Below are 115,343 nucleotides of genomic sequence, written 5' to 3' on the forward strand. Positions count from 1 at the left end.
AAACTTAGTAACTAACAACCAATAGTATTGTGCTCGTAGAAATCTAGCTTCTGCATAAAATTTAAGCTTAGTTGCATTACTTAATTCCGTCTCAGGAATTGCATCAATAATTGGCGCATTACCAATTACAAAATTTGCCTTGTTAATTCCTCTATAACAAGCATCCCAATAGTCTCTAATAAAACCATTTGTAGAGTTAAAGCTAAAGTTTAAAAAAACTTCTTTATTTGGCTCCATACCACCACCATTAACAGCTTCTTGAGACATATTATCATTCATAAACCACATTAACCTACCATATAAGGCACCAGGTTGTAAGTTAGCGTAAGCTGCATTAACAGCTGCCTGAACTTGGGTTTCGTTTGAAAAGTAAGTTTCAGGGGTTATTTGATTTGGATCTGATAGTTCAAGATCATTTGTATTACAAGAATTTATGACAAGAACTCCTGAAAGAAATAGGAATAAAATTTTATATTTTTTCATGATTATAATTTTTTAAAATGAAAGTTGAACTCCGAATAAGAATGATTTTGGTTGTGGGTATCTTCCATAATCTACACCAGATGTTAATTCTGGATCTAACCCATTATAATCCGTTATAGTAAATAAGTTTTGTGCACTTGCATACAGCCTAAGCTTAGAAAGGTAACCGTTTAATACTTCACTATTTAAAGTATACCCCAAACTAATATTTTTTAACCTAGCATAAGAACCGTCCTCAATAAATCTATCTGAAACCGCAAAGTTTTCTGTCGACCCACCAAACCTTGGTGTTGTAGTCGTTGAATTACCCGGGGTCCAACTATTTAATAAAGCAGGACTTCCATTAAATACTCTACGAGCACCGCCTTCTAAATCATATCTAATAGTATTATATACATCAACTCCTTGTACACCCGTAACAAACAAACTAGCATCAAAATTCTTGTAATTAGCACTTAAATTTAAACCATACGTAAAATCTGGTAATGGGTCTGCTAAAACAACTCTATCATCAGCAGTAATATTTCCATCGCCATTTATATCTTTATATCTTATATCTCCAGGTTGGACATCTGTTTGTCCAAGGTTTCCAGAAAAAACAGCATCTACTTCTGCTTGAGTTTGATAAATACCATCACTAACATAGCCATAAAAATGGTCTATAGATTCCCCTACTTGAATGTTTGTAACGTTAACCGCAGCATCTTGCAGTCGATTTCTAGGAATTTCATCTACTCCTAAAACTATAACTTCATTAGAACTAGAACCAATATTAAAATTAGCAGACCAAGTAAAATCACCTTCATTATCATTATACCCTAAAATAGCTTCAAAACCTTTTGTTTCTACAGAACCAACATTTGATGTAATGTTACCAGCATGAGAACCAGAAGATAATGGCGTTGGCAAACTCACTAATAAATCATCACTTCTGTTTTTAAAATATTCTAAACTAGCCGTAAATTTATTATTTAAGAAACCTACATCAAGACCTAAATTTAATGTGGTAATTTCCTCCCATTTTAAATCTGGGTTTGAACCTCCATTTTCGGTAAAACCTGGAGCAATAGAACCTCCTACAGGGTATTCAAAACCACCAACAAGAGTAGCAGCGTATTGGTAATCTCCAATAGCATCGTTACCAGTTATACCGTAACTAGATCTTAATTTTAAATTATTTACACTACTATCATCTCCAAAAAAATCTTCTTCAGAAATTACCCATCCCAAAGATACTGCGGGGAAAGTACCCCAACGATTGTTATCACCAAATCTAGACGAAGCATCTGTTCTTACAGAAGCAGAGAAAATATATTTAGTATCATAATTATAATTTAATCGTGCTAAATAACCTAATCTAGTTGTTTTGCTATTATCACTTGCAATAGTTTGAGAATCTGGTCCAAACTGCTGTAATTCATCAGTAACAAGGTTTCTTGCACTACCACCAAAACCTGAATCAATGTTTTCTGTTTTTTCAGCTAAAGCTAAAAATTCAAGATTATGCTTTTCTGCAAATGTTTTTTGGTAGTTTAAGCTGTTTGTAAAAACTAATCCTTGACCGAAAGAAACACCTGCATTATAAGAAGCATAGTCTTGTGCATGTGTATTACTAGGATCATCAGAAAAAATAGGTATAAAAGTACTATTTCTGCCAGTAAAATAATCTAGCCCTATTTGAGTTCTAAACTTAAGACCTTCTATAATGTCATATTCCCCATACAAACTACCAATAAGACTAAAGTTGTTGTTACTAAATGTTGGAAGTGTTTGAATACGAACAGGATTCTCTGCATTTTGGCTATCACCAACATTATCCGGGCCTTGAAAACCACCGCGATTATTAGGGTTAAATACTGGTAAAAATGGCACCGAGTTTACAGCATGCGTTATTAATGTTCTACCACCACCACTTTGTTCTCCTCTAGACTTGCTTAAAGATACAGACATTGTTTGTCCAAACTTTAACTTTCCTGAAGTAAAGGAACTGTTCGCTCTAAAAGAATAACGATCGAAACCGGTATTAATAATTGTACCTTCTTGTTTTAAATATTCTGCTGAAAAAAATTGCGTGGTATTTTCTGTTCCTTTAGAATAATCTAATTTATAATCTTGTATAAACCCTACTTTAAATATTGCATCTTGCCAATCTGTATTGTTTTGAAATAATTCTGCAGGTCTATCTGGGAAGACGTTGTTATTTGCTGCGAATTGTAAATACTGAGTAGTGTTCATAAGATCATACCTATTAGACACTACCTGAGCACCTGAGTATGTAGAGAAGTTTAATATTCCTTTACCCTTTTTACCACTCTTGGTAGTTACTAAAACTACACCATTAGAACCTCTTGCTCCATACAATGCCGTAGTAGAAGCATCTTTTAGTATAGACACGTTTTCTATATCTGAAGGGCTAATTCCAGAAAGATTTCCTACAATTACTCCATCAATAACATATAAAGGGCTATTGTTACCAAAAGTACCTAAACCTCTAATCAAAACTTGAGGACTAGACCCCGGAGGACCTGAATTAACAACAGATACACCAGCAGCTCTACCTTGTAAAGCTTGCTCTGCATTTGCTACTGGTAATGAAGCAATTTCATCTGCATCTACTGTTGCAATAGCACCAGTAACTGTTCTTCTACTCTGTTTACCATAAGCAACAACAACCACCTCATCTAAGGCTTCTGATGATTCTAATAAGGTAACATTTAAGGTAGTGGCGCTACCAATGCTAATAATTTGTCTTGTCATACCTATGTATGAAAATATAAGCTCGTCCGTTGGCGTTACATTATCAATACTGTATTGTCCATCAAAATCGGCAGTGGTTCCTCGTGTTGTTCCTTGAACAATAATAGATACACCAGGTAATGGCGTTCCAGTATTATCAGAAACAACACCACTTACTGAATTTTGGGCGAGAATAAATTGCGAACACATCAAAAAGAACGCGAATGCCGCAAATTTGAATTTCTTCATCATAAAGAGTTAGTTTTAGTTATTTAATTTTTTGAGTTGAGTTTAGTTCAAAAGACTCCTAATTAAAAATCAAAACCAGCAGAATTAGAATGCATGCGATTAATGCAACCTCTATCATTAGTTTAATTTTAGGATTTCTAGGATTTAATTTCATTTGAACTGTGCTAGTAACAAATATATCTGCTCAATTCAACATTAAATATCAGCCATTAAGCATCTTGTACTAAGATTGTTGCAAGGCATGCTTTGATGGGGGCAAACGCAACATTTGATGCAATGCGCGCATCAAATGTTACAAATGCACCATTTGTTTCTACTTAATTAAAGGCATATTGCCTATTTATTTTTCTCTATCTCTGTGGGAAGAACTCCAAAGTGGGCTTTAAAACATTTTGTAAAGTAAGACGGTGAAGAGAATCCTACTTTATAACAAACCTCACTAATATTTACATCGCTTTCTGTTTCAATAATTTGCTTAGCGCGTTGCAATCTTATTTTTCTAAGAAACTCATTTACGGTTTGACCCGTAAGTGTTTTTATTTTTCGGTATAGCTGACTTCTACTCAAATGTAACTGAGAGGCTAATACCTCTACGCTTAAATCTGAATCACTCATATTCTCATTGATATAGTTTAAGACTTTATGTATAAAATCTTTATCCAATGATGAGGCATTTGCATTTTCATCTGCACCACTTATAGACCCAAAATACTTGTCAAAGATTAATTGCCTACTGGTAATTAATTGCTTTAATCGAAGACTCAATAAACGCATATCAAAAGGTTTTACCATATAGGCATCTGCACCTAATCCTATACCCTCTATACGATCATCAATTTTAGCCTTGGCTGTAAGCATTAAAAGCGGAATATGGCTAGTCCTTAAATCTTCTTTAATATTTTTACAAAAGGTAAAACCATCCATTTCTGGCATGATGACATCGGTTAAGATCACATCTGGCAAGAATTCTTTCGCCATTTGCAAGCCTTCTTGCCCATCTTTTGCCACCAACACTTTGTATTGTTGCTTAAACTCATCTCTTAAATAGTTTCTAAGCTCTGCATTATCTTCTACCACAAGCAAAGTGTGTTGCTTACTCTTATACTCTTCAGAAGTACCATCTTCCGTAGATTTTGCTGTTTTAGGCAGTGGATTACGCTCTCTATAGCTTATAGACTTAGTTACTTCTTTAAGAATATCTTCTGCTGCAAAATGTGCTTTGCCTTTAGGGAAAAATAGTTTAAAAGAAGTTCCTTTGCCTACTTCGCTCTCTACCTCTACTTTACCCTTATGTAATTCTATAAAATTCTGAACCACTTCTAAACCAATTCCAGTACCGCCATAGTACGTTTTATTTAAGTTTTCTACTTGATAAAAACGCTCAAAAATACGTTGCACTTGGTCTTGCTCTAACCCCATGCCCGTATCTGTAATGATAATTTCTATAGCTTCTATAGGTTGGGTACTATCTGCCAAGGGTAATGCTATTAATTTATCTGAAGATAAAATATCAATATTTATAGCACCACCATCTGGAGTAACTTTTAAAGCGTTAGAAAGAATATTAAAGATAATTTTTTCGAGCATATTAGCATCTGCCCAAATAGGAATTTCTGTAACGTCTGCATCTACCGCTAAATGTATATTTCTATTGGCCGCCTCTTCTTTAAAATAGCTAGTAACCTCTTTCGTAAATTCTACAACATCTAGTTCTCCTGCCTTAACACGTAGTTTATTAAGTTCAAGTTTTCTAAAATCCATCAATTCATTAATAAGCCTATACAACCTATCTGTATTTTTATGAATAATGTGATGTTTCTCCTTTACCCGATCTGGTAAATTCAATGTTTCATCCCGGATAATGTCTTCTAAAGGATTAATAATTAAAGTTAATGGTGTCCTAAATTCATGAGAAATATTTGTAAAAAATTGAAGTTTCTTTTCATTTAATCTATCCTCTTGTATGCGTTTGATGCGTTCATTTTTAATAAATTGCTTCTCTTTTATTCTTTCCTGCGTTATTTTATTCAGTAAATAAATCCCTAGCGCTAGCAATAGAATGTAGATTGCCGTAGCCAAATTTGTTTTCCACCAAGGCGGTAAAATATGCACTTTTAAGGTTAATGCATTTTCATTCCAAATACCATCATTATTGGCAGCCTTTAGTTTAAATGTGTATTTTCCTGGATCTAAATTGGTATAGGTTGCACTTCTAAAAGTCCCTACATAGTTCCACGTATCTTCAAAACCCTCTAAGTAATACGCATAGGTATTTTTCTCTGCCCTAGTATAATTGATACCGGTGTATTCTATGGTAAAAACAGATTGATTGTGTGTGAGCTCTATAGTCTCTGTTTCCGATATAATTTCATCTAAAGGTGAATGAGCAGCTCCCGGGATAACATCTTTATTAAAAAGTTTAAACCCTGTTAGATATATAGACGTAAGGCTTTCATTGACGCTAACATTTTTGGGATCAAAAAAATCTAAGCCTTTATAATTCCCAAAATAAAGCATCCCATCATTTGCCTTTAGTACAGCATTAAAATTAAAATTATTAGATAACAAGCCATCATTTGCAGAGTAATTTGTGGCTTTTTTATTTTTTAAATCGATTTTAGTAATGCCTGTATTTCCACTTACCCATAAGGTTTGAGCATCACTAGAAGTAATACTGGCTACGCTTTCCTCATTTAAATTAAACGTTTCATTACAAAAATTAAAACGTTGTTTCTGCGGGTTGTAATTTCCTAAACCAGAACCTCTTGTTCCAATCCAAATACTCCCATCACTAGCTTCATATAAGGATAAAATGTAGTTGGCACTAGATTTGTTTCTGTAAAGTTCCGGTGCCTTTTCTGAAATATTATCAATTTTAAAGCCTGAATTCCCCTCTTCTTTTATGCGAAATAATCCTTTAGTCGTACCTACCCAAATAAAATCCTTAGAGTCTACTATTACTTTACGAATAGCACTAGTATGCAAATTTTTCTCAGTAAATTCTGGTGTATCATGATGTACAAAGGATTCTGTATTTGGGTTATAGGATAAAATTCCGTTATAGAAAGTACCTATCCAAATAGTCCCATTAGCATCTTCTGCAAAAGACATAATACTGTTGGAACCAAATGCTTCTGGAGTATTTTCTGCATTATAATTTATAAACTTTTTAGATCCGCTGGGCAAAAGAAATAGGCCATGATTCCAAGTGCCAAACCATAAATTATTTTTACGATCCTTAAAAACCGTTTGTATATCTGAAGAGCTCAAATTTGAATACCCGCCTTCATTTTTGATAAGGTGGGTATAGGTATTTGATTTTGGATTGAAAATATCAATTCCGCCGCCATCCATGGTAATCCATAAGCGCTTAGCTTCATCTTCTAAAATTCCGGTTACGGAACCTACCTCTAGCGAATTTTTATTATTTGATACACTTTCTAAGCCCTTAAATTTATCATAGAGTTCATCATATATTCCAATACCACTATTGTAATACCCCATCCAAACCCGATTATTCTTATCTAAAAATAACGACCAGATAGAATTGGAACTAATACTATTCGTATAGCTTTTGTCTGAAAGATACCGAGCCTTTGTTGTACCATCTTGGTTTATTTGAAGGAGTCCGTCATTTTCTGTACCTACTAAAATAGAATTGTCTTTCAACTGGCATATTGCGAGAATACGCTTTTCTGTAATGCCAAAATGAAATATCTGATCTAAAACTCCTGTTGTTGGATTGCCTTTAACTATTTTATACAACCCGTTAGAAACAGTTCCTACCCAAATATGATGATTAGCATCTATTAGCAGCGTCTGCACCGGTTCATCAAACGTATGAAGTCCTGAACTTGTATTGAAATATGATGAAACAAATTTTTGAGCAGTAACATCAAATTCTTTTAAACCTAATGAAGTACCTGCATAGATATTGTTCTTATGATCTACCGTTAATTTATTGATGTTAACCGCATTTTTTGCTATGGGATCTGCAGAAGCTAATCTTCTAATACTTGTTTCATCATTCTTTAACCCAAAGTAACCATTTTCAAAGCTTCCAATATAAATATTGCCTTGAGCGTCACCAGATAAAGTAAAAACAGCGATGTTTAGTTCTGCATCTTTTTTAGATTGAAATGGTATTCTTGTGAACCTATCTAAGTCTTTTTCATAGACACTTAAACCATCATCTGTACCCACCCATAACCTATTCTTATGATCTATATACATGCAATGTATAAGATTACTATTGATGGTCGTGGTATCTTTAATTTTATGTTTGTATGGTGTATACTCCACCCCGTCAAACTTATACAGGCCAGCTCCATTAGTACCAATCCAGATATATCCTTTTTTATCTTGAGCAATTGCAGAAACAGCTACTTTAGATAGACCTTGTTTGATGTTTACAAAATTTAATTGCCCATTTTTTTCTTGAGCTTTACTTTGAAACGTACAAAACCATAAGATTGCCGTGCAAATAGTGAGTATTCTATTCATTCTGTAATTCAGGGATTATTTGAGGTGTAAAATTAGCATTATTCGTAAGAATCCATCGGTCTAATTTAAAGCCGTCTTCACGCATAGCGAAGGAAACCACATAGTCTCCTGGTTTTGAAAATTCTAGAAATATAGTATTAGGAACACCACAATGATTGTCTTCTTGCCTTTGAGCCGAAGACCATTGCCATTGGTTTTTACCATCGCACCATTGAATTCTAGCACCACTTTCTGGCCATATTCCATTAATACCAACATGCACTCCATTATCTTCTGTACCGGTAGAAAATGTACTGGCCCATATAAAATATTTTCCTGGAGTATTAATTTTTACCTTATAAGAAACGATGCCTCCCGTACCTGATTCCGGGAAAAAATTCTCACCAATAATCAACTCATCATCATGCGTAATCCGGGTATCAGGATATGCTTTAATATAGGCTTTACCAGATGCAGATTCTAATGCTTTCTGTTCCTGTTTATCTACTATAAAATTACTCTGCTCATAGGCAATTACTTTCCAATCTCGTGCTGTATTCTGATTAGAGGTATAGTGAAAATGCTCTGCTTCTACTTCTAAAAAGCCTTTGTTCTCTTCAAATGCCGATACCTCATCTAGGTTTGAAAATTTTGAAGGTAGCGAGGCTAATGAATCATCATTCTTAGTTTTCTTTGTGTTTTTTACGATAGCCACCCAGTCTCCTGAATCTGACGGAGGCATTCCAATAGCGGTTTCTCCTGCTGCTTTTATTTTTGATTTAGATCCTTTTTTTAAGGCACCTCCGTTTTTTGCATCAAACCATAAAATGCTATAGCTATCTCCAGAGGCTGGCAGCCGTAATTTTACCGCTGTACTTTTTGGAAGGTATATAGCATACAGCTCATTTTCTTTAGCCAAGACATAATCTTCCAAGTTTGACGTAAGCGTATCCTGTGCTTTCATAGCTTCAAACGGAAGCTGCTCATTGAAAAAATCTATGGCAATTTTAGACTGATTCCATAGGTTTTCTCTAGACCTCCAATCTTCACAATTGAGATCCATATGCGCATGTTTATACCCAAAATACCATTCTACACCGGCACCACCCGCCATCAGGTTACCCCACAGTACATGATTTCTGATGTCATCATGCGCAGGATCTTCAGCATCGGGTAACGCACCGTGATCTGCAGGCCCAATTTCATCAATACTTACCACCCATTGTTTGCCATGCTCCGCAGATTTATCTACCCATTTTACGGTAGTCTCATGCGCTAATTTTGGATCATGAATTTGTACAGAACTTCCTTCTAAAAAGGAGTATCCCAATAAGGGATTTAATATTTCATCTTGCTCTTTAGGTATTGAATGGCTATGTAAGGTTATAAAATTACCATACGGATCTACTTCCGCTAAATATCCAGCCATGGCGCTACGATCTTTATCATCTTGTCCTTTAGGTGACCAATATACAGATCCGTTTTCTTCTCCTAAATTCCACGTTACTTTTAAATGATGCCCAAAACGCGCAATCATCTCTCTTAAGTATAGCTTTCGTTGTACTCCTAATTGTCCGATATCTAATAGTAATTCATTTTCTGTTTCCTGTAAAACCATATGCAGCATTAGCCCTTTCTCATCCATATGATCAAAAACAATTTCCCATTGGTCTAATTTGCTACAGTCAAAACGGTAGCGCTCATTTTCGTCTATCCAAGGCCACACGTCTTTACCATCTCCTTGCACATTCATAGTCAAAAAGAAAACACTATTCATTCCTTTTGAAGCAAGGTAGTTCAGTGCTCCGATAATGTTTTTACCTTTTCCGTTTTGCCATGTAGGGTCACCACTGTTCCAATCTTTAGCATGCGGTGCATATTCATGGGTTGCTGGTGTTTGGTCAAACCCAGAATATCCCAAAAAATTTTCAGGACTTCCTGCACCTACTTTTAAAAATGCCTTTTTTGTTTCCGTGTATCTTAAATACCGCTCTCCTGTGTAGTGTAATCTTCCTTTTGCCGCTTCGCTAGTTTTATCTTTTACATCAAGAACTTCTAAAGAACCATTAAGGCCGTCAAAATCTATCGGTGTTCCGGCTGCTCCAGAGCTTGCAATAGCAATATTTTTACCTTTTTTAAAAGATACTTTATAGGTCCAAGTTCCTACTGCATCAGGTCTAAATATAACATTCCACGCCTTACCTTCTGCAGCTCCTGTTTCACTTGCATTGCCATCTGCTGCATAATAACCAGGAACGACCAATACATGATCTTTATTTCTAAATGTCACGTCTAAACGGTAATTTAAAAAAGGGTTCTCCGCATCATTCTCTGAAAGTTCTGTTCCTGAAAAGCTTAGTATAATTTTATTATATTTTTCTAAATTTCCAGAAATTTGAACTTCGTTAGTCTGACTTTGCACGGCAAAAGCGCATAATAAAAAGTAAACAAATACGCAATTATATAACTTCATGGAGTATTGTATTTTTTTAGCTTTAGTTTATCTTTAAATGTATTTTTAAATCATAATACGCACTAAGATATATGTAGCGATGAATGCAACATTTGTTGCATCAGCACTCAAATTACGAAAATTACTCACCAAGAGTGTTTATTTCGAAATAATACTGCTATTTTAGTGAATGATTCTTAATAACATTCGGCATTTTTTTTCAACAATTTGCCTTACAGTACAAAGAATCAAACATCTTATTTTACGACTATTTATGAAAGGCCCATTAGGATTACTTTGCGTACTATTACTTTTTATTTCTTGTAAAGAAAGCTCCAAAAAAGTATCTCAAGATTTTGCCTACACCAATACTCTTGTTCATGAAACAAGTCCTTATTTATTACAACATGCTCATAATCCTGTAAATTGGCAACCATGGACAGATACGATATACAATGCTGCCAAGAAAGAAAATAAATTGGTTGTTTTGAGTATTGGTTACTCTACTTGTCATTGGTGCCATAAAATGGAAGAAGAAACATTTACAGATATTTCTACGGCAGAATTTATGAATGCCAATTTTATCAATGTAAAAGTAGATCGTGAAGAACGGCCAGATGTAGATAAAGTGTATATGACTGCGGTACAGTTAATGAATGGTTCTGGAGGCTGGCCATTAAATGTAATAACCTTGCCCAATGGTAAACCTATTTACGGAGGTACTTATCACTCCAAAGAGGAATGGAATGCTGTACTAAAACGGTTTAATGAACTTTATAAGAACGATAGCCTAAAATTAAATGCGTATGCCGATAAGGTTGCATTAGGTATAGAAGAAGTTAATTTAGCTCCTTCATCAAAAAAATTAAACGCAATTTCTAAAGATAGTTTGATAAAAGCGACTACTACTTGGAAACTAAAGTGGGATACACAGTATGGTGGTACTATTGCCGACCAGAAATTTGTGCTCCCTACAAGCTTAATTTATTTAATGAATTACGGGGTTATTGAGAGCGACCTAGAAGCCAATAATTTTGCAAAAAAAACCTTAGATTCCATTGCTAGTTCTGGTATTGTTGACCATATTGATGGGGGCTTCTATAGGTACAGTACTGTGCCTGATTGGAGTATTCCTCATTTTGAAAAAATGCTGTATGACAATGCGCAGATTATGGCACTATATGCAGAAGCCTATAAGCGTTACAAAACACCGCGATATAAAGAAATTGTTTACGGTATAGACGCTTTTCTAACGGAGCATATGCTACATGATGGTGGCGGGTATTACGCTGCTTTAGATGCCGATACCGATGGAGAAGAGGGTAAATATTACACTTGGAGCAAAGATGAACTACATACCCTTTTAGGAACTGAGTATGATTTGTTTGCTGCCTATTATAAATTAAATCCAAAAAACACCTTAGAAAATGGCAGGTATGTCTTGCAACATACAGCATCTGATGCTACTTTCTGTATCTCTAATCGTATTTCGTCAGATAAATTACAGCAATTAAAAAACGACTGGAAAAAAGCATTAAAAAAAGCACGTAACAAAAGAACATACCCTAGCAAGGATGATAAGATTATCACTTCTTGGAATTCACTTTTAATCAACGGCTATGTAGAAGCCTATAAAACATTCAACGATGATTCTTTCTTAAAAAAAGCTAAAGCTATCAATAGTTTTATTCTAGAAAATTGCTATAAGAATAACGCGCTAATTCATTCCTATAAAAAAGGAGGAAAAAGAACAGCCGGCTTTTTAGAAGATTACGCTACACTGACTAATGCCAACATAAACTTGTATAGCGCTACATTAAATCCTGAATATCTAAACATAGCCACAAGCCTAAATGAAACAACACACCAAAAATTTTATGATGTAGAAAGTGGGTTTTATCGCTTTAAAGAAGAAGATAATTTAATTTCAAAAATAATTCCAACACATGATGGCGTATTAGATTCCCCAAATGCTACGGTAGCCGAAAACTTATTTTTATTGGGCCACATTTTATACCATGATGCCTATAGCGCGCAAGCAAAGAAAATGATACAAACAATGGCGCCACTTTTACAAGAAAACCTTGAAGGGTATACTAAATGGAGCTCCCTAGCCTTACATCTTTCTTCTACCTATTATGAAATTGCCGTGGTGGGTTCTAATGCTACTCGTTTGACGCAAGAGTTAAATTCAAGTTTTTTAGCAAACACTTTAATTATTGGCACTGAAACAACATCAACTATTGCTATTTATAAAGACCGCTTTGAAGAGGATAAAAATTATATCTATGTCTGCCTCAACAACAGCTGTAAACTGCCGGTCACTTCTGTACCTGAAGCATTACAACAAATAGAATATAACTTAGAGAAAGGCAACTTAAACTTTGGATTTTAATACTATATCAAAAAAAATACAATTACCAATTATCTAGCTTTAAACGAGCCCTAAACTTTGAAGGAACGGTCTTTGTGTATTTTTTAAAAAGTCTTGAAAAATAAGAGTAATTTTCATACCCTAGTTCTTGAGCAATCTCTCCTACTGGTTTATCGCTAAATGTTAACATTCGCTTGCTTTCTATCACAACTTTTTCTGCAATGAGCGCTGTTACTGTTTTATTCAAAACATACTTACAAATTCTGTTTAAATGTTTTAAGGTGATATTCATTTTAGAAGCATAGAATGCAGGAGACTTTTCTACCGCATAATACCGATCTAGAAAAATATTAAATTCTTGCATTTTCTGACTATAAGAATGTAATTCTACATTATTTTCTTGCAATTGTTTTCTTGAAATTTCGATGTGAATGATATCAATTAAATTCAGAAGTTTATCTAATTTCCTTGTGTTATTCGCAAAATTCTCTTTAACTAATAACTTGAAATAAACTTCAATGGCACTTAATTCTGCTTCATTCAAGCATACTTCCGAAATATTGGTCGATGCCTGATAAAACGGATAATCTTCCACTCTTTTTGCACCAAAATAAAGATTGTAAATATCCTTAGTATAAAACATAATGTAACCATCGATATCTTTAGACAATTTCCAACTATGTACCTGACCTGGCTGAATAGTATAAATACATCCCGGACTAATCGTGAATGTATTGAAGTCTATTTTATGAACTCCTGAACCTTTAGTAAAAAGTACGAGCAAATAAAAATTGTGACCATGAGAGCTTTCTATAAAACTATTATTTATCAAATGATTGCTAAACGTATTGATATAAAGTTCTTGTTGTCCTAGATTCCGATTAAAATTCTGAATATTATATACAGGGTACTTTTTCAATTAAATGTCTTTTTTGTGCTAAAATATGCGTTATTACTAACTTTTAAGTGTTCATAAATATATTAATTTTGTTGAATAATATAAAGACAACCGCTATTAAATCACAAAACAAATAAATGTCTTTTTTATTATCTATTTAATTACAGAAATTATGAATATTTTTAAAGGAACAAAGCTATATAGTATTTTTACAGGCACTTGCCCTGTCTGCCAACAAGAAAGCATGTATAAAGAAGCCAATCCATTCAAAATAATGGATACTTTAAAAATGAATGAGCGTTGCAGTCATTGTAATACCAAATATAAAATTGAACCTTCATTTTTCTTCGGAGCCATGTATGTAAGCTATCCTATAGGAATTGGATTTGCTGCAATAGCATTTGTTTTATCCTATTTAGTTTTTAAAATAGACATACTACCCACATTCTATATCATATGTGTCATAATGCTCTTTATGTTACCTGTAATATTACGTTTATCTAGAAACATTTGGATTAACTTTTTTAAGCATTACCAGAAGCAGACAAATCTTAATGCATAAAAAAAGGTTCTAAACAAAATGTTTAGAACCCCTATACTTTGTGGCAAATACTCGTTTTAGTTATTATTGCTTATTAATCGCTCTTCTTCTGTAGTTATTTTTAATTTCTATATACAATAGCCCCGATGCTACTATAGCACTCAACACTATAAATACAATTGGGTTGCCGTCTATAACTTCTAAACATAAATTAAATAAATTCTTCATCTTTCTACTTCTTACTATTATTTAGTTTTCTACTAGATACAAGATAAACGCAATAGTTGCTTTTTTAGTCCTTAAAAAAACAGAAAAAATTCTTAGCAGTAAACGAAGCCAAAAAATTCCGATAAACGACATATTCTCCCGATAAAGAGTTTTTCATGTAAACACCAGTTAACGAGCATATTATACACTTCATCTATCATTATGTCAATGACCGAAAAAAAGACCCTTTAACCGATAGATAGCTATCTAAAGCGTACATTATCACGTTCTTGTAGTTCCAAATCGAATGACATGAAATCTATTTTAACAGCTTTATTATTTGTATTTATCGGATTAAGCGCACAAGCTAATACGAGCAACAAAAAAGATGTTAAAGCAACTACGATCACTAAAACTGTAGTAACATTCAACACTTACAAGACTTCAACCGTAGGGATTTACTTAGACAAAAATCATAAGATCAAAAAAGAACTTTCTTTTGTAACTAAAGCTAGCAAAGCTAAATTAGCTTAATTCTTAAGTTTTACATTCTCTTAAATGCATTAAACATGTATTTGTTTGCGGCAAGCTCTTTTCTATATACGCTGTAATTTTACCTTCTAAAATAACGTTATGGAAAATATATTAGTAGCTGGTGCCAATGGTACTACAGGAAAAAAAATAGTAGACTTACTAAAACAATCACAATACTTTAATCCTATTGCAATGGTTCGTAAAGAATCTCAAATGGAACAATTTAAAGCGAAAAATATTGAAGTACTTTTAGGAGATTTAGAACAAGATATTAGCAATAGCACCCAAAACATTGATAAAGTAATATTTGCTGCTGGATCTGGCGGTAAAAAAGTGGTTGAAGTAGATCAAGAGGGCGCTAAGAAACTTGTAGACGCTTCTAAGGCAAACAACATAAAGAAATTTGTGATGCTAAGCTCTATGGGTGCTGATCAACCGGAAAAAGCTGAAAAATTAAAAGATTATTTACAAGCAAAGCATAATGCCGATGTATATTTAAAAAATAGTGGACTTAACTTTGCTATTGTACGTCCAGGAAGCCTTACAGACAATAAAGGTATTGGCAAAATAGTACTTTCAGAACATTTATCTCAAGAAGGAAACATCAGCAGAGATGATGTGGCACAAACGCTAGTTCGCGCATTAAACGACGATGTAGCGAACTATAAAACATTTGAAATATTAGAAGGCGAAACCTTAATTGGACAAGCTTTAGATACCGTAGGATAAATCTCTACTGTTCTATATCATTGGCAGAAAACCCTATGAGCTCATGTTCCTGAAATTCAGGTGTGAGCTCTATTGGATTACAACATACTTCACAATCTTCAATATAGGTTTGTTGCCGTACAGAAGTATCTAACAGCATTGAAATCTCCTCCCAGCAATACGGACATTGAAAAAAGTGTTCATACATATACTATAGATTTACATTTAACAACTGACCTGTTAATTGCAACAACTGCAACTCGGATAGTTTAGCATCATATTTTGCTAAATTTTTATTGGTCTCTGCATTCAACAAATTAATCTGAGCCTGTCTAAATTCAATTGACGTTATTCTACCCATTTGAAACTGCTCTTTTGAGCGTGCAAAATTATTTTCATTAGTAATTACATTCTGCTCTTGAATCTGATATATCTTTAATAAATTCTCATAAATAGTTTTAGCATTTTGGATATCTCTTTCTACCTCTACTCCTAGCTGTTGTTTTACTATTTCTTGATTCTTATAGGCGATTTTTGCATTTTTAACGGTCACAGCGGTACTCCCTCCATCAAATAAATTCCATGTTAAACTTGCTCCTAATCCTAAATTATAACTATCTCTATTACTGCCCGGTATTACTTGCCCGGGAATAAATGAACTAGCAGCGCTTTGATTTAAATTCCAACCATACGAACCTGTTAAACCTAATGCTGGCAAATAACCAGACTTACCAACCTTGATATCATACTCATTAATTTTTAGGTTCTTTTCGGCTTGCAGTAATGAAACGTTATTTTGCTTAGCTAATGCCATATGATCAGTTAATTCTATACTTGGGGTAAAAACCACTAATGTATCTACTTGATATGCTTTATTTAGATCTTGATTAAGCACTACATTCAAGTCTCGTTTTGCATTTACCAATTGTTGTTGCACATTTAAAAATGAAATACTATCATTTGTTACGTCTACTTGAGCATTTAAAATATCAAGCTTTGTATTCTGCCCATATTCAAAAGAGTACTCAGCTCTTATATAGCGGTCTTTTGATATTTCTAATGCCTGTTTTAAAACATTAGCATTTTCGGTTAACTGTGCTACCTGATAGTAAACACTAAACAGCTGTACTATAGTATTTTCAATTGTTTCTCTAGCCTGTAATTCGGTTAATTGATATTGTTCTTTTAGCTGTTTATAGGTATAAAACCTACCCAAGCCATCAAACAATGTGTAGTTTAAGTTTAACCCTGCATTATAGGTTTGCGATTCTGCATGATTTATTTCCAAATCTGCCCTAGAAGTAACTCCATCAGCTTCAAACTGTCCAGGATATCCCGTATTACTATTTAATTCGTTATAATTTGCTCCTGCAACACCCGTTAAGCTTGGCAAATAACCCGAATTTAAAATACTCCTATTATTATCTGCTACTTCAACTTGATTCTTCGCAATTTTAATTCCAAAATTATTTTCTAAAGCAATTGAAATTGCAGCTTCTTTAGTCAAAAGGTTATCTTGAGCAAAAAGTCCGCCATAAAAGCCAAAAAATAATATAATATATAGTTTCTTCATTACTAATTATGCTTTACTGACTATTTTAAATGTTTTTCCTCTTCTTGTTCTTTGATAGCTCTTTCTACTTCTTCCTTAGTGATATCATCACCTGTAATTAACCATTTTGTAGTTACTTTTAGCTTATTACTAAAGGCTAAAAATAATGGTAACATTAGCAATGTTAATATAGTAGCAAAAGCAATACCATAGGCTATTGAAATTGCCATTGGTTTTAAGAACTGTGCTTGTCTGCTTTTTTCTAAAAGAAGTGGTGCTAAACCTGCAATGGTTGTTATTGAAGTTAAAAATATGGCTCTAAAACGTGATCTCCCTGCCTCAAAGATCGCATCATCAAACTTCATCCCTTCTTTTAAGTTCGTATTAAATTTTCCTATTAAAACCAATCCATCGTTCACCATAATACCAATTAAGGCAATAATACCTAATAAAGAAAGTATGTTTACCGGAAAACCATGTATCCAATGTCCCCATGAAACTGCTGGCAAACAAAATGGAATTAATAGTAACAACATTAATGGCTGACTAAAACTACGGAACGTAAATGCTATTGTTATATATATTAAAGCCAATACGGTTAACCCAACTAAGCGCAATGAATCTGAAAACTTTTTGGCTTCCCTATTTTGTCCTTCATAAGAAGCAGATACGGACGAATATTTAGACTGAATATCAGGCATAATATTATTCTGAATGTCTAACATTACATCAGTAGCACTTGTTTCTTTACTATTCTTAAGATCTGCAGTAACCTGTATTTCTCGCTGCCCTTCTAAATGGTTTATAGCCACATCACCACGTTCAATAGTATAGCTTGCAATCTCTTTTAATGGCACTCTGCTACCGTCTGGTGTATTAATTCTCATTTCATCTAAATCTGTAATAGAAGATCTGTTTTCTTTGTCATAACGCACCCAAACCCTAATCTCATCTTCTCCACGCTGAAAACGTTGTGCTTGCACGCCAAAGAACCCTGATCTAATCTGCGTCATTACAGTTTGCAAGTCTAAGCCTAACAAATAGGCATTTTCTTTTAACTCTAGCTTTATTTCTTTAATACCTGCGGGGTCATTATCCGCAACATCTTTTAAAAGTGCATTATTAGCTAAAGCTGCTTTTAGTTCTTTTTTAGCCTCTTTTAATTCATTAATATTATTACTTAATAAAGAAACAGCAATAGGATTACCTCCAAAATTACCTCCTGAACCATAAATTAAGCTCTCTACACCTATTACGGGGCCAACAAGTTCTTGTAGCCTATTTGTAACTAGCTCAGAACTTATAACGTCTGGTCTTTCTTCTCCAGGCAAAAGATTAATAGCTAATGAAGCGGTTGATGTTCCTGGGCCTACTCTTTTAATTAAATTATCAAACAAAACTTTATCAGTTCCTTTTAAATACTTTTCTGTAAATTCTTCATTCACAATTTTCGCCTTACTTTCTATAAGTGTTATAATAGAATCTGTAATAATAGCATTAGTTCCATTAGGCATTTCTAAACTTACTGAAACACGGTCACTAGCTACATTTGGAAAAAAAGCAGTTCTAATTATTCCTGCTCCTACAGAACCGATTGTCAATGATAAAGCAATAGCAAAAAATGAAAAACTAAGTATCTTATATTTTAAAGTGAATTTTAAAACTGGAGCATAAAAATCATCTCGCATCCAATTCATAAAGCGATCTCCTGCTTGGTTAATTACGCGTAGTTTAGCAAAAGCCTGGCCTAACTTAGTCTTAGGCTTATCTTCAATAGTTTGCAATGCTTTGGAATGTGCTAAATGGGCAGGCAAAATAATTAAAGCTTCTACTAAAGAGATTACCAATGTTAACAGTACAATTACGGAGACTTCACTAAAGACATCTCCTATTCTACCATCTAAAAACAAAAACATTGAAAAAGCCAGCATTGTTGTTATAATTGCAGATACAATAGGTGGTACTACTTCTAATGTTCCATCAATAGCAGCTTGTATTGGCGATTTTCCTTTTTCATAATGTTGGTATATATTTTCTGCAATTACAATTCCATCATCAACCAAAATACCAATTACAATAATCATCCCGAAAAGGGAAAGAATATTTATAGTAACGTCAAAATATCCTGCAAAAATAAACATCCCTAAAAAAGAAATAGGGAGACCAAAAGCTACCCAAAATGCCAAACGTGTATTTAAAAATAAGGATAAGAAAATAAGAACTAACAACATTCCTTGCCAAGCATTAGTAATTAGAAGTTGCGTACGCTGATTTAGAGTTATTGATTGATCCCGAATAACATCTAAATGGACATTATTATATTTCTGATTAAAATCTTCAACATATTCATTCACCCTTTCTGCAGATGTCGTTAAATCTTCAGAATTTGTATTCGTGATCGCCACAGATACGGATAAGTTGCCGTTATAGTAAGAGGCATTAGGCGATTCTTCAAAACGATCTCTAATAATCGCAACATCTTTTAGTCTAATGATCTGTCCAGAAGGGCTCGCTTTAATTATCAAATTAGTTATTTCATCCCCATAATAAGATCGGTTATTGGCTCTAATTAAAAATTCTTCAGTATCGGTTTTAATATTCCCCCCTGTGACTAAAATATTTGCATTAGAAACTGCTGCTGATACATCACTAAATGAAATGCTATACGCTAATAAACTATTTTCATTTACTGCTATTTCTATTTCCTCATTAGGGAAACCAGAAATTTCTATCTGAGAGATTCCATCTATAGCTCTTATATCATTTTCAATTTGCCTTCCTATCTGCTTTAATGTAACGAGTGGAATATTTTCCCCACTAATTGCAAAACTAATAGTTTCTCTAATATTTTCATTTTTGGCAACCACCAAAGGCTCCATGCCTGTTGGAAAAGAAGGAACTCTATCTACCGCATTTTTTACTTCTAAAAGCATAAAATCAATATTCTCCCCTTTTTCAATCTCAACACTTATAGAACCACTATTCTCACTAGATTTAGACGTAACTCTATCTACTCCTTCTAGTCCCTTTAAATTGTCTTCAATTTTTAAGACAATCCCTTCTTCAATTTCTTGAGGAGATGCACCTGGATAGGCAATAGTTATAGATATTACACTAGAATCTACTAATGGAAAGAATGACGACTTTAGAGACATTACCCCCACAATACCAAATACCGTAATGGCTAAAAGAAAAACGGAGACAGCTACATGGTATTTAATGAAATATGTTATAATCTTTTTCATTAGTTCCCTGCTTTAACTTTGTTATCCATTAATTTCTTAACTAACATTCCTGCGTAAGCACCTACAACAGGTTTTGAAACAATGGTTTCGCCATCAGGAACGTTTTTTAAAACTACAGTTTTATCTGAAAAATATATTGGAGTTACATCTATAACATCTAATACACTGTCATGAATTACGAAAATTTGATCATTTTCTAAAAGTAAACCTCTAGCTACTTCTATTGCATTTTCTTCTTTCTTAGCATTTAGTTTTGCCTCTAAATACATTCCTTCTTTTAATCCTTTATTTTTTATCTCTATAAAAGCTTTTATTGTTTGAGATGCCTGATCAACATTCCCATTTATTCTAGTGACAATTCCGCTATACTCATTTGTCTTATCAAGATTTATTAAATGTACCGTTTCACCAATTTGTAATAAATCGCTATATGTTTTTGGTATGGACACTTCAAGCTCATACACATCCGTATTAATAAACTCCCCCAATTTTTGACCAGTTCTCACGAGCGTGCCCTCATTAACCAAAGCCTCCGTTAAAATACCGTTGAAAGGAGCTGATATTCTGTATTTGGCCAAACGTTGCTCAAGAGTTTTAACATCATAATAGCTAGTCAAGATTCCTCTACCTGTAATAAAGTATTTTTCTTTATCAGTGGTCATTTCTGGTAATACCGCTATAGTTTTGTTCATGTCAAACGCACTCAAATATGCTTGCCATTTACTATATATTTCAGGATAGTCTAACCTTAAGTCTGGCATTATAGACGTTAAAAGATTATATAAGTTACTTTTTGCTGATTGAACTGTAGCGCTATATTCTGCAGCATCAATACGTATGATTGCCTCTCCTCTGTTATAACTCTCACCTGTTTTAAAAAGTTTGCTGCCTTTTTTAAAAACTCCTTGTACCTCGGCATAAAGCTCTACACGCCTTTTAGCAACAACATTACCATGCGCAGAAATTACAATTGGAATTGTACCATTGATAACCTTTGAAGCAAAAACAGTTTTTATTACTTTTTCTGGTTTAGGTTTTTTTTCATTTTTATTGTTTATTAATGTTATGGCTGCGAAAACAGAAAGTGCAATTAGGACAATGCCTATAATAGATAGTACTATTTTTCTCATAATTAAATTGGTAGCTTGGAATGGGGTTAGACTACAAAACTATTCAATAGTTTAATTTCGTTTAGTTAAACATTTCTTAAAAAAACCTCAACAGCCTTTTGTTTTCATATCAAAAAAAAGGGCACTATAAATAGCACCCCTTTAAAATAATTATATATTTTTTATCTTATTCTAATTTCAACTCTTCTACTATGGGCTTTAATACTGGTACCAGCTCTAACTCTACTAATTCTGCTCCTTTTTGTAAGCCTACACTATCCGTATTTAAAGTAATGAGTCGCTCTTTATTAAGATTCTTTAAATTTTCAAAAGAGACAAAATTATTCCCTTGAAGTTGTAAGTATTTTAAATCTCCCAATCCTTCTATCCCCTTAGGAACAGGGCCACTAAATTTATTATAAGCAAGTGTAAGTTCATACAGCTTTGGTAATTTATCAAAATTTAAAGCTATAACCCCGCTCAATTTATTCCCAAACAATCCCAAAACCTCCAAATTATTCAAGGCTTCGAAAGATAAAGGTATGGTCCCTTCCAAATAATTACCTGAAAGATTAATTATTTTAAGGTTTTTAATCGTTCCAAGACTTTCAGGAATTGGACCAATAAATGCATTATTATATAAAGAAAGCACTTCTAATTTTTGCAATAAACTAAACTCACTAGGTATCTTGTTTTTTAAATTATTCATTTCAAGACTAATCTCCTTTAATTCTATAAGACCTAAAACTTCTATGGGAAAATTACCTTTTAAGTTGTTCAATGATAAATCTAATACCTCTAGTTTTTTTAATGCTGCCATTTCTTTAGGTAGGCAACCTGTAAGGTTATTTCTTCCTAAGGCTATTGAAACTACGTGATGATCGCTGATTTTTATTCCATACCAATTTTCTACAGGTTCTGAAATATCCCATTGAATATTCCAATTAGCTCCATTAGTAGCTGTAAACAATGATAATAATGCGTTCTTTTCATCTTCAGGAACTTGGGCCTTGGAGATAAAACAATAAGAACACAAGAAAACAAATAATACTTGTTTGTTTATTAATCTCATGATTTGGTTAATACATTTAAACGATAGGCTTGGTTGTAATCACCTTTCATTTATGGTTTATAAATAGGTTACGTATTAGCTATAACGTAAAATCGTTATATTTATGATAAATGTATAAAAAAAGAGATACTATATAGTATCTCTTTTTAATTAACTTAGTTTATTATTTTTAATTATTGGTATCATCCTCAAATTTAGTATCGGCCATTCTTGTTGTATATTTTTTGATGTCTTTAAAATCTGGAGCGGTTTCAATTTTTTCATTGTCAAAATCAAACACCAATAAGCTACTCACTTTTAAGGAATAGATATCTTCAAAAGAATCAAATCCGTTATTCTGTATTTGAAAAATTTGTAAGCTTGCTAATTGACCTACCTCTTTAGGTATTGCTCCATTTAATTGATTATTAGCTAATACTAATTCTTTTAAATTTATTAAATTACCTAATTCAGAAGGTAGTTCTCCTTCTAGCCTATTCTCAAATAAACCTAAGGACTCTAATTGGTCTAACTTACCTATAGATAAAGGTATAATCCCCTTTAAGTTATTACTGGATAAATTTAGAGTTCTAAGTGCTTTTAAATCCCCTATACTATTTGGTATTTCACCTGATAAAAAATTATTGAAAGCGGTTAATTCTTGCAACGCAGTCATCTGACCTAAGTTTTCTGGTAAAGACCCCTTCAATCTATTCATTTCTAATTTTAGAATTTCAAGATTTTGTAAAGTACTAATCTCTAAAGGTAGCTCCCCTGTTAATTGATTGAAGGCTAAATTTAATTCCTTTAGATTTTTGAATGTTCCAATACTCCCAGGCAACACACCACTTAAATTATTGTGAAACAGATTAATCTTTACGACTCTATCATTCTTCACAGAAACGCCATACCAAGTAGTCACCGGACTATTTAAATCCCAAGTATGATCCCAATCTTGGCCACCGGTTTGCGTATACAAATCAATTAAAGCCTCTTTTTCTACTTTAGAAATCTCAGCATAAGAATTAAAACTTATACATACTGCAATTATCAAAAATGTTTTCATCATCCTTTTCATACTTATGATATTTTATATCCTATTAATTATCTTCACCATCTTCAAACTTAGTCTTTGCCGTACGTGTATTCGAGTCTAAATAAAGGTCTTTTAAATTCCGTTTATTATATGATGTATTTGTATTGCCATCAAAATCAAAAACTACCAAACTAGATGCTGCAGATGAAAAATCTGTAACAAGATGTATCTCAAAATCATTTTTTTGAATCTGCAATACTTCTAAGTTTTTCATCTTTAATATTTCAGACGGAAATTTGCTTGAGAAATAATTATCAGCAATCACCAACGTTTTTAAGCTTTTTAGCGTACTTATATTTTGAGGAATATCTCCTTTTAAATTATTTTCTGATAACTCTAACCGTTCTAATTTTGATAAGTTAATAATAGATACCGGAAGTTCTCCTTCTAAATTATTATTTGAAAGCGATATTACTTTCAAATTTTCTAAAGAGCCTAGTATTTCAGGTAGATTTCCTGAAATATTGTTATTAAAAAGATCTAAATGTTCTAGTTTTCTCAATGCTCCTATTTCATTAGGAATAGCACCTTGTAATTTATTTTTCCCCAATCGTAATACTTCCAGATTTGCTAATTGAAACAAACCAATAGGTAGATTTCCTTCAACACGATTAAAGGCTAGATTCAATATTCTTAAATTTTGCAAATTACCAATACTTACTGGTAAGCTTCCTGTTAGATTATTATTAAATAAAGTAATTGAAATTACGTGGTTGTTTTCGATTATTACACCCGCCCAATTAGTTACATTACTAGATAAATCCCACGAGACTTTCCAATGCTCACCATTAGTGCTCTCATATAAATCTATAAGTGCTTTTTTTTCTGCTCTAGGAATGGCAAATGTAGTCGTTGTAAAAAACAAAATAACTAGCAGTGATCTCCAAATTTTAATCTTCATACCTTATATTTAATAAAATACCCCTATAACAAGTATAAGAATACTCTTACAAATTTATGCTAATATGCCGTATGTTGTATAAGAATTCGATGAACTACATGTAAATCATCCAATTACGTTGTGAAAACACGATTATGTGTAGTAAATGGATGATAACCTGTAAAAAATATTAAGAAAGTTCTTCTAATTTTAGTGTAATGTCCTCCCATTGCTCCATTAATTGCTTTAAAGTCTTCTTCTTTTTCTCATAAGAATCAAAAAAACCTGGCTTTGCAATAGTGGCATCATAATGGTTTAATAAGTCTTTATCTATTTGTTTAATTTCCTTCTCTAATTGTGAAATATTACTTTCAACTGAACTCAATTTATTGTTAAGGGACTTCAGCTTTTTTTGGTCCTCATAACTCACTTCTTTCGTTACAGACTTTTTCTCCTTTTTAGAAACTTTAACTTGTTTTTTCTCTATTTCTCTAAAATCCTCAACCTTACGTTGTTCTAAGTAAAAATCTATATCACCCAAATACTCTTTTATTGCACCATCTTTAAATTCATACACATTGCTCGTAAGACCTTGTAAAAAATCTCTATCATGAGAAACAAGAATTAAAGTTCCTTCAAAACTCTGTAGTGCTTGTTTTAACACATTTTTAGATTTTATATCTAAGTGGTTGGTAGGTTCATCCATCACCAAGACGTTAAAAGGCTGTAAGAGCATTTTAGCTAATGCTAAACGGTTTCTTTCTCCACCAGATAATACTTTCACATATTTATCTACCTCGTCTCCTCTAAATAGAAAAGAACCCAAAATATCTCTTACTTTACTCCTATTGGTTTCATTAGCCGCATCAATCATCGTATTTAGTATGGTTTTATTACCATCTAAATATTCTGCTTGATTTTGAGCAAAATATCCTATTTGCACATTATGCCCTAGTTTAAGGCGACCTTGATGTTCTATATCTCCAACAATAATTTTAGCTAATGTTGATTTACCTTGTCCATTCTGCCCAACAAAAGCGGTCTTAATATCGCGTTCTATTAGTAAATCTATATTGTTTAATACTTCTTTTTCTCCATAATGCTTAGATAAATCCTCAATTTCAATCACAACCCTACCTGGAACAACTGATATTGGAAATTTTAAATTCATAACACTATTATCATCTTCATCTACCGCTATACGGTCTAGCTTATCTAGCTTTTTTATTAAAGATTGTGCCATTGTTGCTTTAGAAGCTTTTGCTCTAAATTTCTCAATTAACTTTTCTGTCTGTTGTATTTGTTTTTCCTGATTTCTTTGCGCACTTAATTGTTGCTCTTGGATCTCTTTACGAAGCACTAAAAACTCTGAATATGGTTTATTATAATCGTAAATTCTCCCTAAAGAAATCTCTATAGTTCTGTTCGTAACATTATCTAAGAACATTTTATCATGCGATACAATTGCTACGGCACTTGAGCTAGATCTTAAAAATTGTTCTAACCAAATAATAGATTCAATATCTAAGTGGTTGGTAGGCTCATCTAAAAGCAAAACATCGTTATTCTGAAGTAATAATTTCGCTAATTCTATCCGCATACGCCATCCTCCTGAAAACGTATCGGTGAATTTGTCAAAATCTTCTCTTTTAAAACCTAATCCTAATAATATTTTTTCTGTTTCTCCCTGGTAGTTATACCCTCCTAAAATTTCATAGTGATGGGTTATATCACTCAAATCTTCAATAAGCTTGGTATACCCATCACTTTCATAATCGGTACGTTCTGCAAGCTGCTGGTTGGTGTACTCTAATTGTTTTTCTAAAGCTATAATTTCCTCAAATGCTTGATATGATTCTTCTAAAACAGTTCTGCCCAGTTCAAAATCTAAATCTTGCTTTAAAAAACCGATACGAACTTCTTTATCTGAAGCTATAATCCCTGTATCTGGTTGCATTTCTTTAGACAAGAGTTTTAACAAGGTAGATTTTCCTGCTCCATTTTTACCTATTAGGCCAACTCTATCGCCAGTATTTAAGCGAAATGAAATTTCTTCAAATAGATATTCGCCAGCGAATGAAACAGAAAGATTATGAATATTAAGCATTTATTGTATTTATTTTTCTTTGTTAGTTTTTTGTGACTTTAGTTACATAAGAAGACTTCCTAAAATCTTATTTTTGCTAAAACTTTTGCAAATGTTAAAAAAAGGAAACAAACTCTACAGTATTTTAACAGGAACTTGTCCCAAATGCCAAAATGAAAGCATGTATTTGGATAAAAACCCCTATCATATGACCAAAATTTTTAAAATGCACGAGCGTTGTTCAAATTGCGGTACAAAATACAAAATAGAACCTTCATTTTTTTATGGCGCAATGTACGTAAGTTATGGTGTAGGAATTGCTTTTGCGGTAGCTGCATTTGTAATTACTTTTTTATTCATTGGAACTAGTTTAAAAACAAGTTTTTTCACGATCATGGGAACACTAGTTGTATTTATGCCACTCATTATGCGCTTAAGCCGTAATATCTGGATTAATATCTTTATTAGCTACGAACCTAATGCCGTTAAAAATGAATCAAAAAAAGAGACCCTTTAAATAAACTCCTTATTTTTTCTGATAGTATTTTTTTGTAAAACGTGCTATATTCATCTCTGGGTGAATAGCTTCCTTATTTTCTATAAATTGGTATAAGGATGCCGATGCCGTTGGGGCAATCATTACTCCTCTAGATCCAAACCCATTTAAAATGAATAATTTTTTTTCATCAGGGTGTTGCCCTACTAAAGGTCTGCGATCTGCTACCGTTGGCCTTATCCCTGCAACATGATCTACAACTTCATAAGCACAGTTTAAAAAAGTATCTAGTTTTTCTAATAACTCAAGCTTAGATTCTTCTGTAGGTAAATTGGTTTTATCTTTCCATTTATAAGTAGCCCCTACCCTATATAAATCTGATCCTAATGGGATAATAAAAACCGAAGATTTTATTACATTTTCTTCTTTTAAGGCTGGTGCTTTTATGGTCAATAACTCTCCCTTAGTACCATTGAGCGGCAAATAGTTAAAAAACGGATTATCAGTTAAACCAAAGCCTGTAGCAAAAATAATTTTTTTAGCAGTTACTCCTTTATACGTAATAGCATCTTCGTTTATTTCAAGGCAAGTATAATCAAAAGTTTCTTGCTGCAGTAATTCCTTCTCTAAAAGATACCTTTCATAATTTACTAACAACACCTTGGTATCTATTCTTCCGGTATGCCGTACTTCCCCATAACCAAATGGAGCATCAACACTTACATTATTGTTTTTTTTAATTGTAGTCGATAGGAAGTAGTTGAGTTGTGGTTTATCTGAAGCTTCAAACCACATATTTTGCTCTTCAATAGATGCAAACCTTCGTAACACAGGAATTTTAAAATCTAGCTGAACTTGAAGTTTCTTTGATAATTTTTCATAAAAAGGCAAAGCTTGTTCAAGTTGTTCTTTAGCATTCCAAGCAAGCGTAAAACGTTTTAATATTACTGGGTTATACAAACCACCAGCGACAACTGATGACGTTTGTGATTTATCTGCAATTACACGGTATGTTTTGGAATTCCCCTCAAGTTGTTCACAAAAAGAAATACCCGCCAACCCAAGGCCTACGATTAAATAATCTATCATACCGCAAAGGTAGCTAATTGGCATAAAAAAAAGCCTTAACCAATGGCTAAGACTTTTTTGTTTTATATTGAATTGGAATTTTTAAATTAGTAACTCCACATATCCTGTTCCTTATCTCTAATTGTTTCTTTGATACGATTAGATTCTAGTAATTGGAATAAAGAGTTATCTGAAATATAATCTTTAATGGCACGATCACCAAACACGTTATCTTCTTTATAAATTGTTGCATTAAATCTTCTTGCATTTAACAACATATCAAAAGATATAGGCTGTGCAGAGTTTCGTTGATTAAATACTTTGGCTTCATGAAGAATTTGTCTTGCACTTGGGTACCATACCCAAAACAATGCAACTTTGTTTTCTTCTTGATCCATAGATTCATCATCAATAAAGTTAACATCTGGAGCTCTTGGAGCAATACCTAAAAGTCTGTATTTTAATTCACCTTGACGCTTATCAAAATACCAAATACCTTTTATTAAGTATTCTTCTAAATCAGCTGCTGCTAAATCTCTTCTGTTAACATATTCTGGAGACACTTGCTCACCTGCATTATATTGCTCGTAACCGTAATCGGTTGTATCAATTTTTTGCATGGTAGCTTCTAAGTCAGAGAATTCTCTTTTCTCCGTAAAATAAGAATCTGCGTAGATATCTTTAATTTTACCGTTTTTAATGTTTTTAATTAAAACATCATACAAAGATCTTCTATCAGAACCAATATTTACAGTATCAACTGGATAGTATAAAGGAAAGTTTACTCTCTCATCTAAATCGATAACCTCCCATACTGTTTTTGACCATAGAATATCTCTATCATCAACATAACCGTATTCTAAAGGAGCGTCATTATCGTTCTCTATTTGAGAATCTGTTTTCTTACCTATCTCTTCAGGTTTTTTGGCATTTAATATATTTGCCTGAGCCACCATTGATATTGGCAATAAAGTTACCGCACCAATTAATAAAACATTTTTCCAATTCATTTTTAAAAATTTATTTGTTTTTACACCTTTACTGAAATTCGTTATAAGTCGTTTAGAAACTACGTTCTTATAAACTTATAACGCTTTTCAATAAATTTTATTACTAGTTAGTAAGTTCAACCACTACTGGTGATACTTTTTTCAACCTGTAAGACTTGTTATTTGTTATATAAGCTTCGATATCGAATATCTGAACAGCATCTCCACGGCCAGCTCTTTTTAAAGCAGACTTCGCAGCACCATTCAATTTATTACCTCTAACTACCACCGTTGGTTGACCAGGAACTTTAAATTTGAATCCACTTACAGCAAGATTTAAATCAAAATCAAAATCTTCTAATAATGCACCAACAGTAGATATTTCTAAGTTAGTTCTAGGCATTTTAGCAGTGTTAGTTTCTCCTCTAATTGTACCATTTGGTCTAGGAATATCTTTAATTCTAAATTTAGCTGGTGTATTTATTCTAGAACCATCTGGTAATGTTCCTGAAGCCATAATTGTAACCTCTCTACCTGTACTAGGGTTCATAACATACTGACTTCCAGATCTCTTAGATAATCCAGGAGCAGAAGCACTAACTTTATTATCAGGAATACCTGGTATAGAAATGGTCATTGGGTTAGCAACACCACGATACACTACATTCATCTTATCTGCTGCAATTAACGCTGCATTAGGCTTAGAAATAGTAGCAAAAGAATTATTTACTTCTACTGGAACTTCTGTACCATCTTGCATAAAGAAAATTGTACCTGCTACTACGTGATCTCCTGGGTTACCCGTATTGATCAACATTTTAACACCACCAGCTTCAAGTTTGTAATCTGTATCTGCTGTTAACTTCTTACCATCAAGAGTTAGTTCTGCTCTAACAGGTGTAGAAGAGTTATCTGTTTTACTAATGATAATTTTACCATCATATTTTTCTCCAGAATAAAAAGCAGATTTAGATCCAAAAAGAGAAGTTTTAAAGTTTGTTAAAGAAACTTGATCTGTTAAGTTACCTTCCAACATAGATTTTAAAGCATCTTCTTCTGTTGACTTAATATCAGCTTGTAACGCTGTTATTTTAGTTAAAGAAGCTATTAAAGGAAAACCTTCATAATGATAGTTTAACCAATCTTGCTTTGTTTTATCTTTCTTTTCTACTTTACCATTAGCATCGCCTGTTTCAAATCTAGCAATAACTGAAGATTTCAATTTCGCTGGTACCAATACAGAAACTTTAGTACGGTACTCTTCAATTCTTTTCATGAATTCTTTACCACCTTCTGCCAAATTATCTCCTGCGAAGAATTTTTGATCTAAAAAGTCAGATTTATCCATTACTTGATAATCCTTAGGGTCTTCAACACCTACAGTCATACCTTTCTTAAGAGCTTCTAAATAATCATAATACTCTTGAGATAATTTTTGTACTGATTGTGCTTTCTTGAAATCTTCAGCATATTTAGCTGCATCTTCTGAAGCCTTTGTTTCAAGACCATCTAAGAATGCTAAATTATTATCTGAAGTTTTCTGGTTAGAAACTTCCATCTTCTCATTCATAAGACCGAATGCCGCTAGAACTTCTTTACTCATATTCAGGGCTAACATACAAATGAACACTAAGTACATTAAGTTAACCATTTTCTGACGTGGTGACTGTTTTCCTCCTGCCATGTTTTTTTCTAATTAAATTTTAGTTAATATTTGGGGTTTGGTTATTACTAAAACTAATTAGTTTCTTGTCATTGCAGATAACATACCTCCGTACACTCCATTAAGAGAAGATAAGTTTGTTGATAAAGATGCCATTTGATCTTTTAAAGCAGTAGAATTTTGTACAACTTCTTCATTGATTGAAGCTTGTTTGCTTGCACTTTCTAACTGTACTTTATATAAGCTATTTAATGATTCCATTTGAGAAGCAGCTTGTACCATTTCATCAGAATACTTACGAGTAGATTCCATAGCATCTACAGTAGGAGCGATACCTTTAGCAGCACCCTCAAAGTTTCTAATGCTAGTTCCTAAACTTTCCATTAAGCTTGCGTCTACGCCAGCTTCTTTTAATAAATCATCTAATTTTTTAGATAATGAAGCTTCTGATTCTTGAATATCAGCAGCAACACTATTCGCTTTTGCTACACCTTCACCACCTACTAACTCAGGATATACTAATGACCAATCATATTCGTCATCTAAAGGTTCAAATGCACTAATTGCAAAAATAAGCGCCTCTGTAATAAGACCAATAGCTAGTAGAATACCACCATTTAATGGGCCAAGTTCCCAGTGTAAAATTTTGAATAATGCACCTATAATTACGATTGATGCTCCAAGCCCATAGGCCATGTTAAATAATTTCTTTGTTGCTTTTGACTGTGCCATAATTTTAATTTAATTTCAGGTTAATGTTAATAATAACGATTTGGTTTCAATTTGATTCGACTTTAGGTAAAAATATATTACTTGTTTAAGGGCTTGTTTTCTTCAACTCCCATATAATCTTGTACTGTTCTGAATCCGATATAACTACGTGCTGAATCTTGGTATTCGTAATCTCTTGTACTTACCTGTAGGAAATAAGCAACATCTTTCCAAGACCCTCCACGGATAACTTTTCTTGCATTTTGTGATGAACCAGCATTTGGGTTCATAGTTGAAACATATTCGTAAGAGTTAGGATCATAACTAGAATCTGTCCATTCAGATACGTTTCCTGCCATATTATATAAGTTATAATCATTTGGCTCAAAAGATTTAGCTTCTACAGTATATAATGCTGTATCTGCGGCATAATCTCCTCGTTGTGGTTTAAAGTTTGCCATAAAGCAACCTGTGTCACTTATAACATAAGGTCCACCCCATGGATATGTTCCACTTTCTATACCACCTCTTGCAGCATATTCCCATTCTGCTTCTGTTGGCAATCTAAATTGATTTACAAACTGCGCTCCTTTAGATTTTTGATCATCGTTCTTAAACTTAGTTCTCCAGTTACAAAACGCTTTAGCTTGCTTCCAGCTAACACCTACTACAGGATATTCGCTATACGCATCATGCCAGAAATAATCGTTGTGCATTGGTTCGTTATACGAGTATTCAAAATCTCTAATCCAAACCGTTGTATCTGGGTATATTTCTAATTCTTCTTGTTTAATGAAGTCTTTTCTACTGCCTTTACCTTTTGCACGTGCAGCTGCTTCAATATCCATCCAAGAATATTTATACTTCAATTGTGTAACATCAATGGTACGTTGGCCATTATACGATTCTTCTTCAGAAATGTACAATTTATCCATTACCTCAACATAATATTCATCTGGATATTCTGAGGTCTCCCAAACTAAATCTTGGTCAAAGTTTAAGCCTCTACCTTCATATCCAGTAGCACCCATTCCTGAGTAATTATCAAGCATATACTTATCATATGCAGATAATCTAGTGGTATCTGCATCTTTAAATGCATAATCTCCAACACCTCCGTCATCTGGACCTAGACCTAACTCATCTGCTAAGATGGCCAATTTAGTTCTTACGATGGAGTCTCGTACCCACTCTACGAATTGGCGGTATTCGCTGTTCGTAATTTCTGTGTCGTCCATATAGAAAGAGCGTACAGTAACAGTTTTGGTTGGCGCGTTGAGAACTTTAGCCTGATCTTCTTCACTCTTACCCATAATATAGGATCCCTGAGGGATTAACTCCATACCATGAGGCTTTTCTGGGTACCATTTTTTTCCTTGGACACCAACTAGTTCTCCTTTTGTTTTAGACCCACAACTACTGAGTAAAACAACAAACGCTATAGATGATAACAATAGCTTCTTCATACTTAGGTTAAATTTCGATTAAGACTGTAATTTAAAAACACTTTTATTATTCTCTAAAACTTCGTTTTGATTAAAATATTGTGTCAATTGTATTATCCTTTACTTTTTTTATTTTAATTAAAGCCCTTTTTATAAGCTTTAAACCATCGTTCAGGAATAATTTGATTGCATGCATCAAAATAGTCCTGCTCCATGCAAGATAATAACGCTGGTATATTTGATTTATTATGTGCCGCCAAAATTGTTGGCACCTCTACCCACCATCTATTGGTAAGATTACTTTTATGAAATATTAAATCCTCCTCGTCTGTTGGCACAATAAACTTTGTAAAGTCTTCGCTTTTAACCAAAGGAGATTCTTTTACCCTATAGTTATGGCCTTCTATAAAATACCAAATAATTTGTGCAGTAAGCTGAAAAGATTGCGGTGTATTCTCTCCTTCGTAAATTCCAAAAATATTTACTTTATCACTAATCCCTGCATAACGAGCGATAGCACAAATTTCTTTTCCAGTAAAACCATTGGGCGAAAAATTCTCTGACATAGAGATCTCACTAGCTTTGATAGAGCGTAAATCTACGCTTACTATATTAGCATTTCGTAAAATAGGCTCTGCTAACGTAATATTTGCCGAGATTTCTCCTAAACGATAAGCATCAAAGAAAAGATGCTCCATTAAATCTATTTCTTCTTGCGCACAAAAATAACTTTGATACCCAATATTGGAAAAATTAAAAAGGTTATTTGGTTTATCAGCAATTATTTTACTCAAATAAGAGTGTGATGAAATAAGTTCATTAGCATCACCAAAGTCAAAACGACTATCTACTGCAACTAGATTTACCATGTTTCGCAACCCATCAAAAGCTCTATAAGATGGGTACGTAATATCTTGTGTTGCTCCTATGATTATAGCCACAACATCTTCTTCAATGAGCTCGGCTACGATCTCTTTAACAACAAAGTAGGTATCTGCAACCGCTTCCCCTGCATGAATATCACCTAAATCTACTATGGTGCTATTCCAATTACCCACCATCAATTTATACAACTGGCGCCTAACTTCAAATAGGTTTAGGGTTTCTGCTTTCTTCTCAAAAGCATTTCTAGACTCGTTTACACCAATAATAGCAAACGAAGCATTAGCCAGTACAGGTAAACCTTTACGATCTGTGTGTTTATGAATTTTATTCCCTAAAGCTTGTGCTGGAAGTAATTCGCAATGTGCTACTAATTTATCATCAACAGGAACTAAAAAATCAAATGCCATTAAAAACTGAAGGTTTTGAGGGTTACTATAAAATTATTGACTCAAATATAATACACCTTCTTGAATTGACGTAATAAAAGTACGTTTCAAGAAGGTGTAGCCTTAAAAAATCATAAATATGAGTTTATTTCGCCTTTTTCTTTGGCGCCGCTTTCTTCTTAGGTGCGGCTTTTTTCTTTGGAGCAGCTTTCGCTTTTTTCTTAGGCGTTTTCTTTTCTATCATGGCCTGTGCTTCTTCAAGAGTAATCTTTGTAGCATCAACTTCTTTTGATAATTCTACTTTTATTTTGCCTTTAAGAACATTATGTCTACCCCAACGTGCTTTTTCTACACGAATGCCTTCTTCTTTCCAATCATGTATAACCTTATCAATTTCTTTCTGCTTCTTTGTCTCGATAAGTTCAATAATATCATCATTAGTCAGGTTATCAAAGTCATATTTTTTATTGACATTGATAAACATTCCGTCCCATTTTATAAAAGGACCAAAACGACCCGTTCCTTTAGTTACCTCTTTATCCTCATAATGAGCCACGGGTGCATCTGCTTTCTCTTTTGCTATAATGAGTTCTACTGCTCTTTCAAACACTACATCAAAAGCACTTTCCCCTTTATCTAGTGAAATAAACTTTTCACCAAATTTAACATAGGGTCCAAATCTACCTACGTTTGCTAAAACCTCTTCTCCTTTATACTCTCCTAATGTTCTAGGCAGCGTAAAAAGCTCCATAGCTTCGTCAAAAGTTATCGTATTTAAAGATTGCTCTGGCAATAAACTAGCGAATACCGGCTTTTCTTCCTCCTCAGAGGAACCAATTTGAACCATAGGACCAAAACGACCTAAACGCACCAATACTTGCCTTCCAGATTTTGGATCCGTACCTAAAATACGTTCACCACTAGCCCTGTCAGCATTCTCTTCTACATCTATTACTTTTGGATGAAAATCTTTATAAAAGTTCTTCATCACTTTTTTCCAATCTTCTTTCCCTTCAGCTATTTCATCAAAATCTTCTTCTACTTTAGCCGTGAAATTATATTCCATAATTCCAGAAAAGTGACTTACTAAAAAGTCCGTAACAATCATACCAATATCAGTAGGCACCAATTTACCTTTATCAGAACCTACATTTTCTGTTAGATCATTAGTAGCAACTGCATTATTCTCTAATACTAATTGCACATATTTACGTTCTACACCTTCTATGGTTCCTTTTTCTACATAGCCTCTATTTTGAACGGTAGAAATTGTCGGGGCATAAGTAGATGGTCTACCGATACCTAATTCTTCTAACTTCTTAACTAAAGATGCTTCTGTAAAACGATATGGAGGTCTGCTAAAACGTTCTGTAGCCGTAATATAATTATTAGTCAACGCCTCGCCTTTTTTCATTGCCGGAAGCATTCCTTCTTGCTCTTCTGCCGCATCTTCATCATCTACGTCTTCCATATAAACTTTAAGAAAACCGTCAAACTTAATAACCTCTCCGTTTGCTGTGAACTCTTGGTTATGACCAGAACAACTAATTTTTACATTAGTTCGTTCTAATTGAGCGTCACTCATTTGAGAAGCAAGGGTACGTTTCCAAATAAGTTCGTATAATTTTTCTTGATCGCGCTCCAATGAAACATTCTGGAGCTTCATATCGGTTGGCCTAATAGCCTCATGCGCTTCTTGAGCTCCCTTACTTTTTCCTTTAAAATTACGTGAATTACTATACTCTTTTCCGTAATTTTCTACAATTGCAGCCTTTGCTTCATCAAGTGCTTCTTTAGACAAGTTTACACTATCTGTTCTCATATAAGTTATTAAACCTGCTTCGTACAAACGTTGTGCAACTTGCATGGTTCTACCTACTGAAAAATATAATTTACGAGATGCTTCTTGTTGTAAGGTTGATGTCGTAAATGGTGCTGCTGGAGATTTTTTTGCTGGTTTTTTATCTAAACTTGCTACGGCAAATTTACCTTTCATATTCTCCTTTAAAAAAGCCTCAGCTTCCTCTTTCGTTGCAAATGTCTTATTGAGTTTTGCTGAGAATATACTGCCTTCGTTTGTTTTAAACTGTGCTGTAATTTTAAATGAAGCTTCTGGAGTAAACCCTTCTATATCTCTCTCACGTTCTACAATTAAACGTACCGCTACAGACTGAACTCTACCCGCTGAAAGTCCTGGTTTTATTTTTTTCCATAACACAGGAGAAAGTTCATACCCTACTAATCTATCTAAAACCCTTCTTGCTTGTTGTGCATTTACAAGATCATAATTAATCTCTCTAGGGTTTTCAATTGCTTTTTGTATTGCAGATTTTGTAATACTATTAAAAACAATCCGTTTGGTTTTACTTTTGTCTAACTTTAGTTCTTGTTCTAAGTGCCATGAAATAGCTTCCCCTTCTCGATCCTCATCACTTGCTAACCATATAGTGTCTGCTTTTTTTGCTAAATCTTTAAGTTTTTTAACTAAAGCTTCTTTGTCTTTACTTACTATATATTTTGCTTCAAAATCATTTTCAACATCTACCCCTAATTCCTTAGAAGGTAAGTCGGCTATATGACCAAAACTGGATTCTACCTTGAAGTCCTTTCCTAAAAATTTCTCTATTGTTTTTGCTTTTGCAGGAGACTCTACGATTACTAAATTCTTTGCCATTGACTAGTTTTTGGTCTTACAAAAGTATACCAATTTTTTTATTTTACGCGGTATCCTTACTATATAGGTGATATTTAGCCGTATAAAAGCATTTAAAAACACGTTATAGGCACCTCCTTTTCAATAAAAAAAAGAAGCCTTTTTAAAAATATTACTACAAAGAAAGTGTGCTTAACAATGCTATAGAACGCTCTTGATATTGATACTGATACAAAAAACCATCTCCAACAATTAAAAGGCTATTTTCCAGCGGAATAACATCAAAAGTTACGATGTTTTCAAAGTGATTAAGCGCTTCCAAATTCTCAACATCTGTTTTATCATATACCTTTAATCCTGCCTTTCCATCACATACAAATAGCAGGTTATCTTTTAAGCCTAAACCATACGGTTCTTCCATCGCATAAGATTTTAAAAGTATCGGATTTTTAATATCTTGAATATCTATAACAAACAATCCGCTCTCTGTAGCACCACAAGAATTACCTCCGCGTAGTGTTACATAAGCATATTTATCATCTACAACAACAGGATCACAAGCGGTACCATGTTGAAATTCTGAAACAAATTGCGGCGTACTTGGCGAAGAAATATCATAGATATACATACCACTCTTACTTCCTAAAAACAAATATTGATTGCGATTAAAAATGGTCTCAATATCAAAACCTGCGTAAACATCTTCTAAATCTTTCGGGTTTTCTAAATTAGAAATATCAAAGACATTAATCGTATGACTATCCACTGCATACAAATAATCGTTTACAATTTTAAAACGTGCTAGAGAACCACCCTGCCCTACAGCGGCATTGTTAGAAACCATATCGAATATCTCACCTCCACTACTAAAACGCTCCTCATATTCTGATATTAATCTAGGTTCCGAAACTGTTTCCCAACCTAAAACTATTTCATTTTCATAGTCTATATCGTCATATTCATAAAAATCTGCTACAGGCCAAACCCCATTGTTTCTCAAAACACCCTCTAACCTATTTACCACATGAATATTTGCTAAATTTGAAAAATCTATGACCACTAAATCACTCAAACTATCTGCAAACAAATAATTACCCTTAACAGAAATATCAACATTTCCAGGAATTTTTATATAGGCAATTCTCTTAGGATTCTTTGGGTCCTTATTATCAATTACATGAACTCCTTGATATGTATCATTAATAAAAATAAAACTCTCATACGCATAGATTTTGCCCGATTCTTCAATAAATTTAGGAGGTAAAACAGTTACTCCGTTTTTAAAATCTTCTTTAGATATAGTCAAAGGTTTCGCAACTATATAATCCGCATACTTTTCATCATCTTTAGTATCACAAGAAATAAATCCTAGAGTCGACAAAAAAAACAAGGCAATAAAAAAATATTTCATGAATGGTTCGTTTTCAATTGGTTATTTATTAGAATGGTTGCGAAAAAGATTAGAAATTCTGATAAACCATAGTTTGAATACAACTTTCATCATCTAAAACAATCCGCAACAACTCATAAGAAGCTATAGGTTTAAAGTTAAAAGGGTGCGCCATAAGATCTACCCCACTTTTTTTCTTTAATCGGTTCCCCATACTGGTAACCACATCCACATTAGGTTCATAATGTCCATTAGGGATATGCTCTGTAACAATACAATAGGTATAATTTTTAAGCTGAGTTAAAAATGACTGAATTTCAATATTTGAAAGATGTTGTAATACTTGTCGAACAAAAATACAATCTGCTTTCGGCAGATCATCATTACAGATATCTAAACATTGGAATACCAATTTATCATTTTTAAATTTTATTTTATTTCTTTCAATTAAAGCTGAAACAATATCTACAGCAAAATATTTCTCTGAAAATTCTACTAATTGGCGTCCGATATTAAAATCTCCACAACCAACATCACAGATAACAAGAGGCTTCTTAAAAGACTTTAAAAAAACGGACACTTCCTTTATATAAGGATCCACTATAACTCCTAGATGAGAGCCATCTCCTGAATAAAAATCGGCCTTCTCTCCTCCCCACAAATGCTTTTCATAAATTTGACGCATTACATCTATAGTCGGCCATCGTTTCTTAACCGACCCATTTTCTTCTTTCTTCATCTTGAAATCCCCAATTTTATGGAGGGTTAAAATTGATGAAATAAATCTAGATTACAAATTTCACTAATTTTTAACTGCCAATATGACAGAACGTATCTAAAAATCTTATCTTTGCTGTCCTAATAAATCATTCTGTTGATTATCATAGTACATGGAGAAAATTATTAATGAAGAAAACCAAGGGCAAGCTGTTGCTCTTGATAAAATTACTGGAAATGGTCGCAAACTATATATTGAAAGTTATGGTTGCGCCATGAATTTTTCCGACAGCGAGGTGGTTGCATCCATTCTCGCCAAAGAAGGTTTTAATACCACTCAAATTTTAGAAGAAGCAGATCTTGTTTTAGTAAACACATGTTCTATTCGAGAAAAAGCAGAACTTACCGTTCGCAAACGTTTAGAAAAATTTAATGCCGTAAAAAAAACACGCCCACACATGAAAGTTGGTGTTCTAGGCTGTATGGCAGAACGCTTAAAGAGTAAATTTCTTGAAGAAGAAAAAATTGTAGATATGGTTGTAGGCCCAGATGCCTATAAAGATTTACCTAATTTAATTAAAGAGATTGACGAAGGTAGAGATGCTGTAAATGTTATTTTATCAAAAGATGAAACTTACGGAGACATCAGTCCTGTTCGTTTACAAACCAATGGTGTTAGTGCATTTGTTTCTATTACTAGAGGTTGTGATAACATGTGTACCTTTTGCGTTGTTCCTTTTACTAGAGGTAGAGAGCGTAGTCGTGAACCACAATCAATTCTCAAAGAAATTCAAGATCTCCACGATAGTAATTTTAAAGAGGTTACACTCTTAGGCCAAAACGTAGATAGTTATTTATGGTACGGAGGAGGCCTAAAGAAAGAGTTTGAAAAAGCTACCGATATGCAAAAAGCTACTGCGGTAAATTTTTCCTCCTTACTAGATACCGTTGCAAAGAAATTCCCAAAAATGAGAATTCGCTTTTCTACATCTAACCCTCAAGATATGACTCTTGATGTTATTGAAACTGTAGCAAAACATAAAAACATTTGCAACCACATACATTTACCGGTACAAAGTGGTAGCAATCGTATTTTAAAAGAAATGAACCGCTTACATACCATTGAAGAATATATAACTCTTATTGATAATATCAGAAGAATTTTACCAGATTGTGCTATATCTCAAGATATGATTTCTGGTTTCCCTACAGAAACTGAAGAAGACCACCAAGCCACAATTGATGTTCTTAAACGCGTTCAATATGATTTTGGGTATATGTATTCCTATTCGGAACGCCCAGGAACAATGGCCGCTAGGAAGCTAGAAGATGACGTTCCTGAGGAAACTAAAAAGAGACGATTAGCAGAAATAATAGCCGTACAAAGAGAAAATGGCCATATTAAAACTAGAGAACATTTAGGAAAAACTGAAGAAGTACTAATTGAAGGTTCCTCAAAAAAATCTGATCAAGATTGGATGGGAAGAAATTCCCAGAATGCCGTAGTAATTTTTGCAAAAGGAAATTACAAAATAGGTGATTTAGTACATGTGAAAATAACTGATTGCACCTCTGCTACTTTACTTGGCGAGGCAATTGAATTAGTAGTTAATTAAGATTTTAAAATGGAATCAGTACAAGCAATAAAACAACGATTTGAAATCATTGGCAATGATTTAAAGCTTAATCGTGCCATAGAAAAAGCAATTCAAGTTGCACCAACAGATATATCAGTTTTAGTAACAGGAGAAAGTGGCGTTGGAAAAGAAGCTATTCCTAAAATAATCCATTCTTTATCACACAGAAAACATGCTAAATATATTGCTGTTAACTGTGGGGCAATACCAGAAGGCACTATCGATAGCGAACTTTTTGGACACGAAAAAGGGGCTTTTACGGGTGCAACAGCTACTCGTAGTGGTTATTTTGAAGTTACCGATGGTGGAACTATTTTTTTAGATGAAGTTGGTGAACTTCCTTTAACGACACAAGTTCGTTTACTACGTGTGTTAGAAAATGGTGAATTTTTAAAAGTAGGATCTTCACAAGTACAAAAAACAAACGTGAGGATCGTAGCCGCTACAAATGTTAATATGTTTGAAGCTATAAAAAAAGAAAAGTTCCGCGAAGATTTATACTATCGCTTAAGCACCGTTGAAATTGCGATTCCACCATTGAGAGAACGCAAAGAAGATATTCATTTACTTTTTAGAAAATTTGCATCAGATTTTGGCCAAAAATACAAAATGCCCACTATCCGTCTAGAGGACAATGCGGTAGAAATCTTATTAAAATATCGTTGGCCGGGAAATATACGTCAATTAAGAAATATCGCAGAACAGACTTCTGTCCTTGAAGAAAATAGAAATATTTCTGCAGCAACCTTAAGTGGTTATCTGCCAAATTTTGGAGGCTCTAATCTCCCTGCTATCGTAGATAAACAAAAAAAAGACGGAGACTTTAGCAACGAGCGCGAAATACTTTACAAAGTATTATTTGACATGAAGGCCGATTTAAATGACCTTAAAAAACTGACCCTAGAATTACTTAAAAATAATGATAGTGAAGAAGTACAGAAGGACAATGAAAATCTTATTCGTAAAATTTACGGAAAGAACGAAGAAGAGGAAGAATATTCTCATGATAGTCATGATGAAAATGAAATGCTTCACCTCCCTGAATCCAAAACTGAAAATACCTTCAACAAAACTGCTGCCGAAGACAAATACCATTTTGCTGAGGAAATTGAAGTAGAAGAAACCCTATCTTTACAAGAAAAAGAGATTGAATTAATTACCAAATCTCTAGAACGAAATAAAGGTAAAAGAAAAGCTGCGGCGGCAGAACTGGGTATTTCTGAACGCACCTTATATCGTAAAATTAAGCAGTATGATTTATAATCGAACATACTAATACTATTAAATTTTTAAAAAATATCTAAATTGAAAAAAACATTCTATTTCATTGCACTACTATTTACAGCACTTAGCTTAAATGGATGCAGCATATACAATTTTACTGGTGGTGATGTTGGAGACGCAAAAACTTATGAAGTACGCTTATTTCAAAATTATGCCGCTCAAAGTCCTGGTTCTACCTTTGAACCCGGTTTAGATCGTGATTTTACTAGAGAACTACAAGATTTAATTTTAAACCAAACCAGCTTAGATTTAGTTTCTTCTGGCGGAGATTTGGTATACGAAGGAGAAATTACAGAGTTTAGAATTACCCCTATGACTGCGACCGCTAACCAGACTTCTGCTCAAAACAGGCTGACAATGACGGTAACTGTAAGATTCTTTAACAATAAAAAAGAAGACGTAGATTTTGATCAACGTTTCTCTTTCTTTTATGATTACGGAGCTACTACAAGTTATAGCTCTATAAAATCAACAGCTTTAGAGGAGATTTTTGAGCGTATCACACAAGATATTTTCAATGCATCATTAGCAGATTGGTAATTTTATGAACGTAACAGACTTTACATATCTTTTGCAACATCCAGAAAAATTGGTCTCACCCGTGCAGACGAATCAATTGGATGATATTCTTGATGAGTTCCCTTACTTTCAAGCTGCACGTGCTTTGCAATTAAAAGGCTTAAAAAATTTAAATAGCTTTAAATACAATAGCGCATTAAAGGTTACTGCCGCATACACCACAGATCGTGATGTTTTATTCGATTTTATTACTTCTAAAGAATTTTTACAAAACGGTATAGCCAATAGTATCTCAGGAAGACAAGCCACATTAGCGGATACAGAAATTGAGTATGAAACTATTAGTATTCCTGAAGAAGTAAAAAAACCATTGCTTGATGACTCTATTGAAGACAAAGCGCTACCACAAAGTACAAAAGATGCAGAACAAATATTAGACCCTGCTTTATTTACTTCAAAAGACCCAAAAATTGATATAGCGATTGCAGAAGCTAAAAAAAAAGAAGTGGAAGTAACGATGGGTAGTCCATTACCATTTACTAAAAAAGAAAAATATTCTTTTACCGAATGGATGCAACTAGCCTCTAAAAAACCCATCGAAAGAGAAAAAACAGCCTCAATTGACAACAAAAAAGAGAATAAAGTAAAAAACGAGCCCTTAAAATCAACTGCAAAAAAGGTTTTGAGGAAGAAAAACTTTGATTTGATTGATCAATTCATAGAAAAAAACCCAAAAATAGTTCCCGGAGAAAAAAACGCAGTTCTAGCACCTATTGACGATCCTATGAAAATAGATACAACAGAGTTGATGACTGCCACTTTAGCTAAAGTATATCTGGAACAAAAGAAGTTCAAAAAAGCTATTCAAGCTTACAAAATTTTAAGTTTGAAATATCCAGAAAAAAGTAGTTTCTTTGCAAGCCAAATAAAGTTAGTAGAAAAAATACAAAAAGAAAATAAATGAGCACGTTTACAATATTCTTAATCCTTATTATCATTGTGAGTCTTTTATTGATGTTGGTAATAATGGTACAAAATCCAAAAGGCGGAGGACTTTCTTCATCTTTAGGTGGTGGCGGTAGCCAAGTAGTTGGTGGAGTAAAAAAGACTGGAGACTTTTTAGATAAAAGTACTTGGACTCTTGCGACACTACTTATCGTATTAATTCTTTTATCGAATATTTCTTTAAAAGATGATTACAGAGAAGCAGATTCTAAGCTTTTACAAGGTGGTGACATTGAAAACACAGTTCCTGATTCATTACCAGAACCTATTTCGACTCCTGATTCGGAATAAGTAACACGACATTATATATTTTAAAATGCCAGCTTGGATGACAAGCTGGCATTTTTGTTTTACAAAGTGTCAGTTATTCAGCAATGGCATAATTTCTGCCATCAATAGAGTAATAAAATCAAAACAATTTAATAAAATTTAATCATATGGCTAAAGTTAATATTAAACCATTGGCAGATAGAGTGCTTATTGAACCAATGGCAGCTGAAACAAAAACTGCTTCTGGACTTTACATTCCCGATACTGCAAAAGAAAAACCTCAAAAAGGGAAAGTTGTTGCCGTTGGTCCTGGAACCAAGGATGACTTAGTTACCGTTAAAATTGGTGACACCGTTCTTTATGGTAAATATGCAGGAACCGAGCTTAAATTAGAAGGTACTGACTTTTTAATGATGCGTGAAAGCGACATATTAGCGATTATATAAATTACTTTTTTTATTTCCCTTAAACCGGAAATCTACTAAATTAAATTATACGATTAATTAAACAAATTCTCAGATTCCTGAGGAGGACTTAAAACAAAATTAAAAATGGCAAAAGATATAAAGTTTGATATAGATGCACGTGACGGACTAAAAAGAGGCGTTGATGCACTTGCAAATGCAGTAAAAGTAACTTTAGGACCTAAAGGTAGAAACGTAATCATCAGTAAATCTTTTGGAGCTCCTGTAGTTACTAAAGATGGTGTTACAGTTGCAAAAGAAATAGAATTACTTGACCCCCTAGAAAACATGGGTGCTCAAATGGTTAAAGAAGTTGCTTCTAAAACCAACGATTTAGCTGGTGATGGTACGACTACCGCAACAGTTTTAGCACAAGCAATCGTAAAAGAAGGATTAAAAAATGTTGCTGCCGGTGCTAATCCAATGGATTTAAAAAGAGGTATCGACAAAGCTGTTGAGGCTATCGTAGAAGACTTAGCTAAACAAGCAAAAAAAGTAGGTGATTCTTCTGATAAAATAAAACAAGTAGCATCTATTTCTGCTAACAACGATGAAACAATTGGTGAACTAATCGCTAAAGCATTCGGAAAAGTTGGTAAAGAAGGTGTTATCACTGTTGAAGAAGCCAAAGGAACAGATACGTATGTTGATGTTGTTGAAGGTATGCAGTTTGATAGAGGATACCTTTCTCCTTACTTCGTTACCGATTCAGAAAAAATGGTTTCTGAATTAGAGAACCCTTACATTTTACTTTTTGACAAGAAAATATCTTCTATGAAAGATATCCTTCCTGTTTTAGAGCCAGTTGCTCAATCAGGAAAACCTCTTTTAATTATTGCAGAAGATGTTGATGGTGAAGCATTAGCTACTTTAGTAGTGAATAAATTAAGAGGTTCTTTAAAAATTGCTGCTGTTAAAGCTCCTGGTTTTGGAGACAGAAGAAAAGCAATGCTTGAAGATATCGCTATCTTAACAGGTGGTACTGTAATCTCTGAAGAAAGAGGTTTCTCTCTTGAAAATGCTTCTTTAGATTTACTAGGAACTTGTGAAAAAATATCTATTGACAAAGACAATACAACTATCGTTAACGGTGCTGGTGTTGCAAAAGATATCAAAGGAAGAGTAAATCAAATTAAAGCTCAAATAGAGTCTACAACTTCTGATTACGATAAAGAAAAATTACAAGAACGTTTAGCTAAACTTTCTGGTGGTGTTGCTGTACTTTATGTTGGTGCTGCTTCTGAAGTTGAGATGAAAGAGAAAAAAGACAGAGTTGATGATGCATTGCATGCAACTAGAGCTGCTGTAGAAGAAGGTATCGTTGCTGGTGGTGGTGTTGCCCTTGTTCGCGCAAAAGCTGTTCTTGCTAACTTAAAAGCTGAAAATGCTGACGAAGAAACAGGAATGCAAATTGTAGCTAGAGCTATTGAGGCTCCATTACGTACTATCGTTGAAAATGCGGGTGGTGAAGGATCTGTTGTTGTTTCTAAAGTACTAGAAGGCAAAGGAGATTTTGGTTACGATGCTAAAGCTGAAGTATACACAGATATGATGAAAGCTGGTATTATTGATCCTAAGAAAGTAACTAGAGTTGCATTGGAAAATGCTGCTTCTGTTGCAGGTATGATCTTAACTACAGAATGTGCTTTAATTGATATTAAAGAAGATGCTCCTGCAGGCCCACCAATGGGTGGCGGTATGCCAGGAATGATGTAGTAACAAAAGACTACAGGTAAATAAAAAAACGCTCCAATGAAAATTGGAGCGTTTTTAAGTTTTAGCTGTTTTCGTTTTAGACTAAAGAAAAACTATCTATTTATAAATATTCTTATTTTCATTAACTTCAATTAACTGTGATGTAATTTCACTAGGCAGTGGATATTTCATCAGTAGTTCCTCCCAATAGTTAGTGGTATAAAAACTCCTATCTCCATCTATATCTTTTTTTGAATTTTCGGGCCTTTGATCACCATCAATGATAGCGTCATCTATAAAAATTTCTGTAACTGTTTCAATGTAACTAAATTTATCTTTTGCTTTAACCGCTTTCTTATAATTATTGAATAAGTAGTTTGGGTGCCTAGCCTCACCAACACCAGTCCATTTTTCAATCATTGTGCTTTTGCCTGAAATTTCCCAAAATACTATTTTTTCAGAATCCTCCCCTTCAAATGCACGATGCACATTAATTTCTTGAGCAACATTGTTTTCATCAAAATTAGCAAATCCTATTCGCTTGCCTTCATTATATATAGCACCATAGCCATCTTTAATAGAATCTACTTCATAATAAAGTCTACTTTTAAGCAAATCATTTTTTGGAATGCGAGAAACATTTAAATAATCATCTCCTAAAAATTCAATCCTTATGATTCTTGATTTTTGCTTAACGGCATCAGCATTAAATGTTCGATAAGCACTAAAATTACTCTTGACACCTGTACTATAATTATCTCTTACATCCGCATAAGGTAAACGATAACTGACCAGACCATCTCCATATCTTATTAGCTTTCCATTTTCTAATTTCCAACTTCTAAAATAAGCTTTTACAGTAAAATATTTAGATAGTTTACGCGCTGAAACGGTAACGGGATCTAACTGTATCATCTCATTTCTTTTCAAATACACTAAAGAAGGTACCTCATTTAGTTTAAATTCTAGCGAAACGTAGTCTGTATTATAAGCTATAATACTTTTTACACCACCTTGTTGCAGCATTTTAATATCCAACTCAAATACACCTTTAGAATTTGTATTAGCCACAAAACTACCATTTTCAGAAAAAATTTGTAATCCAATAATCGGTTCCTCACTTTGTTGGTCTAAAAATAAAACATTAGACTTTTGAGCATACATAAACATTGGAGCGACTAATAAAACAAACTTTAAAAAATTTTTTAGAGGTCAGTAGTTAATTACTTATTAATTCAGCTTGATTGATTTTATCATTATTGACCATTTTAACAATAAGATTATTGAATATTGTAGCTTTACTTTGAGATCTGTTTATTCTAAAACAAAATTCATTGAAATATCTATTTAAATTATTGTCACTAACCCAAGAATAAGTTGTTCTTATCCAAGATTTAACCTGATGTATCATTGTATGAAGCGCTTTAAAATTTAACCCTCCATTACTTTCTATTTGTGTGATGTCGTAAGCCTTTGCAATAGGACTATAGCCTCTCCATTTATCTGTAGTAATCTTTGCGTTTCGGCTGATATGGTTGACAAAAATATATTGTAAGGATTGTGCTGAAAAATCATCTATTTTCATAGCATACATTCTTTTTACCTTTCCATCTTCTGTAAGCTGAACAGCTGTAACCGCCTTCTTTTTCTTAGCATTGTAGCTTCTGCCAACTTTTGTTTCTTCTCTGCCCCCTAAAACAAATTCATCTACATGAACAACTCCGTCCATAGGATTATTCCCACTCGAAGACATAGCTTCTCTGACCTTAAGCATAAAAAGTCTAGCTGTTTTTTCTGTTACTCCGTAACGTACTCCCATATAACTTGCAGATAAGCTTTTCGTGCTTGTAGCCATCTCAAAACAAATAAAAAATGCTTTGCGAACACCAAACTTTACCTTGTGAAATAATGTATCTGCTGTTGCGGATTCTGTATGTCTACAAATATTACATTGCCTAGAGAAATCAGCACGTGTTTGACAGGCTATATGATTGCATCTAGAACATTTAAAAGGGGTTTTAGACTTAATATTTGCTAAATATTCTTTGCAATCATTGTCCGTTTTGAAGCAATCAGAGAACTCTAGAAGATTTTGACCCTTGAAAATATCCATAATTTAATATATTTACTGAGTATCAAGATACGAAGTTAGCTACTGACCTCTAAAATTTTTATTCATTTGCTATTATTAAGTATATCGCCAGAGAATCTTTAAGCACTAAAGAAACCTAGAGCGGTAGTCAAAAATAACCTATACACCATACGTAAATCTTAGATTACTGTTAAAGTATGATGAATTTTTACTCTTTAATTTACTGCATAGCGGATAAAATTAAAAATCTAAACATAAACGCGCTAATACTACAGATTCACTTAAAAATAAAATTCATAATACATGAATTTCATAAACGCCAAAAGTTTTGATCTCTTAAAAAATGCGCATTAATTTTCAATATTTCCGTAAATAAAAAAACGCTCCAATAAAAATTGGAGCGTTTTTAGTTAAAAGTATTTAATCCGTATTAGATACTGTATGTTTTTTAATGATGACCAGAATCATCAGAATTATCATCACGATATAAACAACAAGGATGTACGCTATTGTAGGCTTCATCTGTTGCTTTCAATTCTTTAGTATCATGACCAACAGCTATAATTGCTGTCTTAATCTTCATAGCATCAGTTTTACGCTCATCAATAATTAGAGATAATTGATGTGATGGAATGTCCCAAGCAGCAAATTTCACTCCTTTTACACTTAATGCAGCCTGTTCAATGCGTTCTTTACACATTCCACATTTTCCATTGACATCAAAAGTCATTTTCTTATTCTTGTCTTGAGCATAACTAATCGTAGCCATCAAAACCACAACTGCTGTTAAAATTAATTTCTTCATAGTAATAGGTATTAGTATAGTATATTATTTTTAAAGTTTAAATCTAAATCCCGCATAAAACATACGCCCCATTATCGGCGCATACACAATACTGGTATCAAAATTTGAGCCAAACGGATCTTCAGCTCCTAGCACTGGGTTATCTTGGGTATAATCTGTTAAATTTTCTCCACCCACATACACTTCAAAAGATTTTGAAAACACTCTAGTTATTTGCGCATTCATTAAGCTGTAAGCCGCTGCATAATCTCCTAATTGATTAGCTACCTCATTAGTTGACGTATTTGGCAGGCGCTGTTTCCCTAATGCATGCACCGTATAATCTGCACGCCATTGCGTTCCATTTTCTTTCGCTACACTAGAATACCCTAAGTTAGCAAAATACCTATGTTGCGCTTGTAGTGGTTTTTGTAAATTACCACTTTCATAATCGGTATTCACATCATAATATTTATAAGCAGTTCTAAGTTCTAAATTTGGCAAAATTCTATGACCTAATTCTACCTGAAAACTACTTGCACTACTCTTTCCATCAAGATTATAAAAAGAAATTTCCCGAGGATTCTCCCAATCTACCACAATTTGATTTTTAAAATCTGTTCTATAAAAATCAACACTGAAATTTCCCGGTCTATCTAAAAAAGTAAAACCTTGCAAAAAGCTTACGCCATAATTCCAAGCATCCTCAGGATCCAAACCATAAATTTCTCCCCCTGCATTTTTAATATTTATAGCTCTCGAAGAGCCAAAAAGCTGCTGATTTTCAGCAAAAATGTTGGCAGCCCTTTTTCCCCTACCAAATGATCCTTTTAAACTTGCTCTCTCCCAAGGGGTATAGCGAATATGAAATCTTGGTGTTACAAAAGTACCTAACCTATTATGTGTATCTACCCGTAACCCTGCGGTTAAATTTACCTTATTTAAATTATCATAATTATATTCAAAAAACGCCCCAACAGAAGCATCAACCCTAGAGAAGTCATCGGTTAGCACCAATTCATCATATCCATCATAAGCAAAAGCCAATCCAGTCTTGAACTTATTTTGAGTATCGCCAATAATAGAATTAAGCATTAAATTAGAATAAATACTTTCATGGTTAATATCATACGTATTAAACCCAAAATAAGAATCTTGCTTATGAACACTATACGCCGTTTGCAAACTTATATTTTGAAAAGGTAAGTCCGGAAATACATAAGCCAACTTCATTGAGGCATCAAAACGACGCGTATTCACCTCGCTACCCCACGCATTCGTTGTAAATTTATCTAGAGAAGGATTAAAATTAGTTTGCCCCAACTGTTTATTGTCACTTAAAAAACGAATATTTAAAAAACTTATCCACCCTTTTTCTGGATTTTGGTATTGCCAACGGTTCATCACATTAATTTGATCGGCCAATGGCGCATCTAGAAACCCGTCATTATTATTATCTTCTTTTTGTGTTCGTTTGTTTCCATGAATATACAAGCCTGTACTCCACTTGTCCGTCAGTTTTCTATTAAAATGTGTATTCAATTCATAACGCCCATTTTGGTTGGCATAGCCATTTACAAAAACTGCACTATCCGTAAGCGGTTTTACAAGCTCTGTATTAATTTGCCCAGAAATACTTTCATAACCGTTTACAACACTCCCCGCCCCTTTGGTTATTTGAATACTTTCTACCCAAGTTCCTGGCGTAAAGGTTAGCCCGTAGGCTTGCGATGCACCGCGCACCATTGGAATATTCTCTTGGGTTATTAATAAATAAGGACTAGTAAGCCCTAACATTTGTATCTGCTTTGTCCCCGTTAAAGCATCAGAATAGTTGACATCTATTGCCGGATTTGTTTCAAAACTTTCCGATAAATTACAACATGCCGCCTTTAGCAACTCTGCACTATTAATAGTCACGACATTCTGCGAACTAAAATAGGCTTTCTGCACCGCATCGCGCTTTTGATTTACCACCACCTCATTAAGAGCGTTTGATGGATTCAATACATGTTTAATTATGCTTGGCTTATTTATAGTTAAGGTATCAGTTTCAAAACCCACATAACTAATGATTAACTTATGGTATTGCGCATCATAAGGAATTGAGAAATTCCCATCAAAATCGGTCACCACACCTATTTGAGAATTCATCCAATAGATATTAGCACCTGGCAAGCCTAGAGTAGCGTTAGCATCGCCACCATCAACCACCATTCCTTCTACTTTATCTTGAGAAAAAGCGGTAAAAGGCAATAGCACTGCTATAAGTAGTTTTATATATTTATTCATTTGTAGTTTAAATTTGAAAAATTATTTGAGTAAACAGTATTCAGCGTCATATCCAAAAACAGGAAAACACTAAATGACCTACAGAAAATCAAGTTTAACGCAAGATTAAATGATATGAAGTCAATTATAAATAAAATATCAAATTAAATAAACCTCGTCTAGTACGTGTATATCTTTGACGATAATTGGCGGAGGATAGTGATCAAAAGAAGGTGACACTTTTAATCCATTGCCAAATAAATTAAAATAAGAATAGGCGTATGCGATGATAAAGAATTGCTGTGCTAAATCAAAATCATTATCATGAACTACTAAATCATCTTGTCCTTCTGTAATGATTGTTTCATCATCGCAACAAGAATTTGAATCTTGAAGATGCTCACTACTGTCATCAGATTGAAAAACCATATTCATACCACAATCTTGCGCAGCTGTAAATAAGGCAATATCCATAAGATGTCCTAAACAATAATGCTTCTCTACCCTCCACGAAATCGTAGAAGCCAATAGCAAAATTGCCATAGTTACTGACAGTATAGTTACAAGCCATTTTTTCATTGCTGCAAAATTACAAAATAATAATACCTTCTTATCATATAAGACAATACATTAACTAATTTTTAATGCTAAATACCTAGTTTACAGTCAAAAAGGGTAGTTTATCTTATTTTATATAATTTAACGCCCTATTTAAAAACCAACACTTGTAATGAAAAATCAAAAAGTCATCACTTTACTTAGTTTAATTATCTTATTCCAAGGTACTTTACATGCGCAAGGAATATTTGATTCCGCAAAAGAAAAAGTTACCAACGCTATAGGTAAAGTGAGTTATAAAAAATTGAGCAAAGATCCTGTGTCTACTAATTTTGAAGATACAAACACCACAGTAGACCTTGATGATAATTTTGGAGACGAAATTACTTTTTCTGCACTTTGTTTACAACCGAGAGATACTGATAATAACTACAAATTAACACCAGGGTATTATGAATTTGAAGGTATGAGCTTTTGTCTAAAAGCAGGTACCCATGGTCCTAGTGAAGGCGATGGATATTTATTCGCCCCTGTTTTAGGAAAAAAAGAAGCTATTGTTATTGCTATTCTCAAAAATTACGAAGCACACCCAGAGATTGCCCAACAAGAAGTACAATTACTACTATGGGCGATAATAGCCAAAACTAAATTCTCAAAATTAAGTACTCCTTTAAAATTAACTGCTTCTAAATTATTAAACGCAGAACAACTATTAAGTCTCAATAAAGGCATCATAGGTTTTGTTCCAGAAAGTGCCGTACAGAAAGCAATTAGCCATGCACCTCCAACTATACAAACGGTTATTGAAATTGAAAATAAGATGCGCGGTATGTTTGAATCAGGACTTAGCACGTACGAGGAATTTGAAGCTCTAGCTATTTTAGGAGGTGCAGCACCTGTAACAAATAGTGAAATAAAGCGTGGCAGATGGTCATTACACCCAGACGGATATTACATTCGATATTTCCCTTCCGGATACTCAAAAACACGCGTGCAAATTTACGTACCCGAAACTATTGAATCTGTTATATATAATGGTTCTGATGACATTGCCGTTCCTGCAAACACTGGATCACAGCGACTTGCCCAGTGCAATATTCCTGTAAAAATATGCGACAACTAAAACGTATCGCCTATTTTTTAGTCGCTATCAAAATTAAATTTTAAGAACTAATCTATATCTTTGCCGAAAAAAAATGTTCAAGACATTAACTCCACAAATAACAACGATTACCAATAGCGCCGAGCTTACAACTGATGCTAGGCTACAACAAATTTGCGAATTACTTAAAGAGAACATTCCTCATTATGACTGGGTAGGATTCTATTTTAAAAACGGAGATAAAAACGAGTTAAAATTAGGGCCATACGCAGGGGCGCCTACAGACCATATCATTATTCCTTTTGGAAAAGGCATTTGCGGCCAAGTAGCTGTAAGCAATGAAAACTTTATAGTTCCAGACGTTAAAGCCCAAGATAATTATATTGCTTGTAGCATTACCGTAAAAGCAGAAATTGTAATTCCTCTATTTGTAAATGGCGAAAACATTGGTCAAATAGATATTGATTCTAACACTCCTGATCCTTTCACAAAGGATGATGAGCACTTTTTAGAGTTCATAAATGCTGAAGTTGCTAAAATTCTTTAAAATTTAATATTTTTTATTGCTAAAATCGAGGCTTTTTTAACTTCAAAAAAATTACTTTTGCGTGCTTAAGATATTAATCATAAGCACATAAAAATGAGCACCACCAAAAAAGCTACATCAGCATTAATTTCAGTATTTCACAAAGATGGCTTAGCGCCAATTGTTAAAAAATTTCAAGAACTAGGTATTACCATATATTCTACTGGTGGTACAGAAAAATTTGTTCGTGATTTAGGCATAGATGTAGTCCCTGTTGAAGATGTAACTAGTTACCCTTCTATTTTAGGTGGCCGTGTAAAAACATTACACCCAAAAGTATTTGGAGGTATCTTGAATCGTCAAGACAATGAAAATGACCAAAAACAATTGGCTGAATTTGAAATTCCGCAAATAGATATTGTTATTGTTGATTTATATCCTTTTGAAAAAACAGTAGCTAGTGGTGCATCAGAGCAAGATATTATAGAAAAAATTGATATAGGTGGTATTTCTTTAATTCGTGCAGCTGCTAAAAATTTCAAGGATGTACTTTGTGTTTCTTCTATGGAAGATTATGCTGAAGTTTTAGCGTTGATTTCTGCAAATGAGGGTACAACAACACTTGAAGATCGTAAGCGTTTTGCAGGTAAATCTTTCAATGTTTCTTCTCATTATGACACAGCAATTTTTAACTATTTTAATAAAGACGCGCAAGAAACTGTTTTAAAAATTAGCGAAACTAATGGTCAGGTTTTACGTTACGGCGAAAACCCACACCAAAAAGGCTTTTTCTTTGGAGATTTTGATGCAATGTTTAACAAACTTCATGGAAAAGAATTATCATACAACAATCTTCTAGATGTTGATGCTGCTGTGAATTTAATGGGAGAGTTTAAAAATGACGAACCTACATTTGCTATCTTAAAACACAATAATGCGTGTGGTTTAGCCTCAAGAAGCAGCTTACACCAAGCCTATGTAGATGCCTTAGCAGGAGATCCTGTCTCTGCATTTGGAGGAGTCTTGATTAGTAACAAAGAAATTGATAAGGCTACAGCCGAAGAAATTCATAAACTATTTTGCGAAGTTGTTATTGCTCCTAGCTATGCTGCCGATGCTTTAGAAATTTTAAAAGGAAAGAAAAACAGAATTATTCTAATTCAAAACGAAATAGAATTGCCGCAAACTACAGTTCGCACCTGTTTAAATGGTGTTTTAGTTCAAGGTAAAGATCTTATTACAGATGCTGAGGCCGATTTAAAAACAGCTACCAAAACAGCCCCAACTGCACAAGAAGTTGAAGATTTAATATTTGCTTCAAAATTATGTAAGCATACAAAATCGAATACTATCGTTCTTGCTAAAAACAAACAATTATTTGCTAGCGGAACAGGACAAACATCAAGAGTTGATGCCCTTAACCAAGCGATACATAAAGCAAACACATTTAATTTTGATTTGAAAGGTGCCGTTATGGCGAGTGATGCATTTTTTCCTTTCCCTGATTGTGTTGAAATTGCGGGCAACAGCGGAATTTCAAGTGTAATTCAGCCTGGAGGGTCAATAAAAGACGAATTAAGCGTAGATTACTGTAATTCTAATGGAATTTCTATGGTAATGACCGGTACACGTCATTTTAAACATTAATTTTGTTACTTTCGTCGATAAAACTTACTTTTAGTACACAACCAAATAAATAGAAATGGGATTTTTTGATTTCTTGACAGAGGAAATAGCTATTGACTTAGGTACTGCTAACACTCTTATAATACATAACGACAAAGTTGTCGTTGATAGCCCTTCTATCGTAGCCAGAGATAGAATTAGTGGGAAAATAATTGCTGTTGGTAAAGAAGCCAACATGATGCAAGGAAAAACTCATGAAAATATAAAGACAATACGCCCTCTTAAAGATGGTGTAATTGCCGATTTTGATGCTTCTGAAAAGATGATAAATATGTTCATTAAGAACATTCCAGCTTTAAAGAAAAAATGGTTCCCTCCTGCCTTGCGAATGGTTATTTGTATTCCTTCTGGTATTACCGAAGTAGAAATGCGTGCCGTAAAAGAATCTGCAGAACGTGTTAATGGTAAGGAAGTATATTTAATTCATGAACCTATGGCCGCTGCTATTGGTATTGGCTTAGATATTATGCAACCAAAAGGAAACATGATTGTAGATATAGGTGGTGGTACTACAGAAATAGCTGTAATTGCTTTGGGTGGTATTGTTTGTGATAAATCTGTAAAAATTGCAGGTGACGTTTTCACGAATGACATTATTTATTACATGCGTACACAACACAACCTTTATGTTGGAGAAAGTACCGCTGAAAATATTAAGATTACAATAGGTTCTGCTACTGAAGATTTACAAACACCTCCAGATGAAATGTCTGTTCAAGGTAGAGATTTATTGACAGGGAAACCAAAACAAGTTCAAATTTCTTATAGAGAAATTGCTAAAGCGTTAGACAAATCTATCTTACGTGTAGAAGATGCCGTTATGGAAACCTTATCACAAACACCTCCAGAACTTGCTGCAGATATTTACAATACAGGTATTTACCTAGCAGGTGGTGGTTCTATGTTAAGAGGTTTAGACCGTAGGCTATCTCAAAAAACAGATTTACCCGTATATATAGCAGAAGATCCATTAAGAGCAGTTGTACGTGGAACAGGAATCGCATTAAAGAATCTTGAACGCTACAAAAGTATCTTGATTAAATAGCGAATAGCTTAATCTTAGAGCACTTTTCTAATACTATATTACAAAAGTGCTTTAACGGTTTTGCCGCACTCAAAAATAATTAAAGTGAATGCAACAGATTATCAATTTTATATTTCGGAATAAAAATCTGCTCCTTTATTTATTCCTATTATTTATTTCACTTGCCTTTACCATTCAATCGCATTCGTACCACCAATCAAAATTTTTTAATTCAGCAAATTGGTTAACAGGTGGCGTTTACAAAACTTCGAATGGAATTTCTTCTTATTTCTATTTAGAAAAAGAAAATCAGAAATTAGTGGATGAAAATATGCGCTTAAGACGTATTATCATCAACAAAGATTACAATGCTGAGGTACCTGTTAATAGTATTAAAATAGACAGTACTTTAATGGATTATACCATTATTTCTGCAAAAATTATCAAGAACAGCTATTCTAACCTAGACAATTACATCACATTAAATAAGGGCTCTAAAAACGGCATCCAACAAGATATGGGTGTTATCACCCCAAACGGAATACTTGGCATCGTAGAAAATACAAGCGGTAAATTTTCAAGAGTACAAAGCATTTTAAATAGAAAATCGAATTTAAATGCCAAGCTAAAAAATACTGAAAATTTTGGGTCCCTAATCTGGGATACCAAAGATTTTAATACCGTACAGCTTATTGATATTCCTAGACGTATTCCTATTAAAGTTGGTGACACGATATTAACTGGAGCTGCCTCTAGTATTTTTCCAGAAAACATACCTATAGGAACTATAAAAAGTTTTGGTTTAGATGTTTCAAAAAGTTCATATACCATAAATATTTCACTTTTTAATGATATGTCAAATCTTAAAAATGTGTATATAATTAACAACACCAATCGTGTTACTTTAGAAGAATTAGAATCAGCAACAACAAATGGCAAGTAAATATTACTTTATAAATATCGTTCGCTTTATTGCGCTTGTTTTAGCTCAAGTTCTAATTTTTAATAATATTAATTTTTGGGGCTTTATAAACCCCATGATTTATATCTTGTTTTTATATTGGTATCCAATAAAGCAAAATAGAGCCATATTTCTTATTATCTCATTTTTCTTAGGACTCACTATAGACGTTTTCTCAGACACCCTCGCAATTCATACCGCTGCGACATTAACCATAGCATACCTAAGACCCACTATTATGCGTTTTTGTTTTGGAGTAAATTTTGAATTTCAAAGTTTCAGACTAACGTCTGCACCTCGAATTCAGCAAATAACTTATATAGCTTTGTTAATTGTGATACATCATACCGTTTTCTTTACCCTAGAAGTTTTTAATTTTGATAATTTTCTTCTAATTTTAAAGAAAATACTTGTTGTAAGTATTGCCTCTTTATTTCTATGCATTTTAATAAGCTCTCTTTTCAGTGTTAAAAAAGAAAACTAGACAGAAATTCTACCTAATTTTGAAGCAAATTTTAATTACTGAAGACTCTAATTTGTTGATTTTCATCAAAAAATGAAAAAAATACTATTATCATCCATCATTATTCTTATAGGCCTAACCTTCATTGGTAGACTCTCCTACCTGCAAGTGTTTAGACACTCGTCCATGCAAGTAACGAAAGATACTGCTATAAAAGCAATTTATGATTATCCTGAACGCGGCTATATATACGATCGTAATGGTGATTTATTAGTTGCCAATCAGCCGGCATATGATGTCATGATTATTCCTCGTGAAGTTAAAGAGTTAGACACTTTGGAATTTTGCAAACTACTAGGCATAGAAAAAGATAGGTTCTTAAAACAATTTGCGAAAGCAAAAAATTACTCTCCTAGATTACCTTCTGTATTAGTTCCTCAATTATCAAAGAAAGATTACGCACGTTTACAAGAGAAAATGCGCAAATACAAAGGTTTTTATATCCAGAAAAGATCTTTACGATACTATGACACCCATAGTGGCGCAAATGTATTTGGGTTTATTTCAGAGGTAAATGATTATGAACTAAATGAAAACCCATACTACAAACTTGGAGAGTTAAAGGGTAGAACTGGTATAGAAAAACAATACGAAGAAATCCTCCGAGGTAGAAAAGGCGTAAAATATATTCAGAAAGATAGATTTAACAGAGATATAGGGCCTTACAAAAATGGTATTTTAGATACTTTACCTGAACAAGGAAAAGAAATTAAAATTACGATTGACAAAAAACTCCAAGAATATGGAGAATTATTAATGAATGGAAAACGAGGTGGAGTTGTTGCTATTGAACCTGCGACTGGAGAAATTTTAGCTATGATTTCTGGTCCTACCTACGACCCTGGTTTATTAGTTGGCCGCGAACGCTCTAAGAACTACACCAAACTCTATAATGATTCTATAGCGCAACCAACTTATGACCGTTCTGTGCTTGCGCAAACCTCACCAGGATCTCCTTTTAAAACAATAAATGCGTTAATAGCGCTACAAGAAAACGTAATTACTCCTGAGACCAAAATCCAATGTTATAATGGTTTTTATGTGGGTAACAAAAAAAGAGGTTGCCACTGTGGTGGTGGCTTAAGAGATTTAGATGTGGGAATTTACAAATCTTGTAATGCCTATTTCGCTGGTACATTTAGAAAAATATTTGAAAAATTTCCAACTACAGATGAAGGAATGGATGTTTGGGACAAACATGTAGAAAGCTTTGGATTAGGAAATTTCTTAGGATCTGATATCCCTACAGGCCGAAGCGGATCTATACCTACAAAAGAAACCTATGACCGTATGTATGGTGATAATAGATGGTCATCTTCTTACTTTATATCAAATGCTATTGGTCAAGGAGAAATCCTTGTTACCCCCTTACAATTAGCTAATATGACTGCGGCAATTGCCAATCGCGGTTATTATATTATTCCACATGTACTCAAAGAGGTAGAAGGGAAAAAAATTACCAATCAGAAGTATCTAGAACAACATTTTACTACAATAGATAAAAAACATTTTGAACCTGTTGTTCAAGGCATGGCGAATGTGTATAAGCATGGGACCGGGAGAGGCGTTCAAGTACCCGGTATAGATATTGCAGGAAAAACAGGAACTGTAGAGAATTACACAAGAATAGATGGCGTAAGAACACAACTTACCGATCATTCCGTTTTTATTGCTTTTGCTCCAGTAGATAACCCTAAAATTGCCGTAGCAGTATATATTGAAAATGGGTATTATGGAGGTCGGTATGCAGGTCATATTGCATCACTTTTAATAGAAAAATACATTAAAGGAAAAATTACTAGAACAGATTTAGAAAAAAGAATGTTAGATAGAACCTTAGAAAAGGAATATGCTAAAGCAATTAGTGGTGAACCATTTATAATTAACGAGCGTGTTTGGTAAAGGACTATTAAGAAGAGTAGACTGGTTATCTATTTTAATATTTGTACTTCTAATAGCAATTGGTTGGATAAACATCTATTCTAGCACCTACTCTGAAGGACAAGACAACATATTTGACTTCTCCACAATTTACGGAAAACAACTAATTTTTATAGCCTTAGACCTCGTTCTAATTGTCATAATTTTAGCATTAGAGAGTAACTTTTTTGAACGTTTCTCTAGCGTAATATACGTTATTTCTTTAGCTCTTTTACTTGGACTCTTTGTTTTCGGAACCACAATTGCCGGAGCTACTTCTTGGTACAATCTTGGTTTTTTTAATTTACAACCGTCAGAATTAGCAAAAGTTGCAACCGCTTTAGCTGTCGCTAAATACCTTAGTGATATTCAAACAGATATTCGAAGAAGAAAAGACCAACTCTATTCTTTTTTAATACTTTTAATACCTGCAATACTCGTTATTCCACAGCCAGATCCCGGGAGTGCATTGGTGTTTTTCTCCTTAGTGTTCGTTCTTTTTAGAGAAGGGGTCCCTCAATTCTATTTAGGCATAGGCTTATATACCATATTAATATTTGTTTGTACGCTTATGTTTGGTACCATATGGATAGCCATTATCATAGGCTTAATATTGGCCATTTTTTTATTACTAAAAAAGCAATCTTATAAAATACCAGTAATACCAGTAGTGGGTGTTTACATCATTACCCTACTCTTTTCATTATCCGTAAATTTTGTTTTCGAAAATGTTTTTGAACAACGCCATAGAGACCGTTTTAGCCTTTGGCTGAGTCTAGAAAAGGACCCTTCTAAACTAGAAGAAATAAGAAAAACAATTGGCTACAATACGTACCAATCTGAAAAAGCCATTGAATCAGGAGGATTTTTCGGAAAAGGATTCCTAGAAGGTACCCGTACCAAAGGAGATTTTGTACCAGAACAACATACAGATTATATTTTTAGTACAGTAGGCGAAGAATGGGGATTCTTAGGAACCACTATAGTTATTATTCTATTTACAACTCTACTACTTAGGCTTGTATATCTTTCTGAGAGACAAAAAAATGCGTTTAACCGTATGTATGGATATGGTGTAATTTCAATACTTTTAGTCCACTATTTTATAAATATAGGAATGGTGATAGGGGTCCTACCTACCATTGGTATTCCTTTGCCTTTTTTTAGTTATGGTGGCTCTGGTCTTCTAGGTTTTACAGCTTTATTATTTATCTTTTTAAAAATGGATTCTAACCGACTGAAGGAAGGTTTCTAGAACTTCCAATTTTCTAAAATTACTGTACTTTCAAATTTATCTTCCATAGCATTGGGTAATTTTTCAAAAAAATCAATACCCGTTTTTTGTTCTATTTTATCAATAGTAACTACATGGCTTTTTAATGAACTCTTACTTTCTTTATTTTTAAATAAGAAGGCAATTGCTTTAATTTCAGCGCCATCTCTTCTTGCTACTATTTTATAAAAATAAGCAGGCACGGTCACATCTTCATCTCCAATACTATCGAGACCATCACTTAAAACCCCCGCCGTAATTACATACACCCCATCGTACTTTTTTGTCCAATAGCGTACCGTATTTTCCAATTCGTTCCAAATTCCCGCATTGAACTCTCGATTTTGCGGACTTATATTACTCGTATAAAAAGTTTCATTATAGGCATATTCAGAAAATCTACGGTCTCCTGCAGGACAGAGATGCCCTCGATCATACCCCGAGCGTTTGTAATTTTTATAATCAGCAGATTTGGTACGCACTTGAGGATCTTCTATAAAATAAGGACGCGTCCTATCATCATAGGTGAGTTGATTTCTATCTAATTGATACGCAACCCACTCGGCTTGCTCATGCTTTTCACTATAAGACAACGTAAAATAATTATGTTGAACAATTTCTCCTGTGGTAGAACTGGGAAGAAAATCAAAAGGAATATTCACTTTAGGTGCTACTCCTTCTGGAGCTGTATAGGTATCTGGTGTATAAAAATTTTCAAACAGCCAAAAACCAACAAGACATACTACCATTAATAGAGAATATATTGTTTTATTTTTCATAATCATCAGTCAGATTGGCAAGTTACTTTAATTTTGTATATTCTATTACGACTAAGACATCAACTTAATAAGTATACTGATTTATGAAATTTGAACTTCAAGATACATTTACTAAGACACTACCACAAGACCCTATTTTAGAAAACTCTAGACGGCAAATTAGTGGTGCATGTTTTTCTTTTGTGACCCCAAAGAAAACAGCTCAACCGGAACTAATCCATACTTCCAAAGAAATGGCCTCAGAATTAGGCTTAAGTAATGAAGCGTTAAAAAGCGAAGAATTTTTACTTCTATTTACCGGAAATAAAATTGGCGAAAATTCTCATCCCTATGCGATGTGTTATGGTGGCCATCAATTTGGAAATTGGGCAGGGCAACTGGGTGATGGTCGTGCAATAAACTTAGGCGAACTAGTTCATAAAAACAAACGCTGGACATTGCAATTAAAAGGTGCAGGAGAAACCCCATATTCTCGTACAGCAGATGGCCTAGCCGTATTACGGTCTTCTATTCGAGAATACCTATGCAGTGAAGCAATGTATCATCTAGGTGTACCCACTACACGTGCACTTTCAATAGCCCTGACTGGAGATCAAGTATTACGTGATGTGCTTTATAATGGTAATCCTGACTATGAAAAAGGAGCTATAGTAACTAGAGTAGCCCCTAGCTTTTTACGATTCGGAAATTATGAAATATTCAGCTCTAGGCAAGATTATAAAACACTTACAACCCTAGTTGATTACACGATAAAAGAATTATTCCCTGAAATTAAAAGCACCAACAAAGAGGGGTATATCCAATTATTTAAAACTGTAGCCCAACGAACCTTAACGATGATTATTCATTGGCAACGCGTAGGCTTTGTTCATGGCGTAATGAATACAGATAACATGTCTATCCTAGGGTTAACTATTGATTATGGCCCTTATGGCTGGCTAGAAGGATATGATGATGCTTGGACACCAAACACAACAGATCGTCAACATAAGCGATACCGTTACGGAAACCAACCTAATATTGGCTTATGGAACTTGTACCAACTTGCTAATGCGCTTTATCCATTAATTGAAGATGCAGAACCATTTGAAGAAATTTTAGAACAGTATAAGAATGACTATGCCGTAAAGTATCTGGAAATGATGAAGGCAAAAATAGGCCTTTTTACCACTGAAGAAGATGATGCGGAATTACTAAGCACTTTAGAAGAAAATTTGCAAATCATTGAAACAGATATGACACTATTTTTTAGAAATTTAAGTGTAATAACAAAGAATGATAGTGTAGTTGATGCAGTATCTAAAATTGAAGTTGCATTTTATAGTATAGCAGAATTAAAAGAAGACACATTAGAGCAATGGAAAGCTTGGTTTAATCTATATGTAAAGCGATTGCAAAAAGAAAGCATAACAGATCAAGAGCGAATGCTAAAAATGAATGGCACCAACCCAAAATATGTTCTGCGAAATTATATGGCGCAAATGGCTATTGATAAAGCTGATGAAAAAGATTACAGTTTAGTTGATGAACTGTATACGCTATTAAAAAAACCATATGATGAACAACCCAAATTTGAAAAATGGTTTTCAAAAAGACCCGAATGGGCCCGTAATAAAGTAGGCTGCTCTATGTTATCCTGCAGTTCTTAAACAAAAAAAAAAAGCCGTTCACATGAACGGCTTTTTTTTTGTTTATGTTACGATTATCCTTTAACACTAGCAATTTTACCTGCTTTTAAAGAATTACCTTTTAGATCTTCCAAAACATTTACTGCTTCCTCAACATAAACATCTTTTACAAGATCTTCATGCCAACGCTTACGTTTTTGTCTTAAAACAGAATCTTTTGTAAATAAGCTTTCTTCATACTTCAAAGATTCAAAGGTTAATTTAGAATCGTAATCAGATAGTGTTTTAAAGTATTTAGACTTCTCTATACTCTTAGCCTCATCTTCTTTATAATCTATATAATTTAAGGAAACAACAGTTTCACTTTGTTGTTCTTTTAACCATTTAGCATTCTCCTCAATTAATTTTATTTGAGGATTTTTTGCCATACGCTTATTACTATTTGCAATAGTAGATTCATAATCTATATGACCATCCCATGGCGTATAATCTGCAGGTGTTATTTTATCCCAACCTAATGGATTTTGTTGATCACGTTCTCCTAAATCTATGTAACTATATTTATCTGGAACCACAACATCAGACTTTACACCTTCTAGTTGTGTAGAACCACCGTTAATTCTATAGAATTTTTGGGTCGTTAATTTTATAGCACCTAAATCTCCGTGCTCGTTACTACGAACAATACGATCTAAAGGAATCACATTTTGAACTGTTCCTTTACCAAAAGTTTGCTTACTCCCAATAACTACCGCTCTTTTATAATCTTGCATTGCAGCTGCTAAAATCTCAGAAGCAGAAGCAGATAGCTCATTTACTAAAATAACTAATGGACCATCCCATTGAATACGATCATCAACATCATCATGAACTTCTTTCTGATCATCATTAGAACGCACTTGAACTATTGGTCCATTTTTAATAAATAACCCAGCCATTTCAACAACTGTTTTCAAGGATCCTCCTCCGTTATCTCTTAAATCTAAAATTAATCCTTCTGCACCTTCTTCTTTTAAACGCTCTACTTCTTTCGCAACATCAGATGCTGCATTTCTTTCTCCTTCGTAATCATCAAAACTCACATAGAATTGTGGCAAATTAATAATTCCGAATTTTTCATTTCCTTTTATGATATTAGCAGATTTAGCAAACGTTTCTTCAATTTCTACAACATCTCTTGTTATTGAGATTACTTCTGTTGTACCATCTACTTTGCGCATTGTTAAATCTACGATAGTCCCTTTAGCGCCTTTGATTAATTTAATGGCATCATCTAAACGCATTTCAACAATATTAATAGGAACCTCTCCATGTTGTCCTACTTTAATAATTTCATCTCCTACTTCAATTTGACGATCTCTCCAAACTGGACCACCAGAAATAATCTCAACGATTTTAACACCATCTTGTTTTTTCTGTAATCGTGCACCAATACCTTCAAATTTACCAGACATTCTAGTATCAAACTTTTCTTTTTCTTCTGGTGCAAAGTAATAGGTGTGTGGATCAAATTCTTCTACAATAGTATTAATGTATTGCACAAACCAATCTTTACGTTCTAAATCTGAAACAAAATCGAAAAACTCATCTAATGTTTCTTCTGTATCTACACGAGCTTCTTTTTCTGCTTCCTTTAAATTTATTTTTTTCTTATTATCAGATTCGTCAACTTTAATTTTAGAGTCGTAATTACCCAATGTTGCATATTTAAGTTGCTTTCTCCAGCGTTCTTTTAAAGCTGATCTTGAAGAAACAAATGTTTGCTTCTCATAATCCATATCAATATTTTCTTTTGATGAATAATCAAAAGGAGCTTCAAGAACTTCTTTATAAATTTCTTTTGCATCTTTCATACGAAGCATTAAACGTTCGTAAACTGCATTGAAAAAAGTAATATCCGTGTTTTTTATCTGATCATCAATCTGAAACTTATACTGTTCAAAATCTTTTATATCACTCTCTAAGAAATATCTTTTCGTAGGATCTAAACCATTGATAAAATCTTCAAAAACTTCAACTGAAAAATCATCGTCTATAGTTTTAGGATCGTAATGACCTTTTTCCAAAACATAAGTAATAAGGTCTAATAAAAGTTTATCCTTATCATCATTTTCGAATGATTTATTTGTAAAACTGCACGATGCTACCGCAAATAGCATCATTAAAAGTGCGTAGGCTAATTTATTCTTCATCTACTTATTTTTTTTATCAATCTAAGCATTATCATCACTGATTTAAGCTAATACCTATTGAATTCTCTAAGATACTGAAAAAACCGTGCCAGTATAATATTGGCAATCTAAATTTTTTGTTAAACAGTTTATCGGGCATATCTTAATGAAAAACGTATTTTTACGCTATAAATTATATGTAATGAAAAAACCTTTGATTTTAATTACAAATGATGACGGAATTACCGCACCTGGATTGAGAGCTTTAGTTGACTTCATGAAAGAATTAGGTGATGTCGTGGTAGTTGCTCCCGATAGTCCACAATCGGGTATGGGCCATGCTATCACTATAGATAACCTGCTGTATTCTAAAAAAATGATACTTGATTTAGATGATGACGAGAATACAGAAGAGTACAGCTGTAGTGGTACTCCTGCAGATTGCGTTAAATTAGCATTACAAGAAATTTTAGATAGAAAACCTGATTTATGCGTAAGTGGTATTAACCATGGATCTAATTCTTCTATAAATGTAATTTACTCTGGCACTATGAGCGCTGCCATTGAGGCAGGAATTGAAGGCATACCTGCCATTGGTTTTTCATTGTGTGATTACACATGGGAAGCCAATTTTACCCATGCCAAAGCGCAAATACAACAGATTGTTCGCGAGGCGCTAGAAAACGGAATTCCGCCTGGAGTGGTATTGAATGTAAATATTCCTAAATTAGAAACAAAAGAGTTTAAAGGAATTAAAATATGCAGACAAGCAAGAGCTAATTGGAAAGAAAAATTTGACAAAAGAATAAGTCCTTCTGGAAAAGAGTATTACTGGCTGACCGGTGAGTTTGAATTACTTGATAAAGGCGAAGATACTGACGAGTGGGCTTTAGCTAATGGCTTTATCTCTGTAGTACCCACTCAATTTGATTTAACAGCTCATCACGCCATTCAAACCATAAATAACTGGAAATTAAACTAATGAATAAAAAAGAAATACTAATTGGTTTTGTTGTAGGAATTATAGCAAACACTATCGGAACACTTTTATATATAATTATATTTTCAAAATTAAGCATTAAAGAAACCTATATCGCTGCTGTAACAGAGGGTCATGTAGGAAGTTTATTAGCTCTTGGTGCCGTTTTAAATCTAGTAGCCTTTTTTGGTTTTTTAAAAATAAAACGAGATTTAAGAGCAAAAGGTGTTTTAATAGCGACACTAATAACGGCTTTATTGATTATGTATTATAAAATTTTTTAAACGTACACCGCTCCTTGATTCCTAAATTCTAACAGAAACAAAATCTGACTATTATTTTTAATTTTTAAACAGATGAAATACTACATCATTGCAGGAGAAGCTTCAGGTGATTTACACGGATCTAATTTAATCAAAGAACTGAAAAAGCAAGATTCTGACGCTACTATTAGATGTTGGGGAGGAGATTTAATGCAACAAGCTGGGGGCTCTTTAGCAAAGCATTATAAGGAGCTTGCCTTTATGGGCTTTATTGAGGTGATTACCAATATTAGTACCATTTTCAAAAACATTAGTTTCTGTAAAGAAGACATCTCAACCTTTAAACCAGATGTCATCGTATTTATTGATTATTCTGGTTTCAACTTAAGGATTGCAAAATGGGCTAAAAATGCAGGATTTTCAACTAGGTATTATATTGCTCCCCAAATTTGGGCTTCTAGAGAAGGAAGAATTGAAAAAATTAAGAATACCATTGACGAAATGTATGTGACACTACCTTTTGAAAAGGAATTCTATGAAAAAAAGCATAATTTTCCTGTGAACTTTGTGGGACATCCATTAATTGATGCCATTGCCAACCGCAAAGAAGTCGATAGTATTGACTTTAAAAATAAAAATAACCTAGATCAAGAGAAACCTATAATAGCTTTATTGCCCGGAAGCAGAAAACAAGAAGTAGCTAAAATGCTAGAGGTGATGCTTTCTGTTACTGAGAAATTTAAAGACTATCAATTTGTAATTGCTGGTGCTCCAAGTTTAGATCAGGAATTTTATCAGCCTTTTTTAAAAAAATCTAACATTAGTTTAATTGCTAATCAAACCTATAGTATTTTACAAATAGCACACGCTGCATTAGTGACGAGCGGAACTGCCACTCTTGAAACTGCGTTATTTAAAGTACCACAAGTAGTCTGCTATAAAGGAAATTGGATTTCTTATCAAATTGCTAAGCGAATAATAACCTTAAAATATATATCCCTAGTTAATTTAATCATGGACAAAGAAGTCGTGAAAGAATTAATACAAGATGACCTAACTACAAAAAACCTTAGTGCTGAACTTGAAAAGATTTTGAATCCTAAGACTAGAAAAATAGTTTTAGAAAATTACGAAGAATTAGAGCAAAAACTAGGAGGAGAGGGTGCTAGCGAAACAACAGCTTCCCTAATTATCAGCAGTTTAAATAAAAAAAAATGTTTTTTTTCCTAAAAGAACGTTAACACATAAGAGTACCATTCACATTTATTCTTTAAATTTGAAATTGGAGTCCCTTATTTTTAACCATGAATCGTAAATTTATTTATCTTTTTTTAATTGTAATGGCCACTAGCTGTGGTACTAAAAAAAGAACAATTAGCACCAATAACAAAGAGCGAAAAATTAGTATAGAAGCCAATAAAAGCAGTACTAAACCAAGCGTTGCAAAGAACTTACCAAACGTTTACACCGAGAAACCTAAAAATAATACCATTGCAGAATCTGTGATTAGTTCCGCACTAGAATTTTCAGGTACTCGCTATAAATATGGCGGGACAACAAAGAAAGGAATGGATTGTTCTGGCTTACTGTACGTTGCTTTTGGAAATCAAGATATTTCAATACCTAGAACGTCTTACGTCATTGCTGAAGAAGGAAAAGACATTAGAATAAAAGATGTTGATAAAGGCGATTTACTTTTTTTTAAAACAAGTAAAAGGTCCAAAAAGATTAATCACGTAGGCCTCGTGGTTTCTGTAGATAATGATGGGATAAAATTTATACACGCTACAACCTCTAGAGGTGTAATTGTATCTTCTTTAAAAGAAGGATACTGGAATTATGCTTTTGTAAAAGCTACAAGAATATTATAAATACGAAATAGTTATGCAACTACTAAAATTTGTGCCAATAAAATTGACACTTTTTTTAGTTGCAGGAATTCTATTTGGTGCTTTTTTCGAAACATCAATTACTATCCCGTTTATATTAACGGGTATAACCCTTACCCTATCAGCATTTCTACTATTAAAAGTCAAACCTACAAATAGCCCTATATTTGGATTTAGTGCCGTATTATTAACCTTTTTTATCGGGTATTTATCAATCTCTCTAACAAACCCTAAAAACAAACCAAATTATTACGCTAAGAGCAATACTACCCTACAAAAAGAGCTCCTACTTAAGATTACTGAAGTTTTAAAATCAAATGCATTCTCAGATCGATATTATGCCGATGTTCTAGCAATTGATAAAAGAAAAACTTCTGGAAAGATAGTCATCACCATTGCAAAAGACACCACTTCTCCCCTTCTAAAGATTGATGATGAACTTATCTCGTTTAATTTAATAACACCGATTACCCCTCCTTTAAATCCACATCAATTTAATTATAAAAAATACCTAAAAGGATTAGGGGTATACAATCAACTGTATTTAAAAAAAGAGGATTACATCACCTTAGAAAAGCCTACACATACCTTATACGGTCTTGCTTCAAGTTGGAGAAATACCATACTCACTAAACTTAAAAAAGAAAACTTTGATCCCGAAAACTTAAGCGTAATTCAAGCTTTATTATTAGGGCAACGAAATGATATATCTGAAGAAACTTATGATAATTACAAAGATGCAGGAGCCATTCACATACTAGCTCTTTCAGGATTACACATTGGTGTCTTATTACTTATTCTTCAGTTTTTATTACAACCTATTGAACGTTTGCCACATGGGAAAAAAATTAAATTGGGTATACTTATATTTCTTTTATGGGGTTTTGCATTTTTAGCCGGCTTATCTGCTTCAATTGTACGAGCTGTTACCATGTTTTCTTTCCTTGCTTACGCAATGTATTTAAACCGGCCTACAAATAGCTTTAATATACTTGCGCTATCGCTATTTTTTATTCTACTTGTAAAACCAACCTATCTTTTTCAAGTAGGCTTTCAAATGAGCTACTCAGCAGTATTTGCAATTATTTGGATTTACCCCAAGTTGCAACGGTTTTGGTATCCAAAAAATAAGGTTATTAGGTATTTTTGGCAATTACTTAGCGTAAGTATTGCAGCACAATTAGGGGTTTTACCTATAAGTTTATTTTATTTTCATCAATTCCCAGGACTATTTTTTATTGCTAACCTTTTAATTATTCCCTTTTTAGGCATTATTCTAGGTATTGGTATTGTTGTACTTATTTTATCACTCACAAATTTACTTCCCTCCTTTATAACAGATGGCTATAATTACATAATCAGTACAATGAACACCATTGTAAAATGGATTGCCAGTCAAGACATGTTTGTTTTTAAAAATATATCATTTGATACACTTCAATTGCTCTTACTGTACACCTTAATATTTTTAATGATTACAGCCTTCAGCAAGCAAAAATTTAAAAACGCGATTCATTTCCTCATCGGAATTATCGTCTTTCAGTCCTACACTTTTATGTCACGATACACCGCTTCTATACGTCACGAGGTTATTGTATTACACCAATCTAGAGCTACTGGTATCATAGAAAAGTCTGGAACAACTTTATACCTTTTAAGTAATGATACCTCAAAATTTGAATACAGTCTAAAAAGTTATCAAATTGCAGAACGAATAGCGGTGTTAACTACAGATTCTTTAGCAAACAGTTACCGTTTAGATTTAAAAAGAATCAGTGTGATTGATAGTTTTGGTATTTACCCACCATCCAAGAACAGTACTATACTTCTTACGCAGTCTCCAAAGATAAATTTAAACCGTTTAATAGATTCTTTGCAGCCCGTAGCACTAATCGCAGACGGGAGTAATTACAAGAGTACTATTGCCCTTTGGAAAGCCACATGCCTAAAAAGAAAACTCCCTTTTCACTACACAGGCGAAAAGGGAGCTTATTACTTTAAGTAAGGTGATTAATGGACCTTACCCATTAATTTTTTAATTAATGGTGATGCAATTAAAACAATCACCGATGCACCAAGTGCATATTTAGCTACCAAACCAAATCCGTCTGTATAAATTCCTAAGGTCTCTAAACCTCCTACATTTTTATCGGTACTCTCTATAGCCAACTGTTTCCCTATAAAACCAACAATTTGAAAAGCAAACGCTGATGCTAAAAACCAAATTCCCATCATAAAAGCAACAATTCTCTTTGGGGATAAATCTGTAATTTTAGATAAGCCTACAGGAGACATGAACAATTCCCCTACCGAAATTAAGAAATACATTACCAATAAATAAGAAAATGGCACCATTCCATTTTCATCGGCGCTCCCACTACTCATAGAAAGAATAAAGAAACTAATCCCAGCAAAAGCAAGACCTAGACCAAATTTATAAGGTGTTCTTGGATCTAATTTTTTCTTCTTTAGATACGTGAACAACATTGAGATTGGAATAGATAAAATAATGATATACATTGAATTTAATGCATTGGTTTGAGACGCATCTATAAAAGTTAGATTAACATTCCGGGCAGCAAACAACGTAATAATACTTCCTGAAAGCTCATGAAAACCCCAAAAAATAGTGATAAAGAAAGTAATTAAAATGGCGACTATTAATTTTTTACGTTCATCTGAATTAGCTTCAATTAAAATTTTAATTAAAAAAGCACCTATGGCAATTGCGATTACATAAAATATTATGTTCACAATATTATCATCTTCAAGAAAACTCCCTTTCTCTCCTAATGCTTTATAAGAAGAAAGTAAATATGCAATCAAAGGTACTGATGCTACCGCAAGAATAGGAATCATTAAACCTTGCTTAATACCTAGAATTGGTTTATCTAAAATAGTTTCTGTTGGAGGCAAACCTTTATCTCCAAAAATATTTTTTTTAATTCCGCTCCAAAAAGTTATTAAGCCTATTAACATCCCGATACCAGCAAGACCAAAACCATAATGCCAGCCATACTCTCTTCCTAGCCACCCACAAAGTAATGGAGCAGCAAAGCCTCCAATATTAATACCCATATAAAAAATGACAAAACCAGAGTCTTTACGAATATCATCTTCTTTATAAAGAGACCCAACGAAAGTTGAAATATTTGGTTTAAAAAAACCATTCCCAACTACAATTAGCGCTAAGGCGATGAAAAATGCATAATTGTTTTCTACCGCTAATACAAAGTGACCAATAGCCATTAAAATTCCTCCTAAGAAAATAGAATTTCGCATGCCTAATATTTTATCCGAAATACGACCTCCAATTACTGTTGAAGCGTAAACTAATGAACCGTAAGAAGCATAAACTGCGGCTGCAGCAAAATCTCTAGTAGTTAGTGCTGCGAAAACAACATCAACCATATAAAGAGTAAGCAACGCCCGCATTCCATAAAAACTAAAACGCTCCCAAAGCTCCGCAAAGAATAAATAAAATAATCCTTTTGGATGCCCAAACAGTTGTGGGTCTTCCATTGGTTTAACCGTATTTTCCATATACTATATTTAGTTATTTTGAGTAGTTAGATTATAAGTTTTCTTTAATAAAATTAGTCATTTTAGTAAACAAGTGAAGCCTTGTATTTCCTCCGTAAATTCCATGATTTTTGTCTGGATATATAGCCCAATCAAATGGTTTATTCGCTTGCACTAATGCCTCAACCATACGCATTGTATTTTGCACATGTACATTATCATCACCCGTACCATGTACCAATAAATATTTACCTTTTAAAAGTTCCGGATAATTAAATGGCGAATTATCATCATAGCCACTTGGGTTTTCTTGTGGTGTTTGCATGTAACGCTCTGTATATATAGTATCATAAAATGCCCATGAAGTAACTGGCGCAACGGCAATTGCCATTTCAAAAGTATCATTCCCTTTTAAAATACAATTGGTAGACATGAAACCACCATAGCTCCATCCCCAAATACCAGTTCTATCTGCGTCAATATAAGGCAAATCACTTAACTTTTTAGCCGCAGCAATTTGATCTTCTACTTCGTATTTTCCTAATTCCTTTTGTGTAATTTTCTTAAAATCTCTCCCTTTAAATCCTGTTCCTCGACCATCAACACAAACAACAACATAACCTTCCGATGCCAAAAGCTGATACCAATAATCATTTGAACCCATCCAAGAGTTAGATACAGATTGAGACCCTGGTCCGCTATATTGAAACATAAATAATGGATATTTTTTAGAAGCATCAAAATCTGCAGGTTTTATCATCCACATATTCAGCTCATTCCCATTTATTAAAAGCGAAGAAAATTCTTTGGGACTAATTTCATAGCCGTCTAATTTTGAAAGCAATGCCTTATTATCTACTATCTCCTTAACGCGCTTACCAGACAAAGCCTCATGTAAGCTATATTCTGAAGGGGTATTTGTATTTGAAAAATTATTGATAAAGTAGGTAAAATCAGCACTGAAATCAGCATTATTCTGACCATCTTTAATCGCAAGCTTACGTTTATTTTTTCCTTTACTATCTATGCTGTACACACCTCTATTGATAGAACCATTTTCTGTAGATTGATAATACACTCTATCTTCATCTTGATCATAACCATAATAGCTTGTTACTTCCCAAGACCCTTTGGTAATCTGATTCATTAATTTACCGTTCTCATTATACAAGTAGATATGATTAAAACCATCTTTCTCACTCGTCCAGATAAAACTATCATCTGCTAAAAAGGTTAAATTATCGGTAACATCAACATAGGCGGCATCTTTCTCCTCTAGAAGAACTGATACTTTGTTGTTTTTAGCATTTATAGCATATAGCGTTAAATTATCTTGATGTCTATTTAAGGTTTGAACACTAAGTAAATTAGCATCGTTCATCCATTTAATTCGCGGAATATAGTACGACGATGGTAAAGCTACATTAGAAATTTCAGATGATTTAACATCTAGCATATGTAAACTTACAATAGCATTGTCTTCTCCAGCCTTTGGGTATTTAAAAACCTGTTGTGTTTGGTATAATTCCGTACCATAAACATCCATAGAAAATTCTGGAACATTTGTTTCATCAAACCTTAGAAAAGCTATTTTAGATCCATCTGCATTCCAATCAAAAGCTCTTACAAAAGCAAACTCTTCTTCATATACCCAGTCTGTAACCCCATTAATAATCTTATTCTTTACGCCGTCCTTAGTAATTTTAGCCGTCGTATTTTTCGAAATATCAAATATGTAGATGTTATTTTCAAAAACATAAGCTACTTTAGTATTATCAGGAGATAGCGTAGGCTCTTGAATCTTATTTTCAGAAATTTTAATGGTCTTCCCAGATTTTACATCAAAAATGTAATAAATCCCTAAAGATGATCTTCTAAATATTGATTCAACTTCGGTAGCCAACAATACTTTGCTTTCATCTGCTGTAAATTCATAGGAAGTAAAATAAGGAATGTTCTCTAATTTTGCTGAATTTACTACTGTACCCACTTTGGCCTGACTAGCGTAGTCATAAATATCAATACTTGTTGTTCTAGTGTTCCTATCAAAATTTAATACGGTGTACTGAGTTCCGTTATTTAAAGACCTAATTTCATCTAATCCTTCTGTTCTAAATGCACCACCCCAAATTTCTTCAAGGGTAATTGCTTTTTTTTGTGCAAATGTAAGGTTAGAAGCACTTAAAATAAAAAAGAAAATAAGCGTTAATTTTTTCATTTATGTTCTTGTTTGTTAGTGTTAATATGGTGAAACCTGGAGGCCAATTAGTATTGTTTTTAGTGCTAAAACACTTACTTTATCTTGCTTGATTTCACAGATTTTGAAAATATGATTAAAAACCCCAAGTTTAGCAATTATTTCACATAAAAATAAACTTTTAACAAAAAATATCACAAATGGAACGATCCCTTCAAAGCTAGTAATCTGTTTTATCTTTTTTATTGGTAATTAGTATCTTTGGTGTTCGAAACCATACAAACTATGAACACTCCTATTGAAGGATTTTCCAAGCTTACAAAAGATGAAAAAATAGCATGGTTAGCTAAAAGCTATACAACCAATTCAGCCGAAACAATTTCTATATTAAAAAGATATTGGAACTCTGATAAAATGCTACAGAAACTTCATGATGAATTCATAGAAAACACCATTACCAACTATTACCTACCTTTTGGTATTGCTCCTAATTTTCTAATTAACGATAAACTGTATGCCATTCCTATGGCTATTGAAGAAAGCTCCGTAGTTGCTGCAGCAAGTAAAGCTGCTAAATTTTGGCTAAAGCGTGGTGGTTTTAAAACAACGGTTATCAATACAGAAAAAGTAGGACAGGTTCATTTTATGTATACTGGCGAATTTGAGAAACTAGAATCTTTCTTTAATTCTATAACTACTAAGTTAATAGCAGACGCTAAAGACATTACCAAAAACATGGAGAAACGAGGAGGTGGTGTTTCAAAAATAGTATTGCGAAACAAAACAGCCGAACTAAAAAATTATTACCAACTCCATTGCACCTTTGAAACATTAGATGCTATGGGAGCAAATTTTATTAACTCCTGTTTAGAGCAATTTGCTCAAACCCTAAAAAGAGAATTTACAGCATCTCCTAAATTTAAAACACATGACGAGCAGTTAGAAATTGTTATGAGTATTTTAAGTAATTATGTTCCTAACTGTTTGGTTAGAGCAGAAGTAAGTTGCCCTATTGATCAGTTAAGTGAAGACAAGAGTGTATCTACTTTAGAATTTGCAGAAAAAATTATCAGAGCCATACAAATTGCTAAAATTGAACCTTATCGCGCAGTAACGCACAACAAAGGAATCATGAATGGCATTGATGCTGTTGTTTTAGCTACAGGAAACGACTTTAGAGCTATTGAGGCAGGAATACATGCCTATGCAGCAAGAGACGGAAAATACAGCAGCTTAACTAATGCTAGCATAGATGATGGTATTTTTAAATTTTGGATTGAAATTCCACTTGCTTTAGGTACTGTGGGCGGACTTACAGGGCTGCACCCTCTTGTTAAATTGGCGTTAGAAATTCTTCAAAACCCTTCTGCTAAAGACTTGATGCAAATTGTTGCCGTAGCTGGCTTAGCGCAAAATTTTGCCGCAGTACGCTCTTTGGTTACCACCGGCATTCAACAAGGACATATGAAAATGCACTTGATGAATATATTAAATCAATTAGGCGCTTCTGAACTTGATAAAAAGACTTTGGTTGATCATTTCAAACACAATACAGTTACCCATAGTGCCGTAATTTCAGCATATAATTCCTTGCAAGAAAAAAGATGATTAAAAACTTTTACAGTAACGGTAAACTATTAATCACAGGAGAATATGGCGTTTTAGATGGTGCTATAAGCTTGGCGCTACCTACTAAATTAGGACAATCATTAAGTATAACGCCCAATACTACAAACACACTTCATTGGCAAAGTATTGATTATTTAAAAACTATATGGTTTGAAGTAACATTTGAGATAAACACACTCGCCATTACAGCTACTACGGACCAACAAACCGCAGAGGTGCTACAAACCATGCTATTGGAAGCAAAAAAATTAAATCCACTATTCTTAGTAGATCAAGCAGGCTATAGGGCACAAACCACATTAGACTTTCCAAGAGATTGGGGCTTAGGTTCTTCTTCTACATTATTAAATAACCTAGCAGAATGGGCGTCAATAAACCCTTATGTTTTATTATGGAATTCATTTACCGGAAGTGGTTATGATATTGCATGCGCAAAGCACAACACGCCAATTTTATATCAGCTAATACATAAAAAGCCTATAGTAACGGAGGTTGCTTTTTGTCCTGAATTTAGTGACGCCATATATTTTGTACATCTAAATAAAAAACAAAATAGCAGAGAAGGTATTGCTAACTATCGAAAAGCAAATTTTGATAGGCCTCAATTTATTTCTGAAATAAATACACTAACCAATGCCATTACTCATTGTAATGATCTGGAAATATTCAAAAACTTAATTTCCAAACATGAAACTATTATCAGCAAAGCCTTAAGTCTAAAGTCCGTTAAATCTCTTTTATTTCCTGATTACGAAGGAGCTATCAAGAGTCTAGGTGCTTGGGGCGGCGATTTTATTTTAGCTGTTGGAGATAACAATACCCCTTCTTACTTTAAAGATAAAGGCTATAAAACTACAATTTCCTATAAGGATATGATATTGTAAATGATAACGCATAAAAAAAGGCTTCCAATTGGAAGCCTTTTTTTATGCGTTATTTACTATTGTTTTATTAATAAAACATTGATCTATTATCTTCTATCTCAGATGCAGCCTTTAATGCTTGATATACAGAAGAATTAACTCTTGTAGCATTAGAAGCTTTTAACGTATTTGCAAACGTACTATAGTTATCTAATTTAGTTGCAGCTGTCTTCTTGGTAACTGTTACCATATACACACCACTTTCTCCTTCGATTAAACCAGACGTTTTACCTTCCGCTAAAACATACGCAGTACCTGCAACAGCGGGCTCTCTACCTGCTCCTGCAATTGTAGGAGATTTAACAGATATTGCTGAAGCTGTAGCTGCAGAAACATTATTATCTTTTGCAAAGGCATCAAAAGATTTGCCTTTGTTTTTATCCATGATCATAGCTGCTTTTTTCTGCTTACGCAATACAGGCAATACTACTGCAGAAGCATCTTCTGAAGTCATTAATCCTTTTGCATATTTAGCAGTTAACCTAACCACTGCATACCCATCATTTAAATCAAAACGTTTTACATCTCCAATTTCAGAATCAGCATTAAATGCCCATTGAACAATTGGACGTTGTGCACCTAATCCTGGTAAATTTTCATCCATAGGATTTAATTTATTTACAGGTCTAACAACGTAGTTGTCTTTCTTTGCTATTTCTTCAAACTTAGATTTATTTTCTACTGTAGACATTTCAAATTTAGTAGCATCTTGGAAAAGTAAATCTATTGTCTCTTCAGAAGGCTCTATTTCACGCACTAAGTTTGCTACCTGATAAAGGTCTTGCTTTTCTTCTACCTTAACAATATGGAATCCAAAATCTGTTTCTACTAAACCAATTGAACCAGCACCATTATTAAAAACAAAATCATTAAATGGCTTAACCATAGCTCCTTTTTGAAAGAAACCTAAATCTCCTCCTCTAGGACCAGAAGGACCATCTGAATTTTCTTTTGCTAAATCTGCAAAAACAGCTCCTGACTTCTTAGCTTCTGCTAAAACCTCTTTTGCTTTACTTTCTGCTTCTTCTTTTGTTCTTGTAACTTCTTCACCTGCATTACTTGCTCCCGAAAATGCAATAAGAATATGACTAGCTTTTACATTTCCGCCAGCACGTTTACCTGTTAACTTAGAAACTTTAAATGTATTCCCATCACGGTAAGGGCCGTAGATAGTTCCTATAGATAATTTTACTAAAGTATCTGCTACATTTGCTGGAAGACTTGATTTTGGCTTATAAATTGTATCAAATTTAGTATCTGAATTAATATCTAAGAAAGCAATATTATCGGTTGTATTTCTAAAACCTCTTACCGTTTCTGTAGTATCTTTTTCTTTACTAAAAACTTGATTATCATTTAACAAAGCATTGATTTTCTCTTTAACTTCGTTTTCATCCTTTAAAGAAACTTTTTCTTCAAAGTAAACAAATTGAATATCTCTACTATTGTCTTGCTTAAAATCTTCTTTATGAGCTTTTACATAAGCTTCAATCTCACTTTTACTAACAGCAACTGTACTATCTAAAATAGATGTATAAGGTACTCTCACATAACTAATATCTAACTTATCATTAGCTAATTTATAATCTAACTCTCCTTCTTTTAAAGTAGTCCCTACTCCCGCTCTTATTAGATTAAAATAAATCTGCTCTTTTGCTGCGCGAATAATATTTTTTTCTTCTTGTAACCATTGTTGGTAACCAGCAGGATTATTCTTTTTTAAATCAGCTATAAAGTTGATGAACTTACTTTCGTCAAATACACCATTTTCATTTAAGAACTGTGGTAATTGAGAATACGTTGGGTTCGTTCTCAAGAAATTTACAATTTGATCTTGTTCTACAACAATACCTAATTTCTCAAATTGTTGATCTAAAACAGCGTTTCTTACATTTTGCTCATAAACGTTATTTACAATTTGCATTGAAGAAGCACTTGCTCCATAACTTTTAGAAGCAACTTCTACTTGTTCTCTAAACCCATCAATTGAAACTTCTTCGCCATTAACATCGGCTACTGAAGAACCTACCTTAGCACCGGAAAAAGCGTTTGTACTGAATATCCCAGAAACTACAAATGCAAATAATGCCAAACCAATGATTAAAATCAAGATGGTAGTTTTTCTTCTAATTTTATCTAAAATTGCCATATATACTATACTAATTTATATCAGGCGACGAAAATACCATTTTTCTTTCAAATACTAAAGACAAAAAAATATTAATATAGCAGCCCTTAACCTTAGTGTTATCAAGCGATTAGAATGACACACTTTTTAAAGTTGAAAATTGATTTAAAAATGTAAAAATTAGTCTTTCTCAATAATTTCTAGAGAAACCAAATCTATCTTGGTACTTGACACCTCTAACACGGTAAACAAGAAGTTATTAATTTTAATTTGCGAATCTTTATCTGGAATTTCTCCTGTCTCATTTACAATCAAACCACCAAGAGTACCGTATTCATCGCTCTCAGGAAGCTCTAGTCTATAGTTTTCATTTATATAATCGACATCTAAGCGCGCAGAAAATTTATAAAAAGTATCGGATACTTGCTCTTCAAAAAGGTCTGTTGAATCGTGTTCATCTTCAATTTCCCCGAATAATTCTTCTACAATATCTTCTACCGTCATTATACCAGAAGTACCACCATATTCATCTAAAACCACAGCAATACTCTTTCGCTTTTTGATTAGATTATTTAGAATATCACTAATTAACATGGTCTCTGGAACAAATTCTACAGGCATTAAAATGCTTTTTATCGTCTTTGGCTTACTAAAAAGCTCATAAGAATGCACATAACCAATAATATTATCTACTGTATCCTTATAAATTAAAATTTTAGAATACCCTGTATCTGAAAACCGTTTTGTTAAATTTTTAGGAGATTCATGGATTTCTACCGCTTCTATTTCCGTTCTCGGAACCATAACATCTCTAGCTTTTACCGCAGCGAATTCTAAAGCCTTTTGAAAAATTTGAATCTCAGAATCTACTTCGTCCTCTCTTTCAACAGCCTCCATTTGCTCCGTGATATAATCGCCTAATTCTATCTTACTAAACGCAAGCTGCACTTCATCTCCATCAGTTTTAAAAAAGACTTTTAGTATAATATCAGAAATTTTAATAATAAACTCTGATATCATTGAGAACAAGAGATAAAACAAATAAGCTGGTACAGCCAATGCTTTAAGAAGTGTATTTGAATATATCTGAAAAAGCACTTTTGGTAAAAATTCTGCTGTAAGCAATATCACTAAAGTAGATATTACGGTTTGCGTTAATAAACTAAAGTCTTGAAATAAGGTTCTAAGAATAACATTTTCAAAATTGCCAAAACTCTGAAACCACAGCATCAACAAATCGCCCATATAAAAACCGTAAACAACAAGTGCTATGTTGTTACCAATTAACATGGTTGCAATAAATTTAGAGGGCTTTTTGGTTAATCTAGTAAGCACCTGAGCTAAAAAACCTTCTTGTTTTTTTTCTATTTCAATATGAATTTTATTTGCTGAAATAAAAGCAATCTCCATACCTGAGAAAAAGGCAGAAAGTATTAAACAAAAAATTATAATAACAATTGAAGTTCCCAAAATTATTGCTTTTGGTTTTGTTTATGTTTTTCAAATTTCAAACGGTAACTTCTTCTAAAGAAAAACATCCCAATAGAAATAATAGAAAAAAAGATAAAAAGATAAGCGAATTCACGGTTTTCATTCCAATCTGTATAAATACGATATATAGAAAAAAATGCTACTACCAAATATAAGTACTCCGTAAACTTAAAAATCTTAACCATCTATTTCTTTGTCTTTAATTATCTTGTACCCGTCTCCTGTTTTGTGTGCATTCAAAATAGTGAAATCTCTATTGAAATCCATTCCCATTCCATGAATTAGCGTACCGTCTTTTTCATCAGAAAATTTAAATTTTTCCTGTGTAAAGATCCACTCATTATGTTGGTCGTAATACAACTGTGTTGTTTCTAAACGTTTGCCATCTTGCATTTCTATCACCACATTACCTTGTAAATCAATAACGCTAGTTCCTGAATAAATTATAGCATAATCTGACAAAATTACACTTTTATTACCGTCTTTGTCGAAAAATTCTACACGTATTCCTTTAGGAAAAGTACGGTGTGGAAATGAAAGATTTTCAAAGTCTTCACTAATTTCTCCCGTTAATACTGCTATTTTATGACTAGAAGATACCTCTTCACTAGACAAGACTTCTTTTGCCTCTGTATATACTAGTTTATAATTTTCAGCTACACCCTGTGGGTATAAATTCTTTTTAGCTTCTTCCCCGACTCTTTCATAATCATCTGAACAAGCAAAAAAAAGCATTGCCATGGTGTAAACCACAGCAATGCTTTTAAATGTAAATACTTTATTTTTTATCATCTTATAGATTAGGCACTTTTACGCTACCACCTACCCAACAGCTAAAGGTAACAGTTTTACCTGCCATTCCTGAACTAAATATCATTTCTTTTGATGGAGCTCTAGACATGTAACTAGTTACCGCTTGGCTAGATCTACCACTTAAAGAAGGATCTACTCTTCCTGCTTGTCTTGCTACTTCTGCAGCTTTCCAATATATTGCTCTTTTATCAAAAGCTGTAGCTCCACAATCGTTAGCACTGTTAGCATATAATGTTGCTATCAATAAATATGCTTTTCCATTAGACGAATTAGCATCAATTGCTTTTTGAGCATAACTTCTAGCATTAGATCTACTGCTTCTAGAATAACTAGTTGCGATTTTATATAATAAATCTGATTTCTTGTACTTATCTGTTTCTAAATCTACAGCTTTATTAAAGTAAGAAACTGCAGAGCTCGTTTTATTAGCCTTCATTTCTAAATACCCTAAGTATACATATAAATCTGCCGTAGGCTCCATAGCCAACTGTGCATCTAATAATTTCTTAAACATAGGATCATCAGTACATTCTTTATTGAACATTCTGTTTACTGCTCTTTTTACCCAAGTGATATCACTTTTCTTCTCCTCAAAATTCTTTTGGTAAAGAGGAATTAAGTTAGAACAATCTGCTAAAGCACCTAATTTAGAATCAATACTGCCTTCTATCTTACCGTAGTTTTCTGAGTTTTGAGTATTTGCTGCTAAAATTCTCTTCTCTTTAGAAGTAATGGTTCCTGCATCTTCTTTAGGCAATAATTGCTCAATACGGTCTGTTAACTTCTTATTCTCTACGCTTATTTGCTCCATTACATTATCATACGCATCAAAAACCTGTTGCAAGTCTTTTGATCCTGCATTGTGTAATTCTACTAATTCCGTAAAATAGATATATAATGCTTTTGGATTGCTAAAGTTAGCTTTATCCTGAGTAAATCCTTTGTCTAATACATCATAGATTTCTTGTTCAGAACCCATTTTATTATCATACATAGCAATACCCTTATCTGCAGCAACACCTGCTACTGTAAAGTTAGAAGGGAAGTGAACCAAACTAGCATCATAAAGATCCATCAGATCTTTAAAGAAACCTTCTTTTTCTGTTCCTGTTGCTTTTTCAATTTTATAATTTAAAATTCTTTCCCCATAAGCAAAGTTTGCTTTGTGTAAACTCGGGCAGTTATCATAAACCATTTTCCATGGTGTGTATGCTGCTTCATAATTCTTAACTTTTACGTGCTCTGAGTATATAGACAGGTTTGTTGTACATTCCGGATTGTTCTGAGCCGTCATTGTTCCTACAAAGCCTAATACCGCTAAGGCTACGATGTAAAACTTCTTTTTCATATTCTAGTATTTAATGGTTAATTAATCTTTCTTTTTCTGAACCACTTATCATTTAATGATAGTCCAATGTTTACTTTAAAATAATTCTCTTTGATCAAACCAGCATCGATAGTTCCTCTTTTTCCGATTTCAAAACCGATATTAAGATTAGAGATATCTCTGCCCAGCGGTAATCCAGTTCCAAAAGTTATGCCAAAATCATTTATATCCTCATTATTTATTTCCATCCCTGTCTGAGAAATGCGCAAACCAGCTCTGTAAACAACTCTTTTTAAGTAGTTTGTGAACGAATTATATTCTGGAACAAAATAGCCTCCTATTGCAAAACCACTTGCATCATTATACACTAAATTGTTTACTTCAAAGAAATCATTTTTATATTTACTAAACTCTTGGAACGTATACTCGGCCCCTAAAAACCATTTTAAATCTTCCCCAACACCAACTCCTAAGGTAGTTTTAGTTGGTATTCTAACTGGAGCAAACTTTCTAGCTTGCGCATCTAAGTTTACATCAACTACTTCTATTTCTTGTCCAGTAACTCTAGAAAAAGAACCAATAGATTGAGAATTTTCAGCATTTAAATTTACCTGGGTATCTACCCCAATAGAGGTGTACAAGGTATATTTTTCTGAAATCTTAGGCGTATAATTAATAGAATAATTAAAATCAAAGCCACCCAATCGTGTTTCTCTTCTATCCAATGCACCATATTGAGCATCAGACGATGTTTGAACACGAGTTGAATTAATTGTTCCGAAATTATAATTAACAGTAGCACCGATAGAAACGTCTTCCAACATTTGATACCCTAAAGAGAAATATACCCTATTTAAGCCTCCATCACCTGCATACGTGTTTGTAATAGCCACGTCATCAATAGTCATTGAATCTTCTAAATCATACCCTACAGACGTATAAGGCATTAAACCAAAACCCATTCCAAAACCTTCGGCCAACGGAACACCAATAGCCAAATAATCTAAATTTGTAACTGAAGTGTTTTGACTAGCATCTGAAGTTTTTAAGCTTAGGCTATTGTAAGATATTCCAGCGGCGTAAGTTGTCAACATCAATTTGCTATACGCAGCAGGGTTTTTTAAATTAATATGGATACTATCACCAACCATACTAACACCCCCCATCATTTGATTATCTACCGTTCCGGAATTTCTTGTATCTCCTAAACCAAAATACGAATACGGAGAAACAGTTCCGTTTTGAGCGCTTAAACCTAGAGAGGTAAAAATCACTATTGCAACAAAGATTTTCTTAATCATTTACTTTTTATTGTATTCCAATAAACAATTTAACCCTTCAAGGAGAAATTTTGGATTGGCAAATATGGTATTTTTTGTTCGTTTTGACAAAAATAGCGCATCACCTCCTGTTAAAATAACTGTTAAATTATTAAATCGTTGATTATACTGTTCAATTATTCCGTTTAATTCAGCCGTAACACCATTTACAACTCCACTATGAATACTCGTATTTGTAGAGTTTCCAATAAAATCTATAATATCTTCTTTTTCTAATAGGGGTAGTTTTGCTGTTTGCTGGTGCAATGCTTTGTAGCGCATATGTATTCCTGGAGAAATTGCACCGCCAATATATTCCCCATAATCATTTACCATATCGTAAGTTATACATGTACCAGCATCAACCACCAATGTATTTCCACTTGGGTTATGATAAAATGCAGCTGTCGCCAAAGCTACGCGATCTACACCTAAAGTTTCAGGTGTTGCATAAGAATTTTTAAAAGGTGTTTTTGTTTGATTCGTCAACAGATGTACATCACAAAACAAAGAAACCACCGCCATATCTTTTTTATCAAGCATACCAACTGAAGAAATAATACCATCAGTAATGTCTGGATAGACATCAAAAACCTGTTTTATGTGCATTACAAATTCTGATAATGCGAATTGATCGTGATAAATTTCTATTTTTTCACGAAAAACAGAAATTTTTATAAGGCTGTTACCTGCGTCTATTATTAGGTTCATGACCCAAAGTTCCGAAATTATAAAAAAAGATTTTACATTTTTTTCATTTTTTATTTGGATATCGCAAAATAGAATATATATTTGCAGCCGCTTAACGGCATTGGTGCCTTAGCTCAGTTGGTAGAGCAATGGACTGAAAATCCATGTGTCCCTGGTTCGATTCCTGGAGGCACCACAACAAAAACCCGAACAGAAATGTTTGGGTTTTTTTGTTTAAAACACTAAAACAAAGACATATACCTAACAAAAGCATGAAGAAGTCTAAAAAAATTATTTTAGTTTTTACCTCTTTTTGCATCATTATAGGCTTTATTTATTTCAAATTTGATATTCCTGAAAGAACGCAAAAGCCAAAAACAGGACAAGAACTCTCCAAAATGTATTGTGCAAGTTGCCACTTGTACCCAGACCCAAATGTACTTCCTCAAGATATTTGGAAAAATACACTTTTACCAGAAATGAAAAACAGGATGGGATTAGGTAATCAGAAATCCCTAGTTTCAAAAAATGGCTACGATGAATACATCAACTTAGTTCAGAACGGAATCTATGCACTAAGCCCCATGATAACCAATGAAGAATGGTTGTTAATAGAAAAATTTTATATAGACAATTCTCCAATAGTTTCATCTCCTCAAATCACTAAATCCCAAAACAACCTACAAGCATCTTCCGTTGAAATAGTTAAAAATTTAGATCAAAAACAAGGGATAACCACTTATTTTGGAATTGAAAACAACTACCAATTAACATCTAATGTTTTTGGACAACTTAAGGTTACTAACCTCCAAAATAAAAAAAAACATACCGTACAATTACCAAGCCCTGTTGTAGAAATCAAGAACAATTTAGTACTCTGCATTGGCGGAAATATGAATCCCACTCAAAAAAAACTAGGGAGTCTTCATCTATTTGACTCCGGTTACAAAAATCAAGAACTACTCATTGATAAATTACATAGACCGGTAGGTTTTAAATACGTAGATTTAAATAATGACAAAATCAAAGATTTTTTAATTGCTGAATTTGGTAATCACACAGGTCAGATAACATTTATAGACGGAAAATCTAAAGAAAGAAAAATTATTGGAACAAATCCTGGGGCCAGAAATTTTGAGCTAAGAGACGTGAACAATGATGGCCAAATGGATTTTTATGCATTAACTACTCAAGCAAGAGAACGTGTGAGCTTATTTACAAATATAGGCGATGGTAATTTTAAAGAAACTATTATACTTGACTTCCCCCCATATTATGGCACTAGCTATTTTCAATTAGCAGATCTTAATGCTGACGGCAAGGAGGAAATTATTATGGTAAATGGTGATAATGCTGACTACAGTATCGTAAAGAAAAACTTTCACGGCATACGTATTTTTCAAAACCGAAATAAGTCATGGAAAGAAGTGTATTTTTTTCCTTCTTACGGAGCGACGAATCTTCTAAAAGTAGATTTAAACCATGATGGCTTGATGGACATGGTTTCTTCATCATTCTTTGTAGAACCAGAATTTAGCACCTCAGAACAAGTAATTTACTTTATCAACGAAGGTGATTTTAATTTTACAATTTTACACCCTAATCTTCCTGAAATAAGACCTATGACAATGCGCTTAGGTGATGCTAACAAAGATAACAACGCTGAAATCTATCTTGGTAATTTCGAATTTCAACCCAATTTAAACCCAAATTTTAATTTTATAGAATCTGTAATTATCACTCCTGATTTTTAAATACCCTTACTGCAAAGCACCAGTTACGAAAAACTGAACTCAACCATAAACACTATAGAAACTAGATAAACTTAAAACGCCCTTCTTTTCCTAAAAGCAATAGGCGTTGTATTCTCCTTTGCTCTAAAAGTTTTTGAAAACGACTGTACATTTTCAAAACCACACTGAAACGCTATTGGGTCAAACGTAAAACTTGGGGAGAAACTTTATCTTTGACAAAAAAGTGTTTAGATTTTGGATATAGAATTAGTGCGGTATTTGTTGCCGGAAGGCGTATTGGATTACTTTGAAATTGTAAGCCATCAATCATCAGAAGGTAAGGTTCATTTTTACTTAGAAGAAAAGAACGTGCTACCCAAAGAGCACCAAACAGAATTAGCCCATTCCAAAGGCTTCTTACCGGAGATAACAGTTGAGGACTTCCCTCTAAGAGGTAAATCGGTACTGCTCCATATAAAGCGTAGGCGCTGGACTCTTATGGATACGGGAAAAATTATAAAAAGAGATTGGGGTTTAATAGCTAAAGGCACTCGGATAACCAGCGAATTTGCCTCTTTTTTAAAAGGTATCGCTTGACAATCATGCCGTAAGCGCTAAACGGTTTGGCGACTATTATAAAATTAATGGCAAAGCCCTACAGTATCACTACAAAAACCATCTTAGCGACTTCAAGGATTGGCCCCAAAAGGAACATTCACAAAAGTGGTTGCTCTTTGGAAAAAATTTAGGTTACTATTTAAGTTTAGATGAAACCTCTTTGTCCAACGGTGAACTCTACACGATTCTAACCAATAAAGGCGCTAACGGAAAGAAAGGTAGCATAGTGGCCATTATCAAGGGAACCAAAGCGGATGACGTCATCAGTGTGCTTAATAAAATCCCTGTGGAAAGACGAAATATAGTCAAAGAAGTTACTGTCGATATGGCTGGAAATATGAATTTGATCGCTAAAAAATGTTTCCCCAGAACAGAGATCGTGACCGATAGATTCCATGTTCAAAAATTAGCCTCAGAAGCAGTCCAAGAAGAACGTATCCGATTAAGATGGGAAGTTATAGAAATAGAAAACAAAGCCATTGAAGAAGCTCGAAAAACAGAAAAAACACATAGACCAGAATTCTCGCTAACGGAGATACCCATAGACAGTTGCTGGCCAGAAGTCGATATGTATTATTTAAACCAAAGACCAAATGGACTGCAGGACAAATAGAAAGAGCGGAAATATTGTTTCGACTTTACCCAACTATTGAAAAAGCCTATAAGTTGGCCCAAGCATTAAGCTATATCTATGAAAATAATACGAATAAGGATGTAGCAAGACTAAAATTGGCACAGTGGTATAACGAAGTAGAAAACTCAAATTTTAAGTCGTTCAACACCATTGCAAGGTCTATACAAATGCATTACAAACCAATTTTGAACTATTTTAATAACAGGAGCACCAATGCTTCCGCGGAATCCTTTAATGCTAAAATTAAAGAGTTCAGGACGATGTTTAGAGGCGTAAGAGATGTTAAGTTTTTCTTGTTTAGACTAACAAAATTATATGCCTAATTTATCTCACTCCCCAAGAATATTCCTTGATCCACGCTATTTCAGAAAAACTCAAATCGCTTTCCCTTATCATACCTTTTGCTTTACTAAGCCTATGCATTAAATGATATTGTTTTAAGGTCATATCCGTTTTCTCTTTAAACAATTTTCTTAGCAAAGAATAACTAACATTAAAATTCTTAGCTACATCATCAAAATTTATTTTAGATTTTATATGTCTTTGAATATATTTTTCAACATCAAAAATTATTTTTCCTTTTCTAGAAATTTGATTCTTATTCATCAAAAAATTAGAATACAACACTCTTAAAATATCAATAAAAATAAATTGCAACCCCACATCTTGGCTAGAGGTATTATTTTTTAATATATTCATTAAGGAATCAAATTGTAAATCAATTTCATAATTAAACCCAATTGGATATACTTGTTGATTCATATTAAATAATTCATTTTCAATTAAATATTCAATATACTTACCCCTAAAACATACAGAATATTCTTCCCAGTCAGAGTTCTTGTCTGGTACACACCTATACCAAGTATTAGGATAAATAACCAACAATGTTTCCTTAGAAATTTCCTGTCGGATGCTATTATCAGATTCAAAAAAACCAGTCCCATTTTTAATGTAAATAATTTTATGATACTTAGACTTTACGCCAGAAGTCCAATTTTTATTTAATTTCTTCTTTTCAGGAAAATACCTAATATATTCTAAGTTTTGTATGGTAACCGCATTTTCATTTACAGTCCCTTTTGAAGTAAAATTCCATTGAAAATTTTCCATGATAAAAAAAATACGAATTAAATATTATTTTAACAATTAACAATTAGTGTCAAAAAAAATGAGCAGCTAAACTCAGAAAATCAACAACTCAATTGTTAAATAAGTAAACTACAACGATATAGTTTATTTATGATGTCAAAAATGATAAAAAATATGTCATTTTTGACAAATTAATAAAGTTTTAACATAATACTTTTATTCGAAATATGTATTTACAGGTCTTTTTATCATTAATATTCGTAATCAAAAACCTATTTTAATGCTTAAAATTAAACATTCAATTATTATTATAAGTAATTTCGTACAACTTTAATACTCAAAATTAATTCAACTAAACTTAAAATTTATGAATCTAAAATCACTTAAAAGTGCATTATTCCTTGGAGCCTTGCTTTGCTTCGGGTTTAGTAATGCGCAACAGGTTACTGGTACGGTGTCAGATGAAACTGGCCCATTACCTGGTGCAACAGTTGTTGTTAAAGGAACAACAATTGGAACACAAACTGACTTTGACGGAAACTTTAGCATTGATGCTGAAGCAGATGCTACATTAGTTTTTAGCTATGTAGGCTACAAAAAAACGGAAATGGCTGTAAACGGAAAATCTACGATAAATGTAGTTTTACAGGAAGATGCCGCAGCACTTGAAGAAGTTGTTGTAACAGGATATTCTACACAAACTAGAGGAGACCTTACGGGTTCTGTAGGTAGTGTTGATATTTCGGAAGCAACAAAAGCTCCAATCGTAAATGCTGCCGAAGCATTACAAGGAAGGGTTTCTGGGGTAACAATTACCAACAACGGATCTCCAGGTGCATCACCAACCGTAAGAATAAGAGGGTATGGTACTGGTAACAGTAATGACCCACTTTATATTATTGATGGAGTACAGACAGATGACGCGAGTATCCTAAACTCCATTAATCCTGCAGATATATCTCAAATGAATGTACTAAAAGATGGTGCAGCCGCTATATACGGAGCTAGAGCATCTAATGGTGTTGTGATTATTACTACTAGAAGTGGTGGTTATAATATGGATAAGGCACGAGTTTCTTTAGATACGTACACTGGTTTCTCTGCTGCTACAAACCTTCCTGAATTATTGAATACCGAACAACATGGAGACATGATCTGGCAAAGTATTAGAAATGATGGTGGTGTTCCTTCGCACGCACAATATGGTAACGGACCAAGTCCTATTACACCAACAACTTTACAAAGAACTCCAGATGGGATTTCTGCAACGGTAAAACCTAATGGAGGAACAGATTGGTTAGATGAACTATACAGAACCGCAATAACACAAAATGCCTCTATAACTCTTGAAAACGGTAATGAAAAATCTAAATTCTTGTTTTCTGCAAGTTATTTAAATCGTGAAGGAATTCAAATTGCAACGGGTTTCAAAAGAGGATCAATGCGATTAAACTCAGAATTTAAAATTGGTGATCGAATTAAAGTTGGTCAACATGCTAACATCTCTTTTGATAGAAGAAGTGGTGGTCAGTCTTGGTATAATTTCGCAACAAGAATGTCTCCGTTAGTTCCGGTTTACGATGATGCAGGTGTTTACGCAGGTAACTACAGTAATGATACTGGACTTTCTAATCCAAACAATCCAATAGCAGAGGCGAATAGACAATCTAATGATTTTAATAAATCATTTAGGGTTTTTGGTGATATCTACGCTACGCTTGATATTATAGATGGCTTACAATTCAAAACCTCTATTGGTGGTTCTATTAAAGCCTATAACGATAGACGTTTTAGAGCCTTAATTCCTGAGTCTTCAGAACCTATCTCTACAAATACACTTACAGAAGCAGACCAAGACACGTACGAGTGGGTTTGGAACAACACTTTAAGTTATAACAAATCATTCGGAGAACATAGTATTAATGCCTTAGTAGGTATTGAAGCATTAAACGTTAATGGAAAAGGTAAAGAAATTTCTAGAACTGATTTCTTCTTTGAAACTCCTGACTATTATTTATTAGAAAATGGTGGTGGTGCTGCTAACGTAGCCTACGCCTATGACAATGCATCCTCTTTATTTTCTGTCTTTGGTACTGCGAATTACAGTTACGCAGGTAAATATTTTCTAACAGCTACGGTACGTCAAGATAGATCTTCTAGATTCATAGGAGATAATCAAAGCGATATATTCCCTTCATTCAGTGGCGGATGGGTTGTTAGTAATGAAAACTTTTGGCCTGCTGATGCTATTATGAGTAGATTAAAATTTAAAGGATCATGGGGACAATTAGGGAATCAATCTCTTCCTGTAGATAATCCTACTTACAATATTTCTGTATTAAGTGGACAGTATGCAGATTATGGATTTAACGGTAGTGGTGCAGTAACTCAAGGAGCTCTTTTAGAGTCTGTAGGTAATGCAGACCTAAAATGGGAAACTAGTGAAACTACAAACTTTGGCGTTGAACTTGGTTTCTTCAATAACAAATTAAATCTTGAAGCAGAATATTTCATTATTAAAACTAAAGATTTAATTAGTCAAGATAACAGTGCATTTAGTACAACTTCAATTGCTGCAAATGCTCCTTATGTTAACCTTGGTTCTATCGAAAACAAAGGTATTGATGCAACACTTAGTTATGCAGATGAATTGAATTCAGGCTTTAAATACGGCGTTGACCTTAATTTCTCAAGTTATAAAAATGAGGTTACGGAATTAATCAGTGCTTTCCAAGTAGGATTTGACGGCTTTAGAACTACTGGTGCTGTTACAAGAACTCAAGAAGGACAACCTATATCATCTTTTTATGGTAGAATAGTTGACGGAATCTTTGCTTCAGAAGCTGAAGTAAGTGCAAGCGCAGATCAAGGTTTTGCTTCTGCTGCAGATGGTGTTGGGAGATTTAAATATAGTGATATCAATAATGATGGTACGATTAACGATGACGATAGAACTTTTATAGGTTCCCCACACCCTGATTTTACGTATGGTGTTAACTTAAGTGCATCTTACAAAGGGGTTGATATTTCTGCTTTTTTCCAAGGGTCTCAAGGAAATGATATTTTCAACAATGATAAAGTATATACAGATTTACCTACTTTTTTCAATGCAAATAGAAGCGTAAGAGTTTTAGACTCATGGTCTCCAACTAATCTTGACGCCTCTTTACCTGCACTTAGTCAGAGTATCACGAATAACGAAGGTAATGCCAATTCATTTTTTGTAGAAGATGGTTCATACATGAGAATGAAAAACTTACAAATTGGGTATACCTTTAGTGATCAAGTATCTGGCTTATTAGGAATGGATAGTGTTCGTTTCTACCTTCAAGGTACTAACTTATTTACTATTACTGGATATGACGGTGTAGATCCAGAATTACAACCAAGATTTAATAGTAATGGGTCTATAGACAACCTTACTATTGGTGTGTCAGACAACAACTACCCATTAGCCTCAATTTATTCATTAGGTATCAACTTAAAATTTTAAAAAATGAAAAAGAATATAATTTATACCATATCGCTGACATGCATGATGCTAGGTGCCTGTAGTGATGACTTTACGAATATTGCTCCAACAGGAGCACTCTCTGATGAAGCCTTACAAAATGCTAAGGGGGTAGACTTAAAATTAACTGCTGCCTATTCTGCAATGGATGGAGAACGTATAGGAAGACTCGGTGAAGGAACTGCAGCAGGTGCAGACAACTGGTGGACCGATGTAGTTTCTGATGATGCCCATAGAGGAAGTACCGATGGTGATAACACAGAGTTATTTCAAGTGGAAACTCTAGATTGGCAAACTGGAAGCGGATGGTTTTTGGGAAGATGGAGCGCACTTTACGGTGGCGTAAATAGTTCAAATGCTGTATTATCACTAATTAATACTATTCCTGAGGGCGATTTTAGCCAACAAATAGGTGAAGCTACTTTTCTAAGAGGATATTACAATTTTGAACTTCAGAAGTTTTACGGAAACGTGCCTTTTATTTCTGTTGAGAACTTTGATAACCTTGAGTTTAACCAACCAAACCCTGGACCTATATGGGCTCAAATAGAAGCAGATTTTTTAACTGCAATTGATAATTTAGGGCCTGAAGTAGTAAATGGTAGAGCTAATTCTTGGATTGCAAAAGCATTTTTAGGAAAAGCGTATCTATATCAAGAAAAATGGGACGAGGCTTTTACTTTATTAAATGAAGTGGTAACTACGGGACCCTATTCTTTGAACACTGAATATGTAAATAATTTTAATTTTGCTGGAGAGAATAGTTCAGAATCAATGTTTGCGGTTCAATATGTTTCTGATGACGGACGCTCTTTTAATGGTAACGGTACAGGTACATTAAATTTTCCTGGCGGTGGGCCATTAGCAACATGTTGCGGTTTTTACCAACCCACACAAGATTTAGTAAATGCATACCAAACAGATGCTAACGGACAACCGTTATTGGATACTTTTGCTGCCACTGACGTTACTAATGATTATGGTATTGAGAGTGCTGATGATTTTACCCCGCATACCGGGCCTTTAGACCCTAGATTAGATTACACTGTATCTAGAAGAGGTATCGACTATAATGGTTTTGGTTTAAATCCAGGGAAAGAATGGATTAGAGCTACTTTTGCTGATGTTTCCGGTCCTTACTTGCCCAAGAAAAATGTATACCAAGCTGATGAGGTTGATGCTAACCGCGGAACTGGTGGTTGGGGATCCGATTGGTCTGGTATTAATTACAATGTGATGCGCTTTGCTGATGTATTACTATTGACCGCTGAGGCTGCTGTTGAAAAATCTGCTCCAGATTTAGCCCTTGCTTTAGACTATGTTAACAGAGTTCGTAACCGAGCAAAAAATATGACCTATGTTCAAAACGAAGAGGATGATGGTGATGCTGCTAATTATAAAATTGAACCTTATGGCGCTTTTGCAAGTCAAGAATTTGCTAGAAAAGCAGTGCGTTTTGAGCGTCGCTTAGAATTGGGAATGGAAGGACATCGTTTATTTGATTTAAGAAGATGGGGTGTTGCGCAAGAAGTTATTAACGCTTACATCACTAATGAAGCTGCAGACATTAATCAATCTGATTATAGTAGATTCAGAGCGTACTCAGAGAAATTTGACCTGTTCCCAATTCCTGTAAATGCCATTGACCAAAGTGGAGGTATTTTAGACCAGAATACAGGATATTAATTAAAATTTCAAGCAATAAAATCTTAATAAAATATAGATATGAATAAATTTAAAACTATAAGTATTGTTTTATCGATGCTCGCATTAGTAGGATTAAATTCCTGTGATAATGACGAGGTTGATTCTCCCGGAGCAGCTATTGTGGGACCAGGAACTGTATATACTAGAATTAGTGCAAGTGGAAGTGCTACATCTTTAGAAGCTGCTCTTATTGCCGCTACAGGAGATCTTCCCGCAACATTACAGGGTACTGGGCCTTTCACTGTTTTTGCTCCAACTGATGCTGCATTTACGGCATTGGCAGTAGCATTGGGTTATGAGACTACAGAAGAAATTACCGCTACTGAAGATTTATTAGCCAATATAGACAAAGACTTGCTTTCGCAAATCTTAAGCTATCATGTGGTTTCTGGCAACTTAGAAGCAAGTACATTTTCTGACGGTACTACACTAACCACCGTTTTAGGAGATGACCTATCTGTAATAGTGACTGCTGATGGTGATGTACAACTACTTGATGCGACAAAATTGGATCAAACAAATCCTGTATCTACCGTAACTCAAGCAAACAACTTCGCAGATAATGGAATTGTTCACTTAATAGACAAAGTTCTTTTACCACAAGCTGCCATTGATGCCTTAAGTTTTGATACCCGTCCTACACTTTTAGAATGGGCAAAAGGTACTGCTGATTTAAGTATTTTGGCGAGCGCTATAGACAAAGCTGGTTTATCAGATGCCATTGCAGCATTGGACACCGCAAGAGTTTTAGCCCCTAACAACCAGGCCTTTGAGGATCTTTTTGATGCTCTAGGAGATGATTATACTAGTGTTGATGATTTTGACAATGAGGTTGAAATTGAATTATTAAGCAATATTCTTTTATTCCATGTATTACCACCTGCAAACGAATCTACAGATTTAGTAGTGGGCCCAGCAATAACACTTTTAGAAGATAATCTTGTTGCTGTAATTGCTGATGGTAGCGGATTTGCATTTGGTGATGCTACTGCTGTAACAGCCAGCACAATCACTGCAGATTTCGATGCAAAAAATGGTGTTGTAGACATTATTGATAAAGTACTTTTACCGCAAGCTGCATTAGACTTCATAGCTTTATTGGCTTCTGATGATTTAGCTACAACGGTAATTAATACTCCTCAATTAAGCACACTTGAAGAAGCTCTAATAGCAACCGATTTAGTGGATGCTTTTACTGATGCTTTAAACGTTCAGGATACAACAGCTACTAATTTCACGTATTTTAGACCTGCGACTGTTTTTGCTCCTACTGATGCTGCTTTTGCAGATCTTTTTGATGCACTAGGAGCTGACTACACAAGCATAGCTAGCTTTGATACAGAAGAAGAAATAGCACTACTTAAGGAAATACTTCTATACCACGTATTAGCAAGCAAAGTAGTAAGTGAGGATTTAGTGGCAGGAATGGTTACCACGGTATCAGAAAGAGATATAGATATCATTAACGTTATTGGCTCTAGTAATTTTGTTATTGGCGATGAAACAAATGATGTAAATGCCAATATAACAACATCAGATATTTTAGCAAGAAATGGTGTAGCCCATATTATAGACAAGGTTTTACTACCTAAGAGCGCTATTGATTTTATTAATGCTATGGAATAATACCATAGTTTTCCGTTAACATTTTTTAGCGCGAAAAATATCAAACCACCCAACATCCTAATTGTTGGGTGGTTTTTTTTTGAAATAAATTAGCCCTATTAAGCTTTACTAGGACTAAAAAAAAGTGATTGTTGGACTGATTTTACACTCCTCTAACAACGCAATTTGAGTTATATTTAAAAAAAATACCTACTGAAGTTACTCAGTTACTCTGAAACAAATTATGAATTACTAAAAACTTACAAACTAATACTTTCTCTTGTCGTGAGTGTCACTAATAATTCTTAATTTGACCCATAAATTACAGTACAACGCCCTAATTGATCAAATACCACAACACACCAGACACAATGAAAAATCTGATCTTTATTTCAATTATTATATTTTCAATAATCAGTTCTTGCGGAAAGAAAGATGATACGCTATTCTCAAAAATCTCCTCCAATCATTCTGGTATTACGTTTAACAACAAAATAGTGGAAACTGATAGTTTTAACATTATTAATAATGAGTATATATTTAATGGTGGTGGTGTTGCTGTTGGCGACTTTAATAATGATGGCCTACCAGATCTTTTCTTTTCTGGTAACCAACAAGCCAACAAGCTATACCTAAATAAAGGAGATTTAAAATTTACAGATATTTCCAAAGAATCCGGAATTGAAGCTAAAGAAAATTGGAATACGGGTGTTGCCCTTGTAGATATAAATAACGATGGTTTATTAGATATCTATGTTTGCTCTGCAATGCTGTCAAAAGATAAAAAAAGAAATAAGCTTTTTGTAAACCAAGGAGTAAATAAAGATGGTACTCCAACCTTCAAAGAAAAAGCTAGTGAATACGGAATATCAGGTAATGAAAATAGTATGAATGCTACTTTTTTTGATTATGATAAAGATGGGCTATTAGATTTATACGTGCTTAATAATGTAGACATCCATATCCTTCCCTCTAATTACAGAAAAAAAATAATTGATGGATCTTCTTTAAGTAATGATAAATTATATCACAACAATGGTAATGGAACATTTACGGATGTGACTCTTGACGCCGGAATTACTATTGAAGGGTATGGCTTAGGCTTAGCGATTGCAGATTTAAATTACGATGGCTGGCCAGATATCTATGTAAGTAATGATTACCTATCAAATGACATTCTCTATTTTAATAATCAAGATGGGACTTTCTCAAACCAAATAAAAGAGGTTATCAAACATCAAAGTAAGTTTTCAATGGGATCAGACATTTCTGACTTCAACAATGATGGCTACTTAGATATTATTACGCTTGACATGTTGGGGGAAACAAATCAGAGACTAAAAACTACCATTGACAAAAATAAATACACAAACTACATCCTAAACGATAAATTCGATTACGAATATCAATACAGCAGAAATATGCTGCAAAAAGGAAATGGCCCCGGCATTCCCTATAGCGAAATTGGTCTTATGGCTGGCGTTTCTAAAACAGATTGGAGCTGGTCTCCCCTGTTTGCAGACATGGATAACGATGGCTTTAAAGATTTACTAATAACGAATGGTTTCCCTAGAGATATTACAGACTTAGACTTTCGTGACTTCAAATTTAATGTAAGTCGTTATTTAAGTAATGGTCAAATATTAGATTCTATTCCTGAAATAAAAACTCCAAATTACGCCTACAAATATGATGGAGAAAGCAGATTTATTGATGTAGGAGAAGAATGGGGTCTTAATATTCCTTCTTTTTCAAACGGAGCAGCCTATGCAGATTTAGACAATGATGGCGATTTAGATTATATCGTTAACAATATTAATGATGAAGCTTTCCTTTTTGAAAATAATAGTACTAAAAAAAATAATTATATACAGGTTGCATTAATTGGCCCTAAAACCAATAAATTAGGTATTGGCAGTAAAGTTCTTGTCCGATTTGAAAATGAATTATTTCAATACCAAGAACATTATTTAAGTAGAGGATACATGTCTTCTGTAGATAGTAAGATGCATTTTGGTTTAGGCGCAGAAAAAATCATCAAAGACATAGAAGTTCTTTGGGCTGACGGTAAATTTGAAAAATTATCAAACGTAAATGCAAACCAAAAAATAGAATTCAATTATAATAATGCACACTTACCACGGACAGAAGAATTAAGCTTTCCTTTTATTGCAAAAAAATCAAAATCGCTACTAACTGATATTACAAATAAAACAAATATCAATTATAAACATGAAGAATTAGATATTATAGATTTTAATGCGCAGCGTATATTACCTCACAAACTTACGCAAAACGGACCTTGTCTTGCCTCTGGAGACCTCAATGGTGATGGGCTAGAAGATTTTATCATAGGAAGTTCTTCTGGTTTTTCTCCTCAATTATTTTTTCAACAAAAAGAAGGCAACTTTATTCAGAAAAATTTATTTAATGATGATGAGAACAAGAACTTTGAGGAAGAAAGTATCGCATTTTTTGATTTAGATAATGATGGTGACCTGGACATGTATTTAGTTTCTGGTAGTAATGAATTTATGCTAGATGATAGCTTTTACGAAGACAGACTTCTTATTAACGATGGTAAAGGAAACTTTACTTTAGCATTGGACAAAATGCCAAAAATAAGTTCTAGTGGCGCAATCGTTTCTGTAAATGATTTTGATAATGATGGTTATGTTGACTTGTTTATAGGTGGTAGAACTCCTTTTGCTCAATACCCCATTGCAGACAAGAGCTTTTTACTTAAAAATAATAAAGGGAAATTAGAAGATGTTACCGATAGTTATGCTCCTGAACTAAGAAATATTGGCATGGTTACAAGTGCTACTTGGGACGATATTGATTTAGATGGCACTAAAGATTTAATTTTAGTTGGGGAGTTTATGCCTATAACTATTTTTAAAAATGATACTAAGTCATTGAAAAAAATGACAAATACAGGGGTAGATAATCTTATTGGATGGTGGGAAACTATATCAGGAGCAGATTTTGATAATGATGGAGATATTGACTTTATCGTTGGGAACATGGGTGCAAATAATTTCTACCAACCCTCAAAAGAAAGACCTATTACATTAATCTCAAAAGATTTTGATAAAAACGGAACGATAGATCCTGTCATGTTTGCATACTTTAAAAATAGTTATGACGATAAAAATTTTAAATCTTTCCCTGTTAATTTCTGGGGAGATCTTTATAGTCAAAGCACTATATTTAGATCAAAATTCAACTCCTATAAAGAGTATGCTCTAGCCACAGAGAAAACCATTTTTTCTAAAGAAGAATTAGAAGGAGCCACCACTCTAATTGGCAATTACGATCGAAGTATTTATCTTGAAAACCTAGGGAACGGAAAGTTCAAATACACACAACTGCCATGGGAAGCACAAATCGCTCCAATAAATAGCATTTTAAATTTAGATTATAACGATGATGGAAATTTAGACCTTTTATTAGTTGGTAACGATTTTGGAAATGAAGTTTTCATAGGCCGTTATGATGCATTAAATGGATGTTTATTAGAAGGTGATGGAAAAGGAAATTTCAAGACAATTAAAACTAGTGAAAGTGGGTTTTTAGTTTCAGGTGATGCAAAACACATGATTAAAGTAAAACACGCTAAAGAGAAAAACCCTTATATTATAGTATCTCAAAATAGAGATAGTTTGAAAATTTTTCAAAAAAATAAATAGTAAAATTTACACAGATAAGAAAAAACAATTTAACTCGTTATATTTTTATTCTCTAAAATTTACAAAAAATTGCAGACAACCAACTTTTATAACAACCTTCTTAAATCTATATTTGTTGGCAATAGTTAAATATTTTTTATAATGAAATATACTTTTATTATCACTTTAATGCTTTTATCACTTAGTCCTTTGTTTAGTCAAAGAACAATTGAAAAAACATTAGAAAAACTAAATAAAGAAAGTATCCCTTACATAACGGCAGCAGATTTAAAAAACCAAGACTCCCTCGTTATTTTAGATACGAGAGAATTAAAAGAATATAACGTTAGCCACCTAAAAAATGCCATATGGGTAGGGTATGATCATTTTGACATTAACAATATACACGTTCAAAACAAGAGTCAAAAAATAGTTGTTTACTGTTCTATAGGAGTCCGTTCAGAAAATATTGGAGAAAAGCTAGTTGCCAGCGGCTATTCAAATGTTCAAAATTTATATGGTGGAATTTTTAAATGGATGGAGGAAGATTTACCCATATATGATGCTGAAGAGAACCGTACCGATAAAGTCCATGTTTTTAGTAAGTACTGGGGGAAACTATTGACCAAAGGAACTAAAATTATAAATTAAAATTATACCCGTGTCTAAAGAAAACCTTCTTTTAATTTTTACCAGAAATCCAGAACTTGGTAAATGCAAAACCAGATTAGCCGCAAGTGTAGGAGATCAGAAAGCATTAGAAATCTATAAATTTCTACTCAACCATACTGCAGAAATTACACAAAACTTAAAGGTCAAAAAACATGTATACTATTCCGAGACAATTTGGAAAAGTGACATTTGGAATAACGAAACGTACGAAAAGAGATTACAGGAAGGAATTAGTCTTGGACTGCGAATGGAAAACGCTTTTAAAGCAGGCTTCAAGCAAGGGTATAAAAAAATAATCGTTATTGGTAGTGACATGTATGATTTAAGCCAAGCCGATCTAGAAAATGCTTTTAATCTGTTAGATTCTTCTGATTTTGTTGTGGGCCCAGCAGAAGATGGCGGATATTATTTATTAGGTATGAAAACAGTAGAGCATTCTGTTTTCACTGATAAAGCCTGGGGCACCCCCACTGTATTAAAAGATACCTTAAAAAATTTAGAACATAAAAAAGTAACCTTATTAGAGACTAGAAATGATGTTGATATTCTTGAAGATATTAATGAACATCCCGCTTTTAATGCTTTACTAAAAAAATAATAGCAATGACGAAAAGAGAATTAGATGAATCTGTTAACTACCTAATTGGTAAGGGTTTTGACGCTCCAGAAGTAGGAATCGTATTAGGAACAGGACTAGGCAGGCTAGCTAATGAATTAGAAGATCCTATTGAAGCACACTATAACCATATTCCTTATTTTCCATTAGCCACAGTAGAATTCCATTCAGGAAAACTAATATTTGGAACCTTTCAAGGTAAAAAAGTAGTAGTCATGCAAGGACGTTTCCATAGGTATGAAGGTTATGATTTGGTTGATGTAACGTACCCAATACGTGTGATGCATCAATTAGGTATAAAAAAACTTTTTATTTCTAATGCCTCTGGTGCAATCAATACAGATTTAAAGAAAGGAAACATGATGCTTATTGAAGACCACATAAACCTTCAAGGAGGCTCTCCTTTAGCCTTTAAGAATGTAGCTGAGTTTGGCAGCAGGTTTACAGATATGAGCGGTCCTTATGATGCTGAGATGCGTAAAAAGCTTCTTTCTATTGCTGCAAAAGAAAATATAATTTTAAAAGAAGGTGTTTATGCCGCTGTTGTAGGTCCGCAATTAGAAACTAAGGCAGAATATAGAATGTTAAAAATATTAGGTGCAGATGCTGTAGGCATGAGCACCGTACCTGAAGTTATCGTAGCAAACCACTTAAGCCTACCTGTTGTAGCTGTTTCTGTGATAACAGATGAGTGCGATCCTGAAAACCTTGCACCAGTAGACATTAACGAAATAATTGCGATTGCTGAAAAAACAGAACCTAATATGGTTCGTCTCTTTAAAGAATTAATAAAGCAACTTTAATTTTTTAAGCCCATTCAACGAAAAAATAAGTAACAATCTCATTATTTGTAAGGTTACCTTTTAAATTTCAACTAATTAAAAAAAAGTGAGTTATGAAAGTTTTTTACCTAGTACTGTTTAGTCTACTGTCGTTTAGTTTTGCTAGCTCTAGCAAAACTTTACCAATTAAAAACACCCCAAGTCATACCGAATGGAATACCTTGCTGGCTAAATACGTTGATAAAAAAGGAAATGTAAACTACGCTGCTTTTAAAAAAGATAGTTTAGCCTTAAGCAGCTATCTAGAACTTTTAGCAAAAAATGAACCAACAGATCAATGGTCTAAGTCAGAAAAACTAGCCTACTACATTAACCTTTATAATGCTGCAACTGTCAAATTAATTCTTGACAACTTCCCCGTAAAAAGCATAAAAGACATTAAAGGCCCTTGGGATAAAGAATGGGTTAAAATTGGAGCTAAAGTCTATTCGCTAGGATATATTGAACATAAAATTTTACGTAAAATGGAGGAGCCAAGAATTCATTTTGCTATAAATTGTGCTTCGTATTCATGTCCTAAACTGGTAAACAAAGCGTACCTAGCTGCAACCATTGAAAAGCAATTACAAGAGGCTACATTTGATTTTATAAATGACACTACCCGGAACAAAATTGCAGAAAATGAATTGCAACTTTCTAATATTTTTAAATGGTATAAAAGTGATTTTACCACTAAGGTTTCTTTGCAAGAATACATAAAACCTTATAGTAAAATTAACATAAACACAGACGCTAAAGTAAAATATCTTGATTACAATTGGAGCTTAAATGAAACCAAATAGCCCTAAAATTAGTATTGTTATTCCTGTTCTAAATGAAGAACAGAATATTAGCAAGATACTCACTTATCTGAGCGCTAATAGCACGTCTAATTACATTGAAGAAATACTTGTAGTAGACGGAGGCAGTAATGACAATACCGTTTCCCTTGCCTTAGACAATGGAGCTACAGTAATTTACTCCCAAAAAGGAAGGGCAAAACAATTAAATACCGGAGCAAAATTTGCTAAAGGCTCCATTTTATATTTTCTGCACGCGGATACATTTCCTCCGAAGAATTTTGATAAACTCATTATTAATGAAGTTCAGAAAGGGAATAATGTAGGTAGTTTTCAGCTTAAATTTGACACCAACAGTACCTTTCTTAATTTCTTTGGCTGGCTTACTAGGATAAATTTAAGTATTTGCAGAGGTGGTGATCAATCGCTGTACATTACAAAAAAACTATTTTTAGAAACTGATGGATTTAATGAGAATTACATTATTTATGAAGATAACGAATTCATACGGCGTGTATACAAAGTATCAAATTTTACCGTGCTCCCATTTAAAGTAAAAACATCTACAAGAAGGTATGATGAAAAAGGCAAAATAATACTACAATATCATTTTGGCGTAATTCATCTCAAAAATTATTTAGGCGCAGGTCCTGAAAAATTATACGATTATTACAAACGGAAGATAGCCGTTTAGTTTTCGTAATCTAAAATTACCCCTTCACTAATCCACTTTGCTAATGCTTGGCGATTATCCGAATCAAGTATTCTACGCTGATCCATTTCATTAGTAATATTTCCAATTTCAATAAAGGTCATGGCCGGATGCGTTTTTCTAACTAAATAAAGTGCCGTCCTATCTTCAAAAGTTCCAGAATAGGTTCTACTAGGTTGGTATTGTTTATATTTTGCCTCAAAAGTTTTATGAATACTCTCCGCTAACTTTTTACCGTTTTTACTGTCTTCATGGTGGTAAAAGAAAACATCAATATTCTGACCCTCACTCCTACTATCTACATGTGTTACAATCAATCGTTGGTATTTACCCTTGTTTTCTTTATATAACTTATTTACCACTTCTACACGCTGTTTTAGACGCGCTACTTGATTTAAAGGTATTTCCTCATTAGGGTAAACAACCTCATCACGGTCCATTTCTAAAATTCGATCGTCCCGAATACCATCATCAGGATCGCGAACAATAACATAAACCATAGCACCATGAGAAAGTAACTCTTTAGCTAATCTTAATGTAACATCATACGCATATTCATCCTCTGAAATTGCTTTTCCTGCATACGTTGTCATTGCTCCAGGATCTGGACCACCATGACCAGAAACTAAATAGTAAACAGTATTCTGTAATTTTGTACTTTGTGGGATTACTTCTGCATGCTTTTTACCAAATATCTCATATGAAATGCCTTCCACAGATTTAGGTTCTGTTTTAACTTTTACATTTAAATTACGCTGTACATTTGGAATTTTATACGTCCTACCCTCATATAAATGAACACTGTCTCGCAAATTGTGAACGTTCATTGATACAAAAGCTCCATAAGTTTCATAAGGATCTACTCCTTGCTTTCGCAATAATGAAAGTATACCATCACCTTTTTCTGCAATTACAGAGTTTACAGCGTTTTGCGCATATAGCGGCAAATTAGCGATACACACTAAGGCTAATAAAACATTTTTAATGCCTGACTTTAATAGAGTAATTTTAAAATTCAATTTTATAGATTTTATGTATGTAGAAGAATTACTTTTTATCTTCCATCGCTATAGTTGAGTAATCAATTTGTATACCAGTAGTTAATACGTTGACAAATTTAGTTTTATTTGTAACAGTTGTTGTATTGGAATGTATTTTTTTATTTTGATTTTCTACTTTAACAAATGTCAATGCTGGTAGCACATTATTTACCAAATAGGAGTTTGTTTTATCTGCTAAAAACGTAGATTCATTTTGCTTAGCATTTAATCTAAATTTTTTTGCCTTAAAGGTCTTTGTAATACTTTTGGCAAAATGAGCTCCTTCACTACTCTTTAGATCATGACCAATATAAACTGATGAAGATGTACTTAGGTTTCCATTGCCTACATCAACAACTAATAAACGCTGATAGTCTTCTTGGTGTTTTAAATACTGCCTATTAATTGCTGCTACATAATCACCCAAACTTGTACTATCATCTTCATTATTCTCAAATAAAAAAACCCGAGCACCATGTTCTAAAAGTTTAGCCGCTATTGCTGCGGCAAGGTCATAATTATTTTTAGAATTTGCTTTTTGAAGCTGTAAATTTTCTGGATCAAAATTATCAATCAGTAAGAAATAAACGGTGTTTTTAAGTAAAGTATCTCTTTTCTTTAAACGCACTTCTGTTGTATTGAAAATAGGATGGTCCTCCTGATTGTTTAAATTTATCTTTCTCCCCATATTCCTAAAAGAGCTCTCGCTATTGGGAATCTTATAGGTTTTTCCTCGTTCTAAATAACTCCCATCAACAATTAAACCTCTATTTAGTTTTAAAAATTCCTGGTAATACTTATCTACCTGAAGGCCTTCTCTCCATAAGATAGAAACAATTCCGTCTCCTTTCTGAGCAATAAATGTTTGATGGTTAGTTTGTGAAAATCCAAATTGGATTATCGCAAATAACGTCAAAAAAGGGGGGATTGTTTTTCGGTAATTCATTGATACTATTATTTATAGTAAATATTATTAAAAATATTGTCCAATTCCAAATACTAATCCTTTTGTTGCGTCTTTTGTGATACCATACCCGTAATCTATCCTGAAAATTGCATTAAAAACCCTTTTATGCATAAATCGCAAACCTACTCCTGGATAAATTCTAATATTTTCATTTTGACTAAAATCACTTAACTCACCTCCAGGATTTCGCCAAGAACCGCCATCTACAAAAATATTACTTTGTAATACAAACCAATCCTCATCAATTAAAGTATGTCTATATTCTGTATTAAAAACAATAGCTCCAGTACCACGGTCTATGGTGTTACCAACTCCTCTTATATTTAAATTATTATCTAAAGTAAAAGGAGCAAAAGGACTATCTGAGTTAGTTGCTAAACCAAGCCGAACTCTATTAGCTAAATTTCCTTTTGGTCCAATACGTTTATAAAACAAAAAATCATTGAAACCAATAACAAAATCCGGAAGATTACCACCGGCACCATACACATATTGTAAGTTCAAAGCACTTTTAAATCCATTTACGTATTGATAATGATAGTTTAGCGCATTAAAATTATACAACACTTTCCATAAGCGCTTATCTACCTTTAAGGCTCTTGGTACCTCATTACTAGTAAACCCTTCAAGGTATTGATAGTCTTCTGAAAAAAGGCTAAACCCAAATTCAACAGTATTTTTTAGGTTTATTTCATACAGGCCCAAAACTTCAACTCCTTTATTATTATATTTATAATCAGCCGTTGCTTCACTAAAAAAAACGGGCTCTTGAGTTGTAAAATCAGTGTAACTAATTGACAACCCCAATTTATTAGAAAATAAATAAGGTGCCCTAACACTTAACCCATAAGAGCTAAAAATATCATATTGATAAAATCCACCCAAAGTAATATTCCTACCCAATAGATTAAATTCTTGCAACCCTAATCGAAAAGCAAAAGCATCGTTTGAGGAACTAAAGAGATTTGCAAAAGGAATTAATGTGAAGTTTTCTTCAATAGTAAAAATAACCCGAACAGCGCTAGAGTCCAGTTTTTTTATTTTATAGGTAGCATTAGCGACGAGAGGCAATCTTTTAAGCTTTAAAAGGTCGTTTTCTAAAGCAAGAGTATCTAAAATAGCTCCTTTTTTTGAAGTAATAAGTTTTGTTATGAAAGCCGGTTTCGTTTTTTTTACACCTTCAATATTAATTTCTTTAATAGTTATTTCCTGCCCTAAAGCACTATTACAAACCAATAATAGAAAACAAAAAAGAAAAAAAAAGGGCTTCATAGTTAAAGAATTCAAAATCGATTATTAACCTTATATAGCTGTCTTAATGTTTCTTCTGCAGGTTTGTTTTGAGGCGTAAATCTATTATCATTACCACCTCCAGATTGCTTATGATCTATAAACCATTTCCAAACATATCCTCCAGCAAACCAATCTTCTGACCAAAACTCTTGAATAATGGCCTCAGTAGCATTCACTTGTGCCTCTAAGTTTACATTTTCATCATTCCTATCTACCAACCAAGGTTTCTTAGCAGTATAATCCATACTTCTATAGCCATATTCCGTAAAAAGAATGGGTCTATCTACAGCAATGGATAACTCTTTCATTGCTGGTTTCCATTTCTTCCATCCCTTTCTCAACGCTGCAACAGAGGGCAATTTTTCTTCTGATAGTGGAAAATAGGCATCTACACCTATATAATCTAAAGCTTTCCAGAAAGGCACTTTTGCGTATTCGTCCCAATTAGCGGCATAGGTTAGTTTTCCTTTATATACTTCTTTTATTTCAAGAATAAGTTTAGACCAATAATTAGGTCTATTAACTACAAATTGTTCTAACTCCGTACCAATGCACAATATCTCTACGTTAGCCTCCTGTGCTAATTCCGCATACGTTAAAATAAAATCGCTGTAGGATTGTTCTAGTGTTTGCCATTCCTCTTCACTATTCATTTTTAAATTTCCAGTAAATTCTCCACGCCAAATCCAAATTTGAGGTTTTAGCATAACCTCAATCTTGTTTTTATGCAACATTTTTATATACTGCTTAGCACCACTTTTAGTTTCTCCAAACCATTGCTTATCCGTATTAAACTTAACTTCTGGCGAACTTAAATCACGAATAAATCCAAAGGGCATAACTGCAGCATGGTTTGCATTTAAATCTACCACTTCTTGAATATGTTCTTGCGCCACTTCTATCCTAGAAGACACAAAACTCACCCCATTTATTTTTGACTTTTCTTGACTAGAGCATGATATTTGGATACAAAAAAGAAGTAAAATGCCTATTTTATTCATTAATTATTATTTATAACTCAAAAATAGGCATTTATTAAACAGCCTTTAAAAAATACCGCGTAATCCTAAATTAAAGGTCTCACCAAGGCCCGTATTATTACCTCTTACAAAATTAGTATACAGCAATTCTAAGTTCAATGCTTTGGTCAACTGATATTTTGCACCACCCCCTACTGCCGTAAAATCTTGCGAAAAGTCATTCCCTAAATCAAGTCGTTGAGAGTGTTGCGCTAATGCTAATACTGTAAATTTAGACGTAGGAAAGTAACTTAGGAATAGTCCTGGCGTTAAACTCAAACTATTATTTGCAAAACTTTCTTCTTTATCTCCAAAATGAAGTTCTGAATTTAATTCAGAAAACAGCTGCCATTTATCTCCTGGAAAGGTATAATCATAAAAAAAACGGTTTTGCCAGGTATATCCTTTTTGATCTAAAAATACTCCATTTTCTGTTTCGTTATCTACCAAGGGAATAAAGAAAGAACTTTGGATGCTAAAATTATTCACCGCCGTAAAAGGAACAAACTTTACAGAAGGAGCAATTGAAGTAAGTCCTGAACGTGCAGAAGTATCTTCTCCGTCAAATTTAAAAACATCTAAAGCATTTCTATCATTAATAACATTAGATCTAAATTCTAAAATAACACCTAAATTCCATCTTTTATTTTCTCCAACACCTGTGTATGCTTCTAGGCTAGACGTAAAAAAGGTTTGTCGTGGTTCTTTTCCGTCTGTAAATGTACTTTCTGTTTGCGTATATAAGTTATTAAACCATTTTACGTCTAACTGCCCTTTCCCAATTAATTTTGAGGGTGTATATTGCTGAATATTACTTTTCCCTTGTTCTTGGTCTTCTTGTGCAACCCCAAATGTAAGTGCCAATGTAAACACTGCTAATGCTAAGTAGTTTTTATTTTTCATAATTTCTTTTTAATTTATTTGATGTCGTTTAAGTTCCAATCATAAGGGTAATAGCTCATTTTAGCATTCTCCGGAAGCTTTTCTGTTTTATACGTATTAATGAAATCTATTAAAGAAGTATTATTTTGTGTAAAATCTTTTTTATACCACTCAAATAATTGTGATATTTTCACTTTATCCTTTTCAACTACAATAAAACTAGGGTTATTCAGTGCTTTTTTGGTCTGTTGCGTAAGCTGGCTATTTAATTTAGACGGCATATAAGCACCATTTATTATAGGCGGACACCCTAATCCTGCACAAACCAAGACAAAATGAAACCGTGCTTCTTTAGGGAACTCTGCTCTTAATTTTTTATTCTCTATATCATTAAGAGTGATATTTTTTCCACTTATAGTATAGGTTATTTTATCAAAAAAGCCACCAACATCTAAAGGAGATTTTAAAGGATAATTAGCAACAACACCATCTATTACTGATATATTATAGGCATTTATCCAAAAAGCTTGATATTCTAAAGTGTTACTTTTAGATACTGAAAGCGTTGAAATCATATTTTTTAACACTAACAAATCTTCCTTATTATTTTTTATTGCTTCATACCTAAGCTTGCCATTTACTACATACATTTTAAAAAATGCATCAGATTTGTACATAAATTCTGTCGTTTTTTGTGAGAACACTAAATTTATTCCTATTAAAAAAAATACTATAAATACACTCTTTTTCATATCTTAAACAATTTATCTGTAATTATACTTAAGTCGAGAAGCTTACTCAATGCTAACAAGAATTGAATTCTTCGATTTAGATAGTTCAAATAAAATCAAAGAATATCACAATTTTATAACAGAAATATTTTATTTAAAAATTGTTAAGTTCTTACAATTCCTTACGACTCAACCTCAACAACCAATCAAAGCATATGGAAAACATTGTCATTATTGGAAATGGAATAGCAGGTGTAACCGCCGCTAGACACATTCGAAAATTATCTGATAAAAAAATTACGATCATTTCTGCAGAAAGCGAATATTTTTTCTCTAGAACCGCACTTATGTATGTGTACATGGGGCACATGAAGTTTGAGCACACACAACCTTACGAAAATTGGTTTTGGAAAAAAAATAGGATCGATCTACGTCACGGTTATGTAAAAAAAGTTGATCATGATGACAAAACCTTAGCACTAAGAGATGGATCTTTTCTTTCCTATGACAAACTAATAATTGCTACCGGATCAAAACCTAATAAGTTTGGTTGGCCTGGGCAGGATTTAAAGGGTGTACAAGGCTTATATTCTAAACAAGACTTAGAACAACTAGAAAAAAACGCTCCTAACAATAAAATTTGTAAAAGAGCCGTAATCGTTGGTGGTGGACTTATTGGAATAGAAATGGCAGAAATGCTACGTAGTAGAAAAATTCCCGTTACATTTTTAGTGAGAGAGAATAGTTTTTGGAATGGAGTACTCCCAAGTGGAGAGTCACAGTTAATTAATGAACATATTCTAGCACATCATATAGATTTGCGATTAGAAACAAATCTAGAAGAAATTATTTCTGATGAAAATGGCCATGCCAAAGCAATAAAAACGGATAAAGGTGACATTATTGAATGTACTGTAGTAGGACTTACAGCCGGAGTGACGCCAAATATCGATTTCCTTAAAGATTCTGGTATAGAATTAGGTAGAGGCGTAAAAGTAAATAGACTTTTAGAAACCAATATAAAAGATATCTATGCTATTGGCGATTGCGCAGAACAACATGAAGGTATTGGGAATAGAAGACCTATTGAGGCTGTTTGGTACACCGGTAGAATGATGGGTGAAACACTTGCCCAAACTCTATGTGGAAACCCAACAGAATACAAACCCGGACATTGGTTTAACTCCGCTAAGTTTTTAGATATAGAATACCAAACATATGGCTGGGTATTTAGCGAAAGAAGTAAACAAGACCATGAAGAGCATTTTCATTGGCGGCATGCCAAAGAGAATATTTGTCTAACCATTGCTATTCATAAAGACACCAAAAAATTCTTAGGAATCAATACGTTTGGAATTCGAATGCGACACGAAATTTTTGATCGTTGGCTTACAGAAAATCGCCCTATAGACTTCGTCGTTGAACATTTGAAAGATGCCAATTTTGATCCTGAATTTTATAAAGCTTATGAAAATGAAATTGTAAGTAAATTTAATCAAGAGTATAACACAAGCATTAGCGTTAAAAAGAAAAGTTGGAAAAGAATTTTCAGCAAAGCGTAATTATAATAAGGTAAAAAATACAACATGAAAATAATACAAAAAACCGGCCTTGTTATCTTTTTGATAGGCTTAGCAATCTTCACCGCAGTTCCATTACTAGGAACTTTTAAATTAAACCAGAGTTCTTTTGATAGCATCGTTACTGATAAAAAAATAAAAAGTGAGGTTTTTATATCCGAGATCACTAATAATGTGGTAGGTAAGGAGTTTTCCGGAATGCAAGCCTTGTCTCCAGTTGTAGCCAAAGCACTTGACAATGCTAATGAAACCCACATAAAAAATAAAGAGTACGCTAAAAAAATATATACAAGCGCTAGCGACATGGCGGCGCTTATAGGCAAAAAATCAGGTACTGGTTTTATCGCTAACAACAAAGGCATCATGTGGTTTCTTACTTTTGGTTTAGCCATTATTGGAGCATTAATGTACATCTTACCTAATGCTATTTTATTAGGTGCAAAAGGAATAAAAAACGATGGTGTCTATCACGATAGCGCAACCAACAAAGGGTGGATTGCCTGGATGGTTTTTATTTTCCTGGTTTCTTTCTACCTCGTTTTATATTTTGCATCTGAGTATGCCGTTAATTGGACATTTTTAGTAGACCCTATTAGCGAAAGTTTAAGTGGTAATCCTGCAGGTCATTGGTTTGTATATGGCTTTATGTATTGTGTAGTCATGAGTGTTATGGCCGCAAGAATGTATATTAAATACCGACACAATGTATACCAAATGGTACGCACAACATCGGTCTTATTTTTTCAAATTGTATTTGCATTTCTTATTCCTGAAATTATGGTGCGTTTGCAAATGCCGTATTATGATTTTAAAAATGCGTTTCCTTTAGATTATGATTTCTTTTTTCAATGGAATCTAAAAGAGCTTTTAAACAGCGGTGGTATCGGTCTTTTTATATTGGTTTGGGGTATTGTTTTAACCTTAGTTTTTGTACCTGTAATGGTCTATTTCTTTGGAAAAAGATGGTACTGTTCTTGGGTTTGTGGTTGTGGTGGCCTTGCCGAAACTTTAGGAGATCCTTACAGACAGCATTCTAGCAAATCATTATTTTCTTGGAAAGTAGAACGTTGGTTAATTCACGGAGTTTTGTTATTTGCATTAGTGATGACTGCCCTAACGCTTTATAGCTTTTTTGCTGAAACAAGCACTGTATTTGGCATTAAAACATCAGGGATCCAAAACTTATATAGCCTTTTAATCGGTTCTATTTTTGCTGGAGTTATTGGAACAGGATTTTATCCAATTTTTGGAAACAGAGTTTGGTGTAGATTTGGTTGCCCACTTGCTGCTTATTTAGGATTTGTACAACGTTTTAAATCACGTTTTAGAATTACCACTAATGGGGGGCAATGCATCTCTTGTGGCAACTGTTCTACCTATTGTGAGCAAGGTATTGACGTTAGAGCTTATGCTCAAAAAGGAGAAAACATTGTACGCTCTAGCTGTGTAGGCTGTGGGGTTTGTTCTGCTGTTTGCCCAAGAGGTGTTCTTAAATTAGAAAACGGCCCAGAAGAAGGGAGAATAAACCCTACCGAAGTACTTTTAGGTAATGATGTTGATTTAATGGATTTAGTAAACAAAAAATAATCAACTATGTATTTAAAAGCTTTTTTTTATGTTTGCGCTTTCGTTCTTATGAAGACTAGTGTTTTTGCAAAAACGTATTCCAAAAATTATTATAAAACTGGAAAAATAAAATCTGAAGGATGGGTAGACAATGGAAACAAAAATGGCTATTGGAAATTCTATTATAAAAACGGCAACCTTTCAGAACAAGGACATTATAAACAGAATAGCAAAACAGATTACTGGGTTTATTTCACAGAAAAAGGAACCTTAAAGCAAGAAGGAAGTTATAGCTACGGTCAAAAATACAATTGGTGGTTATTTTATAATAGCAAAGGGCAGATTAATCATAAATGCCAACTTAGTAAAGGGGTTAAAGATGGCTATTGCTTAAAGTATATTGACGAGAAGCTAAGTTCGGCTGAAAAATATAAAAATGGAGAAAAAATTAAAGAATGGTTTAGCTTTTCTAGCTTCAGAAGCGAAAATAAACTTTCTGACTTAAGATAATGACAGAAATTATAGTAATAATTCCAGCATATAATGAGGCAGATTCTATAGCCCATGTTATAAAAGAGATTCCTAATAGTGTAACTGAAATAATTGTTGTTAATAATAATTCTACAGACAAAACTGCTGAGAACGCTGAAAATGCAGGTGCTACCGTACTAACAGAAACTAGAAAAGGATATGGCTATGCCTGTTTAGCTGGATTAGATTATATCGCGAAAACATCTAAAACACCCGATATTATCGTATTTGTTGATGGTGACTATTCTGATTACCCAGAAGAACTCACTAAAATAGTTGCTCCTATCATCAATGATAATATAGATATGGTTATTGGAGCTAGAGATGAAGCGTTAAGAGAAGATGGTTCTATGACGCCGCAACAAATATTTGGAAATTGGTTAGCTACTTTTCTAATGAAACTATTTTTTAGCGCAAAATTTACAGACTTAGGCCCTTTTAGAGCCATAAAATATGATAAATTACTGGCGCTGAACATGGAAGATAAAACCTATGGTTGGACGGTAGAGATGCAATTAAAGGTTTTAAAGAAGAAATTTACATATACCGAAGTACCAGTACGTTATAAAAAAAGAATTGGCATATCAAAAGTGTCAGGTACCGTAAAAGGTAGTATATTTGCAGGCATAAAAATCCTAAGTTGGATTTTTAAATATAGTATAAAATAAAATGGCATTAACAATTTCCTACATTATCATTGCAATATATAGTATTGCTCTTGTTTTAATTTTCTTTTATAGTTTGGCACAGTTGAATCTGTTATTCAATTACTTAAGCCATAAGAAAAAAAATGAAACTGCTCCCAAATTCAACCTTTTAGATCCTAAAGAAATTCCATTTGTTACCATTCAACTTCCGGTATACAATGAAGAGTATGTAATGGATCGTTTGTTAGAAAATATTGCAAAAATAGAATACCCATCAAGCAAATTAGAAATTCAAGTTTTAGATGATTCTACAGATGAGTCAGTTGAAAAAACGGCAGAACACATTAAAAAATTACAAGAAACTGGCTTAGACATTCAACACATTAGACGTGAGAATAGATCAGGTTTTAAAGCGGGTGCCCTTAAAGAAGGATTAACTATTGCAAAAGGAGAATTTATTGCAATTTTTGATGCAGATTTCTTGCCATCATCAGATTGGCTAAAAAAGACAATTATTTATTTCAAGGATAGAGAAATTGGTGTTGTACAAACACGTTGGGGTCACATTAATAGAGACTACTCTACGTTAACAAGAATTCAAGCATTTGCCTTAGACGCTCATTTTACATTAGAACAAGTTGGTAGAAATGCAAAAGGACATTTTATCAATTTTAATGGTACTGCTGGTATTTGGCGTAAAGAATGTATTCTTGATGCTGGTAACTGGGAAGGTGATACTTTAACTGAAGATTTAGATTTAAGTTATAGAGCACAATTAAAGAACTGGAAGTTTAAATATCTTGAAGATGTAGAAACTCCTGCAGAATTACCAGTAGTTATTAGTGCTGCACGTTCTCAGCAATTTAGATGGAACAAAGGTGGTGCAGAAAACTTCAGAAAGACCGTTACAAGCGTTGTTTCCTCTAAAAATATCCCTTTTAAAACTAAATTTCACGGGGTAATGCATTTACTTAATAGCTCTATGTTCCTATGTGTATTTATAGTTGCTTTTTTAAGTATTCCTATGCTTTACATTAAAAACAGCTATGGACACTTAGGGTGGATTTTTGAAGTAACAAGCTTCTTTATCGTAAGTACCATTATTTTATTTGTCTGCTATTGGTTTACCTACAAAAGTATTCAAGGTAGTAGTTTTAATAATTTTATAGATTATATAAAACTATTTTTCACATTCTTCTCTATTGCTTTAGGCTTCTCTTTACACAATTCTATTGCTGTACTTGAAGGCCATATGGGTAAAAGAAGTGAATTTGTTAGAACTCCAAAATTTAATCTTGACAACATTAGCAACAGTTGGAAAGGAAATAAATATTTAGCTACGAAACTATCTCCAAATATGATTATTGAAGCGGCATTAATGGTATACTTCTTATTTGGAATGTATAGCGCAATACCACTGAATGATTTTGGTTTATTCCCTTTTCACTTTATGTTATTTTTAGGATTCGGTTTCGTATTCTTTAAATCACTTACGGCAAGAGCATAAGAATGCAATCGTATTGGAAACTGCATAAAGTTTCATTAATAATGATGCTCTTAAGTAGCATCTTATACTACGTATTCGCATATCATTTTGAAAGAACAGAATTTATAAAACTAGTAATCCTCTTCGCAGGGTTACTAGTTTTGTGTTTTAAAATAGTACAGTTTAAAAAATTAAACCTAAAATTTATTCTCGCAACAGGTATAATTTTTAGACTCATCTTTTTAATCACTATTCCAAATCTTTCTCAAGACTTTTATCGCTTTATTTGGGATGGTGAATTGGTTAGTAATTTTATTAACCCGTATTTAACCATTCCTAATGACCTAATTTTAGAGCCCAATCTACTTATAGATAATGCCAAAGAACTTCTTGTAGGCATGGGAGACTTAAGTCCTAAATACCACAGTAATTACCCGCCTTTAAATCAATTAATTTTTGGAATTGCAGCTTTACTCGGTTTTAAAAGTATCTTAGGATCTGTTGTGGTGATGCGTATTATTATAATACTAGCAGATATAGGTATTGTATACTTTGGAAGAAAGTTACTACGCAAACTTAACAAATCGCCACATTTAATCTTTTGGTATTTTCTAAACCCATTAGTAATTATAGAATTAACAGGAAATCTTCATTTTGAAGGGGTCATGCTCTTCTTTTTTGTTTGGTCGCTTTATCTCTTAGCCCAAAACAACTGGAAGCTTGCAGGAGTACTCTATGCCTGTTCTATAAGTATTAAGTTAGTGCCGTTATTATTTCTGCCATTACTCCTAAATCATTTTAAGTTTAAAAAAAGTTTAGCTTTTTATAGCATTGTAGGTTTAACATCCCTAGCACTACTTCTTCCCTTCTATTCTTCAGAATTTATAGCTAATTATTCAAAAACAGTGGGCCTATGGTTCTCTAATTTTGAATTTAATGCCAGCATTTATAACGTTACAAAAAAAATAGGCGTAGATTATT

91 protein-coding genes, 1 tRNA gene and 1 pseudogene (2 of these 93 cut by a window edge) are annotated in these 115,343 nt (G+C 33.5%); 47 read left to right on the forward strand and 46 right to left on the reverse strand.

Annotated features, from left to right (window positions below; translation table 11 throughout):
• From CELAL_RS04260 to CELAL_RS04275, 4 genes are all read right to left on the reverse strand, one after another.
• Positions 1-483: the start of a RagB/SusD family nutrient uptake outer membrane protein gene (locus CELAL_RS04260; RefSeq protein WP_013549677.1), read on the reverse strand. Its footprint begins 1,002 nt before the window's first position; only the first 483 of its 1,485 coding nucleotides appear in the window; the start codon lies at positions 481-483; the stop codon falls past the left edge of the window.
• Between the two features lie 12 nt (positions 484-495).
• Positions 496-3,471: a SusC/RagA family TonB-linked outer membrane protein gene (locus CELAL_RS04265; protein WP_013549678.1), complete on the reverse strand. Its 2,976-nt coding sequence runs from the start codon at positions 3,469-3,471 to the stop codon at positions 496-498.
• Between the two features lie 333 nt (positions 3,472-3,804).
• Entirely contained in the window at positions 3,805-7,971 is a 4,167-nt protein-coding gene (locus CELAL_RS04270) for a two-component regulator propeller domain-containing protein (protein ID WP_013549679.1), read from the reverse strand.
• Complete coding sequence (locus CELAL_RS04275) at positions 7,964-10,423, reverse strand: DUF5060 domain-containing protein (RefSeq protein ID WP_013549680.1); 2,460 nt, start codon at positions 10,421-10,423, stop codon at positions 7,964-7,966. Before CELAL_RS04275 ends, CELAL_RS04270 begins: the two co-directional genes overlap by 8 nt.
• 253 nt (positions 10,424-10,676) lie before the next feature.
• On the opposite strand from CELAL_RS04275, the gene CELAL_RS04280 reads away from it, so the two are divergent.
• Positions 10,677-12,797 carry a thioredoxin domain-containing protein gene (locus tag CELAL_RS04280; RefSeq protein ID WP_013549681.1) on the forward strand — a complete coding sequence of 707 codons (2,121 nt, stop codon included), beginning with the start codon at positions 10,677-10,679 and terminating at the stop codon, positions 12,795-12,797.
• A 22-nt stretch (positions 12,798-12,819) separates the two neighbouring features.
• On the opposite strand, the gene CELAL_RS04285 is transcribed toward CELAL_RS04280, so the two are convergent.
• Positions 12,820-13,695 (reverse strand): AraC family transcriptional regulator, encoded by an 876-nt coding sequence (locus CELAL_RS04285; protein WP_013549682.1) that lies wholly within the window; start codon positions 13,693-13,695, stop codon positions 12,820-12,822.
• A gap of 151 nt (positions 13,696-13,846) precedes the next feature.
• Here CELAL_RS04285 and CELAL_RS04290 point away from each other — a divergent pair, with 151 nt between their 5' ends.
• Positions 13,847-14,236, forward strand: coding sequence for a DUF983 domain-containing protein (locus tag CELAL_RS04290; protein WP_013549683.1), 390 nt, complete (start codon positions 13,847-13,849; stop codon positions 14,234-14,236).
• Between the two features lie 63 nt (positions 14,237-14,299).
• On the opposite strand, the gene CELAL_RS22310 is transcribed toward CELAL_RS04290, so the two are convergent.
• Complete coding sequence (locus CELAL_RS22310; RefSeq protein ID WP_013549684.1) at positions 14,300-14,443, reverse strand: hypothetical protein; 144 nt, start codon at positions 14,441-14,443, stop codon at positions 14,300-14,302.
• A gap of 291 nt (positions 14,444-14,734) precedes the next feature.
• Here CELAL_RS22310 and CELAL_RS04295 point away from each other — a divergent pair, with 291 nt between their 5' ends.
• Both CELAL_RS04295 and CELAL_RS04300 read left to right on the forward strand, forming a co-directional pair.
• The gene (locus tag CELAL_RS04295) at positions 14,735-14,956 is read left to right on the forward strand and encodes a hypothetical protein (RefSeq protein ID WP_013549685.1); all 222 of its coding nucleotides are present in this window, start codon (positions 14,735-14,737) and stop codon (positions 14,954-14,956) included.
• A gap of 99 nt (positions 14,957-15,055) precedes the next feature.
• Entirely contained in the window at positions 15,056-15,685 is a 630-nt protein-coding gene (locus tag CELAL_RS04300; RefSeq protein WP_013549686.1) for an SDR family oxidoreductase, read from the forward strand.
• Positions 15,686-15,689: 4 nt separating this feature from the next.
• Here the strand turns inward: CELAL_RS04300 and CELAL_RS04305 are convergent, their stop codons facing one another.
• The 8 genes from CELAL_RS04305 to CELAL_RS04340 form a co-directional block, all read right to left on the reverse strand.
• The gene (locus CELAL_RS04305) at positions 15,690-15,872 is read right to left on the reverse strand and encodes a CPXCG motif-containing cysteine-rich protein (RefSeq protein WP_013549687.1); all 183 of its coding nucleotides are present in this window, start codon (positions 15,870-15,872) and stop codon (positions 15,690-15,692) included.
• 3 nt (positions 15,873-15,875) lie between these two features.
• Complete coding sequence (locus CELAL_RS04310) at positions 15,876-17,237, reverse strand: TolC family protein (RefSeq protein ID WP_013549688.1); 1,362 nt, start codon at positions 17,235-17,237, stop codon at positions 15,876-15,878.
• A gap of 20 nt (positions 17,238-17,257) precedes the next feature.
• Positions 17,258-20,461, reverse strand: a complete 3,204-nt coding sequence (locus CELAL_RS04315; protein ID WP_013549689.1) for an efflux RND transporter permease subunit — start codon at positions 20,459-20,461, stop codon at positions 17,258-17,260.
• Positions 20,461-21,591: an efflux RND transporter periplasmic adaptor subunit gene (locus CELAL_RS04320; protein ID WP_013549690.1), complete on the reverse strand. Its 1,131-nt coding sequence runs from the start codon at positions 21,589-21,591 to the stop codon at positions 20,461-20,463. The genes CELAL_RS04315 and CELAL_RS04320 overlap by 1 nt, the downstream gene beginning before the upstream one ends.
• A gap of 166 nt (positions 21,592-21,757) precedes the next feature.
• Positions 21,758-22,642 (reverse strand): hypothetical protein, encoded by an 885-nt coding sequence (locus tag CELAL_RS04325; RefSeq protein ID WP_013549691.1) that lies wholly within the window; start codon positions 22,640-22,642, stop codon positions 21,758-21,760.
• Positions 22,643-22,811: 169 nt separating this feature from the next.
• Positions 22,812-23,690: a leucine-rich repeat domain-containing protein gene (locus CELAL_RS04330; RefSeq protein WP_148229651.1), complete on the reverse strand. Its 879-nt coding sequence runs from the start codon at positions 23,688-23,690 to the stop codon at positions 22,812-22,814.
• A gap of 31 nt (positions 23,691-23,721) precedes the next feature.
• Positions 23,722-24,618, reverse strand: coding sequence for a leucine-rich repeat domain-containing protein (locus CELAL_RS04335; RefSeq protein ID WP_013549693.1), 897 nt, complete (start codon positions 24,616-24,618; stop codon positions 23,722-23,724).
• Positions 24,619-24,787: 169 nt separating this feature from the next.
• Positions 24,788-26,704: an ABC-F family ATP-binding cassette domain-containing protein gene (locus CELAL_RS04340; RefSeq protein ID WP_013549694.1), complete on the reverse strand. Its 1,917-nt coding sequence runs from the start codon at positions 26,702-26,704 to the stop codon at positions 24,788-24,790.
• A 91-nt stretch (positions 26,705-26,795) separates the two neighbouring features.
• Between CELAL_RS04340 and CELAL_RS04345 the strand changes: the two genes are divergently transcribed.
• Positions 26,796-27,200, forward strand: coding sequence for a DUF983 domain-containing protein (locus CELAL_RS04345; protein ID WP_013549695.1), 405 nt, complete (start codon positions 26,796-26,798; stop codon positions 27,198-27,200).
• A 9-nt stretch (positions 27,201-27,209) separates the two neighbouring features.
• Here the strand turns inward: CELAL_RS04345 and CELAL_RS04350 are convergent, their stop codons facing one another.
• The 9 genes from CELAL_RS04350 to CELAL_RS04390 form a co-directional block, all read right to left on the reverse strand.
• Positions 27,210-28,292 carry an NAD(P)/FAD-dependent oxidoreductase gene (locus tag CELAL_RS04350; RefSeq protein WP_013549696.1) on the reverse strand — a complete coding sequence of 361 codons (1,083 nt, stop codon included), beginning with the start codon at positions 28,290-28,292 and terminating at the stop codon, positions 27,210-27,212.
• Between the two features lie 62 nt (positions 28,293-28,354).
• Entirely contained in the window at positions 28,355-29,257 is a 903-nt protein-coding gene (porN, locus tag CELAL_RS04355; protein WP_013549697.1) for a type IX secretion system ring subunit PorN/GldN, read from the reverse strand.
• A gap of 103 nt (positions 29,258-29,360) precedes the next feature.
• Positions 29,361-30,920 carry a type IX secretion system motor protein PorM/GldM gene (gene porM, locus CELAL_RS04360; RefSeq protein ID WP_013549698.1) on the reverse strand — a complete coding sequence of 520 codons (1,560 nt, stop codon included), beginning with the start codon at positions 30,918-30,920 and terminating at the stop codon, positions 29,361-29,363.
• A gap of 57 nt (positions 30,921-30,977) precedes the next feature.
• The gene (gene porL, locus CELAL_RS04365; protein ID WP_013549699.1) at positions 30,978-31,631 is read right to left on the reverse strand and encodes a type IX secretion system motor protein PorL/GldL; all 654 of its coding nucleotides are present in this window, start codon (positions 31,629-31,631) and stop codon (positions 30,978-30,980) included.
• A 77-nt stretch (positions 31,632-31,708) separates the two neighbouring features.
• Positions 31,709-33,076, reverse strand: coding sequence for a T9SS ring complex lipoprotein PorK/GldK (gene porK, locus CELAL_RS04370; RefSeq protein WP_013549700.1), 1,368 nt, complete (start codon positions 33,074-33,076; stop codon positions 31,709-31,711).
• A 113-nt stretch (positions 33,077-33,189) separates the two neighbouring features.
• Positions 33,190-34,347 carry a formimidoylglutamase gene (locus tag CELAL_RS04375; protein ID WP_013549701.1) on the reverse strand — a complete coding sequence of 386 codons (1,158 nt, stop codon included), beginning with the start codon at positions 34,345-34,347 and terminating at the stop codon, positions 33,190-33,192.
• A gap of 124 nt (positions 34,348-34,471) precedes the next feature.
• The gene (gene topA, locus CELAL_RS04380) at positions 34,472-37,000 is read right to left on the reverse strand and encodes a type I DNA topoisomerase (protein ID WP_013549702.1); all 2,529 of its coding nucleotides are present in this window, start codon (positions 36,998-37,000) and stop codon (positions 34,472-34,474) included.
• A 154-nt stretch (positions 37,001-37,154) separates the two neighbouring features.
• The gene (locus tag CELAL_RS04385) at positions 37,155-38,390 is read right to left on the reverse strand and encodes an LVIVD repeat-containing protein (protein ID WP_013549703.1); all 1,236 of its coding nucleotides are present in this window, start codon (positions 38,388-38,390) and stop codon (positions 37,155-37,157) included.
• 49 nt (positions 38,391-38,439) lie between these two features.
• Positions 38,440-39,108 (reverse strand): class I SAM-dependent methyltransferase, encoded by a 669-nt coding sequence (locus CELAL_RS04390; RefSeq protein ID WP_013549704.1) that lies wholly within the window; start codon positions 39,106-39,108, stop codon positions 38,440-38,442.
• 151 nt (positions 39,109-39,259) lie between these two features.
• Here CELAL_RS04390 and miaB point away from each other — a divergent pair, with 151 nt between their 5' ends.
• From miaB to groL, 7 genes are all read left to right on the forward strand, one after another.
• Positions 39,260-40,702, forward strand: a complete 1,443-nt coding sequence (miaB, locus tag CELAL_RS04395; protein WP_013549705.1) for a tRNA (N6-isopentenyl adenosine(37)-C2)-methylthiotransferase MiaB — start codon at positions 39,260-39,262, stop codon at positions 40,700-40,702.
• Between the two features lie 9 nt (positions 40,703-40,711).
• On the forward strand, positions 40,712-41,986 hold the full coding sequence (locus tag CELAL_RS04400) for a sigma 54-interacting transcriptional regulator (RefSeq protein WP_013549706.1): 1,275 nt from the start codon (positions 40,712-40,714) through the stop codon (positions 41,984-41,986).
• A 33-nt stretch (positions 41,987-42,019) separates the two neighbouring features.
• Positions 42,020-42,547: an LptE family protein gene (locus tag CELAL_RS04405; RefSeq protein ID WP_041557514.1), complete on the forward strand. Its 528-nt coding sequence runs from the start codon at positions 42,020-42,022 to the stop codon at positions 42,545-42,547.
• Positions 42,548-42,551: 4 nt separating this feature from the next.
• Positions 42,552-43,490, forward strand: coding sequence for a hypothetical protein (locus CELAL_RS04410; RefSeq protein WP_013549708.1), 939 nt, complete (start codon positions 42,552-42,554; stop codon positions 43,488-43,490).
• Positions 43,487-43,822 (forward strand): preprotein translocase subunit SecG, encoded by a 336-nt coding sequence (secG, locus tag CELAL_RS04415; RefSeq protein WP_013549709.1) that lies wholly within the window; start codon positions 43,487-43,489, stop codon positions 43,820-43,822. The genes CELAL_RS04410 and secG overlap by 4 nt, the downstream gene beginning before the upstream one ends.
• A gap of 146 nt (positions 43,823-43,968) precedes the next feature.
• A complete protein-coding gene (locus tag CELAL_RS04420) occupies positions 43,969-44,247 on the forward strand; it encodes a co-chaperone GroES (RefSeq protein ID WP_013549710.1) in 279 nt (92 codons plus the stop codon).
• Positions 44,248-44,352: 105 nt separating this feature from the next.
• A complete protein-coding gene (groL, locus tag CELAL_RS04425; RefSeq protein ID WP_013549711.1) occupies positions 44,353-45,981 on the forward strand; it encodes a chaperonin GroEL in 1,629 nt (542 codons plus the stop codon).
• A gap of 96 nt (positions 45,982-46,077) precedes the next feature.
• Here the strand turns inward: groL and CELAL_RS04430 are convergent, their stop codons facing one another.
• The 5 genes from CELAL_RS04430 to CELAL_RS04450 form a co-directional block, all read right to left on the reverse strand.
• Positions 46,078-47,130, reverse strand: a complete 1,053-nt coding sequence (locus CELAL_RS04430; RefSeq protein WP_013549712.1) for a hypothetical protein — start codon at positions 47,128-47,130, stop codon at positions 46,078-46,080.
• A 49-nt stretch (positions 47,131-47,179) separates the two neighbouring features.
• The gene (locus tag CELAL_RS04435) at positions 47,180-48,073 is read right to left on the reverse strand and encodes an IS1595-like element ISCal1 family transposase (protein ID WP_013548995.1); all 894 of its coding nucleotides are present in this window, start codon (positions 48,071-48,073) and stop codon (positions 47,180-47,182) included.
• 427 nt (positions 48,074-48,500) lie between these two features.
• On the reverse strand, positions 48,501-48,857 hold the full coding sequence (locus CELAL_RS04440; RefSeq protein ID WP_013549713.1) for a heavy-metal-associated domain-containing protein: 357 nt from the start codon (positions 48,855-48,857) through the stop codon (positions 48,501-48,503).
• Between the two features lie 30 nt (positions 48,858-48,887).
• Complete coding sequence (locus CELAL_RS04445) at positions 48,888-51,128, reverse strand: TonB-dependent receptor (RefSeq protein ID WP_013549714.1); 2,241 nt, start codon at positions 51,126-51,128, stop codon at positions 48,888-48,890.
• A gap of 138 nt (positions 51,129-51,266) precedes the next feature.
• Positions 51,267-51,686, reverse strand: coding sequence for an HYC_CC_PP family protein (locus tag CELAL_RS04450; RefSeq protein ID WP_013549715.1), 420 nt, complete (start codon positions 51,684-51,686; stop codon positions 51,267-51,269).
• Between the two features lie 151 nt (positions 51,687-51,837).
• Between CELAL_RS04450 and CELAL_RS04455 the strand changes: the two genes are divergently transcribed.
• The 7 genes from CELAL_RS04455 (at position 51,838) to rodA (ending at position 60,662) form a co-directional block, all read left to right on the forward strand.
• The gene (locus CELAL_RS04455) at positions 51,838-52,788 is read left to right on the forward strand and encodes a hypothetical protein (protein WP_013549716.1); all 951 of its coding nucleotides are present in this window, start codon (positions 51,838-51,840) and stop codon (positions 52,786-52,788) included.
• A 73-nt stretch (positions 52,789-52,861) separates the two neighbouring features.
• Positions 52,862-53,314, forward strand: coding sequence for a GAF domain-containing protein (locus tag CELAL_RS04460; protein WP_013549717.1), 453 nt, complete (start codon positions 52,862-52,864; stop codon positions 53,312-53,314).
• Positions 53,315-53,407: 93 nt separating this feature from the next.
• Complete coding sequence (gene purH / locus CELAL_RS04465) at positions 53,408-54,940, forward strand: bifunctional phosphoribosylaminoimidazolecarboxamide formyltransferase/IMP cyclohydrolase (protein ID WP_013549718.1); 1,533 nt, start codon at positions 53,408-53,410, stop codon at positions 54,938-54,940.
• 55 nt (positions 54,941-54,995) lie between these two features.
• On the forward strand, positions 54,996-56,024 hold the full coding sequence (locus tag CELAL_RS04470) for a rod shape-determining protein (RefSeq protein ID WP_013549719.1): 1,029 nt from the start codon (positions 54,996-54,998) through the stop codon (positions 56,022-56,024).
• Positions 56,025-56,112: 88 nt separating this feature from the next.
• Positions 56,113-56,946: a rod shape-determining protein MreC gene (gene mreC / locus CELAL_RS04475; RefSeq protein WP_013549720.1), complete on the forward strand. Its 834-nt coding sequence runs from the start codon at positions 56,113-56,115 to the stop codon at positions 56,944-56,946.
• Between the two features lie 574 nt (positions 56,947-57,520).
• Positions 57,521-59,389 carry a peptidoglycan D,D-transpeptidase FtsI family protein gene (locus CELAL_RS04485; RefSeq protein ID WP_013549722.1) on the forward strand — a complete coding sequence of 623 codons (1,869 nt, stop codon included), beginning with the start codon at positions 57,521-57,523 and terminating at the stop codon, positions 59,387-59,389.
• Positions 59,379-60,662: a rod shape-determining protein RodA gene (gene rodA, locus CELAL_RS04490; RefSeq protein WP_013549723.1), complete on the forward strand. Its 1,284-nt coding sequence runs from the start codon at positions 59,379-59,381 to the stop codon at positions 60,660-60,662. The genes CELAL_RS04485 and rodA overlap by 11 nt, the downstream gene beginning before the upstream one ends.
• Here the strand turns inward: rodA and CELAL_RS04495 are convergent.
• Positions 60,659-61,459, reverse strand: coding sequence for a DNA/RNA non-specific endonuclease (locus CELAL_RS04495; RefSeq protein WP_041557517.1), 801 nt, complete (start codon positions 61,457-61,459; stop codon positions 60,659-60,661). The two genes, rodA and CELAL_RS04495, sit on opposite strands and share 4 nt — an antisense overlap.
• 83 nt (positions 61,460-61,542) lie before the next feature.
• Here CELAL_RS04495 and CELAL_RS04500 point away from each other — a divergent pair, with 83 nt between their 5' ends.
• On the forward strand, positions 61,543-63,108 hold the full coding sequence (locus CELAL_RS04500; protein ID WP_013549725.1) for a protein adenylyltransferase SelO: 1,566 nt from the start codon (positions 61,543-61,545) through the stop codon (positions 63,106-63,108).
• A 53-nt stretch (positions 63,109-63,161) separates the two neighbouring features.
• On the opposite strand, the gene CELAL_RS04505 is transcribed toward CELAL_RS04500, so the two are convergent.
• The gene (locus CELAL_RS04505; protein WP_013549726.1) at positions 63,162-65,279 is read right to left on the reverse strand and encodes a carboxy terminal-processing peptidase; all 2,118 of its coding nucleotides are present in this window, start codon (positions 65,277-65,279) and stop codon (positions 63,162-63,164) included.
• Between the two features lie 181 nt (positions 65,280-65,460).
• Between CELAL_RS04505 and surE the strand changes: the two genes are divergently transcribed.
• The 5 genes from surE (at position 65,461) to CELAL_RS04530 (ending at position 70,394) form a co-directional block, all read left to right on the forward strand.
• Complete coding sequence (gene surE, locus CELAL_RS04510; protein WP_013549727.1) at positions 65,461-66,240, forward strand: 5'/3'-nucleotidase SurE; 780 nt, start codon at positions 65,461-65,463, stop codon at positions 66,238-66,240.
• The gene (locus CELAL_RS04515; RefSeq protein ID WP_013549728.1) at positions 66,240-66,521 is read left to right on the forward strand and encodes a hypothetical protein; all 282 of its coding nucleotides are present in this window, start codon (positions 66,240-66,242) and stop codon (positions 66,519-66,521) included. Before surE ends, CELAL_RS04515 begins: the two co-directional genes overlap by 1 nt.
• A 72-nt stretch (positions 66,522-66,593) precedes the next feature.
• Positions 66,594-67,730 (forward strand): lipid-A-disaccharide synthase, encoded by a 1,137-nt coding sequence (gene lpxB / locus CELAL_RS04520; protein WP_013549729.1) that lies wholly within the window; start codon positions 66,594-66,596, stop codon positions 67,728-67,730.
• A gap of 74 nt (positions 67,731-67,804) precedes the next feature.
• Positions 67,805-68,371 carry a C40 family peptidase gene (locus CELAL_RS04525; protein WP_041557519.1) on the forward strand — a complete coding sequence of 189 codons (567 nt, stop codon included), beginning with the start codon at positions 67,805-67,807 and terminating at the stop codon, positions 68,369-68,371.
• 13 nt (positions 68,372-68,384) lie between these two features.
• On the forward strand, positions 68,385-70,394 hold the full coding sequence (locus tag CELAL_RS04530) for a ComEC/Rec2 family competence protein (RefSeq protein WP_013549731.1): 2,010 nt from the start codon (positions 68,385-68,387) through the stop codon (positions 70,392-70,394).
• Between the two features lie 5 nt (positions 70,395-70,399).
• On the opposite strand, the gene CELAL_RS04535 is transcribed toward CELAL_RS04530, so the two are convergent.
• Both CELAL_RS04535 and CELAL_RS04540 read right to left on the reverse strand, forming a co-directional pair.
• Entirely contained in the window at positions 70,400-71,932 is a 1,533-nt protein-coding gene (locus CELAL_RS04535) for a peptide MFS transporter (RefSeq protein WP_013549732.1), read from the reverse strand.
• A 31-nt stretch (positions 71,933-71,963) separates the two neighbouring features.
• Positions 71,964-74,129 (reverse strand): S9 family peptidase, encoded by a 2,166-nt coding sequence (locus tag CELAL_RS04540; RefSeq protein WP_013549733.1) that lies wholly within the window; start codon positions 74,127-74,129, stop codon positions 71,964-71,966.
• 264 nt (positions 74,130-74,393) lie between these two features.
• On the opposite strand from CELAL_RS04540, the gene CELAL_RS04545 reads away from it, so the two are divergent.
• The gene (locus CELAL_RS04545) at positions 74,394-75,716 is read left to right on the forward strand and encodes a hydroxymethylglutaryl-CoA reductase, degradative (RefSeq protein WP_041557521.1); all 1,323 of its coding nucleotides are present in this window, start codon (positions 74,394-74,396) and stop codon (positions 75,714-75,716) included.
• A complete protein-coding gene (locus tag CELAL_RS04550; RefSeq protein ID WP_013549735.1) occupies positions 75,713-76,621 on the forward strand; it encodes a GYDIA family GHMP kinase in 909 nt (302 codons plus the stop codon). The genes CELAL_RS04545 and CELAL_RS04550 overlap by 4 nt, the downstream gene beginning before the upstream one ends.
• 67 nt (positions 76,622-76,688) lie before the next feature.
• Here CELAL_RS04550 and CELAL_RS04555 read toward each other — a convergent pair whose 3' ends face one another.
• The 6 genes from CELAL_RS04555 to CELAL_RS04585 form a co-directional block, all read right to left on the reverse strand.
• On the reverse strand, positions 76,689-78,809 hold the full coding sequence (locus CELAL_RS04555) for a peptidylprolyl isomerase (protein WP_013549736.1): 2,121 nt from the start codon (positions 78,807-78,809) through the stop codon (positions 76,689-76,691).
• Positions 78,810-78,968: 159 nt separating this feature from the next.
• The gene (locus CELAL_RS04560) at positions 78,969-80,258 is read right to left on the reverse strand and encodes a hemolysin family protein (protein ID WP_013549737.1); all 1,290 of its coding nucleotides are present in this window, start codon (positions 80,256-80,258) and stop codon (positions 78,969-78,971) included.
• A 198-nt stretch (positions 80,259-80,456) separates the two neighbouring features.
• On the reverse strand, positions 80,457-81,071 hold the full coding sequence (lptC, locus tag CELAL_RS04570) for an LPS export ABC transporter periplasmic protein LptC (protein WP_013549739.1): 615 nt from the start codon (positions 81,069-81,071) through the stop codon (positions 80,457-80,459).
• Position 81,072: 1 nt separating this feature from the next.
• Positions 81,073-82,440 (reverse strand): tetratricopeptide repeat protein, encoded by a 1,368-nt coding sequence (locus tag CELAL_RS04575; protein ID WP_013549740.1) that lies wholly within the window; start codon positions 82,438-82,440, stop codon positions 81,073-81,075.
• A 17-nt stretch (positions 82,441-82,457) separates the two neighbouring features.
• A complete protein-coding gene (locus tag CELAL_RS04580; protein WP_013549741.1) occupies positions 82,458-83,720 on the reverse strand; it encodes a hypothetical protein in 1,263 nt (420 codons plus the stop codon).
• Positions 83,721-84,449, reverse strand: coding sequence for a type III pantothenate kinase (locus tag CELAL_RS04585; RefSeq protein WP_013549742.1), 729 nt, complete (start codon positions 84,447-84,449; stop codon positions 83,721-83,723).
• 102 nt (positions 84,450-84,551) lie between these two features.
• Between CELAL_RS04585 and CELAL_RS04590 the strand changes: the two genes are divergently transcribed.
• Together CELAL_RS04590 and CELAL_RS21815 are read left to right on the forward strand one after the other, a co-directional pair.
• Positions 84,552-84,624: transfer RNA gene (locus CELAL_RS04590), tRNA-Phe, on the forward strand.
• Between the two features lie 76 nt (positions 84,625-84,700).
• Positions 84,701-86,182, forward strand: a complete 1,482-nt coding sequence (locus tag CELAL_RS21815; RefSeq protein WP_013549743.1) for an FG-GAP repeat domain-containing protein — start codon at positions 84,701-84,703, stop codon at positions 86,180-86,182.
• Between the two features lie 71 nt (positions 86,183-86,253).
• On the opposite strand, the pseudogene CELAL_RS21820 reads toward CELAL_RS21815, so the two are convergent.
• Positions 86,254-86,370: pseudogene (locus tag CELAL_RS21820) on the reverse strand (AraC family transcriptional regulator); the annotation flags it as partial.
• A gap of 46 nt (positions 86,371-86,416) precedes the next feature.
• Here CELAL_RS21820 and CELAL_RS04600 point away from each other — a divergent pair.
• From CELAL_RS04600 to CELAL_RS22940, 3 genes are read left to right on the forward strand one after another with little or no spacing between them, the layout of a single operon-like run.
• A complete protein-coding gene (locus tag CELAL_RS04600; RefSeq protein ID WP_013548878.1) occupies positions 86,417-86,758 on the forward strand; it encodes an ISAon1 family transposase N-terminal region protein in 342 nt (113 codons plus the stop codon).
• 43 nt (positions 86,759-86,801) lie between these two features.
• A complete protein-coding gene (locus tag CELAL_RS22935; RefSeq protein WP_456151076.1) occupies positions 86,802-87,392 on the forward strand; it encodes an ISAon1 family transposase in 591 nt (196 codons plus the stop codon).
• Entirely contained in the window at positions 87,329-87,736 is a 408-nt protein-coding gene (locus tag CELAL_RS22940) for an ISL3 family transposase (RefSeq protein ID WP_456151075.1), read from the forward strand. The genes CELAL_RS22935 and CELAL_RS22940 overlap by 64 nt, the downstream gene beginning before the upstream one ends.
• A 1-nt stretch (position 87,737) precedes the next feature.
• Here CELAL_RS22940 and CELAL_RS04610 read toward each other — a convergent pair whose 3' ends face one another.
• Entirely contained in the window at positions 87,738-88,526 is a 789-nt protein-coding gene (locus CELAL_RS04610; RefSeq protein ID WP_013549744.1) for an AraC family transcriptional regulator, read from the reverse strand.
• 346 nt (positions 88,527-88,872) lie between these two features.
• On the opposite strand from CELAL_RS04610, the gene CELAL_RS04615 reads away from it, so the two are divergent.
• The 9 genes from CELAL_RS04615 (at position 88,873) to CELAL_RS04655 (ending at position 102,602) form a co-directional block, all read left to right on the forward strand.
• Positions 88,873-91,998: a SusC/RagA family TonB-linked outer membrane protein gene (locus tag CELAL_RS04615; RefSeq protein ID WP_013549745.1), complete on the forward strand. Its 3,126-nt coding sequence runs from the start codon at positions 88,873-88,875 to the stop codon at positions 91,996-91,998.
• A 3-nt stretch (positions 91,999-92,001) separates the two neighbouring features.
• Positions 92,002-93,702 (forward strand): RagB/SusD family nutrient uptake outer membrane protein, encoded by a 1,701-nt coding sequence (locus tag CELAL_RS04620; protein WP_013549746.1) that lies wholly within the window; start codon positions 92,002-92,004, stop codon positions 93,700-93,702.
• A gap of 39 nt (positions 93,703-93,741) precedes the next feature.
• Complete coding sequence (locus CELAL_RS04625) at positions 93,742-95,349, forward strand: fasciclin domain-containing protein (protein ID WP_013549747.1); 1,608 nt, start codon at positions 93,742-93,744, stop codon at positions 95,347-95,349.
• A gap of 350 nt (positions 95,350-95,699) precedes the next feature.
• Positions 95,700-99,020, forward strand: coding sequence for a VCBS repeat-containing protein (locus CELAL_RS04630; RefSeq protein ID WP_013549748.1), 3,321 nt, complete (start codon positions 95,700-95,702; stop codon positions 99,018-99,020).
• Between the two features lie 141 nt (positions 99,021-99,161).
• Complete coding sequence (locus CELAL_RS04635; RefSeq protein ID WP_013549749.1) at positions 99,162-99,650, forward strand: rhodanese-like domain-containing protein; 489 nt, start codon at positions 99,162-99,164, stop codon at positions 99,648-99,650.
• A gap of 10 nt (positions 99,651-99,660) precedes the next feature.
• Positions 99,661-100,269 carry a TIGR04282 family arsenosugar biosynthesis glycosyltransferase gene (locus tag CELAL_RS04640; RefSeq protein ID WP_013549750.1) on the forward strand — a complete coding sequence of 203 codons (609 nt, stop codon included), beginning with the start codon at positions 99,661-99,663 and terminating at the stop codon, positions 100,267-100,269.
• A 5-nt stretch (positions 100,270-100,274) separates the two neighbouring features.
• Positions 100,275-101,090 carry a purine-nucleoside phosphorylase gene (locus CELAL_RS04645; protein WP_013549751.1) on the forward strand — a complete coding sequence of 272 codons (816 nt, stop codon included), beginning with the start codon at positions 100,275-100,277 and terminating at the stop codon, positions 101,088-101,090.
• 92 nt (positions 101,091-101,182) lie between these two features.
• Positions 101,183-101,911: a DUF547 domain-containing protein gene (locus CELAL_RS04650; RefSeq protein ID WP_013549752.1), complete on the forward strand. Its 729-nt coding sequence runs from the start codon at positions 101,183-101,185 to the stop codon at positions 101,909-101,911.
• The gene (locus tag CELAL_RS04655; protein ID WP_013549753.1) at positions 101,898-102,602 is read left to right on the forward strand and encodes a TIGR04283 family arsenosugar biosynthesis glycosyltransferase; all 705 of its coding nucleotides are present in this window, start codon (positions 101,898-101,900) and stop codon (positions 102,600-102,602) included. The genes CELAL_RS04650 and CELAL_RS04655 overlap by 14 nt, the downstream gene beginning before the upstream one ends.
• Here CELAL_RS04655 and CELAL_RS04660 read toward each other — a convergent pair.
• Genes CELAL_RS04660 through CELAL_RS04685 form a run of 6 tightly spaced genes read right to left on the reverse strand, consistent with a single transcriptional unit; the run spans position 102,599 to position 108,573 of the window.
• A complete protein-coding gene (locus CELAL_RS04660; protein ID WP_013549754.1) occupies positions 102,599-103,639 on the reverse strand; it encodes an N-acetylmuramoyl-L-alanine amidase family protein in 1,041 nt (346 codons plus the stop codon). The two genes, CELAL_RS04655 and CELAL_RS04660, sit on opposite strands and share 4 nt — an antisense overlap.
• A 28-nt stretch (positions 103,640-103,667) precedes the next feature.
• Positions 103,668-104,606, reverse strand: coding sequence for a hypothetical protein (locus CELAL_RS04665; RefSeq protein WP_013549755.1), 939 nt, complete (start codon positions 104,604-104,606; stop codon positions 103,668-103,670).
• Positions 104,607-104,633: 27 nt separating this feature from the next.
• On the reverse strand, positions 104,634-105,899 hold the full coding sequence (locus CELAL_RS04670) for a POTRA domain-containing protein (protein WP_013549756.1): 1,266 nt from the start codon (positions 105,897-105,899) through the stop codon (positions 104,634-104,636).
• A gap of 11 nt (positions 105,900-105,910) precedes the next feature.
• Entirely contained in the window at positions 105,911-106,921 is a 1,011-nt protein-coding gene (locus CELAL_RS04675) for a glycoside hydrolase family 113 (RefSeq protein ID WP_013549757.1), read from the reverse strand.
• Between the two features lie 45 nt (positions 106,922-106,966).
• Complete coding sequence (locus CELAL_RS04680; RefSeq protein WP_013549758.1) at positions 106,967-107,842, reverse strand: hypothetical protein; 876 nt, start codon at positions 107,840-107,842, stop codon at positions 106,967-106,969.
• A 14-nt stretch (positions 107,843-107,856) separates the two neighbouring features.
• Positions 107,857-108,573: a DUF547 domain-containing protein gene (locus tag CELAL_RS04685; protein ID WP_013549759.1), complete on the reverse strand. Its 717-nt coding sequence runs from the start codon at positions 108,571-108,573 to the stop codon at positions 107,857-107,859.
• 194 nt (positions 108,574-108,767) lie between these two features.
• Between CELAL_RS04685 and CELAL_RS04690 the strand changes: the two genes are divergently transcribed.
• The 6 genes in view from CELAL_RS04690 to CELAL_RS04715 are tightly spaced (at most 48 nt apart) and all read left to right on the forward strand, a layout consistent with a single transcriptional unit that may run on beyond the window.
• Positions 108,768-110,114 (forward strand): NAD(P)/FAD-dependent oxidoreductase, encoded by a 1,347-nt coding sequence (locus tag CELAL_RS04690; protein ID WP_013549760.1) that lies wholly within the window; start codon positions 108,768-108,770, stop codon positions 110,112-110,114.
• 24 nt (positions 110,115-110,138) lie between these two features.
• Positions 110,139-111,719: a 4Fe-4S binding protein gene (locus CELAL_RS04695; protein WP_013549761.1), complete on the forward strand. Its 1,581-nt coding sequence runs from the start codon at positions 110,139-110,141 to the stop codon at positions 111,717-111,719.
• 48 nt (positions 111,720-111,767) lie between these two features.
• Positions 111,768-112,208, forward strand: a complete 441-nt coding sequence (locus CELAL_RS04700; RefSeq protein WP_148229653.1) for a toxin-antitoxin system YwqK family antitoxin — start codon at positions 111,768-111,770, stop codon at positions 112,206-112,208.
• The gene (locus CELAL_RS04705) at positions 112,208-112,897 is read left to right on the forward strand and encodes a glycosyltransferase family 2 protein (RefSeq protein ID WP_013549763.1); all 690 of its coding nucleotides are present in this window, start codon (positions 112,208-112,210) and stop codon (positions 112,895-112,897) included. The genes CELAL_RS04700 and CELAL_RS04705 overlap by 1 nt, the downstream gene beginning before the upstream one ends.
• A 1-nt stretch (position 112,898) precedes the next feature.
• Entirely contained in the window at positions 112,899-114,383 is a 1,485-nt protein-coding gene (locus CELAL_RS04710; protein WP_013549764.1) for a cellulose synthase family protein, read from the forward strand.
• A gap of 41 nt (positions 114,384-114,424) precedes the next feature.
• Positions 114,425-115,343: the 5' portion of a glycosyltransferase 87 family protein gene (locus CELAL_RS04715; RefSeq protein ID WP_013549765.1), read on the forward strand. Its footprint extends 377 nt past the window's final position; only the first 919 of its 1,296 coding nucleotides appear in the window; the start codon lies at positions 114,425-114,427; its stop codon lies beyond the right edge, outside the window.

This window comes from Cellulophaga algicola DSM 14237, from assembly GCF_000186265.1.
In the GTDB taxonomy this organism is placed as follows: Bacteria; Bacteroidota; Bacteroidia; order Flavobacteriales; family Flavobacteriaceae; genus Cellulophaga; species Cellulophaga algicola.

Bases quoted from the DNA above. Each gene is read 5' to 3' on its own strand.
- CELAL_RS04265 (WP_013549678.1), bottom strand. From the start codon at position 3,471: ATGATGAAGAAATTCAAATTTGCGGCATTCGCGTTCTTTTTGATGTGT.
- CELAL_RS04270 (WP_013549679.1), bottom strand. From the start codon at position 7,971: ATGAATAGAATACTCACTATTTGCACGGCAATCTTATGGTTTTGTACG.
- CELAL_RS04275 (WP_013549680.1), bottom strand. From the start codon at position 10,423: ATGAAGTTATATAATTGCGTATTTGTTTACTTTTTATTATGCGCTTTT.
- CELAL_RS04280 (WP_013549681.1), top strand. From the start codon at position 10,677: ATGAAAGGCCCATTAGGATTACTTTGCGTACTATTACTTTTTATTTCT.
- CELAL_RS04290 (WP_013549683.1), top strand. From the start codon at position 13,847: ATGAATATTTTTAAAGGAACAAAGCTATATAGTATTTTTACAGGCACT.
- CELAL_RS22310 (WP_013549684.1), bottom strand. From the start codon at position 14,443: ATGAAGAATTTATTTAATTTATGTTTAGAAGTTATAGACGGCAACCCA.
- CELAL_RS04295 (WP_013549685.1), top strand. From the start codon at position 14,735: ATGAAATCTATTTTAACAGCTTTATTATTTGTATTTATCGGATTAAGC.
- CELAL_RS04300 (WP_013549686.1), top strand. From the start codon at position 15,056: ATGGAAAATATATTAGTAGCTGGTGCCAATGGTACTACAGGAAAAAAA.
- CELAL_RS04305 (WP_013549687.1), bottom strand. From the start codon at position 15,872: ATGTATGAACACTTTTTTCAATGTCCGTATTGCTGGGAGGAGATTTCA.
- CELAL_RS04310 (WP_013549688.1), bottom strand. From the start codon at position 17,237: ATGAAGAAACTATATATTATATTATTTTTTGGCTTTTATGGCGGACTT.
- CELAL_RS04315 (WP_013549689.1), bottom strand. From the start codon at position 20,461: ATGAAAAAGATTATAACATATTTCATTAAATACCATGTAGCTGTCTCC.
- CELAL_RS04320 (WP_013549690.1), bottom strand. From the start codon at position 21,591: ATGAGAAAAATAGTACTATCTATTATAGGCATTGTCCTAATTGCACTT.
- CELAL_RS04325 (WP_013549691.1), bottom strand. From the start codon at position 22,642: ATGAGATTAATAAACAAACAAGTATTATTTGTTTTCTTGTGTTCTTAT.
- CELAL_RS04330 (WP_148229651.1), bottom strand. From the start codon at position 23,690: ATGATGAAAACATTTTTGATAATTGCAGTATGTATAAGTTTTAATTCT.
- CELAL_RS04335 (WP_013549693.1), bottom strand. From the start codon at position 24,618: ATGAAGATTAAAATTTGGAGATCACTGCTAGTTATTTTGTTTTTTACA.
- CELAL_RS04340 (WP_013549694.1), bottom strand. From the start codon at position 26,704: ATGCTTAATATTCATAATCTTTCTGTTTCATTCGCTGGCGAATATCTA.
- CELAL_RS04345 (WP_013549695.1), top strand. From the start codon at position 26,796: ATGTTAAAAAAAGGAAACAAACTCTACAGTATTTTAACAGGAACTTGT.
- CELAL_RS04350 (WP_013549696.1), bottom strand. From the start codon at position 28,292: ATGCCAATTAGCTACCTTTGCGGTATGATAGATTATTTAATCGTAGGC.
- porN (WP_013549697.1), bottom strand. From the start codon at position 29,257: ATGAATTGGAAAAATGTTTTATTAATTGGTGCGGTAACTTTATTGCCA.
- porM (WP_013549698.1), bottom strand. From the start codon at position 30,920: ATGGCAGGAGGAAAACAGTCACCACGTCAGAAAATGGTTAACTTAATG.
- porL (WP_013549699.1), bottom strand. From the start codon at position 31,631: ATGGCACAGTCAAAAGCAACAAAGAAATTATTTAACATGGCCTATGGG.
- porK (WP_013549700.1), bottom strand. From the start codon at position 33,076: ATGAAGAAGCTATTGTTATCATCTATAGCGTTTGTTGTTTTACTCAGT.
- CELAL_RS04375 (WP_013549701.1), bottom strand. From the start codon at position 34,347: ATGGCATTTGATTTTTTAGTTCCTGTTGATGATAAATTAGTAGCACAT.
- topA (WP_013549702.1), bottom strand. From the start codon at position 37,000: ATGGCAAAGAATTTAGTAATCGTAGAGTCTCCTGCAAAAGCAAAAACA.
- CELAL_RS04385 (WP_013549703.1), bottom strand. From the start codon at position 38,390: ATGAAATATTTTTTTATTGCCTTGTTTTTTTTGTCGACTCTAGGATTT.
- CELAL_RS04390 (WP_013549704.1), bottom strand. From the start codon at position 39,108: ATGAAGAAAGAAGAAAATGGGTCGGTTAAGAAACGATGGCCGACTATA.
- miaB (WP_013549705.1), top strand. From the start codon at position 39,260: ATGGAGAAAATTATTAATGAAGAAAACCAAGGGCAAGCTGTTGCTCTT.
- CELAL_RS04400 (WP_013549706.1), top strand. From the start codon at position 40,712: ATGGAATCAGTACAAGCAATAAAACAACGATTTGAAATCATTGGCAAT.
- CELAL_RS04410 (WP_013549708.1), top strand. From the start codon at position 42,552: ATGAACGTAACAGACTTTACATATCTTTTGCAACATCCAGAAAAATTG.
- secG (WP_013549709.1), top strand. From the start codon at position 43,487: ATGAGCACGTTTACAATATTCTTAATCCTTATTATCATTGTGAGTCTT.
- CELAL_RS04420 (WP_013549710.1), top strand. From the start codon at position 43,969: ATGGCTAAAGTTAATATTAAACCATTGGCAGATAGAGTGCTTATTGAA.
- groL (WP_013549711.1), top strand. From the start codon at position 44,353: ATGGCAAAAGATATAAAGTTTGATATAGATGCACGTGACGGACTAAAA.
- CELAL_RS04430 (WP_013549712.1), bottom strand. From the start codon at position 47,130: ATGTTTATGTATGCTCAAAAGTCTAATGTTTTATTTTTAGACCAACAA.
- CELAL_RS04435 (WP_013548995.1), bottom strand. From the start codon at position 48,073: ATGGATATTTTCAAGGGTCAAAATCTTCTAGAGTTCTCTGATTGCTTC.
- CELAL_RS04440 (WP_013549713.1), bottom strand. From the start codon at position 48,857: ATGAAGAAATTAATTTTAACAGCAGTTGTGGTTTTGATGGCTACGATT.
- CELAL_RS04445 (WP_013549714.1), bottom strand. From the start codon at position 51,128: ATGAATAAATATATAAAACTACTTATAGCAGTGCTATTGCCTTTTACC.
- CELAL_RS04450 (WP_013549715.1), bottom strand. From the start codon at position 51,686: ATGAAAAAATGGCTTGTAACTATACTGTCAGTAACTATGGCAATTTTG.
- CELAL_RS04455 (WP_013549716.1), top strand. From the start codon at position 51,838: ATGAAAAATCAAAAAGTCATCACTTTACTTAGTTTAATTATCTTATTC.
- CELAL_RS04460 (WP_013549717.1), top strand. From the start codon at position 52,862: ATGTTCAAGACATTAACTCCACAAATAACAACGATTACCAATAGCGCC.
- purH (WP_013549718.1), top strand. From the start codon at position 53,408: ATGAGCACCACCAAAAAAGCTACATCAGCATTAATTTCAGTATTTCAC.
- CELAL_RS04470 (WP_013549719.1), top strand. From the start codon at position 54,996: ATGGGATTTTTTGATTTCTTGACAGAGGAAATAGCTATTGACTTAGGT.
- mreC (WP_013549720.1), top strand. From the start codon at position 56,113: ATGCAACAGATTATCAATTTTATATTTCGGAATAAAAATCTGCTCCTT.
- CELAL_RS04485 (WP_013549722.1), top strand. From the start codon at position 57,521: ATGAAAAAAATACTATTATCATCCATCATTATTCTTATAGGCCTAACC.
- CELAL_RS04495 (WP_041557517.1), bottom strand. From the start codon at position 61,459: ATGAAAAATAAAACAATATATTCTCTATTAATGGTAGTATGTCTTGTT.
- CELAL_RS04500 (WP_013549725.1), top strand. From the start codon at position 61,543: ATGAAATTTGAACTTCAAGATACATTTACTAAGACACTACCACAAGAC.
- CELAL_RS04505 (WP_013549726.1), bottom strand. From the start codon at position 65,279: ATGAAGAATAAATTAGCCTACGCACTTTTAATGATGCTATTTGCGGTA.
- surE (WP_013549727.1), top strand. From the start codon at position 65,461: ATGAAAAAACCTTTGATTTTAATTACAAATGATGACGGAATTACCGCA.
- CELAL_RS04515 (WP_013549728.1), top strand. From the start codon at position 66,240: ATGAATAAAAAAGAAATACTAATTGGTTTTGTTGTAGGAATTATAGCA.
- lpxB (WP_013549729.1), top strand. From the start codon at position 66,594: ATGAAATACTACATCATTGCAGGAGAAGCTTCAGGTGATTTACACGGA.
- CELAL_RS04525 (WP_041557519.1), top strand. From the start codon at position 67,805: ATGAATCGTAAATTTATTTATCTTTTTTTAATTGTAATGGCCACTAGC.
- CELAL_RS04530 (WP_013549731.1), top strand. From the start codon at position 68,385: ATGCAACTACTAAAATTTGTGCCAATAAAATTGACACTTTTTTTAGTT.
- CELAL_RS04535 (WP_013549732.1), bottom strand. From the start codon at position 71,932: ATGGAAAATACGGTTAAACCAATGGAAGACCCACAACTGTTTGGGCAT.
- CELAL_RS04540 (WP_013549733.1), bottom strand. From the start codon at position 74,129: ATGAAAAAATTAACGCTTATTTTCTTTTTTATTTTAAGTGCTTCTAAC.
- CELAL_RS04545 (WP_041557521.1), top strand. From the start codon at position 74,394: ATGAACACTCCTATTGAAGGATTTTCCAAGCTTACAAAAGATGAAAAA.
- CELAL_RS04550 (WP_013549735.1), top strand. From the start codon at position 75,713: ATGATTAAAAACTTTTACAGTAACGGTAAACTATTAATCACAGGAGAA.
- CELAL_RS04555 (WP_013549736.1), bottom strand. From the start codon at position 78,809: ATGGCAATTTTAGATAAAATTAGAAGAAAAACTACCATCTTGATTTTA.
- lptC (WP_013549739.1), bottom strand. From the start codon at position 81,071: ATGATAAAAAATAAAGTATTTACATTTAAAAGCATTGCTGTGGTTTAC.
- CELAL_RS04575 (WP_013549740.1), bottom strand. From the start codon at position 82,440: ATGAAAAAGAAGTTTTACATCGTAGCCTTAGCGGTATTAGGCTTTGTA.
- CELAL_RS04580 (WP_013549741.1), bottom strand. From the start codon at position 83,720: ATGATTAAGAAAATCTTTGTTGCAATAGTGATTTTTACCTCTCTAGGT.
- CELAL_RS04585 (WP_013549742.1), bottom strand. From the start codon at position 84,449: ATGAACCTAATAATAGACGCAGGTAACAGCCTTATAAAAATTTCTGTT.
- CELAL_RS21815 (WP_013549743.1), top strand. From the start codon at position 84,701: ATGAAGAAGTCTAAAAAAATTATTTTAGTTTTTACCTCTTTTTGCATC.
- CELAL_RS04610 (WP_013549744.1), bottom strand. From the start codon at position 88,526: ATGGAAAATTTTCAATGGAATTTTACTTCAAAAGGGACTGTAAATGAA.
- CELAL_RS04615 (WP_013549745.1), top strand. From the start codon at position 88,873: ATGAATCTAAAATCACTTAAAAGTGCATTATTCCTTGGAGCCTTGCTT.
- CELAL_RS04620 (WP_013549746.1), top strand. From the start codon at position 92,002: ATGAAAAAGAATATAATTTATACCATATCGCTGACATGCATGATGCTA.
- CELAL_RS04625 (WP_013549747.1), top strand. From the start codon at position 93,742: ATGAATAAATTTAAAACTATAAGTATTGTTTTATCGATGCTCGCATTA.
- CELAL_RS04630 (WP_013549748.1), top strand. From the start codon at position 95,700: ATGAAAAATCTGATCTTTATTTCAATTATTATATTTTCAATAATCAGT.
- CELAL_RS04635 (WP_013549749.1), top strand. From the start codon at position 99,162: ATGAAATATACTTTTATTATCACTTTAATGCTTTTATCACTTAGTCCT.
- CELAL_RS04645 (WP_013549751.1), top strand. From the start codon at position 100,275: ATGACGAAAAGAGAATTAGATGAATCTGTTAACTACCTAATTGGTAAG.
- CELAL_RS04650 (WP_013549752.1), top strand. From the start codon at position 101,183: ATGAAAGTTTTTTACCTAGTACTGTTTAGTCTACTGTCGTTTAGTTTT.
- CELAL_RS04655 (WP_013549753.1), top strand. From the start codon at position 101,898: ATGAAACCAAATAGCCCTAAAATTAGTATTGTTATTCCTGTTCTAAAT.
- CELAL_RS04665 (WP_013549755.1), bottom strand. From the start codon at position 104,606: ATGAATTACCGAAAAACAATCCCCCCTTTTTTGACGTTATTTGCGATA.
- CELAL_RS04670 (WP_013549756.1), bottom strand. From the start codon at position 105,899: ATGAAGCCCTTTTTTTTTCTTTTTTGTTTTCTATTATTGGTTTGTAAT.
- CELAL_RS04675 (WP_013549757.1), bottom strand. From the start codon at position 106,921: ATGAATAAAATAGGCATTTTACTTCTTTTTTGTATCCAAATATCATGC.
- CELAL_RS04680 (WP_013549758.1), bottom strand. From the start codon at position 107,842: ATGAAAAATAAAAACTACTTAGCATTAGCAGTGTTTACATTGGCACTT.
- CELAL_RS04685 (WP_013549759.1), bottom strand. From the start codon at position 108,573: ATGAAAAAGAGTGTATTTATAGTATTTTTTTTAATAGGAATAAATTTA.
- CELAL_RS04690 (WP_013549760.1), top strand. From the start codon at position 108,768: ATGGAAAACATTGTCATTATTGGAAATGGAATAGCAGGTGTAACCGCC.
- CELAL_RS04695 (WP_013549761.1), top strand. From the start codon at position 110,139: ATGAAAATAATACAAAAAACCGGCCTTGTTATCTTTTTGATAGGCTTA.
- CELAL_RS04700 (WP_148229653.1), top strand. From the start codon at position 111,768: ATGAAGACTAGTGTTTTTGCAAAAACGTATTCCAAAAATTATTATAAA.
- CELAL_RS04705 (WP_013549763.1), top strand. From the start codon at position 112,208: ATGACAGAAATTATAGTAATAATTCCAGCATATAATGAGGCAGATTCT.
- CELAL_RS04710 (WP_013549764.1), top strand. From the start codon at position 112,899: ATGGCATTAACAATTTCCTACATTATCATTGCAATATATAGTATTGCT.